The organism is Burkholderia puraquae, assembly GCF_002099195.1.
GTDB lineage: Bacteria > Pseudomonadota > Gammaproteobacteria > Burkholderiales > Burkholderiaceae > Burkholderia > Burkholderia puraquae.
The window spans coordinates 1-102525 of the sequence record NZ_NBYX01000022.1 but is presented as its reverse complement, the minus strand read 5'-3'; the positions used below and the strand labels follow the sequence as shown (position 1 = coordinate 102525).

At 66.8% G+C, this 102525-nt stretch carries 84 protein-coding genes, 1 rRNA gene, 1 pseudogene and 1 riboswitch; of the genes and pseudogenes, 39 read left to right on the top strand and 47 right to left on the bottom strand.

What is annotated here, in order from left to right; genetic code table 11:
- Positions 1–62: 62 nt before the first annotated feature.
- Together rrf and B7G54_RS31000 are read left to right on the top strand one after the other, a co-directional pair.
- Positions 63–175, top strand: a 5S ribosomal RNA gene (rrf, locus tag B7G54_RS31005).
- A gap of 656 nt (positions 176–831) precedes the next feature.
- Positions 832–2256, top strand: coding sequence for a DHA2 family efflux MFS transporter permease subunit (locus B7G54_RS31000; RefSeq protein WP_085042544.1), 1425 nt, complete (start codon positions 832–834; stop codon positions 2254–2256).
- A gap of 273 nt (positions 2257–2529) precedes the next feature.
- On the opposite strand, the gene B7G54_RS30995 is transcribed toward B7G54_RS31000, so the two are convergent.
- The 3 genes from B7G54_RS30995 to B7G54_RS30985 form a co-directional block, all read right to left on the bottom strand.
- On the bottom strand, positions 2530–3273 hold the full coding sequence (locus tag B7G54_RS30995) for a 2OG-Fe(II) oxygenase (RefSeq protein ID WP_165765639.1): 744 nt from the start codon (positions 3271–3273) through the stop codon (positions 2530–2532).
- A gap of 295 nt (positions 3274–3568) precedes the next feature.
- Positions 3569–5161: an inorganic phosphate transporter gene (locus tag B7G54_RS30990; protein ID WP_085042542.1), complete on the bottom strand. Its 1593-nt coding sequence runs from the start codon at positions 5159–5161 to the stop codon at positions 3569–3571.
- A 185-nt stretch (positions 5162–5346) separates the two neighbouring features.
- Entirely contained in the window at positions 5347–5934 is a 588-nt protein-coding gene (locus tag B7G54_RS30985) for a histidine phosphatase family protein (protein WP_085042541.1), read from the bottom strand.
- Between the two features lie 49 nt (positions 5935–5983).
- Positions 5984–6121: riboswitch (cobalamin riboswitch) on the top strand.
- 33 nt (positions 6122–6154) lie between these two features.
- Here B7G54_RS30985 and B7G54_RS30980 point away from each other — a divergent pair.
- Positions 6155–6364, top strand: a complete 210-nt coding sequence (locus B7G54_RS30980) for a CbtB domain-containing protein (protein WP_006488502.1) — start codon at positions 6155–6157, stop codon at positions 6362–6364.
- Positions 6365–6377: 13 nt separating this feature from the next.
- Positions 6378–7100 carry a CbtA family protein gene (locus B7G54_RS30975; RefSeq protein ID WP_085042539.1) on the top strand — a complete coding sequence of 241 codons (723 nt, stop codon included), beginning with the start codon at positions 6378–6380 and terminating at the stop codon, positions 7098–7100.
- A 22-nt stretch (positions 7101–7122) separates the two neighbouring features.
- Here the strand turns inward: B7G54_RS30975 and B7G54_RS30970 are convergent, their stop codons facing one another.
- Positions 7123–8031 (bottom strand): LysR family transcriptional regulator, encoded by a 909-nt coding sequence (locus B7G54_RS30970; RefSeq protein ID WP_085042537.1) that lies wholly within the window; start codon positions 8029–8031, stop codon positions 7123–7125.
- 127 nt (positions 8032–8158) lie between these two features.
- Between B7G54_RS30970 and metE the strand changes: the two genes are divergently transcribed.
- On the top strand, positions 8159–10453 hold the full coding sequence (metE, locus tag B7G54_RS30965; RefSeq protein WP_085042535.1) for a 5-methyltetrahydropteroyltriglutamate--homocysteine S-methyltransferase: 2295 nt from the start codon (positions 8159–8161) through the stop codon (positions 10451–10453).
- 101 nt (positions 10454–10554) lie between these two features.
- On the opposite strand, the gene B7G54_RS30960 is transcribed toward metE, so the two are convergent.
- The 3 genes from B7G54_RS30960 to speB all read right to left on the bottom strand — a co-directional run bounded on the left by B7G54_RS30960 (position 10555) and on the right by speB (position 14567).
- The gene (locus tag B7G54_RS30960; protein ID WP_085042533.1) at positions 10555–12057 is read right to left on the bottom strand and encodes a purine-cytosine permease family protein; all 1503 of its coding nucleotides are present in this window, start codon (positions 12055–12057) and stop codon (positions 10555–10557) included.
- Between the two features lie 172 nt (positions 12058–12229).
- The gene (locus B7G54_RS30955) at positions 12230–13555 is read right to left on the bottom strand and encodes an MFS transporter (protein WP_085042531.1); all 1326 of its coding nucleotides are present in this window, start codon (positions 13553–13555) and stop codon (positions 12230–12232) included.
- Between the two features lie 55 nt (positions 13556–13610).
- The gene (gene speB / locus B7G54_RS30950) at positions 13611–14567 is read right to left on the bottom strand and encodes an agmatinase (RefSeq protein ID WP_085042529.1); all 957 of its coding nucleotides are present in this window, start codon (positions 14565–14567) and stop codon (positions 13611–13613) included.
- Positions 14568–14706: 139 nt separating this feature from the next.
- On the opposite strand from speB, the gene B7G54_RS30945 reads away from it, so the two are divergent.
- A complete protein-coding gene (locus B7G54_RS30945) occupies positions 14707–15618 on the top strand; it encodes a LysR family transcriptional regulator (RefSeq protein ID WP_043181461.1) in 912 nt (303 codons plus the stop codon).
- A 126-nt stretch (positions 15619–15744) separates the two neighbouring features.
- On the opposite strand, the gene B7G54_RS30940 is transcribed toward B7G54_RS30945, so the two are convergent.
- On the bottom strand, positions 15745–16209 hold the full coding sequence (locus B7G54_RS30940) for an Lrp/AsnC family transcriptional regulator (protein ID WP_046549763.1): 465 nt from the start codon (positions 16207–16209) through the stop codon (positions 15745–15747).
- A gap of 134 nt (positions 16210–16343) precedes the next feature.
- On the opposite strand from B7G54_RS30940, the gene B7G54_RS30935 reads away from it, so the two are divergent.
- The 3 genes from B7G54_RS30935 to B7G54_RS30925 all read left to right on the top strand — a co-directional run bounded on the left by B7G54_RS30935 (position 16344) and on the right by B7G54_RS30925 (position 20575).
- The gene (locus B7G54_RS30935) at positions 16344–16970 is read left to right on the top strand and encodes a LysE family translocator (protein ID WP_085042528.1); all 627 of its coding nucleotides are present in this window, start codon (positions 16344–16346) and stop codon (positions 16968–16970) included.
- Positions 16971–17218: 248 nt separating this feature from the next.
- Positions 17219–18823: a S53 family peptidase gene (locus tag B7G54_RS30930; RefSeq protein ID WP_085042526.1), complete on the top strand. Its 1605-nt coding sequence runs from the start codon at positions 17219–17221 to the stop codon at positions 18821–18823.
- 75 nt (positions 18824–18898) lie between these two features.
- Positions 18899–20575 carry a S10 family peptidase gene (locus B7G54_RS30925; protein ID WP_085042525.1) on the top strand — a complete coding sequence of 559 codons (1677 nt, stop codon included), beginning with the start codon at positions 18899–18901 and terminating at the stop codon, positions 20573–20575.
- 75 nt (positions 20576–20650) lie between these two features.
- Here B7G54_RS30925 and nadE read toward each other — a convergent pair whose 3' ends face one another.
- The 3 genes from nadE to B7G54_RS30910 form a co-directional block, all read right to left on the bottom strand.
- Positions 20651–21499, bottom strand: coding sequence for an ammonia-dependent NAD(+) synthetase (gene nadE / locus B7G54_RS30920; protein WP_085042524.1), 849 nt, complete (start codon positions 21497–21499; stop codon positions 20651–20653).
- 241 nt (positions 21500–21740) lie between these two features.
- Positions 21741–22610 (bottom strand): DMT family transporter, encoded by an 870-nt coding sequence (locus B7G54_RS30915; protein ID WP_085042522.1) that lies wholly within the window; start codon positions 22608–22610, stop codon positions 21741–21743.
- A 187-nt stretch (positions 22611–22797) separates the two neighbouring features.
- Complete coding sequence (locus B7G54_RS30910) at positions 22798–22983, bottom strand: hypothetical protein (RefSeq protein ID WP_060083291.1); 186 nt, start codon at positions 22981–22983, stop codon at positions 22798–22800.
- 208 nt (positions 22984–23191) lie between these two features.
- On the opposite strand from B7G54_RS30910, the gene B7G54_RS30905 reads away from it, so the two are divergent.
- Positions 23192–23950 (top strand): DeoR/GlpR family DNA-binding transcription regulator, encoded by a 759-nt coding sequence (locus B7G54_RS30905; RefSeq protein WP_085042520.1) that lies wholly within the window; start codon positions 23192–23194, stop codon positions 23948–23950.
- 105 nt (positions 23951–24055) lie between these two features.
- On the top strand, positions 24056–25849 hold the full coding sequence (locus tag B7G54_RS30900) for a phospholipase D-like domain-containing protein (RefSeq protein ID WP_085042519.1): 1794 nt from the start codon (positions 24056–24058) through the stop codon (positions 25847–25849).
- Between the two features lie 75 nt (positions 25850–25924).
- Here the strand turns inward: B7G54_RS30900 and B7G54_RS30895 are convergent, their stop codons facing one another.
- The 3 genes from B7G54_RS30895 to B7G54_RS30885 all read right to left on the bottom strand — a co-directional run bounded on the left by B7G54_RS30895 (position 25925) and on the right by B7G54_RS30885 (position 29692).
- Positions 25925–26599, bottom strand: a complete 675-nt coding sequence (locus tag B7G54_RS30895) for a TetR/AcrR family transcriptional regulator (protein ID WP_085042517.1) — start codon at positions 26597–26599, stop codon at positions 25925–25927.
- A gap of 116 nt (positions 26600–26715) precedes the next feature.
- Positions 26716–27984: an NAD(P)/FAD-dependent oxidoreductase gene (locus B7G54_RS30890; protein ID WP_085042516.1), complete on the bottom strand. Its 1269-nt coding sequence runs from the start codon at positions 27982–27984 to the stop codon at positions 26716–26718.
- 142 nt (positions 27985–28126) lie between these two features.
- Entirely contained in the window at positions 28127–29692 is a 1566-nt protein-coding gene (locus tag B7G54_RS30885) for an amino acid permease (protein WP_085042515.1), read from the bottom strand.
- Between the two features lie 634 nt (positions 29693–30326).
- Here B7G54_RS30885 and amaB point away from each other — a divergent pair.
- Entirely contained in the window at positions 30327–31838 is a 1512-nt protein-coding gene (amaB, locus tag B7G54_RS30875) for an L-piperidine-6-carboxylate dehydrogenase (protein ID WP_085042512.1), read from the top strand.
- Positions 31839–31943: 105 nt separating this feature from the next.
- Here amaB and B7G54_RS30870 read toward each other — a convergent pair whose 3' ends face one another.
- Complete coding sequence (locus B7G54_RS30870; protein WP_085042511.1) at positions 31944–34391, bottom strand: DUF3772 domain-containing protein; 2448 nt, start codon at positions 34389–34391, stop codon at positions 31944–31946.
- 453 nt (positions 34392–34844) lie between these two features.
- Between B7G54_RS30870 and B7G54_RS30865 the strand changes: the two genes are divergently transcribed.
- The 4 genes from B7G54_RS30865 to B7G54_RS30850 all read left to right on the top strand — a co-directional run bounded on the left by B7G54_RS30865 (position 34845) and on the right by B7G54_RS30850 (position 40288).
- The gene (locus B7G54_RS30865) at positions 34845–36263 is read left to right on the top strand and encodes an MFS transporter (RefSeq protein WP_085042509.1); all 1419 of its coding nucleotides are present in this window, start codon (positions 34845–34847) and stop codon (positions 36261–36263) included.
- A gap of 377 nt (positions 36264–36640) precedes the next feature.
- Positions 36641–37951: a hypothetical protein gene (locus B7G54_RS30860; RefSeq protein WP_085042508.1), complete on the top strand. Its 1311-nt coding sequence runs from the start codon at positions 36641–36643 to the stop codon at positions 37949–37951.
- 161 nt (positions 37952–38112) lie between these two features.
- Positions 38113–39225, top strand: a complete 1113-nt coding sequence (locus tag B7G54_RS30855) for a porin (RefSeq protein WP_085042506.1) — start codon at positions 38113–38115, stop codon at positions 39223–39225.
- A 10-nt stretch (positions 39226–39235) separates the two neighbouring features.
- The gene (locus tag B7G54_RS30850) at positions 39236–40288 is read left to right on the top strand and encodes a nucleoside hydrolase (RefSeq protein ID WP_085042505.1); all 1053 of its coding nucleotides are present in this window, start codon (positions 39236–39238) and stop codon (positions 40286–40288) included.
- A gap of 41 nt (positions 40289–40329) precedes the next feature.
- Here B7G54_RS30850 and B7G54_RS30845 read toward each other — a convergent pair whose 3' ends face one another.
- Complete coding sequence (locus tag B7G54_RS30845; RefSeq protein ID WP_085042503.1) at positions 40330–41241, bottom strand: LysR family transcriptional regulator; 912 nt, start codon at positions 41239–41241, stop codon at positions 40330–40332.
- A gap of 94 nt (positions 41242–41335) precedes the next feature.
- On the opposite strand from B7G54_RS30845, the gene B7G54_RS30840 reads away from it, so the two are divergent.
- From B7G54_RS30840 to B7G54_RS30830, 3 genes are all read left to right on the top strand, one after another.
- Positions 41336–42685: an NCS2 family permease gene (locus B7G54_RS30840; RefSeq protein ID WP_085042501.1), complete on the top strand. Its 1350-nt coding sequence runs from the start codon at positions 41336–41338 to the stop codon at positions 42683–42685.
- A gap of 46 nt (positions 42686–42731) precedes the next feature.
- Positions 42732–43832 (top strand): adenosine deaminase, encoded by a 1101-nt coding sequence (gene add / locus B7G54_RS30835; protein WP_085042500.1) that lies wholly within the window; start codon positions 42732–42734, stop codon positions 43830–43832.
- Positions 43833–44009: 177 nt separating this feature from the next.
- Positions 44010–45920: a WG repeat-containing protein gene (locus B7G54_RS30830; protein WP_085042498.1), complete on the top strand. Its 1911-nt coding sequence runs from the start codon at positions 44010–44012 to the stop codon at positions 45918–45920.
- Between the two features lie 46 nt (positions 45921–45966).
- Here B7G54_RS30830 and B7G54_RS30825 read toward each other — a convergent pair whose 3' ends face one another.
- Both B7G54_RS30825 and pdxR read right to left on the bottom strand, forming a co-directional pair.
- A complete protein-coding gene (locus B7G54_RS30825; protein WP_085042497.1) occupies positions 45967–48195 on the bottom strand; it encodes a penicillin-binding protein 1A in 2229 nt (742 codons plus the stop codon).
- A gap of 194 nt (positions 48196–48389) precedes the next feature.
- Positions 48390–49898, bottom strand: a complete 1509-nt coding sequence (gene pdxR / locus B7G54_RS30820; protein ID WP_085042495.1) for a MocR-like pyridoxine biosynthesis transcription factor PdxR — start codon at positions 49896–49898, stop codon at positions 48390–48392.
- Between the two features lie 123 nt (positions 49899–50021).
- On the opposite strand from pdxR, the gene B7G54_RS30815 reads away from it, so the two are divergent.
- Positions 50022–50660: an FMN-binding negative transcriptional regulator gene (locus B7G54_RS30815; protein WP_085042494.1), complete on the top strand. Its 639-nt coding sequence runs from the start codon at positions 50022–50024 to the stop codon at positions 50658–50660.
- Between the two features lie 147 nt (positions 50661–50807).
- On the opposite strand, the gene B7G54_RS30810 is transcribed toward B7G54_RS30815, so the two are convergent.
- From B7G54_RS30810 to B7G54_RS30795, 4 genes are all read right to left on the bottom strand, one after another.
- Complete coding sequence (locus B7G54_RS30810; protein ID WP_133059234.1) at positions 50808–51122, bottom strand: hypothetical protein; 315 nt, start codon at positions 51120–51122, stop codon at positions 50808–50810.
- Positions 51119–51751: a type VI secretion system amidase effector protein Tae4 gene (locus B7G54_RS30805; protein ID WP_085042491.1), complete on the bottom strand. Its 633-nt coding sequence runs from the start codon at positions 51749–51751 to the stop codon at positions 51119–51121. Before B7G54_RS30805 ends, B7G54_RS30810 begins: the two co-directional genes overlap by 4 nt.
- Positions 51751–52167: a hypothetical protein gene (locus B7G54_RS30800; protein WP_482764053.1), complete on the bottom strand. Its 417-nt coding sequence runs from the start codon at positions 52165–52167 to the stop codon at positions 51751–51753. The genes B7G54_RS30805 and B7G54_RS30800 overlap by 1 nt, the downstream gene beginning before the upstream one ends.
- 333 nt (positions 52168–52500) lie before the next feature.
- Positions 52501–53073: a thioredoxin family protein gene (locus B7G54_RS30795; protein WP_085042490.1), complete on the bottom strand. Its 573-nt coding sequence runs from the start codon at positions 53071–53073 to the stop codon at positions 52501–52503.
- A gap of 225 nt (positions 53074–53298) precedes the next feature.
- Between B7G54_RS30795 and B7G54_RS30785 the strand changes: the two genes are divergently transcribed.
- The gene (locus B7G54_RS30785) at positions 53299–54039 is read left to right on the top strand and encodes a response regulator (protein WP_034190595.1); all 741 of its coding nucleotides are present in this window, start codon (positions 53299–53301) and stop codon (positions 54037–54039) included.
- The gene (locus tag B7G54_RS30780; protein ID WP_085042488.1) at positions 54036–55358 is read left to right on the top strand and encodes an ATP-binding protein; all 1323 of its coding nucleotides are present in this window, start codon (positions 54036–54038) and stop codon (positions 55356–55358) included. The genes B7G54_RS30785 and B7G54_RS30780 overlap by 4 nt, the downstream gene beginning before the upstream one ends.
- Positions 55359–55421: 63 nt before the next feature.
- Here the strand turns inward: B7G54_RS30780 and B7G54_RS30775 are convergent, their stop codons facing one another.
- The 4 genes from B7G54_RS30775 to B7G54_RS30760 form a co-directional block, all read right to left on the bottom strand.
- On the bottom strand, positions 55422–56033 hold the full coding sequence (locus B7G54_RS30775; RefSeq protein ID WP_085042486.1) for an alpha/beta fold hydrolase: 612 nt from the start codon (positions 56031–56033) through the stop codon (positions 55422–55424).
- Between the two features lie 62 nt (positions 56034–56095).
- Positions 56096–56830: a metallophosphoesterase family protein gene (locus tag B7G54_RS30770; RefSeq protein WP_085042484.1), complete on the bottom strand. Its 735-nt coding sequence runs from the start codon at positions 56828–56830 to the stop codon at positions 56096–56098.
- A gap of 113 nt (positions 56831–56943) precedes the next feature.
- Positions 56944–57477 carry a GNAT family N-acetyltransferase gene (locus B7G54_RS30765; RefSeq protein ID WP_085042482.1) on the bottom strand — a complete coding sequence of 178 codons (534 nt, stop codon included), beginning with the start codon at positions 57475–57477 and terminating at the stop codon, positions 56944–56946.
- Positions 57478–57489: 12 nt separating this feature from the next.
- A complete protein-coding gene (locus tag B7G54_RS30760; protein ID WP_085042480.1) occupies positions 57490–58122 on the bottom strand; it encodes a LysE family translocator in 633 nt (210 codons plus the stop codon).
- 304 nt (positions 58123–58426) lie between these two features.
- On the opposite strand from B7G54_RS30760, the gene B7G54_RS30755 reads away from it, so the two are divergent.
- Both B7G54_RS30755 and B7G54_RS30750 read left to right on the top strand, forming a co-directional pair.
- Positions 58427–59620 (top strand): porin, encoded by a 1194-nt coding sequence (locus B7G54_RS30755; RefSeq protein WP_085042478.1) that lies wholly within the window; start codon positions 58427–58429, stop codon positions 59618–59620.
- A 100-nt stretch (positions 59621–59720) separates the two neighbouring features.
- Positions 59721–60151, top strand: a pseudogene (locus B7G54_RS30750) (GFA family protein).
- 134 nt (positions 60152–60285) lie between these two features.
- Here the strand turns inward: B7G54_RS30750 and B7G54_RS39215 are convergent.
- The gene (locus B7G54_RS39215) at positions 60286–60546 is read right to left on the bottom strand and encodes a hypothetical protein (protein WP_165765638.1); all 261 of its coding nucleotides are present in this window, start codon (positions 60544–60546) and stop codon (positions 60286–60288) included.
- A 59-nt stretch (positions 60547–60605) separates the two neighbouring features.
- Between B7G54_RS39215 and B7G54_RS30745 the strand changes: the two genes are divergently transcribed.
- Positions 60606–62528: an SMP-30/gluconolactonase/LRE family protein gene (locus tag B7G54_RS30745; RefSeq protein WP_085042476.1), complete on the top strand. Its 1923-nt coding sequence runs from the start codon at positions 60606–60608 to the stop codon at positions 62526–62528.
- 43 nt (positions 62529–62571) lie between these two features.
- Here the strand turns inward: B7G54_RS30745 and B7G54_RS30740 are convergent, their stop codons facing one another.
- From B7G54_RS30740 to tetH, 4 genes are read right to left on the bottom strand one after another with little or no spacing between them, the layout of a single operon-like run.
- A complete protein-coding gene (locus B7G54_RS30740) occupies positions 62572–63513 on the bottom strand; it encodes a c-type cytochrome (RefSeq protein WP_085042474.1) in 942 nt (313 codons plus the stop codon).
- Positions 63510–64193 (bottom strand): c-type cytochrome, encoded by a 684-nt coding sequence (locus B7G54_RS30735; RefSeq protein WP_085042472.1) that lies wholly within the window; start codon positions 64191–64193, stop codon positions 63510–63512. Before B7G54_RS30735 ends, B7G54_RS30740 begins: the two co-directional genes overlap by 4 nt.
- 59 nt (positions 64194–64252) lie before the next feature.
- On the bottom strand, positions 64253–65311 hold the full coding sequence (locus B7G54_RS30730) for a molybdate ABC transporter substrate-binding protein (protein WP_085042470.1): 1059 nt from the start codon (positions 65309–65311) through the stop codon (positions 64253–64255).
- An 8-nt stretch (positions 65312–65319) separates the two neighbouring features.
- Positions 65320–66111: a thiosulfate dehydrogenase gene (tetH, locus tag B7G54_RS30725; RefSeq protein WP_085042468.1), complete on the bottom strand. Its 792-nt coding sequence runs from the start codon at positions 66109–66111 to the stop codon at positions 65320–65322.
- A gap of 396 nt (positions 66112–66507) precedes the next feature.
- Here tetH and B7G54_RS30715 point away from each other — a divergent pair, with 396 nt between their 5' ends.
- Complete coding sequence (locus tag B7G54_RS30715) at positions 66508–67383, top strand: LysR family transcriptional regulator (protein ID WP_085042464.1); 876 nt, start codon at positions 66508–66510, stop codon at positions 67381–67383.
- Positions 67384–67416: 33 nt separating this feature from the next.
- Here the strand turns inward: B7G54_RS30715 and B7G54_RS30710 are convergent, their stop codons facing one another.
- Complete coding sequence (locus B7G54_RS30710) at positions 67417–68619, bottom strand: multidrug effflux MFS transporter (RefSeq protein WP_085042462.1); 1203 nt, start codon at positions 68617–68619, stop codon at positions 67417–67419.
- Positions 68620–69099: 480 nt separating this feature from the next.
- Positions 69100–71271, bottom strand: a complete 2172-nt coding sequence (locus B7G54_RS30705) for a TonB-dependent siderophore receptor (protein WP_085042460.1) — start codon at positions 71269–71271, stop codon at positions 69100–69102.
- 416 nt (positions 71272–71687) lie between these two features.
- Here B7G54_RS30705 and B7G54_RS30700 point away from each other — a divergent pair, with 416 nt between their 5' ends.
- Positions 71688–72134, top strand: a complete 447-nt coding sequence (locus tag B7G54_RS30700) for a hypothetical protein (RefSeq protein WP_085042458.1) — start codon at positions 71688–71690, stop codon at positions 72132–72134.
- A 26-nt stretch (positions 72135–72160) separates the two neighbouring features.
- Here the strand turns inward: B7G54_RS30700 and B7G54_RS30695 are convergent, their stop codons facing one another.
- The 5 genes from B7G54_RS30695 to B7G54_RS30675 form a co-directional block, all read right to left on the bottom strand.
- Positions 72161–73252, bottom strand: coding sequence for a porin (locus tag B7G54_RS30695; RefSeq protein ID WP_085042456.1), 1092 nt, complete (start codon positions 73250–73252; stop codon positions 72161–72163).
- Between the two features lie 102 nt (positions 73253–73354).
- Positions 73355–74698, bottom strand: coding sequence for an MFS transporter (locus tag B7G54_RS30690; RefSeq protein ID WP_085042454.1), 1344 nt, complete (start codon positions 74696–74698; stop codon positions 73355–73357).
- 157 nt (positions 74699–74855) lie between these two features.
- Positions 74856–75917, bottom strand: a complete 1062-nt coding sequence (locus B7G54_RS30685; protein ID WP_085042452.1) for an aromatic ring-hydroxylating oxygenase subunit alpha — start codon at positions 75915–75917, stop codon at positions 74856–74858.
- Positions 75918–75965: 48 nt separating this feature from the next.
- The gene (locus B7G54_RS30680; RefSeq protein ID WP_085042450.1) at positions 75966–76931 is read right to left on the bottom strand and encodes a PDR/VanB family oxidoreductase; all 966 of its coding nucleotides are present in this window, start codon (positions 76929–76931) and stop codon (positions 75966–75968) included.
- Entirely contained in the window at positions 76928–78007 is a 1080-nt protein-coding gene (locus B7G54_RS30675) for an aromatic ring-hydroxylating dioxygenase subunit alpha (RefSeq protein WP_085042546.1), read from the bottom strand. Before B7G54_RS30675 ends, B7G54_RS30680 begins: the two co-directional genes overlap by 4 nt.
- 199 nt (positions 78008–78206) lie before the next feature.
- On the opposite strand from B7G54_RS30675, the gene B7G54_RS30670 reads away from it, so the two are divergent.
- A complete protein-coding gene (locus tag B7G54_RS30670; RefSeq protein WP_085042448.1) occupies positions 78207–78695 on the top strand; it encodes a MarR family winged helix-turn-helix transcriptional regulator in 489 nt (162 codons plus the stop codon).
- A gap of 65 nt (positions 78696–78760) precedes the next feature.
- On the opposite strand, the gene B7G54_RS30665 is transcribed toward B7G54_RS30670, so the two are convergent.
- On the bottom strand, positions 78761–79507 hold the full coding sequence (locus tag B7G54_RS30665) for a TetR/AcrR family transcriptional regulator (protein WP_085042446.1): 747 nt from the start codon (positions 79505–79507) through the stop codon (positions 78761–78763).
- Positions 79508–79677: 170 nt separating this feature from the next.
- On the opposite strand from B7G54_RS30665, the gene B7G54_RS30660 reads away from it, so the two are divergent.
- The 8 genes from B7G54_RS30660 (at position 79678) to B7G54_RS30625 (ending at position 89330) form a co-directional block, all read left to right on the top strand.
- Positions 79678–80859, top strand: a complete 1182-nt coding sequence (locus B7G54_RS30660) for an isovaleryl-CoA dehydrogenase (protein ID WP_085042445.1) — start codon at positions 79678–79680, stop codon at positions 80857–80859.
- A 31-nt stretch (positions 80860–80890) separates the two neighbouring features.
- On the top strand, positions 80891–82498 hold the full coding sequence (locus B7G54_RS30655; protein WP_085042443.1) for a carboxyl transferase domain-containing protein: 1608 nt from the start codon (positions 80891–80893) through the stop codon (positions 82496–82498).
- Positions 82499–82517: 19 nt separating this feature from the next.
- Positions 82518–83303, top strand: coding sequence for an enoyl-CoA hydratase/isomerase family protein (locus tag B7G54_RS30650; RefSeq protein ID WP_085042441.1), 786 nt, complete (start codon positions 82518–82520; stop codon positions 83301–83303).
- A gap of 45 nt (positions 83304–83348) precedes the next feature.
- Entirely contained in the window at positions 83349–85346 is a 1998-nt protein-coding gene (locus B7G54_RS30645; protein WP_085042440.1) for an acetyl-CoA carboxylase biotin carboxylase subunit, read from the top strand.
- A 516-nt stretch (positions 85347–85862) separates the two neighbouring features.
- A complete protein-coding gene (locus B7G54_RS30640; RefSeq protein ID WP_085042438.1) occupies positions 85863–86294 on the top strand; it encodes an STM2901 family protein in 432 nt (143 codons plus the stop codon).
- Positions 86294–86632, top strand: a complete 339-nt coding sequence (locus tag B7G54_RS30635; protein WP_069252467.1) for a DUF1493 family protein — start codon at positions 86294–86296, stop codon at positions 86630–86632. The genes B7G54_RS30640 and B7G54_RS30635 overlap by 1 nt, the downstream gene beginning before the upstream one ends.
- A 337-nt stretch (positions 86633–86969) precedes the next feature.
- Complete coding sequence (locus B7G54_RS30630; protein WP_069252466.1) at positions 86970–87173, top strand: hypothetical protein; 204 nt, start codon at positions 86970–86972, stop codon at positions 87171–87173.
- Positions 87174–87215: 42 nt separating this feature from the next.
- Positions 87216–89330, top strand: coding sequence for a phosphocholine-specific phospholipase C (locus B7G54_RS30625; protein WP_085042437.1), 2115 nt, complete (start codon positions 87216–87218; stop codon positions 89328–89330).
- 177 nt (positions 89331–89507) lie between these two features.
- Here the strand turns inward: B7G54_RS30625 and B7G54_RS30620 are convergent, their stop codons facing one another.
- Positions 89508–90206 (bottom strand): class I SAM-dependent methyltransferase, encoded by a 699-nt coding sequence (locus tag B7G54_RS30620; protein WP_085042435.1) that lies wholly within the window; start codon positions 90204–90206, stop codon positions 89508–89510.
- A 226-nt stretch (positions 90207–90432) separates the two neighbouring features.
- Positions 90433–91755 (bottom strand): glycosyltransferase family protein, encoded by a 1323-nt coding sequence (locus B7G54_RS30615; RefSeq protein ID WP_175130524.1) that lies wholly within the window; start codon positions 91753–91755, stop codon positions 90433–90435.
- A 444-nt stretch (positions 91756–92199) separates the two neighbouring features.
- Here B7G54_RS30615 and B7G54_RS30610 point away from each other — a divergent pair, with 444 nt between their 5' ends.
- The 3 genes from B7G54_RS30610 to B7G54_RS30600 all read left to right on the top strand — a co-directional run bounded on the left by B7G54_RS30610 (position 92200) and on the right by B7G54_RS30600 (position 95443).
- Positions 92200–93342: a DUF2827 domain-containing protein gene (locus tag B7G54_RS30610; RefSeq protein WP_085042431.1), complete on the top strand. Its 1143-nt coding sequence runs from the start codon at positions 92200–92202 to the stop codon at positions 93340–93342.
- A 786-nt stretch (positions 93343–94128) separates the two neighbouring features.
- The gene (locus tag B7G54_RS30605) at positions 94129–94932 is read left to right on the top strand and encodes an EAL domain-containing protein (RefSeq protein ID WP_085042429.1); all 804 of its coding nucleotides are present in this window, start codon (positions 94129–94131) and stop codon (positions 94930–94932) included.
- Between the two features lie 88 nt (positions 94933–95020).
- Positions 95021–95443 (top strand): hypothetical protein, encoded by a 423-nt coding sequence (locus B7G54_RS30600; RefSeq protein WP_085042427.1) that lies wholly within the window; start codon positions 95021–95023, stop codon positions 95441–95443.
- 97 nt (positions 95444–95540) lie between these two features.
- Here B7G54_RS30600 and B7G54_RS30595 read toward each other — a convergent pair whose 3' ends face one another.
- The 6 genes from B7G54_RS30595 to B7G54_RS30570 form a co-directional block, all read right to left on the bottom strand.
- Entirely contained in the window at positions 95541–97514 is a 1974-nt protein-coding gene (locus B7G54_RS30595; protein ID WP_085042425.1) for an FkbM family methyltransferase, read from the bottom strand.
- A gap of 24 nt (positions 97515–97538) precedes the next feature.
- Positions 97539–98675, bottom strand: coding sequence for a DUF2827 family protein (locus tag B7G54_RS30590; RefSeq protein ID WP_085042423.1), 1137 nt, complete (start codon positions 98673–98675; stop codon positions 97539–97541).
- Positions 98676–98708: 33 nt separating this feature from the next.
- Positions 98709–99176, bottom strand: a complete 468-nt coding sequence (locus tag B7G54_RS30585) for a DUF4019 domain-containing protein (RefSeq protein ID WP_085042422.1) — start codon at positions 99174–99176, stop codon at positions 98709–98711.
- A gap of 28 nt (positions 99177–99204) precedes the next feature.
- Positions 99205–100359, bottom strand: coding sequence for a DUF2827 domain-containing protein (locus B7G54_RS30580; protein ID WP_085042421.1), 1155 nt, complete (start codon positions 100357–100359; stop codon positions 99205–99207).
- A gap of 14 nt (positions 100360–100373) precedes the next feature.
- Positions 100374–101519: a DUF2827 domain-containing protein gene (locus B7G54_RS30575; RefSeq protein ID WP_085042420.1), complete on the bottom strand. Its 1146-nt coding sequence runs from the start codon at positions 101517–101519 to the stop codon at positions 100374–100376.
- A gap of 403 nt (positions 101520–101922) precedes the next feature.
- Positions 101923–102525, bottom strand: a 603-nt coding sequence (locus tag B7G54_RS30570; protein WP_085042419.1) for an OmpA family protein, incomplete at its 5' end; no start/stop codon positions are given.

Genomic DNA, 102525 nt, shown 5'->3' with positions numbered 1-102525 from the left:
CTCAAGATTACTGCTTCTTCCCAGATTGGTCGCGTTGCGAAGCAACGTGACAACCCTCTTTGCCTGATGACCATAGCGAGTCGGTCCCACCCCTTCCCATCCCGAACAGGACCGTGAAACGACTCTACGCCGATGATAGTGCGGATTCCCGTGTGAAAGTAGGTAATCGTCAGGCTACCTTAGCCAAGAACCCCCGCCCGAAAGGCGGGGGTTTTTGCATTTCAGCGATGGAAATGCACGGGTGGGCGACCTGGCGGGAACTGGGTTGCCGAATCCGTCGATTCAGGCACCTGCCGGTCTCGAGCGATCCGCAGCGCTGCGCCACTGAATTGCTTCCAGTGCGTGTCGCTGCGCTGCACATCAATCCGGCCGGAACCGGAGCCTCGAATGCTTCGATTCAGGCCTCGATTGTTGTCGAGCGATCTACCGCTCTGCGCAACTGAAATCTCCCGGCGCGCTCCCCAGTGCCCTACATCAATCGACCTCCGATTAATGCCAAGCCAACGTTGATCCATCCATGGATGGCGTCGTAATGGCGGCCGATGAGCGGCGTTTGTCGAAGAAGGCTGACATTTATACATCCTGGCGAAAGGTCTCCAGGATCATCCACCGATCCTTCGACACGTCGCGATCGACGTGAGCGTCTGCGCCCGCCTCCTACTCAGCCTCAAATCGTCACAGAAATCTATGCGCATAAAGTCCATTCGCGCGACATGCCCGACAGAGCGAGGTGCAAGCCCTTCGGGGTAATATCGCCATTCGTCCCGATTCCGGCGCTTCCAGGACCCGCTGGCGGTCGGTGTCCTCCGTATTCCGTCTCCCGCACCGTTCATGACTGACAGCCCTGCCCAAGGTAGTCGGACGACCGACTTCTTGCCATATCTCGTCGCCGCAACGTTCTTCATGGAGTACCTCGACACCACCGTGATCGCGACCGCGCTGCCGCAAATGGCGCGCTCGTTCGGCGTCGGGCCGAACGCGCTGAGCCTGGGGATGACGGCCTACATGCTGGCACTGGCGGTGTTCATCCCGATCAGCGGCTGGATCGCCGACCGCTATGGTTCGCGCACGGTGTTCGCCAGCGCGATCGTCGTCTTTACCGGCGCATCGGTGCTGTGCGGATTGTCCGAGGGTGTCGTGACGTTCACCGCTGCGCGCCTGCTGCAAGGTGTGGGCGGGGCGATGATGGTGCCGGTCGGGCGCATGATCGTCGTGCGCAGCACCGAGAAGGCGAAGCTCATGCGTGCGATCGCGACGATCACGTGGCCGGGCATCGTCGCACCCGTCGTCGGGCCGCCGATCGGCGGCTTCATCACGACCTATGCGTCATGGCGATGGATCTTCCTGCTGAACGTCCCGTTCGGCATTGCCGCACTGGTCTGCACCTGGCTGATCGTCCGGAACACGCGAGCCGACGAGCAACGGCCGCTCGACTGGGGCGGCTTCGTGCTCGCCGGGGGCGCGTTGACCTGTCTGTTGATCGGCACCGAAGCGGCCGGCCAGCAGGATGTCCACTTTACGCGTGCGGCCGTCCTGGTGGGCGCGAGCGTGTTGTTCGGCATTGCCGCGTGGTGGCATGCGCGACGTTGCGCACATCCGCTGCTCGACTTCACGACATTGAAAGTGCCGACGTTCTCGGTGACGGTGATCACCGGTTCGATCACGCGGATGGCCATCAATGCCGTGCCGTACCTGCTGCCGCTGCTGTTCCAGATCGGCTTCGGGCTGTCGCCGTTCCAGTCCGGCCTGCTGCTGCTTGCAAGCGCGCTCGGCAATCTCGGGATGAAGGCGGGGACGTCGTGGATTCTCGACCGCTTCGGCTTCCGGCGCGTCGCGCTCGTCGACGTGACGATGGTCGGCCTCTTCACGATCGCATGCGGCTGGCTGACTGCGTCGACGCCACTGGCGATCACGCTGTTCGTCGTATTCGTCTACGGACTGACGCGGTCGATGCAGTTCACCACGCTCGCGACGCTGGCCTACGCGGATATCCCGGCACAGCAGACAAGCGCGGCCAGCACGCTGTGGAGCGCAGCGCAGCAGATGACGATCGGGATGGGCATCGCGTTCGGTGCGCTGTCGCTGCGGCTCGCGGCCTTGGTGCGGGGCGATGCGGCCGGTATGCACTACGTGCTCGACGACTTCCGCTGGGCGTTCGTCGCGGCGGGCGTGCTCGCATTGCTGACGTTGCCGGGCTACGCGCGGCTCGCCTTCGATGCGGGCGACCGGCTACGGGCGAATGTAGCGCGCGGGTAGGCCGGTTTTCCCGCCGACTTTGTGTTGCGACAGGTGAGTGTCGGGGCTCCCGGTGGCTCACTTGAAACTTCGATCCGACGTGCCGTGACGGTCCGACGGGGAGAGAAAGCGGTGATCTCCCACGGCGGGAGAGTGAGCGGATCGCGCGGTGATACTCGTTCGCAAAGAACCCTGCTCGATCACGCGCGATTGGCACGTCGGATGCGCGGTATTTCTCGCGTGGATCCGCCGGCGTGAGATGGCCTGACAGCGTCGTGCTCGTTGCGATCGCCGTTACTGTGCGTCGTGGAAGATGATGCCGACCGTGTGGCGGTGGCCGTTCCGGATCCGGCTGACGCCGTGGCGCAGGTTGACGCGATAGACGCCGCGCGTTCCCTGCACGGGCCTGCCATGCACGGCGAAGATGACTGCATCGCCTTGCGTCAGCGGCACCACTTCCGCGCGCGACTGCATGCGTGGGCGCTGTTCCGTCAGCACGAACTCCCCGCCAGTGAAGTCGCGGCCGGGCGCCGACAGCAGAATTGCGGCCTGGAGCGGAAAGACGTGCTCGCCATACAGGTCCTGATGGAGGCAGTTGTAGTCGTCGGCGCCGTATTGCAGGATCAGCGGTGTCGGTCGTGTCTGTCCCGCTGCGTGGCAGCGATCGAGGAAGGCCGCGTGGTCTGCCGGATAGCGGACGTCGATCCCGAGTGCGTAGTTCCAGCGATTCGCGATTGGCGCGAGGTGCGGGTAGATCGTCGCACGCAGATCGGCGATGACCGCAGGGAGCGGGTACGCGAAATACTTGTATTCGCCGCGACCGAACCCGTGCCGCGCCATCACGACGCGCGAGCGATACAGCGCGTCGCGCGGATAGAGCGATGCGAGCGCCGCGCACTCGCTTGGCGAAATCAGGCCCGGCACACGCGCGCATCCGTAGCGATCGAGATCGGCATTGACGGTCGTCCAGTCGATCGCGTCGACGCGTTGCGCAATATCCAGCGATTCGACGGCAGGTTGCAGGTCGGCAATGTTCACGGGCGTACCTCGGTTCATCAGCAATGTGGCGCCATGCAGTCGCGCGGCATGCTTCGGCCACATTGTCCGCACGGTTGAGCCTACCGTAAGGTTTGATGAACCCAGTCTACGGATGTCCATGCGCCGGCGCGCTCCAGATCTTGCGCTTCAATTCGGGAAAGGAGGAAGGTGAGCGCTCGAGATGGCATGGACGCATCCGATGCCTCGACGAGTCGAAATGGAAAGGCGGAAAGGCGAGGGTCGAGTTTTCTGCAGCCGGCAGCCGGCTCCTGCCGGCCACCCATCGCATCACCGGTCACGCCACCAACCGGAACAGCCAATAGAGTCCGCCGGCAAGCACGATCGACGCCGGCAGCGTCAGCACCCACGCCAGCACGAGGCTGCGCACCGTGCTCCATTGCAGCCCGGAGCCGTTCGCTGCCATCGTGCCCGCGACGCCCGATGACAGCACGTGTGTCGTCGACACCGGCAATCCGTACACGTCGGCCGCGCCGATCGTGAGCATCGCGACGAGTTCGGCCGACGCGCCCTGTCCGTACGTCAGGTGCTGCTTGCCGATTTTCTCGCCGACGGTCACGACGATCCGCTTCCAGCCGACCATCGTGCCGAGGCCCAGTGCGATCGCGACCGCAACCTTCACCCACGTCGGAATGAACTTGGTCGCGTGGTCGAGCTGCTTGCGATAGTTGTCGATCGCGAGCTTGTCGTCGGCGGCGAACGCGGGCTGTCCGGACTTCTCGATCAGGCGAATTGCTTCCGACACCAGATACATCGTGTTGCGCACGTTGTCGACGTCACCTTGCGGCACGGCCGCCATCGAACCCGACGCGCCGACGGCGGTCGCAAGCAACGTGGACAACTGCTGAACGGCGGGGATCACGGCCGGCGTCAGTTCGCGATGCTGTACATACAGCTCGACGTCGGCGCGCGGGTTCGCCGACGGTGCGACGCCGTTCGTGTACTTCCCGAACGTCGCGGCTGCCTGGTTCGCGACCGCCACGAAGGTTTGCGTCTCGGCGGGCGTGACGGCCTTGTTCAGCGCATAGGCGGTCGGCACCGTGCCGATCAGGATCAGCATGATGAGCCCCATCCCTTTCTGGCCGTCGTTCGAGCCGTGCGCGAACGACACGCCCGTGCAGGTCAGGATCAGCAGGCAACGAATCCAGAACGGCGGCGGCTGGTCCTTCGGCGGCTCCTTGTACAGCTCCGGAATCCGCACGAGGGTTTTCAGCACGAGCAGCAGCAGCGCCGCGCACAGGAAGCCGACGAGCGGCGAGAGCAGTAGCGACTTGCCGACGCCGAGCGCCTGGCCCCAGTCGACGCCGCTCGTGCCGGACGGCCCGTGCATCAGCTGGTTCATCAGCCCGACGCCGATGATCGATCCGATCAGCGTATGCGAGCTCGACGACGGCAACCCGAAATACCAGGTCGCGAGGTTCCACACGATCGCGGCGATCAGCAGTGCGAACACCATCGCGAAGCCCGCGCCGCTGCCGACCTGCAGGATCAGTTCGACCGGCAGCAGTTGCAGGATGCCGAACGCGACGGCGCCGCTCGAGATCATCACGCCGAGGAAGTTCCACAGGCCGGACCAGATCACCGCGACGTTCGGCGTCAGCGAGTGCGTATAGATCACGGTGGCCACCGCGTTCGCGGTGTCGTGGAAACCATTGACGAATTCGAAGCCGAGCGCGATCAGCAGCGCGGCGCCGAGCATCAGGTACGGGAACAGCGATCCTTCGCGCATCGGCGACAGATCGTCGATCAGGTGCGTGGCGATGTAGATCGCACCGATCGCGAGCACCAGCAGGAACACGGCATAGCCGACCTGTCGGGCGTGCTCGACGGAGCCCGGATTGTTCGGGGCGGACGAAACAGGTTGATTCATGACGGTATCTCGTAAGGGAACCGCGACCGATCCTAGCTTCGGCTAGCAGTCAGTTTGATGACAGCAGGGAGGGCGAACGGAATGTCTTGCAGCGACGTAAGGTGAACATCGCCAGGCAATTGCGATACGACGCGACACGTCGGCTTGTGTCGTGGTCGATATCGCGAATGCGACACGGCAGGCGGCTACGTCGCAGTGTCGTGCCGATCGTCGTCGGCGATCAACGTCCATCCGTGCGGCGACGCAGCGAATGTCGTGCACGACAGCGGTGCAACGTCGATGCGGGTTGCCGACTTGATATCCATCCGCAGCGCATGCGCGACGGCCGCGCGAACGATCGGCGCATGCGTGATGGCGACGACGTCGCGGCCGTGTTGCAGCGCGTTCAACCATGTGCCGACGCGGCGCATCGCTGCTTCGAACGACTCGCCGCCGTGCGGCGAAGCCGATGGATCGCCGATCCACGCGCCCAATTCGTCAGGAAAGTCGTGCGCGAGGTCGTGCAGCCGCTTGCCGCGCCAGTGTCGGTAGTCGATGTCGCGCAGGGCGTCGTCGATTTTGGCTTGCAGCCCGAGCGCATCGGCGGTCTGCACTGCACGGCGGGCCGGGCTGCACAGCACGAGCGAGCCGGCGATGCCCGTCCACTGGTCGCGCAGCGCCCCGGCTTCGGCGAGCCCGAGCGCGTCGAGCGGATCGTCGTCGGGAAACGTGCCGGTGCGCATCGCCCGGGTCGAGGCATGTGCGATCAGGCGCAGCGAGGCATGCATGTTCATGTTGGTTTTCGGATGATCCGGGACGGATGCGCTCGTCCACCTGCCGCCGCTTCAATACGCGATCGTTCGCGCGTACAATTCGCCCGATACGAAACGCGGAAGCCGGTGCAATTCCGGCGCGGTCGCGCCACTGTAACCGGTGATCCATGATCCCGGAAGCCAGACCTGCCTTCGTACCCATCCAACATTTGTCGGGGCGCGATTCCCCTGAGGTGCATCCATGAGCGAAGCAGTGCTGAAGCCGGCGGTCGTGCCGGCACCCATCCCCGTCCGCGAACTGTTGCCGTGGGCCGTGTTCGTTGGCTTGATCCTGTTGCTCGCACTGTATTTCGTCGGTGCGGAACAAGGTGCGACGTCGCTCGTGCCGGGTATGTATGTCCACGAGTTCGTCCACGACGGCCGCCATCTGCTCGGCTTCCCCTGCCACTGACGCGGAGTTCACGATGGTCGGAAAGCTGCTCATGCGCGGGATGCTCGCAGGCATCGCCGCAGGCCTCCTCACGTTCGGTTTCGCGAAAATCGTCGGCGAACCGCAAGTCGATCAGGCAATCTCCTTCGAAGAAAAAACCGAAGCCGCCCAAGGCGAAGCACCGGAACCCGAACTGGTCAGCCGCCACACGCAAGCCGGCCTCGGCCTGCTGACGGGCGTCGTGACCTACGGCGCGGCATTCGGCGGGCTGTTCTCGCTGGTCTTTGCGTATGCGTATGGTCGAGGCAGCCGTCTCCCGGCACGGCCGCTGGCTGCGTGGCTTGCGCTGGCGTCGTTCGTCGCGCTCGTGATCGTGCCGAACATCAAGTACCCGGCCAATCCGCCGTCGGTGGGAGACCCCGACACGATCGGCTATCGCACGGGGTTGTTCTTCCTGATGATCGCGATCTCGGTCGCGACGATGGTGTTCTCGGTCAGCGTGCGCCGCCATCTGCTGGCGAAGCTCGGGCAGTGGAACGCGTCGATCGCCGCCGGGCTCGTGTTCGTCGCAATCATCGCGGCCGTGCAGATCGGGCTGCCGTCGGTCAGCGAGTTGCCGGCCGATTTCCCGGCGGCCTTGCTGTGGAAGTTCCGCGTGGCGGCCATCGGCATGCAGGTGATCATGTGGACGACGATCGGCCTGCTGTTCGGCGCATGGGTCGAGCGCAGCGAACGTATCGGCATGCGCGCCGCCTGACGCGCATCGCAACGGAGCGCGCCTAGCGCAGCATGCGCGGCGCGCTCCACGTCGATTCGCGCGCCAGCGCGACGAACGCGGCCAGATAGTCGATCGACGCATCCGCCTCGCGGATGCCGAGGAAGATCTGCTTCGCAATCCCCTTCTTGCCGAGTTTGACCGGCACGACCGGCATCCGGTCCGCGTATTCGTCGGCAAGCCATCTCGGCAGCGCAGCCACGCCGCGCCCGCTTGCCACCATCTGCAGCATGATGTCGGTCGTCTCGATCGACTTGTGCCGCCTCGGCACGATGCCGGCCGGCGTCAGGAACTGGTTGTAGATGTCGAGCCGGTCGGTTTCGACCGGGTAGGTGATCAGGATCTCGTCGGTGAGCTGCTCGGGCGTCACGTAGTCGGCATTCGCGAACCGGTGCGAGTCGGCGACCACCAGCACCTGCTCATAGTCGAACACAGGGTCGAAGCGGAGGCCCGGCTTGTTCAGCGGATCGGGCGTCACGAGCACGTCGATGTCGTAGCCGAACAGCGCACCGATGCCGCCGAACTGGAAGCGCTGCTTCACGTCCACGTCGACGTCGGGCCAGCGCGACAGGTACGGCGACACGACCTTCAGCAGCCACTGGTAGCACGGGTGGCACTCCATCCCGATACGCAGCGTGCCGCGCTCGCCCTTCGCGTACTGCTTCATCCGCTCCTCGGCGAGCTCGAACTGCGGCAGCAGCCGGTTCGCCAGCTTCAGCAGATATTGGCCGCCCTGCGTGAGCCGCAGGCCGCGACCCTCCCGGTCCCAGATCGGCGTGCCGAGCTGCTGCTCGATTTTCCGGACGGTATGGCTCAGTGCCGATTGCGTGAGGTGCAGCGCATTGGCGGCCGCGGTCAGCGAACCCTGGCGCTCGACCTCACGAATGACGACGAGATGGAATCGTTCCAGCATGGATAGCGCTCGCGCAACAAATACATGAATAACTTTAATGGATGAATGAAATAATGCCATTTTATTTCATGGTTTGAAATCCCTATCATGGCTGCCGGATCTTCAATTTTCTTCTGGACGGCAGCTCATGGTCACGACACACAACCTCGGTTTTCCGCGCATCGGCGCGAAGCGCGAACTCAAGTTCGGTCTCGAACGCTACTGGAAAGGTGAATCGTCGCGCGACGAGCTGAAGGCGCTCGGCGCCGAGCTGCGCCAGCGTCACTGGAACGACCAGCGCGACCTGGACCTGGCCCCGATCGGCGACTTCGCGTTCTACGACCAGGTGCTCGACATGAGCTTCACGCTCGGCAACCTGCCGAAGCGCGTGCAGGGGTTCCACGGCGACGTGCTCGACAACTATTTCCGCGTCGCGCGCGGCCGTTCGGCGCAGTCGGCGGAAGCGCATGCCACGTGCTGCGGCGGGGTCGCGGCCGGTGAAATGACCAAGTGGTTCGATACGAACTACCACTACATCGTGCCGGAATTCCACGCGGACACGAACTTCTCGCTCGACCCGTCGCGCCTGCTCCAGCAACTGGCGGAAGCGCAGGCGCAGGGCGTGGCCGCGAAGCCGGTGATCCTCGGCCCCGTCACGTACCTGTGGCTCGGCAAGGCGAAGGACGATTCCGACCGCCTCGCGCTGCTGCCGAAGCTGCTGCCCGTGTACGGCGCGCTGCTCGATACGCTGACCGCGCAGGGCGTCGAATGGGTGCAGATCGACGAACCGATTCTCGTCACCGAACTCGACGCCGACTGGCAACAAGCATTCAAGACCGCGTACGCAGCGCTCGAAACGCGCCGGATCAAGGTGCTGCTCGCGACATACTTCGGCCAGCTGCAGGGCAACCTGGCGCTCGCGAGCGCGCTGTCGGTCGACGGCCTGCACGTCGATGCAATCAACGCGCGCGACGAAGTCGACGCGCTGGTGCGTGAACTGCCGGCCGAGCGCGTGCTGTCGGTGGGCGCGGTCAACGGCCGCAACATCTGGAAGACGGACCTGAACGCGACGCTCGACTGGCTCGAGCCGCTCGCAACGCAACTGGGCGATCGCCTGTGGCTCGCGCCGTCGTGCTCGCTGCTGCACGTGCCGGTCGATCTCGCGAGCGAGGAGAAGCTCGATGCGGACATCCGCTCGTGGCTCGCGTTCGCGCTGCAGAAGCTCGACGAGCTGAAGGTGCTCGCGACCGCACTGAACGAAGGCCGCGACAAGGTGGCCGATGCGCTGGCCGCGAACGCCGCCGCGATTCATTCGCGTCGCAATTCGCCGCGCGTGAACAACCCGGCGGTGAAGGCCGCGATCGCACGGATCGACGCGCGGCTCGGCAACCGCGTGAGCCCCTATACGCAGCGCGCGCCGAAGCAGTCGGTACGCCTGAACCTGCCGGCATTCCCGACGACGACGATCGGCTCGTTCCCGCAGACCGGCGAGATCCGTCAGGCCCGCAGCCAGTTCAAGGCCGGCGCGCTGGATGAAGCCGGCTACCGCGCGGCGATGCAGGCCGAGATCGAACGCAGCGTCCGCGAACAGGAATCGCTCGAACTCGACGTGCTCGTACACGGCGAAGCCGAACGCAACGACATGGTCGAATATTTCGGCGAGCAACTCGACGGCTATGCGTTCAGCCAGTTCGGCTGGGTGCAGTCGTACGGTTCGCGCTGCGTGAAGCCGCCGATCCTGTTCGGCGACATCAGCCGCCCGAAGGCGATGACGGTTGAATGGATCGCGTATGCGCAGTCGCTGACGAACAAGCCGATGAAGGGCATGCTGACCGGCCCGGTCACGATCCTGAACTGGTCGTTCGTGCGTGACGACCAGCCGCGCTCGGTGTCGTGCTACCAGCTCGCGCTGGCGATCCGCGACGAAGTGCTCGATCTCGAGAGGGCCGGCGTGCGCGTGATCCAGATCGACGAGGCTGCGCTGCGCGAAGGGTTGCCGCTGCGCCGCGCGCAATGGGGCGAGTACCTGAAGTGGGCGGTCGAATCGTTCCGCATCACCGCGAACGGCGTGCAGGACGATACGCAGATTCACACGCACATGTGCTATTCGGAGTTCAACGACATCATCGCGTCGATCGCCGACATGGATGCGGATGTAATCACGATCGAGACGTCGCGCTCGGACATGGAACTGCTCGACGCGTTCGACAACTTCAAGTATCCGAACGAGATCGGGCCGGGCGTGTACGACATTCACTCGCCCAACATTCCGACCCAGGAACACATCGTCGGCCTGATGAAGAAGGCGGCGGAACGGATTCCGGCGGAGCGCCTGTGGGTGAACCCGGATTGCGGCCTGAAGACGCGCCAGTGGGCGGAAGTGATTCCGGCGCTGACGAACATGGTCGCCGCCGCGAAGACGCTGCGCAACCAGGTGCAGTAACGCGCGAACGTTGCGTGCCGGCCGCCGCGACAACCGATCGGGCGGCCGGCGGCGGGGTTCATTCCGTGACGGGCTGGCCCGGTGTCACGGGCAGCTCATGATCACGCACGCTCGTGCGTGACGGTATCCGCGAGCGTCTCGGGGGAAGGCGTCCCGGCAATGATGCGGCGTTCGCGCGCGAGGTCGAGCGACCGCGACAGCAGCCAGTACGCAGCGCCCGCGACGACCAGGCCGACGAGCCACGCGATATCCACGCCGCCGAGCATTCGCGCGAACGGCCCGACGAAAATCTCGCGGTTCGCCTCGGCGTCGAAGACATAGAAGAACGGCACCATCGCCGCGAAGCCGACGAGGTATGCGACGATGCCGCGCGGTTGCCACGCGCCGTAGAGCCCGTTCGGCATGAAGAAGTGCGCGATCGCATAGTGGCCGCGGCGCACGAAGAAATAGTCGACGAGATTCACTGCGGTCCACGGCACGAGGAAGTAAAGCATCAGCGTCAGGAACGTCTGCAGCAGCGCGATGCCGTTGCCCCGAATCGCGAATACGCAGGCGAGCACGAACGTGCTGATCGCGACGATCGATGCAACGCGCGCGCGGCGAGTCGGACGGATCGGCACGATCGAATCGGCGGCGGTCAGTACGGTCAGCATCGCGCTGTACGCGTTGAGCGCGATGATCGGCAGGAAGCCGACCAGCGACACGATCGCGATCAGCTTGCCGAGGCCCGGCATGAGCGACGTGCCGACTTCGTTCATCGCGACCAGCGCGTCGGCCGCGTGCAGCTTCTGCGCGAGCCACGCGCCGAGGCCGATCATCCAGGTGCCCGACAGCGATGCGCCGGCGAAGATCACCGCGATCAGCTTCGCGCGGCTCGTGTTTTTCGGCAGATAGCGCGAATAGTCCGACACATACGGCGCATACGAAATGTTGTAGCTCGCGGCGATCGCGAATTGCGTGGCGAATGCGATCCAGTTGAAGCCCGGAGCGGCGACCGGTGCCATGGTGGCGGGTGCCGGCGTCGCATGGCCGAACGCGAGTGCGAGCGTCACGAGCGTATAGAGCGGCAGTGTCGCGATCAGCGCCCACGTGAAAGTCCGATGCATCAGGTCATGGCCGTAGATGGCGAGCAGCGCGCCCGTTGTCACTGCCGCGACGGCGACGAAGCCGCCATCGATCCCGAATACGTTGTGCACGCCGTCGACCATCAGCGATACGTTGACGACGTTGAAGCCGACGAACACGAACAGCGTCGCAAGCAACGCAATGATCACGCCGCGATAGCCGAACTGCGCGCGCGACTGGATCATCTGCGGCAGGCCCATCTCGGGCCCCTGCGAGCCGTGAAACGCCATGAAGAGGGTGCCGAACATGATCCCGAGCGCACCCGCGAGTGTCGTCCAGCCTGCGGACAGACCCATGCCGGGCCCGACGAAACCGATCGAGATCGTGAAGAAATGGAAGTTGCCGAGGAACCAGAACGGGCCCTGGCTGGCGAGCTTCGCGTGGCGCTCGTGTTCGGGAATGTAGTCGATCGAATGGTGCTCGATCGCCAGGCCGGCCGATTCGGCGCGGCCGAGATCGAGGGTGTCGGGGCGGTTCATGACGGCTTGTCTCCTTGGTCGCGCGCGGTTCGTCAATGTGCCCGCATGCGCCGGCCTGCCGGGACGGTGCCGCGGCAGGCGATGAATAGGGTGGAACTGGGAGGCGGTGTGACGCACCGCCGGGGCGTGCAACGAAAAACGGGCAGGCGAGGTGCCTGCCCGTTGCGGGACGTTATGCGGTGCGCGCGCCGCGCGGCAGCGGCGCTTGCTTCCGGTTCGCCGCGTCCGCATCGTCGATGCTCACGCGGCGCGAAATCAGCCACACGCACAACGACGACACGATTGCGGCGCTCGTGTACTGGAGCGCGAGCGGCCACCATTGCGGCGCGGTGTTCTGCGCGATGAGGGTCGCGACGAGCGGCGTGAGGCCGCCGGCGAGCGCGCCGCACACCTGGTACGCGATCGAGATCGCCGTGTAGCGGATGCGTGCGACGAAGATGCCGCTGACGAAGCCCGCGACCACCGAGTAGTAGCCCGATTCCGCGAGCGTCGCGAGGCCGACGCCGACCGTGATCGACAGCGGCGTGCCCATGTGCACGAGCGGCAGCATGACGAACGGGACGATCGCGGCCCATGCGCCGGTGATCAGCAGCACGCGCGTGGTGCCGAAGCGCTGCGCGAGGAACGCGGCCGCGAGCTGCACGACGAACTGCAGCACGGCAACGATCGTCATGCAATGCAGCACCATCGACCGGTCGAGCGACAGGAACTGCGTCGCGTAGCTGATCATGAAGATGTTGCTGAAATACACGCCGGCGATGCCGTACACGTTCGCGCCGATCGCGAGCAGCAGCAGCGGCCAGTACTTGAGCGCTTCGCGCACCGGGTTCTGCGCGGTGTTGCCGCTCTTCCGGACTTCCTCGAACTCGGGTGATTCCGATACGCTCGCGCGGATCACGAAGCCGACCACCAGCAGCACGGAACTCGCGAGGAACGGCACGCGCCAGCCCCAGCTCATCATGTCTTCCTTCGACAGCGTGCTGATCGCGCCGAACGCGAGCATCGACAGGATCAGGCCGCTCGCGCTGCCCAGCTGCGCGAACGATGCGAAGAACGTGCGCTTGCCTTCCGGCGCATGCTCGCCGGCGAGCAGCACCGCGCCGCCCCATTCGCCGCCGACCGCGATGCCTTGCAGCACGCGCATCAGCACGAGCAGGACCGGTGCAATCGCACCGGCTTGCGCGTGGGTCGGCAGCAGGCCGATCGCGATCGTCGACACGGCCATCAGCATCAGCGTCGCGAGCAGCGAACGCTTGCGGCCGAAGCGGTCGCCGAGGTAGCCGAACATCACGCCGCCGAGCGGCCGCGCGAAGAAGCCGACCGCGAACGAGCCGAACGACGCGAGCAGGCTGATGAAGCGGTTTTCGCCGGGAAAGAACAGCGGCCCGAACACGATGGCGGCGGCGGTCGCGTAGCTATAGAAGTCGTACCACTCGATCGTGGTGCCGACGAACGAAGCGAGCGCCGCCCGCTTCGGTTGTTTGACGGAAGTCCCCATCCTTGTGTGTGCTCCTCTGGAATCCTCTGATTTGGAATAGGTGGCGGCGCGGGGATCAGTCGCGGTACGCGACGCCCGGCAGCACGCACAGCAGCTCGTATGCGAGGTTCGCGCCGAGCAGCGCCGTGGTGCCGAACGGGTCGTACGGCGGCGCGACTTCGACGAGATCGCAGCCGACGATGTTCAGCCCCTTCGCGCCGCGGATGATCTCGAGCGCCTGCGGCACCGTGAGGCCCGCGATTTCCGGCGTACCCGTGCCCGGCGCGTAGGCCGGGTCGATGCCGTCGATGTCGAAGCTGATGTAGACGGGGGTATCGCCGACGCGGGCGCGCACTTCTTCCATCAGCGGCGCGAGCGATTTGTTCCAGCATTCCTCGGCCTGGACGACGCGGAAGCCCTGCTCGCGGCACCAGTCGAAATCCTCGGCGGCGTAGCCGGTGCCGCGCAGGCCGATCTGCGTGACCTTGTCGCCGTGCAGCAGGCCTTCCTCGACCGCGCGGCGGAACGGCGTGCCGTGCGCGATCTTTTCGCCCATCATCGTGTCGTTCACGTCGGCGTGTGCATCGACGTGGATCAATGCAACCTTGCCGTGCTTGCGGTGGATCGCGCGCAGGATCGGCAGCGCGATCGTATGGTCGCCGCCGAGCGTGATCGGCTTGCAGTCGTGCTCGAGGATCGCGTCGTACGCGGCTTCGATGCGCGCGATGGAATCGTGCAGGTTGTACGGATTGATCGCGACGTCGCCGATGTCGGCGATCTGCAGCGAATCGAAAGGCGCTGCGCGCGTGGCCATGTTGTACGGGCGCAGCAGCACGGATTCGGTGCGGATCTGGCGCGGGCCGAAGCGCGCGCCGGTGCGGTTGGAGGTGCCGAGATCGAACGGCACGCCGACGAAACAGGCGTCGAGGCCTTCGGCGCTCGCCACGTGCGGCAGGCGCATCATCGTCGCGATGCCGCCGCAGCGCGGCATTTCATTGCCGCCGAGCGGCTGGAAATGGGTGTGGTTGTTCATGAGCTGTCTCTTCCGATGTGGGGTTGCCGTATCATGCGACGCGGCTTGTCGCACAGTTTTACGCGCTCCGCCGGGAAAGAAGAATGCGAAGATATCGACGTAAACATCGATTTTCATCGATGTATGGAAGGGGATGAATGTGCTCGGGAATCTGTCGACCCTCGATCTGCGGTTGATCCGCGTGTTTCTCGCGGTCACGGACGCGGGCGGCGTATCGGCCGCGCAGGCCGTGCTGAACGTCGGGCAGTCGACGATCAGCGCGCAGCTTTCGTCGCTCGAGACGCGGCTCGGCTACCGGCTCTGCGAGCGCGGCCGCAGCGGTTTCCGGCTCACGCCGAAGGGTGAACGATTCCATGCAATGAGCCGCAAGCTGCTCGCGGCACTCGACGAATTCGGGATGGCCGCGCGGCACATGGATCGCCAACTGGTCGGCACGCTGCACATCGGCCTGATCGGCCATACGCCGGTGAGCCAGAACGCGCGGATCGCCGAGGCGATCGCCGCGTTCCGCACACGTGACGAGGCCGTGCGTTTCTCGATCTCCGTGCGCGCGCCGGGCGATCTCGAGGAGAAGCTGCTGAGCGACGAGATCCAGATCGCGGTCGGCTACTTCTGGCACCGCGTGCCGTCGCTGCACTACACGCCGCTGTTCATCGAGCGCCAGGTTGCATACTGCGGGCGCGGCCATCCGCTGTTCGACGGCGCCGGCGCGCTGACGCCGGCCGACGTCGCGGGTTTCGAATGGGCGTGGCGCTCGTATCCGCTGCCCGAAGCGCAGATGTCGACGACACCCGACCGCGTGACCGCGACCGCCGACAACATGGAGGCCGTCGCGCTGCTGATCCTGTCCGGCCACCACCTCGGCTATCTGCCGCAGCATTTCGCGGCGCCGTATGTCGCGCAGGGGCTGCTCACGCCGCTCAATCCGGAGCAACTGCGCTACGACGTGACGTTCCACATGGTCGTCGCGCGCAACGGGCGCGGCAATCCGCTCGTCGAAGCGTTTCTCGAGGATCTCGAACGCGCGCACCAGCCGCCCGACATCGCGTAGGCCGCCGGCCTCGACAATATGATCGAGTGTTGCGGCGGCACGGCCCGACGCAGCGCACATCGATTGACGTCGAAGTGACGAATCAGGTGTCGGGTTCGGCTTGCGTGTGCCTTCCATTCGTCGGCATCACGGCACCGGCAACCCCGCGTCATGCTTGACCTCGCGCAGCGACAGCGCCGATTCGATCGACGTCACGCCGGGCAGCATCCGCAGCGATTCGCGCAGGAACGTGCCGTAGTCGTCGAGATCGCGCGCCACGACCTGCAGCAGATAGTCGGCAGTGCCCGCCACGTTGTGGCACGCCAGGATCCGCTCGATGCCGAGCACTTCCCGCTCGAACCGGTCGGCGGTCTTGCGGTCGTGCGTCGCGAACCGCACGAGCACGAACGCCACGACGCCGAAGCCGAGCGCCTGGCGCGACAGCTGCGCGCGGTAGCGCTCGATGTAGCCGTCGTTTTCGAGGCGCTTCAGGCGCCGTGCGCACGGGGTCTCGGAGAGGCCCACGGAGTCGGCGAGGCGGGCGATCGGCAGGCGGCCGTCGCGCTGCACCGCGGCAAGGATGGCGCGATCGGTTTTGTCGAGCTCGGTCATGTTGGCGGAATCCTGATGCTGGTTTGATGATTGTGGCGGATTCCCCTACGAATCGCCACTTCTGAACGAAAGATGGCCAATAATCCCTCGCGCTCTGGCGGCAACATATCGCCGTAAGAGGACAGGGGCAGACCATGATTTCCACGCATTTGCTGTTGATTTATCTCGCCGCGCTGGCGGCCATCTATGCGGTGCCGGGGCCGGACATGGCGCTGGTGCTGCAGACCAGCATCGGCCGCGGCGTGCGGCCGGGGATGGCGGCAGCGGCCGGCCTGTCGCTCGCGCGCACCGCGCACGTGACGCTGTCGGCCTGCGGTGTCGCGGCGCTGATCCGCAGCGCGCCGTGGCTGTACGAAGTGATCCGCTACGGCGGTGCGCTCTATCTCGCCTATGTCGCGATCCAGGTGTTCCGCTCGCCCGTGTTCGCGCTCGGCGACGGCGACGCGGCGGCGACGGCGGGCGAACTGCGCCAGTCGTTCGTGAAGGGCCTGCTCACCAACCTGCTGAACCCGAAGGCGCTGCTGTTCTGCTCGGTGCTGCTGCCGCAGTTCGTGCGTCCCGAGGCCGGGCCGGTCGTGTTGCAGATGTTCGAGCTGGGCGCGCTGCTGGTGGCGGCCGGCGTCTGCTTCGACCTCGCATGCGTATTCGGCGCGTCGCGGATCGCCGCGTGGATGCGCGCGCATCCGCTCTCGCAGACGGTGCAGCGCTGGACGTTTTCCGCGGCGCTGATCGGCTTTGCGTTGCGCCTGTCGATGGACTGAGTGCCGAGGCGGTGTCGCGCCGGTGCAGGTCGCGCGGCGCGTCGCCGCACCGGATGAAGGCCGCGCGCAACGCCGGCCCGCGCGTGCGCCCCGTCGCAGAAGGGCGTGCGCGCAAATCGTCTGACTGTTCTAAACTTCCTGTTACTTCGCGCTGCGCGAACCCGACCGACCGAACGGAACCGTCTCCCGCCGGCCCTGTCCGATTTCCTGGCTGTTCCGTGCAACGCGGTACCAAGGAGGGTCTGAACATGGCAAGGCATCTTCACGCCGACCGTGAACCCCGGATCGTCGCCGAGTCCAAGTGCCTCGGCCCGTGCGATCCGGCAGAACGCATCCACGTCACGATCATGTTGCGGCGGCAGGAAGAAGGGCAACTCGATACGCTGCTTCACCAGCTCGCCACCGGCGACGCGCAAGCGAAACCGGTGTCGCGCGAAACCTTCGCGCAACGCTTTTCCGCCAATCCCGACGACATTCGCAAGGCCGAGGACTTCGCGCGTCGCCACCAGCTGACGGTCGATCGCGTCGATCCGGTCGAAAGCGTCGTCGTGCTGTCCGGCACGATCCAGCAGTTCGAAGCCGCGTTCAGCGTCAAGCTCGAGCGCTTCGAGCATCAGTCGATCGGCCAGTATCGCGGCCGCTCGGGCCCGATCGCGCTGCCCGACGATCTCGGCGACGCTGTCACGGCCGTGCTCGGCCTCGACAGCCGTCCGCAGGCGCGGCCGCACTTCCGGCTGCGACCGCCGTTCAAGCCCGCGCGCGGCGGCGCGGCGGGCGTCACGTTCACCCCGATCCAGCTGGCGTCGCTGTACGGCTTCCCGGCCGGCGACGGCGCCGGGCAGTGCATCGCGATCATCGAGCTCGGCGGCGGCTACCGCGCGGCCGACATCCAGCAGTATTTCCGCGGGCTCGGCATCAAGACGCCGCCGACGCTCGTCGACGTGAACGTCGGCACCGGCCGCAACACGCCGACCGGCGACCCGAGCGGCCCGGACGGCGAAGTCGCGCTCGACATCGAGATCGCCGGCGCGATCGCACCGGCCGCAAAGATCGCCGTCTACTTCGCGCCGAACAGCGACGCAGGCTTCATCCAGGCCGTCAACGCGGCCGTCAGCGACACGACCAACAAGCCTTCGGTGATCTCGATCAGCTGGGGCGGCCCGGAGGCGATCTGGCAGGCGCAGTCCGCGCAGGCGTTCAACCGCGTGCTGCAGGCGGCCGCTGCGCAGGGCATCACGGTGTGCGCGGCGTCTGGCGACAGCGGCTCGGGCGACGGGCTGCAGGATGGCGCCGATCATGTCGACTTCCCCGCATCGAGCCCGTACGTGCTCGGCTGCGGCGGCACGCAGCTCGACGCGCTGCCGGGGCAGGGCATCCGCAGCGAGGTCACGTGGAACGATGACGCGGCTGGCGGCGGCGCGGGCGGGGGCGGCGTCAGCACGCTGTTCGACCTGCCGGCGTGGCAGCAGGGGTTGACCGTCGCGCGCGCCGACGGCAGCAGCACACCGCTCGCGAAGCGCGGCGTGCCGGACGTCGCCGGCGATGCGTCGCCGCAGACGGGCTACGAAGTGTCGATCGCGGGCACGGCCACGGTGATGGGCGGCACGAGCGCGGTTGCGCCGCTGTGGGCCGCGCTGATCGCGCGGATCAATGCGGCGGCGAGCGCGGCGGGCGGGGCGGCCGCCGGCTGGATCAACCCGGTGCTCTACAGGAATCCGGGTGCGCTGCGCGACATCACGAAGGGCTCGAACGGCACGTATGCGGCCGCGCAGGGCTGGGATGCGTGCACGGGCCTCGGCAGCCCGAACGGCGCGCAGCTCGCCGCGGTCCTGACGCGCAAGCCGTCGAGCTGACGGCCGCGGTACACGTCTTTCCGTATGGCGCGGGCTTCCTGTCCGCGCCTTTTTCTCACCTCCAGGAGCAGCACGATGGGCATCGATTCCGCATCTTCCGGCGGCGTGTATCCGCTGCATCACGGCGACCACAATTCGCATGGCGTGCCGCCGACCGTCAACCCGGTCGCGCTCAGCCACGGCCGCGACCTGCCGTTCTTCGATCCGGTTGCATATGGCAACGGCCCCGACGACTCGGTGACCGACACGACCGAGGCGGCCGCGATCACGCATCACACGATCCTGATCGACGGGAAGCGTATCGCGTACACGGCGACGGCCGGCCACCTCGTGACGGTCGACCCGAGCAGTTCGCAGCCGGCCGCGAAGATCTTCTACGTCGCGTTCACGGCCGACGGCGCGAAGGAGGAAACGCGGCCCGTGACGTTCTTCTATAACGGCGGGCCGGGCTCGTCGTCGGTGTTCGTGCTGTTGGGCTCGTTCGCGCCGAAGCGCATCAAGACGTCGATGCCGGGGTTCACGCCGCCTGCGCCGTACCAGATGGAAGACAACCCGGACAGCATGATCGACCACAGCGACCTGGTGTTCATCAACCCGGTCGGCACCGGCTATTCGGCAGCCGTCGCGCCGAACAAGAACCGCAATTTCTGGGGCGTCGACCAGGACGCGGATTCGCTGAAGCAGTTCATCAAGCGCTACCTGACGAAGAACAACCGCTGGAATTCGCCGAAATACCTGTTCGGCGAATCGTACGGCACCGCGCGCAGCTGCGTGCTCGCGTACAAGCTGCACGAGGACGGCGTCGACCTGAACGGCGTCACGCTGCAATCGTCGATCCTCGACTACCGGCAGGCCGGCAACCCGGTCGGCGCGCTGCCCACCGCGGCGGCCGATGCGTGGTATCACAAGAAGCTCGGCGTCACGCCGGCGCCGACCGATCTCGGCGCGTTCGTCGAGGAAGTCGCGCAGTTCGCGCGCACCGACTACCTGACCGCATTGCGCAACGTGCCGCATGCCGACCCGGCCGCCGTGAAGAAGCTGTCCGGCTATACGGGCATCGATACGGCGACGCTGCAGACGTGGGGGCTCGACATTGCGGGTTACAGCGCGCGCGGCAATTCGCTGTTCCTGACGACGCTGCTGCAGGCACAGGGGCTCGCGCTCGGTTCGTACGACGGCCGCGTGACCGGGATCTCGTCGGGCATCGCCGGCAAGATCGACCCGAACTCGGGCGGCAACGATCCGACGATGACGGCCGTGACGGGCGTCTATACGGCGATGTGGAACAGCTACCTGAACGAGCAGTTGAAGTTCACGTCGAATTCCGCGTTCACCGACCTGAACGACCAGGCGTTCCAGAACTGGGATTTCAGCCACATCGACCCGACCGGCGCGCAGCAGGGCATCGATGCGCAGGGGAACGTGATTCTCTACACGGCCGGCGATCTCGCCGCGGTGATGGCGCTGAACGTCGACCTGAAGGTGCTGTCGGCGAACGGCCTCTACGATTTCGTCACGCCGTTCTACCAGACCGTGATCGACCTGCAGCAGATGCCGCTCGAGGACCAGAAGGTGCGGCAGAACCTGTCCGCGCGTTTCTATCCGTCGGGGCACATGGTGTATCTCGACGGTGGTTCGCGCACCGCGCTCAAGCGCGATCTCGCGACGATGTACGACGCGACGGTCAGCGATACCGGCGCGCGGATGCGGATTCGCGCACTGCAGGCGTCGAAGACGGGCGGGCACGCGTAGCGTTGCCCGTCGTGCACGTGCCGCGCGTGACCGTCATGGTTCGCGCGGCGCCGTGTTGCGGTCGTAGCGGCCGGCTTACGCAGTCGGCCAGTCGAACGGCGTGTACGGCAGCGCGCGCTTGTGGCGCGAAGCGTCGTAGAAGCGCAGCACCGTTTCGTACACGTTGTCGGCGACGCGTTTGCCTTCGAGGAAATCGTCGATCTCGTCGTAGGTGACGCCGTACGCGTGTTCGTCGGGACGCAGCGGGCGCAGTTCCTCGAGGTCGGCCGTCGGCACCTTCATCACGATCAGTTCCTCGCCGCCGAGCGCACGGGCCACCGCGCGCACGCGCCGCTTGTTCAGCCCCGCGAGCGGCAGGATGTCCGCGCCGCCGTCACCGAATTTCGTGAAGAAACCCATCAGCGACTCGGCCGCGTGATCGGTGCCGATCACGATGCCGCGACGCGCACCGGCCACCGCGTACTGCGCGATCATGCGCTCGCGCGCCTTGACGTTGCCATGCACGAAGTCCTGCTGGGCCGGCGTCTCGAACGCATGGCCGGACGCGACCAGCGCGCCGAGCATCGCGTCGGCGGCCGGCTTCACGTTGACGGTCAGTTCCTCGTCCGCGCGCACGAACGCGAGCGCGCGCTGTGCATCGGCTTCGTCGTTTTGCACGCCGTTCGGCAAGCGCATGGCGATGAAGCGGGCGTCGTAGCCACCGGCGCGCAGCTTTTCGACCGACAGCTGTGCGAGCCGGCCGGCCGTCGACGAATCGACGCCGCCGCTGATGCCGAGCACGTAGGTCCGCAGGCCGGTCGAACGCAGGTATTGCGCGAGGAACTCGACGCGGCGGGCGATTTCGGCCTCGGCGTCGAAGTGCGGGGCAACGTTCAGTTCGGCAATGATCGCGCGTTGGCGGCTGGCGTAATCGGCGGATGTCATGAAAGGAGTTCCGGAACGAAATTCAAGGCGCCCATCATAAGCGCAATCGCGGCGCGGCGCCGCGCCGGGCGTGCGATCCGGCGATTTCGCGTTGCTTCGGCGAGACGGGCTGCATCGCCGTGGTGCACGGTGCGCCGGGCGGGGGCAGGATGCCGCGCGACGGGCGTTCTCGCGCCGGCATTCGATGCGCGAGGCGGCCGGCGTTTGCGCGGCCCCATGAGTGCGCAAGCGGGCGGGCGCGTCAGCGCCGCGCGAGCACGACGCCCACCAGCGCGAGCGCGAAGCCGGCGAGCTGGATCGCCGCGAGCGTCTCGCCGAACAGCCAGTAGCCCTGCAGCGCGGCCAGCGGCGGCGCGAGGAACAGCAGCGACGTCGCGCGCGCGGCGTTGCCGCGTCGTAGCATCCACATCAGCATCGTGACCGCGCCGCCGGACAGGAACACGACACCCCATACGAGCGACACCCACAGCGCTGGTGCGCCGATCCAGCGCGTCTCGTGCAGCAGCGCGACGAAGATGGCCGCGACGATTGCCGCACCGAAGTTCTGGATCGCAACTGCCGTGCGCAGGTCGCTCTGTGCGAGCTTGCCTTTCTGGTACAGCGAGCCGGCGGTGATCGACCCGACCGCGAGGACCGAGACGGCGACGACGAGCCACGCAGGCGCGGCGCCCGGCGGCGGCGCGACACCGCCCATGACCTTCGGCGCGAGCACGAGCGCGACGCCGGCGAGCCCGAGCGCCATCCCGAGCCAGCCGCGCGCGGGCAGGCGCTCGTTGAACAGCGGGACGGCGAGCACCGCGGTGGCGAGCGGCTGCAGCGCGCCGAGCAGCGCCATGACGCCCGCGTTCAGCCCTTGCGCGACGGCCCAGTAGCTTGCGCCGAGATAGACGCCCTGCAGCAGCGCGCCCGCGATCAGGTGGCGCGGCCATTCGCGCCGGGCCGGCCACGGCGCGCGCGCGACGAGCGCCACTGCGCCGAACAGCGCGGCCGTGCCCGCGAAACGCGCGAGCAGGAACAGGTTGGGATCGGCGTAGGGCTTGATTGCCCGCGCAACGATGAATCCGGTGGACCAGAGTGCGACGAAAGCGGCGGCGACGATCGAGGTCAGCATGCATGGCGGGCCGCGATGCGGCCGGACAGAATGGTGAAGTCGGCCAGTATCGGGGGAAGCGATGCGGGCGTCTTGTCGAATCCTGCACTCATGCTGCGTGTCGCGCATGCGGCCGTCGGGGCGGGCCGGGGAGAGGGGATGGGTGCCGCCCCTCATGCGGAGCGGGCGAGCGCGAAAGCCGCGGCGATCAGTCGATCGAGAACGTGTCGAGCGGCTGGTTGGCGCGTGCGTCGTTCGCGAAGCGCGCGGCGAGCTGTTCGTAGAGCCGGCGGGCCTCGTCGAGCGTCAGGTCGATCCAGTACGGATCGCCGGCCGCGTCGTTGAGTCGTTCGGGCGGAAACTGGATTTCGATCACACTGCCTTTGCGATACATGGCGCGAGCCCCTTTGTTTGGTCTGTCGTTCGGCGAAGCGCAAAGTGTAGCAACCGGCGCCGCGCCGATTCGCGCGCGTGAGGCAATACAGAATTTCGCTTTCGGAAGACACGGCCTGCCGGGTTTCCCGCCGCAGTCAATTGCCGGTCAAACGGCCGTAATACAATGGCCAGCTCACCCATTACCAGTCGCCTCGGGCGCACACGCGATGCTGGCGGAACAACGTCATCAATTCATCCTGTCGGAGCTCGGACGGTCGGGCGCATTGTCGGTCGCGGAACTCGTCCGCTCGCTCGACGTGTCGCGCGAAACCGTGCGGCGCGACCTGAACGCGCTGGCCGCGCGCGGCCTGCTCGTGATGACGCACGGCGGCGCGCTGGCCGCGGATCGCCGCGAGCCGAGCCTGTCCGAGCGCGAAGCCGCGAACGCGGAAGCGAAGCGCACGATCGGGCGGCGCGCGGCCGAATTCGTGCCCGACGATGCATCGGTGCTGATCGATTCGGGCAGCACGCCGCATGCGGTTGCGCTCGCGCTTGCCGGCCGGCACCGGCTGTCGATCTACACGAACGACTGGCGTACTGCGTTCGTGCTCGCGCGGCGCAACGGCAACCGCGTGACGCTGCTCGGCGGCGAGCTGTCCGACGACGAGGACGCCACCTTCGGGCTCGACACGATCCAGCAGCTCGCGCAGTACCACGTCGATTTCGCGTTCGTCGGCGCCGGCGGCATCACGCCCGACGGCGAATGCACCGACTACTCGCGGCTCGCAGCCGAGGTGCGCAGCCGGATGATCGCGGCGGCCGGCACCGCGATCATCGTCGCCGACCATTCGAAATTCGGCCGCGTGACGCCGGTGCGGATCAACGGCACGGCCGCGGCCCGCTATCTCGTGACCGAATGCGCGCCCGACAAGGCCGTGCGCCGCGCACTGACCGCACGCGGGATCGAACTGCTCGTGTGCGACTGACGCGCGTCCGACATACAAGGTTCATCGATTCGTCATCCCCCGGGAAGAACTGCCGTCAAGACTGACCCATTCACCTCGACCGGCCGCAAGGCCAGGGAGCAACGAATGACCGTCAGCGTGCGCAGCTATCTTTCCCCCACCCTGGTCCTGCTGGCCTTCGACTGGCCCGATGCGGCGTCGCGATCCGATTTCCTCGGCTTCGCGATCCGGCGCACGCCGGGCTTCTGGTCGGCCGGCGGCAAGACGCGCGCGCCGGACAGCTGGCTGCCGAACCGCCTGACGTTCGATGGCCCGGCCGCGCACACGCAGGGCGACGCGCCGACCGACCAGGCGCCGATCCAGAAATTCATGTGGTGGGACGCGCGCATCGATCCGCAGGACCGCGGCGCATCGTTCCGCTATGACGTGTATCCGGTCGTCGGCACGCCGGCGAACCTGCAGGTGCTCGACGCGCAAGCCGGCGTGTGCGACGTCGTGCTGCCCGCGCATATCGAGGATGGCATCGGCACGTGGTTCAACCGCGCGGTGGTCAGCTCGCAGGCGTTTGCGAAGCAGGTGGCGGCGCTGGGCCTCGCGCCGAATGCGGCGCCGAGCGACGCGCAGGCGCTGAAGCTGCGCATGTGGCTCGCGAACGACATGGAACAGGTGTTCGCGGAGATGCTCGACCCCGCATCGCGCGCGGCGTCGGCCGTCTATCACCTGACCGACACGCTGTGGGCGCTGCCCGCGTTCGAAGCGTTCGGGCGCAAGCATGGGGAAGCGTCGCTCGCGATCGTCTACGACGCGCACACGACGGCGCGCAAGGGCAAGCCGCCGCTGCCGTCGCCGAACCAGCCGGCCGTCGATGCGCTGCAGGGTCTCGCGACGCTCGCGCCGCGCGACAGGACGCACATCATGCACGACAAGTTCATCGTGACCGATGCGTCGTCGAATGCGGTGCCCGCACGCGTGCTGACCGGCTCCGCGAACTTCACGACCGAGGGGCTCACGGAGCAGGCGAACGTGCTGCACGCGTTCGACTCGCCCGCGCTTGCCGCGCTGTACAACGATCGCGCGCATGCGCTGGCCGGGAATCCGTCGGTCGCGGAGACGGCGCGGCTGTCGCCGGGCTGGTCGGAACCGATGACGATCGGCAGTGCGCAGGTGCGGCTCGCGTTTTCGCCGGAGCCGGCGGGGCAGCGCACCGAGATCGACACGATTGTCGCCGCGATCGCGGCCGCGAAGCATTCGGTGTCGTTCTGCCTGTTCATGCCGACCGACGCGGCGCTGCGCGATGCGTGCTTCGCGGCCGGCGACCGCGGGCTGATGATGTTCGGGCTGGTGAACAAGATCAATGTCGGCAGCGCGACGAAGGCCGATGCCGAGCAGCAGGCCGGCCAGACGCTCGATGCGGCCACGCTCGCGAACCTCGAGCTGTACCACCGCAGCCGCGACAACCATGACGTGATCGATGCCGCGTATTTCTCGCCGGCCACCGTGCCGCAGGGTTTCGAGCCCGAGCTGCGGCTCTTCCCGGGTGAACCGGCGCCGGCCTTTCCGCCCGTCGTGATCCATCACAAGTTCATCGTGATCGATGCAGAGGGCGCGAATCCGGTCGTCTATACGGGCTCGGCAAACATGAGCCGCAATTCCGAGCAGTACAACGACGAGAACCTGCTCGAGATCCGCGGCCAGCGGATCGCGGCGATCTATCTCGCGGAATTCCTGCGGCTTTACGAGCACTATCGCGCGCGGGCACTGGCGATCAATGCGAAGCAGCACGGCACGGATGCGGGCACGGGCGCGCATGCGCGGCTCGCGCTTGCGCCCGATTCGAGCTGGGCGAAGAAGTATTACGTGGCGGGCAGCCCGGAAGCGAAGGCGCGGATCGCACTGGCGTCGACGGCACCCACGGACTGACGCACGGGAGAGCGGCGGGCGCGGACGGCGCGCGCCCGGTGTACGGCCGGCAGGGAAACCGGCCGCCGCCGCCGCTTACGCAGCGACGTAGCGAAGCACGGCGTCGGCGATCGTGTCGCGATGCCGCGCGCGCAGGCGCGGCGCCGACGGATCGCGGCCGAACGCGGCGCCGAACGTGTAGCGGTTCGACACGCGGTGGAAGCAGAACGAGCTGATCAGCAGGTGCAGGTCGAACGCGTCGATATCCTGGCGGAACGCGCCGCTCGCCGCGCCGCGCTCGACCAGTTCCTCGAGCGTCTTGATGATGCTGACGTTGCGGTTCTTGAACGACTTGAGCTGTTCGAGATACTTCGCGCCGTGGATGTTCTCGATCGACACGAGGCGGACGAAGTCGCGATGCTTGTCGTGATAGTCGAACGTGAATTCGACGAGGCGGCGCATGCCTTCGCGCGGCTCCATGTCGCCGACGTGCAACTCCTGCTCGAGCGCGCGGATGTCGCCGTACACCTTCTCCAGCACGGCCTCGTACAAGCCTTCCTTGCTTTCGAAGTAGTAGTAGAGCATCCGCTTCGTCGTGTTCGTGCGCTCGGCGATGGCATCGACGCGCGCGCCGGCGAGGCCCATCGCGGAAAATTCCTGCGTGGCGACGTCGAGGATATTGCGCTTGGTTTGCTCGGGATCGTATTTGCGCCGCGCATCGGACGGAAGCGCGCGGGTGTCGGACGTGGCGGCCTTGCTTCCTGCTTTCATGTGACTTTATTGTGGCTTCGGCGGCTTGGAAAAGCCATTCTAGCATGTGGGAAATCCCCGCCCGGCCGACCTGGCGCTCTAATCGGCAGGGCGGTTTCGGCCGCCGTGGCCGCCGCTCAGCGGCGGCAGGACGCGAGCGCGTCGCGGGCCTGGTATGCCGTGTACGTGAGCTGCGCGGCGGCGAGGCCCGCCAGCCCGAACGTACGCGTGAGCCCGAACGCGTTGAAGCCTTCCGGCACCGGCCGGCCTTCGGCCAGTGCGGCCGCGAGCGCTTCGCCGGCGACCGTGGTGGGCGCCATCCCGTGGCCGCCGAACGCGATCGCGTGCCACACGCCGTCCGCGTCGCGGCCGATCTGCGGCATCTTGTGCCGCGCGTAGCTCATCAGCCCGCCCCACGCGTAGTCGACCTTCACACCTTCCAGTTGCGGATACACGCGCAGCAGGTCGCGCCGCAGCAGGCGGGCGATCGCGTCGGGGCCGCGGTCGAGCACGGAGATCCGGCCGCCCCACAGGATGCGCGTGTCCTTCAGCGGGCGGTAATAGTCGAACGCGAAACGCGTGTCGTAGATCGCGTACGGGGCGTCGATCGCGTCCGGCAGGCGCGCGCCGAGCGGTTCGGTTGCAATCACGTAGGTCGCGATCGGCAGCACCGCGCGCTCGATTCGCGGCGACACGCCGCGCGCGTAGCCGCCGCCGGCGAATACGACGTCCTTCGCGCGCACCGTGCCCTGTGCCGTGCGCACCACGTACCCGGCGCCTTCGCGCGCGATGCCGAGCGCGGCCGAGCGTTCGTACACGCGTGCGCCGCCTCGCGATGCGGCCGCCGCGACGCCGAGCACGTACTTGAGCGGATGGAAGTGGAAGGCGTTCGGCTCGAACAGGCCGCCGTAATAGCGCTGCGTCTTTAGCCGCTTGCGCAGTGCGTCGGTGGAAACGGGTTCCCAGTCGACGCCGAGTTCATCCTTCATCAGCGTGCGCACGCTGTCGAGCCGGGAAGGATCGTCGAACCAGTTCGCGAGCATCACGCCCTGGTCGACGATGTCGCAGTCGATGCCGTAGCGCGCGATCCGCGCGCGGATCAGGTCGACCGCATCGACGGTGAGCCGGTACAGCCGGCGCCCTTCGTCGCGGCCGAGCGTGCGCAGCAGGTCGGCGTTGTCGAGGCTGTAGCCGCCGAAGACGAAGCCGCCATTGCGGCCCGATGCGCCAAAGCCGACCCGTTCGCTGTCGAGCACGACGACGTCGTGCACGCCGCGCTCGACGAGGCCGAGCGCCGTGCACAGGCCGGCGAGGCCGCCGCCGACGATGCAGACCTGCGTGTCGATCGTGCCGGTCAGTTGCGGGTAGGGCTGGCGGGTAACGGTGGCTTCGTAGAAGTTCTGCATGCGATTTCGTTGCTCGTAACGGCGGAAAAACAGACGGCGCGCGTCGATCTTGCCTGAACGTGCGCGCCGCGTCGAATGGGGGGCCGGGCACCGGCTGCCGCGCCAGGGCGGCGGCCGGTGCGATACGGGCCGGTCCGGGCGGTCAGGCGCCCGGCGTCGGGTTGGCCGGACGGGCGACGTAGCCCGCGTAGCCGGTGTCGGCCTGCGGTGCGATTTCGGGCGTCGCGTTGCGGTCGATCCACGGCGAGATTTCCATGTCTTCGTAGCGCACGAGACGGCATTTGCGCACCAGCGCGTAGCCGAGCCAGATCGCGAGGAAGAACGGCACGCCGATGTAGGTCGCGGCGACGCCGACCCAGTCGATCTTGTCGGAGAGGAACGCCTGGTAATCCTGGCCGAGCGCGACGACCGCGCACAGCGCGAACGCGAACAGCGGGCCGAACGGGAACCACTTCGACCGGTATGGCAACTGGTCGAGCCGGTAGCCCTGCTTCAGGAATCCCTTGCGGAACCGGTAGTGGCTGACCGCGATGCCGAGCCACGTGATGAAGCCGGCCATGCCCGACGTGTTCAGCAGCCACAGGTACACGGTCTTGTCGCCGTACAGCGACGTGAGAAAACACAGCGCGCCGACGGCCGTCGTCGCATACAGCGCGTTGCGCGGCACGCCGCCGCGCGACAGCTTCGCGAAGATCTTCGGCGCACGGCCTTCGACCGCGAGGGTGTAGAGCATCCGCGTGGACGCATACATGCCCGAGTTGCCGGCCGACAGCACGGCCGTCAGGATCACCGCGTTCATCACGCCGGCCGCGAATGCGAGGCCCGCGTGGCGGAACACGAGCGTGAACGGGCTCACGCCGATGTCGGTCACGTCGCTCTTCAGCAGGCTCGGGTCGGTATAGGGAATCAGCACGCCGATCACGAAGATCGCCAGCACGTAGAACAGCAGGATGCGCCAGAAGATCTGGCTCACCGCGCGCGGGATCGTCGTGCGCGGGTTTTCCGATTCGCCGGCCGCGACGCCGATCATTTCGGTGCCCTGGAACGAGAAGCCCGCGATCATCGCGACGCCGAGCATCGTCGCCCAGCCGCCGGCGAACGGCGCATCGCCGATCGTGAAGTTGCCCCAGCCCGCGCTCGAGCCGCCCTGCATGATCCCGAAGATCATCAGCAGGCCGACGCCGACGAACGCGAGCACCGTCAGCACCTTGATCAGCGCGAACCAGTATTCGGCCTCGCCAAAGCCGCGCACCGACAGCGCGTTGAGCGCGAAGATCAACGTGAGGAACAGCGCGCTCCACCAGACCCCCGGCACGTGCGGGAACCAGTAGTTCATCACGAGCTGTGCGGCGACCAGTTCCACCGCCAGGGTCACGGCCCAGCTGTACCAGTAGTTCCAGCCGAGTGCGAAGCCGAAGCCTTCGTCGACGAACTTCGCGCCGTAGGTCGCGAACGAGCCCGACACGGGCATGAACGCGGCCATTTCGCCGAGGCTCGTCATCAGAAAATAGACCATCAGGCCGATCACCATGTACGCGAGCATCGCGCCGCCGGGGCCGGCCTGCGAGATCGACGCGCCGGATGCGACGAACAGGCCCGTGCCGATCGAGCCGCCGATCGCGATCATTCGCAGATGGCGTGCCTGCAGCGCACGATGGAGGGACGGCTTGGACGGACGGGGCGAATCGGGGCGGGCATCTGAATGCATGGCGGGCGCTGGGTGCTGTCTCCGGGATTGTTTTTCGGTGACGAAGCGCGACGCGTTGCTAGCCGCGGGCCGGGCAGCGGCGATGCGGTGCTGGAACGGGCCGGATGAACCGGGCCGCGATGCGGGTCGCCTTCGTCTGTCGTCCGGCAGCCGTCATGGCGGCCGGCGGCGCGCCGGGTGCGTTGCACCTCGACGTCGCCCCGATTGTGGGTGCCCGATGCACGACCGGCAAACGATATTTCAGAACTGGGTGATGCAGGTTTGTCATCAACTTGCGTCGAACCGCGATGCATCCGACGGCCCGGCTACGGGCTTTGGAAACGTCCCATATCGGCACCCAAACGCATCCGTTCGGCCCGTCGAGGTATTGCGTTTTCGGAATGAAGTCGTGAGTTAATATCAATAGCGGCCCGACTTGTGGCCACCGACAATGTGTTTCATGGATCGTGCCTTGCGAGGCGGGAGCGCGCCGTCCGGCCGGGCTTTCGGCGGCGGCGCAGCGCGATGCGCCGAACGGCGCACCGGGCCTGCCGCGCGGCGCATCCGCTTGCACAGGGCGCGCGAACGCGCTCCAATCGAATCACGCGGGCGGCGCTGCCGCCGCACCGATCAATCTGTCCCTGAAGAGGAAGTGATGCAATTCAACGACATTCTTGCCGCGCTCGATATCGATCTCGCCCAGTGGAAAGGCAATGCGCTGACCGCGCGTTCGCCGCTCGACGGCGCGACGCTTGCGACGCTGGCCGTCGACACGCCCGCCGACGCCGAGCGCAAGATCGACGCCGCGCACGACGCATTCCTCAAGTGGCGCACGGTGCCGGCGCCGGTGCGCGGCGAACTCGTGCGCGTGTTCGGCAACGTGCTGCGTGAGCACAAGGCCGAGCTCGGCCGCCTCGTCACCCTCGAGGCCGGCAAGATCACGTCGGAAGGCCTCGGCGAAGTGCAGGAAATGATCGACATCTGCGATTTCGCGGTCGGTCTGTCGCGCCAGCTTTACGGCCTCACGATCGCATCCGAGCGCCCGGGCCACCGGATGATGGAAACGTGGCACCCGATCGGCGTGTGCGGCGTGATCTCGGCGTTCAACTTCCCGGTCGCCGTGTGGGCGTGGAACGCGGCACTCGCATTCGTGTGCGGCGATTCGGTCGTATGGAAGCCGTCCGAGAAGACGCCGCTCACCGCGATCGCATGCCACGTGCTGCTGCAAAAGGCGATCCGCGAATTCGAGAAGACCCATCCGGGCGCCGCGCCGGCGGAGCTGAGCCAGCTGGTGCTCGGCATGCGCGATGTCGGCGAGGTGCTGACGGCATCGAAGAAAGTGCCGGTCGTCAGCGCGACGGGCAGCGTGCGGATGGGCCAGGAAGTTGCGAAGGTGCTGAGCCAGCGTCTCGCGCGCGGCATCCTCGAACTCGGCGGCAACAACGGGATGATCGTCGCGCCGAGCGCCGATCTCGACCTGGTCGTGCGTGCGGTCACGTTCGCGGCGGTCGGTACCGCCGGCCAGCGCTGCACGACGCTGCGCCGCCTGATCGTGCATCGCAGCCTGGTCGAACAGCTGCTGCCGCGCATCGAGAAGGCCTACGCGTCGGTGAAGGTCGGCAGCCCGCTCGAAGAAGGCACGCTGGTCGGCCCGCTGGTCGATCGCGCATCGTTCGATGCGATGCAGAAGGCGCTGGGCGATGCGCGCGAGCAGGGCGGCGAGGTGAAGGGCGGCGAGCGCGTCGATGTCGGTCACGCGGATGCGTACTACGTGCGTCCGGCCATCGTGCGGATGCCGAAGCAATCGGCGGTGGTCGAGCGCGAAACGTTCGCACCGATCCTGTACGTGATGGTCTACGACAACTTCGACGACGCGATCGAACTGCACAACGCGGTGCCGCAGGGCCTGTCGTCGGCGATCTTCACGAACGACATGCGCGAGGCCGAGCAGTTCATGTCGGCAGCGGGCAGCGACTGCGGGATCGTCAACGTGAACATCGGCACGAGCGGCGCGGAGATCGGCGGCGCGTTCGGCGGCGAGAAGGAAACGGGCGGCGGCCGCGAGTCGGGTTCGGATGCATGGAAGGCTTACATGCGCCGCGCGACGAACACGATCAACTACAGCCGTCAGCTGCCGCTGGCGCAGGGCGTGAAGTTCGACGTTTGATGCCGAGCGCCCGGACGGGCGCTGCGTACGAGTAGAAAGGGCCGGCTGCCGCGTTGCGGTGCCGGCCCTTCGTTCATCTGTGCGACGGCAAGCGCGCGAGCCGCGTCATGCGTCTCCCGCCGCCGGCATGTTTTGCACGACCAGCATCTGCGGGCTCGACAGCGTGATCCCCGCCGCGCGCAACCGCTTCAGGATCTCGAACAGCAGATCGCTCTTCGTCGAACTCGCGATCCGCGGGCTCGACACGTAACCCGTCACGCTCAGCGTGATGCCGTCCGGCGTGAGCTGGCTGAACGTGACGGACGGCGCCGGCTTCTCGAGAATCGCCTGGTGCTCGCGATACGCGTCGAGCAGCAGGTCGCGAACCTGCTCGGGATCGGTGTTCAGCGGGAACGTCAGCACCAGCGTCGCGACGCCCTGCGTACTGTTGCCCATCGTCACGTTGCGCAGGTTCTGCGAGATCAGTTGCGAATTCGGCACGATCACGGTCGAGCGGTCGCTCAGCTGGATTTCGGTCGCGCGCACGTTGATGCGGCGGATGTCGCCTTCGACGCCCGCGATGCTGATCATGTCGCCCACTTTCACCGGGCGCTCGGTCAGCAGGATCAGCCCCGACACGAAGTTCTTCACGATCTCCTGCAGGCCGAAACCGATACCCACCGACAACGCACTGACGATCCACGCGAGGTTGTTCCACCTGACGCCGAGCAGCCCGAGCGTCATCAGCACGAGCAGCACGTAGCCGACGTTGGTGAACAGCGTGATCAGCGACACGCGCATTCCCGTATCCATGCCGAGCGCGGGCATGAACTCGCCGTCGAGCCAGCGGCGCAGCGAGCGCAGCAGGTAGAAGCCGATCGCGAACCCGATCACGGCGTTCATGATCCGGTCGGGCATGATGTTCAGGCTCTGCAGCCGCTGGCTGCCGATCATCGCGACCGCGCTGTCGAGCAGGTCGCCCGGTGTCGTGCCGAAGCCGCCCGTCAGCAGCGCGATGGCCGCGATCAGCATCAGCAGGCTCGTACCGAAACCGGACAGGACCGTGCGGGCCTGGTCGAGGTGACGATCCTCGAGCGCGAACAGGTGCTTGATCTGCTGGCCCGTCGTCAGGCTCGACGAGAACAGGCTTTCGCTCGCGTCGCGCGTCAGCTGGATCAGGATGTAGGTGGCGCCCAGCACGATCTCGAACCACACGAGCTCGTAGGTAATGAAGCGCGCGACCGTGATGTAGCCGATCAGGAGTGCGATCAGGGTAGCGATGATGGCCAGCGTGACGGCGGCATGGATCAGCCCGGCGAGCGTCGAGCGCTGCTCGGGCGCTTCGCCGGCGGCCGCGAGCGCGCTGCGCGCGCGATTCGAGCGCAGCAGCGACGCACCGACCGTCACAGCGACGACGAGCGACACGATTCCGCGGCCGAACAGCGTGACCGACAGGCTGGTGTCGACGATCCGGTTGATCGACTCGAGCGTGCCGGACACCAGCAGCAGCGCGGCCAGGATGCCGGGGAACGGCCTCATCGCGAGCGCAACCGGATCGGCGAGCGCGGGCAGGCGCCACGACGGATGCTTCGTGCACAGCAGCGCGCGGCCGAGCCCGGCGATCAGCGCGCAGGTTGCGGCAAGCTTCGCGAACTGGTCCCATAGATCGGTCAGCGCCGGCGTGAGGTCGTAGTGGCGCGCGACGGCGAGGTACAGGATCTGCACGGCAATGGCGGTTGCCAGCAGCGTCGACAGCGCGGTCGACAACGCCAGCGCGCTGCGGCGCAAACGGGTGGCCGGCAGGCGGTTCACGCAGAACCACGCGAGCCCGCGCTCGATGAGCCGGCGGCCGCCCATCCATGCCGCGAACGCGGCAACCAGCAGCAGCACCGTGATCGCTTTTTGTCCGGGCACCCACGACGAGCGCAGCATGTCGAGCATCTCTTCGTCGAAGTCCCCGAGCCGCTGGGCGTCGTCCGGCGAAAGATGGAACAGCGGCAGCCAGAACTGCGCGCTGAAAATGCCGCCCGAACGGAACGCGAGCTGGTTCTTCAGCAGGCCGCGATGCAGCTTCGCGAACTGCTCGTTCAGGTTCGTGAGGCTGGTCTTCTGGTCGGCGGCCTGCTTCAGCGCTGCATCGATCTGTGTCTTGCGTGCGTTGAGCGTGGCCCGTTGCTTCGCGACGGCCGGCGCTTCCGGCGCGGCGCCGTCGGCGGGCGGGGGGCCGAGCACGTCGAGCTGCCCCTGGATCTGCGCGCGCTGCGGAACGAGATCGCCCTGCAGCTTCTCGACATCGGTGCTCAGCTCCTGCGTCGAGTCGCTGAGCCCGTCCAGTTCCTTGCTGTTGGACGCGGTCGAGGTCTGCTGCTTGATGCGGTCCAGTTCGGCCTGCATCTGCTTGAGCTGCGCGACGGCGTCGTTCAGCGAGATGGCCGGCACGGGCGCGCCGACGCCGCTCGCGTTCGGTGCCGAGGCGGCCGCCGGAAACGCCGACGCGGTCGCGATCGCCGCAAACTGCAGCAGCGCGATCAGGGCGATCCGGCGGGCGTAAGTGGATAGTCGTTGTATGAACATGGAATGCTTACGATTTGCCGACAATTCAGGTCGCCGAAAGGCGCCCGGAAGCCGGTGGTTGGCCCGGTAGCATGTTACCGGGGTGTGGAACGCGTGGTTGTACCGATTGCGTACCCCGTTTGTGGCGATTCCGGTGGTGCGTGCCCGCGCGAAACGGTGCACTAGGCCCGGACGGTGGGGCCGACGCCGCCGCGGTGTGGCGACAGATAGCGGTTCTGGCGCGTTTTCGGTACCCGACAGACGGTTACGCAAGTTACACATTATCTGGCGCGAAAATGGGGTGTCCGAATCGGTTCGGTGGCCGATGGCGGCCTGCACGTCATCGCGTTCGAGATATCGGGGCCGGGGTGCGCTCGCATCGGACGGACCTGCCGGTACAATGCAGCGATTCGCCCGACGGCGGCTCGCTGGTCGCCGGACAACAACACGACACGATCAGGAGACGCGCCCACGATGGCCTCAACGGACAGCCTTTCGCAGGCACCTGCCCAATCCCCACCCGTCGACCCCGGCTCCATCTCGGCCCGCCTCGACCGCCTGCCGCCCACCCGCACCGTCTGGAAGCTCGTCGTCCTGCTGAGCCTTGGCTTCTTCTTCGAGCTCTACGACCTGCTCTATAGCGGCTACGTCGCCCCCGGTCTCGTGAAAAGCGGGATCCTGTCGGCGACGACGCACGGCCTGTTCGGCACCACGGGCGTCGCGAGCTTCATCGCCGCGCTGTTCTCCGGCCTCTTCATCGGCACGATCGCATGCGGCTTCCTCGCCGACCGCTTCGGCCGCCGCGCGATCTTCACGTGGTCGCTGCTGTGGTACACGGCCGCCAACGTCGTGATGGCGTTCCAGGACACCGCGGCCGGGCTGAACTTCTGGCGCTTCGTCGTCGGTCTCGGCCTCGGCGTCGAGATGGTGACGATCGGCACGTACATCTCCGAACTCGTGCCGAAGCAGATCCGCGGCCGCGCGTTCGCGTGCGAGCAGGCAGTCGGGTTCGTCGCGGTGCCGGTGGTCGCGTTCCTCGCGTACCTGCTCGTGCCGCACGCACCATTCGGCCTCGATGGCTGGCGCTGGGTCGTGCTGATCGGCGCGCACGGCGCGCTGTTCGTGTGGTGGATTCGCCGCGAACTGCCGGAAAGCCCGCGCTGGCTCGCGCAGCAGGGCCGGGTCGAAGAAGCCGACCGCATCATGCGTGCGCTCGAGGCGAAGGTCGAAGCCGAATACGGCCGGCCGCTGCCGCCGCCCGCACCCGCCGAGCCGGTGCCGCCGCGCGGCAGCTTCCGCGACATGTGGGTGCCGCCGTATCGCAGCCGCACGATCATGATGACGATCTTCAACGTGTTCCAGACGGTCGGCTTCTACGGCTTCGCGAACTGGGTGCCGACGCTGCTGATCAAGCAGGGCATCACGATCACGTCGAGCCTGATGTATTCGAGCGTGATCGCGCTCGCCGCGCCGATCGGCCCGCTGATCGGCCTCGTGATCGCCGACCGGTTCGAGCGCAAGTCGGTGATCGTCGCGATGGCGGCGGCGATCGTCGTCTGCGGGCTGTCGTTCAGCCAGACGACGGTGGGTGCGTTCCTGATCGTGCTCGGCATCGGCCTCACGCTCGCGAGCAACATCATGTCGTACAGCTTCCACGCATACCAGGCCGAGCTGTTCCCGACGTCGATCCGCGCACGGGCCGTCGGCTTCGTCTATTCGTGGAGCCGCTTCTCGGCGATCTTCTCGTCGTTCGTGATCGCGGCCGTGCTGAAGGGCTTCGGCACCTTCGGCGTGTTCGCGTTCATCGCGGGCGCGATGGTGATCGTGATGGCCGCGATCGGGCTCATGGGGCCGCGCACGAAGGGCATCGCGCTCGAAACCATCTCGAAGTAATCGGTAGATGTGCACGCATGTCGCGCGGTTCGCGCGGCATGCGTGCCATGCGTTGCGCTTGTGGCGTATCTAAAATGATATGGCATACGAATCGATTCCGAAAAGCCGCCACGTCGTCGCGAAAATCGCGGCATCGCATATCGATCTCGAACGCCCAACAAACAACATTGCCACGCAATGACGGAGCAGGCGGCAACGAGTTGAAACAAAGCGTGACGAAGCGCAAATTCGCGATGAACCGCGATTTGCGTCGCTGCCGATTCTTGCGTGGACGCGTAAAATGAAGGGCCTGACGACTCATTAGCCGCCATCGGACCGTACGCGTTGCAGCAGCGAACGGCTCCGCCGCGAAGAGGCGTCGGCGCCGGGCGCACACGATGCGCCGGACGTGTCGATGGCTCGCGCGGAAGATGCGCCGCTCGCAACAGCAGCATGCGGCGGCCGGATCGGACGATGGCTTCGAACGTATGATGCCTTTCAGCTTGACGCGGCGATTTGCGAAGCCGCGTTGTCTTGCCCGTGCCGCGGCTGCGTGTATCTGGCTCGCTGCGGCACTGCCGATCTCCGTGCTTGTCGAGCGGCCGGCCTTTGCCGCGTCCGACGCATCGTCGCCTGCCGTTACGCCGTCCTCATCAGTCGAGTCGCCCGCATCGGCAGCTTCTCGCGCGCATCCCGCTTCGTCGGTGCATGCATCGTCCGGTGCGTCGGCGGCGCAGCCCGCGCCTGCCGCATCACACGCGCGTCCTGCGGAGCCTGCCAGCCCGGCATCGGGCGCAGCGGCGGCTTCTGCCGCTTCCGCTGCATCCGCCGCCACACCTGCATCGTCCGCTTCCGCCACGCCCGCCAGCGAGGCCGAGCCACCCGCGCCGACGCCGCCGCGCCGGCACCCGCCCCTGTCGGCGGAAGAGGCGAAAAATGCGACGGCGCGCGCGGTCGACATGCGCAAGCGCTTCACGCAGGAAGTCACGCGGCGCCTGAACGTGCCGGCAAGCGAGCAGCGCGCCTACGGCGAGCGGCTCCAGAAGGCGCTCGTCGATGCGGATCTCGGCGACCTCGCCGGCGAATACGTCGCGATGGTCGACCGCGCGCCGAACGTGCAGGCGCTGTTCATCTACTTCCGGGCGACGCCGGCCAACGCGTGGCTGATGATCGGCGCATCGCCGGTCGGTACCGGCCTGCCGGGCAAGTACGACCATTTCCTGACGCCGCTCGGTGTGTTCCATCACTCGCCGGACAACATGGATTTCCGCGCGGAAGGCACGACGAACGAGAACGGCATTCGCGGTTACGGCAGCCGCGACATGCGCATCTACGACTTCGGCTGGGAGGACGGGGAGCGCGGCTGGGGCAAGGGCGGCGTGTCGCCGATGCGCTTCCAGATGCATGCGACCGACCCCGATCGCCTCGAAGCGCTGCTCGGCATCCGGCACTCGAAAGGGTGCGTGCGGATTCCGGCGTCGCTGAACCTGTTCTTCGACCGCCACGGCCTGCTCGACGACGATTACCAGGCACGCGTCGAAGCGGGCAAGTCGCTGTGGGTGCTGCGTCGCGATCGCGACATCACGCCGATCGCGGGCCGCTACCTGGTCGTGATCGACAGCGCACGCAAGACCCGGCCGGCATGGTCGCCGTTGCCGGGGCGCAAGGCGTGGTCGAAGGTGCCGAAGGGCGGCGACACGGCAGACTGAGCGCCGGGCCGCCGGGCGCGGAAGGCACACGGATGAGAATAAATCCGTTTTATTGACACATAAGAAAAGCAAACTTTTATTATCCGATTCGGGTTCGTATAGTCGAGGCCAGTTTCGCGGAACCCTGCCGCGCCTGGACCACCACCGATCACACGACCCGCATGAAAACTCTCCACAAGCTCGCCCCGCTCGCGATGCTCGGCGCCTTCGCGACCCATGCCGGTGCGCAAAGCAGCATCACGTTGTACGGTCTCATCTCGGCCGGCGTCGGGTACGCGACCAACCAGGGCGGCAAGAACGCGTGGCAGGCGCTGTCCGGCACGAACCAGAACCCGCGCTGGGGGCTGAAGGGCAAGGAGGATCTCGGGCAGGGGCTGTCCGCGGTATTCCAGCTGGAGAACGGCTTCAACGTGATGACGGGCACGGCCGCGCAGAATGGCCGCGAGTTCGGTCGGATGGCCTACGTCGGCCTCGCCGACCGCACCTACGGCTCGCTGACGTTCGGCCGCCAGTACGACGCGATCCACGACTACATCGGGCCCGTGATCATCGCGAGCAACGGCGTGAACATCGGCGACAACGACAACGGCTACAACGACATCCGCGTGCAGAACTCGGTGAAGTACGTGAGCCCCGTCTACTACGGCCTGAAATTCACCGCGCTGTACGGCTTCAGCAACGCGACGGGTTTCGCGAACAACAGCGCATACAGCTTCGGGCTCGGCTACGAGCAGGGTCCGCTGCGCTGGAGCGCGGTCTACGCGCAGTACAACCATCCGTACAGCGCGACGAACCAGGACGGCGCGATCGCGAACGACTATGCGTCGCCGCTGCTGATCTTCAGCAAGAGCGCGATGTCGCCTGCGGCCTACGCTAGCCGGCAGCGGATCGCGGGCACGGGCGGCTTCTACACGATCGGCCGCGCGCAGTTCGCGGCGATGTTTACCGACGTGCGCTACGATTACCTCGACAATTCGCACCTGCACCTGCAGAACCTTGGCGTGAACGTCGTCTACACGATGACGCCGCAGCTCTTTCTCGGCGCCGCGTATGCGTTCACGAACGGCAAGTACGACGTGATCGACAAGCGGCCGAAATGGCACCAGGTGAACCTGCAGGCCGATTACTACCTGTCGAAACGCACCGACGTCGCGCTGACGGTGATCGCGCAGCAGGCGGCCGGCGATGCGGAGCATGCGCAGATCTTCGCGTACGCGCGCTCGACCGGCACGCGCCAGATGATGGCGACGCTCGGCGTCCGGCACGTTTTCTGAGCACCCGGCCATGACCCATCCGATCGCATCCCGCCGCACCTTCCTGAAACTGTCCGCCGCGCTGGCCGGCACCGCGCTGCTGCCCGAAACGGGCGCGTTCGCGGCCGGCGGCGAGGCCGCGCGCCGCACGGTGATCATCGATACCGATCCGGGGCAGGACGACGCCATCGCGATCCTGTTCGCGCTGGGCGCGCAGGACCGGCTCGACGTCCGCGCGCTGACCGCCGTCGCGGGCAACGTGCCGCTCGACCTGACCGAACGCAATGCGCGGATCATCCGTGACTGGGCCGGCCGCACGAAGACGCTGCCCGTTTATGCGGGCTGCCCGCGCCCGCTCGTGCGCGACCTCGTGACGGCCGCGAACGTGCATGGTAAGACCGGGCTCGAAGGTGTCGAACTGCACGAGCCGCGCGCACCGCTTGCTGCCGGCCATGCTGTGTCGTATCTCGTCGATACGCTGAGCCGCGCGGTGCCCGGCAGCGTGACGCTGTGCGCGCTCGGGCCGTTGACGAACATCGCGACCGCGCTGGTCGAAGCACCGCAGATTCGCGGCGCGTTGCGCGAAATCGTGCTGATGGGCGGCGCGTTCTTCGAGCGCGGCAACATCACGCCGGCCGCCGAGTTCAACATCTACGTCGATCCGCAGGCGGCCGAAGTCGTGTTCGGCAGCGGTGTGCCGATCGTCGTGCTGCCGCGCGACGTCGCGGTGAAGGCGCCGATCACGCCGGCACGCGTGGCGCCGTTCCGCGCGCTCGGCAATCGCTGCGGCGCGATCGTCGCGGACATCATGGACGCCGAGCTCGCATACAACAAGAAGCGGCGCGGCGTCGAAGACGCGCCGATGTACGACCCGACCGCGGTCGGCTACCTCGTCGATCCGACGCTGTTCGGTGGACGCAAGGTGAACGTGATGGTCGAGACGACCGGGCAGTGGACGCTCGGCGAGACGGTCATCGACTGGAACGGGCGCAGCGGCCGCGCGGCGAACGCGACGTGGATCAACGAGGTCGACGCGGACCGCTTCTACGCGACGCTCGTCGAGCGCATCGCGAAGCTGCCCTGAACGCGGGCCGCCACGCGGCGAACAGTGAACGGTGAACGCAATCAGATGTGCTTTGCAATCCACTCGCGGCACGCACGCACGTGCGGGCCGCGATCGTCGCCGGCGAGCGAGATCAGCGAGATCGCGCGCGTGACGCGCGGCTTGTCGACGCGCAGCGCGACGAGTTCGGGATCGTGCAGATGCATCGTGTAGAGGCTCGGCAGCACGGCGGTCGCGAGGCCGTTGCGCGCAAGCGCGTAGAGCGGCTCCGTGTATTCCATCCGGTACGTGACGTTCAGGCGCAGCTTTTCGGCGCCGCCGGTGCGGTGCAGCGATTCGCTGACGCTGCCGCGCACGAACACGGCGAGTTCGCGATCGACGAGCTTCGCCCACGTGACGCTCTTCGCGCGGGCGAGCGGATCGTCATGCCGCACGACGATCACGATCTCGTCCTCGAAGAGCTGCCGATAGCGCAGCGTGCCGTCGTCGCTGTCCGGTTCGCGCACGCCGATGCCGAGATCCGCGACGCTGTCGCGCACGGCTTCGACGAGCGCGCTGTTCGGCAGGTCGGTGAGCGTGAAGCGCAGCGTCGGATTCGCATCGCGCAGTGCGTTGAGCGCGGGCAGCAGGCGGCCGGCGACCGACGGGATGAACGCAATGCGCACGGTCTGGATGCGTTCGCCGATGAGCCGCGTCATGTCGTCGAAGGTACCGCGCGCCTGGTTGAGCAGGCGTTCGGCGAGCGGCAGCACGGCAACGCCCGCGGAGGTGAGCGTAAGCCGGTGCGCGGAGCGCGCGAACAGGCGGCCGCCGAGCAGGAACTCGATCTGGCGGATCGACGCGGTGAGCGCGGGCTGCGTGAGCGACAGCGCCTGCGCGGCCTGCGTGAAGCTGCGTGCGTGGGCGAGCACGACGAAGTGCTGGACCTGCCGCAGCGTGAGTGCGGGCAGCAGCGACGAGCGGTCGGACGACATCGGGCAATAACGGTCGGGATGCGGTACGCGGCAGTATAAGACCGCGCTGCGTGTATCGGCACAGGACAATATTCGGAATCACAGGAGAACCACCATGTCAGCGACTGACACGATGCCGGCGCGAGCGCCTGCCAACTGGCTCGAACGCCGCTTCGCGCTCGCCGCGCGCGGCACGAGCGTGCGCACCGAGACGATCGCGGGCGTCACGTCGTTTCTCGCGGCCGCGTACCTGCTCGTCGTGATCCCGTCGCTGCTTGCCACAGGCGGCATGGAGCGCGGCGCGGCGACGACCGCGACGATCATCGTGTTCGTGCTGTTCACCACGCTGATGGGGCTCTACGCGAACCTGCCGTTCCTCGTCGGCCCCGGCATCGGCGGCTCGGTGATCATCGGCGTGACGCTCGCGACGACGGAGCACGTCGGCTGGCAGACGGGCCTCGGCATCGCATGCGTATCGGGCGTGCTGTTCTTCCTGCTGACGATTCTCGGCGCACGCGGCGTCGTGGTGCGGCTGATTCCGGTGCAGATCAAGCTCGGGCTCGGCGCGTCGATCGGGCTGTTCGTCACGATGCTCGGGCTGCGCAATGCGGGGATGGTCGTGGCGAACGCGAAGACCAATGCGTTCGCGCTCGGCGATTTCTCGCGGCCGGGCGCGCTCGTCGCGCTGATCGGCCTTGGGGTCGCGATCGTGCTGCAGGCGCGCAAGGTGCCCGGCGCGATCCTGATCGCGATCCTCGTCGCGGCGGCGGCCGGTGTGCCGCTCGGCGTCACGCATCTGCCCGCGTCGTTCGTGTCGCTGCCGCACAGCATCGCGCCGATCGCGTTCAAGCTGGACATCGGCAGCGCGTTGAGCCTCGCGGCCGCGCCGTACCTGTTCGCGTTCTTCGCGGCGGAATTCTTCTCGACGCTCGGTACCGCGCTCGCGGTCGGCGCGAAGGCGAACCTGCTCGACGAACAGGGCAACCTGCCGAACATCAACCGGCCGTTCCTCGTCGATTCGCTCGCGGCGACGCTCGGGCCCGTGTTCGGCATTCCCGCGCTGACCGCGCTGATCGAATCGGCGGCGGGCGTCGAGGCCGGCGGCCGCAGCGGGCTGTCGTCGCTGGCCGCGGCCGTGCTGTTCGCCGCGATGCTGCTGTTCGTGCCGGTTGCGCTTGCGATCCCGAAGGAGGCGACCGCGCCTGCGCTGATCCTGATCGGGCTGTCGATGTTCGCGACGATCCGCCATACGCATTTCGACGACTTCACCGATGCGCTGCCCGTGATGTCGATGGTGCTGCTTACGCTGATGTCGAACAGCTTCGGCACCGGCATTGCGGGCGGGCTGCTGTGCTACGTGCTCGTCAAGCTGCTGGCCGGCCGCTGGCGCGACGTGTCGTGGGGGCTCGTCGTGCTCGCGCTTCCGCTCGGCTACTACTTCTGGACCGTCGTGAAGCCGCACTGAGAGACGGCTTTCGCGACGCATCGGTACTACCCAAACAGAGACTGCAATGAAGGCAACACCAGGTAACGTCCCGGCCGCGCGCACGGGCATCGAGATCACGCCGGCTCACCGGGCCTTCTTCCACGCGCTGCCGAAGGTCGAGCTGCATTGCCACCTGCTCGGCGCGGTGCGGCACGACACGTTCGTCGCGCTCGCGGAGCGCAGCGGTGCGCCGATCGAGCGCGCGGAGATCGACGCGTTCTATGCGCGCGGCGAGAAGCCGGTCGGCGTGCTGCACGTGCTGCGCGCACTCGACAAGTATCTGCTCACGCAGCCCGACGACCTGCGGCGGATCGCGTACGAGTATCTGGAGGATGCGGCCGCGCACAACGTCAGGCATGCAGAATTCTTCTGGAATCCTACGGGTACGGTGCGTGTGTCGGGCATCGCATATGCGGATGCGCAGGCGGCGATCGTGACGGCGATCCGCGACGCCGCACGCGACTTCGGGATCGGCGCGCGCCTGATCCCGAGCATCGACCGCGAGCAGGATCCGGACGAAGCCGTGGCGATTGTCGAATGGATGAAGGCGAACCGCGCAGACGAAGTAGCGGGGCTCGGGATCGACTATCGCGAGAACGACCGGCCGCCGGAACTGTTCTGGAAGGCTTACCGCCATGCGCGCGCGGCGGGCTTTCGCACGACCGCGCATGCGGGCGAGTTTGGGATGCCGTGGCGCAACGTCGAGACGGCCGTCGATCTGCTGCAGGTGGATCGCGTCGACCACGGCTATACGATCGTCGACAACCCCGAGCTGTGCGCGCGCTATGCGGAGCGCGGCATCGTGTTTACCGTCGTGCCGACGAATTCGTACTACCTGCGTACGCTGCCGCCGGCGCAATGGGCCGAACTGCATCCGATGCGCAAGATGCCGGAGCTCGGGTTGAAGATCCATCCGAACACCGACGATCCGACGCTGCACAAGGTGAACCCTTCGGAAGCGTGGGAGCTGATGTTCAGCCATTTCGGCTTTACCGTGGTCGAGTTGAGGCAGTTCATGCTGAACGGGATCGACGGCGCGTGGGTCGATGACGCGACGAAGGCGGCGTGGCGAGCGGCGTGGGTGCCGGAGTTCGATGCGCTGGCAGATACGCTCGCCGCAGGCTGAGCGCACCTGCGTTGTACGCGGGCCGGTGCTTCAACCGGCGCGCGTGTGGCCCGCATCGTCCGGGCAGACTCATCCGGCGCGGGGCCTTCGTACAGGCAACTGCCTTCGTCATCGCGCGCTCCTATAATGAGCGCCGACACGACAACAGCAACAATAAAGACGAGGGCGACCCTTCCGATGGGCAATCGAGCATGGCTGTATCTGCAGGCCGGTGACGGCGACGTCGCGCGAACGATCGAGTTCGCGGAATCCAATAACCACTTCCCGCTGCTGTGGCGCGTGCTGCTCGCCGACGGCGGCGCGGGCGACGCGATTACCGATCAGCGTGTGTTCGGCGACGCGGGCACGCCGAATCTCGTGAGCGATGCACGCGCCGCGCTTGCACGCATCAGCCGGCTCGCGGCGTTCGTCACCGCGTATCCGCTGCCGGGCGACGATCCGGCGCTTGCGCGCCAGTTCGATGCGGTCGTGCGCCATCTCGGCGAATCGATCGACGCGCTCGGCGATGCGCACGGCGCGCCGCGACTATCCGCGAACCTCGACGAACTGTCATGGTTCGACGACGGCGATCCGAACGACTACATTGACGAGGAACGCGATGCCTGCACGCGCCTGTGGTGGCGCGTCGCGAACTGCATGGACTTCCGCGACGTGCGCGGTGCGCGCGACGTACTCGAGATCGACACGCCCGCCGACTGGCGCGACTGGGCGTGGGGCTTTGGGTTCGGCGGCGTGTCGCATCATTATTTCCGGCGCCAGAATCCGCCACGCCGCGTGACGTTCGCCGAGATGTTCGACGCCGGCGAACTGCACGGCAACTGGCTCGATCACGACACGTTCAGCTTTCGCGGACGCAACGGCCTGTGGGGCGTGCGGCGCGAAACCGACGACGCGTGGCACGTGATCGTGCCGCCCGAGTGGACGAACCTGTGGGCCAGTGGCGCGCGTGACGACCGGTTGTTGTGGGCCGCACGCGACGGCAAGGTCGGCCTGCTGCTTGCCGATGGGGACGGTGAGGGCGACGGTGCCAGGATCGTGCGCGAACCGGCGTTCGATGCGGTGTGGGATTTCAGCGGCGACGTCGCCTGCGTGCGCGTCGGCGACCGGTTCGGGCTCGTGCGCACGGACGGTGCGTGGGCGCTCGAGCCGTCGCTCGACGATTTCGGCGAGTTCACCGGCGGCGTCGCGTCGGCGAGCCTGAATGGCCGCTGGGGCTTCGTCGATGCGCGTGGCGCGTGGGCGATTCCGCCGCGCTTCGACGACGCGCACGAATTCGTGAACGGCGCCGTCGCGGCGGTAGCCGAAGGCGAGCAGTGGGGGCTGATCGGGCGCGACGGGCAATGGCACGCACGGCCCGAGTGGACGGCGCTCGAATGGTCGTCCGAATGCGGCGCCTTCCTCGCGCAGCGCAACGGTCACGTCGGCCTCGTCGATGCGAAAGGCCGGGTGATTGTCGAACCGCATTACGCGGAAGTCGCTCCGCTGACCGACGGTGAGCGGGCGGAGATGCTCGACGCGCTCGGCGCGATCCGCCATATCGTGCGGCGCGACGACGGGCGTTGCGCGATCGTCGACGGGCAGGGCCGCGTGCTGACGCCGTTCGACTTCGTCAACATGGGGGCGCTGACGTGGTTGCCCGACGACGAAGCCGTGCCGGGCGAGTTGTTCACGCGTTACGCGATCGGCGTCCTGCCGGGCGAGCCGGTGCAACTCGCGATCTGCGATCTCGAGACAGGCGGGACAGTCGTGCAGGGGCGCTACGACGACGTGGCCGGCCTGTTCTGGGGGGGCGATCACGGCTGGCTGGCCTGCGTGCAGGACGAGGGCGGCAACGACGTGCGGGCGACGGTGCTGCGCGCGGACGGCACCGTGCTGCATCCGGCGCGTTACACGCGGATCGGCGACGATGCGCTGTTCGACGACGATCGCGCCACCGCCGCCGGACACGCGATGCCGATGCCGTGGTTCGTCCGCCGTGTCGCGGTCGCGCAGAACTGGAGCATGGACGAACCGGTCGCCGCATTGCGCGACGACGGCGTGCCCGTATGGTTGTACGCGGACGGGCACGCGACCACGACGCTTCGGTAGGCGGGACCGCTGTCGTGCATGCCGGCGTGGCCCGCCGGCACCCCGATCAGCGGAAGAACCTCAGCCAGTCGAACAGGCCCGGATGCTGCGCGCGCCGCTTCGGCGCCGGCGCGCTGCGCGGCCGGAAGTCGGGCGAGAACTGCACGTGCGAATCGATCGCCCGCGCGCGCAGCGCCGCATCGTAGAACGAGCCGACGATCGGCAGCGCGCTGTGCGCGCCCGCGCCCCAGTAGTCGCTGCGCAGCGTCACGCTGCCGTCGTCGAAGCCGACCCATGCGCCGGCCACGAGCTGCGGATGCATCAGGACGAACCAGCCGTCCGTGTTGTCCTGCGTCGTGCCGGTCTTGCCGGCAACGTCGATCCGAATTCCGTAGCGCGAGCGAATGTCGGCACCGGTGCCGTAATCGACGACGCCGCGCATCACGTCGACCAGCGTCTGCGCGGCGGCCGCCGGCAGCGCGCGTTCGGGCGGCGCGCTGCCGAAGGCGGCGAGCACCTTGCCGTCGCGATCCTCGATGCGCGTGATCATCTGCGGCGCGACGTACACGCCGCGGTTCGCGATCGTGCCGTACGCGGACACCATCTCCTTCAGCGTGACGGGGCTCGTGCCGAGCGCGAGCGACGGCACCGCGTCGAGCGGGCTGTCGCGCACGCCCATCGCGCGCGCGAGCTGAACGACCTTCGCGGCGCCTTCCCGCTGCATCACCTGCGCGGTGATGCGGTTGCGTGACAGTGCGAGCGCGTCGCGCAGCGTCATCGGTTCGCCCGTCGGCGGCTCCTCGTCGGTCGGGCGCCAGACCGCGCGGCCGTCGATCGGGATCGCAACGGGGCGGTCGATGAACGTATCGCCCGGCCGCATGCCGTCCGCGAACGCGGCGCCATAGACGAACGGCTTGAACGTCGAGCCCGGCTGGCGCCGCGCCTGCGAGACGTGATCGAACGGCTCGCTGCCGAAATCCGGACTGCCGACCCACGCGCGGATCGCGCCGTTGCGCGGATCGATCGCGACGAAGCCGGCCTGCACCTGCGTCTTGCGCTCGCACAGCGCGCGCATGAACGCGCGGTTTGCGCCGAGCTGCTTCAGCGCCGGGACATCGGCAACGCCCGCGTCGCGAACCTGGCGATATTCGGGCGTCTGGCGGATGAAGCCGCGGAACAGATCGTTGCGCAGCCCGCAGCCGGACGGCCCGCGCCATGCGCTGTCGGCGATCGCCTGCAACTGTTCGGTTTGCCGCGTCAGCGCCTGCGTCGCGATGTCCTGCAACTGTGCGTCGAGCGTCGTGCGCACGACGAGGCCGTCCGCGTAGAGATCGTAGTTGTTGCGATCGGCCCACGCGATCAGCCATTTGCGCAGCTGCACCGCGAAGTGCGGGGCGAGGCCCGGCTGCCCCGTCTGCGGCTCGAAGTCGACGCGCAGCGGCTGGCGCTGCAGTTTCGCGAGCTGTTGCGGCGTGAGCATGCCCATCTGCGCCATTCGGCCGAGCACGATGTTGCGCCGCTGGACCGCGCGCTCCGGATTCAGCACCGGGTTGTAGTAGCTGTTGCCCTTCAGCATCCCGACGAGCGTGGCGCTTTCCGCGATGTCGAGCTGGTCCGCCGACTTGCCGAAGTAGGTGCGCGCGGCCATCTCGACGCCGTACGCGTTGTACAGGAACGGCACCGTGTTCAGGTAGGTCTCGAGGATCTCGTCCTTGCTGTACACCGACTCGATCTTGAACGCGGTGATCAGCTCCTTCACCTTGCGCGTGAGCGTCGGCGCGCGGCCGACTTCGTCCGGATACAGGTTGCGCGCGAGCTGCTGCGTGATCGTCGAGCCGCCCTGGCGATCGCCCGAGAACGTGTGCAGCCCGGCCGCGAGCGTGCGGCGCAAGTCGATGCCGTGATGCGTGTAGAAGCGGTGGTCCTCTGTCGCGATCAGCGCGTCGACCATGTGCGGCGAGATCTGCTTGAGCGGCACCCATTCGCGGTTGACCGGCCGGAACTCGGCGATCAGCTGGCCGTCGGCGGACAGCACGCGCGCGGGGCGGTCGATGCGCGCCTTGCGGATGTCGCCGATGCTCGGCGTGAACGGGACGAACGCGAGCAGTACCAGCAGCCCCAGCACCGGTATCGCGGCGAGCGTCAGCGCGACGCCGCGGCGCGTCGGATGACGCAGGCGATGCAGCACGCCGGCGCCCAGCGCGCGGATGCGCGCGCCGCAGGCGGCGGCGAACGGTGCGATGCGGGCGCGGCAGCGAAGCCACGCGTCACGGAGAAGCGGCACGAGACGATTCAAGGCGGCAGGAGCGCGGATGGAAGACGCGCGATCCTAGCAAACGGCGCACGTGCGACGACGGTCAAAACGGCCGTTTGCTTGCAGGATTTACAGACGATTACGTTTGTTGCTCGCCGACAATCTTTTACGGTGCGCGCAGCCGCGATTCCGCAGACGAATCGCGGCCGGGCTGTCGTCTCGCAGGTGCTGCCCGTTCAGCGCGGCGCGACGTCGGCGGCGGCCGTGGCGACGACATCCGCGAGCCGCTGCGCGGCCGCTTCCATCTGCGCGCGACCAAACCCGCCGAAGCCCAGCACGAGCCCCGGGCGGGCCGTGCCCGGCGCGAACATCGGCGACACCGCGCGCACCGCGACGCCGGCCTGCGCGGCGCGCGCGACCACGTCGAGATCGTCGATGCCTTCCGCGAGCCACAGCACGACGTGCATCCCCTGGTCGCCCGGCTGTACCCACGCGCGTTCGCGCGGCAGCTGCGCACCGAGCGTGTCGATCAGCAGCGCGCGCTGCTCCGCATACACGCCGCGCACGCGGCGGATGTGGCGGTCGAGATGGCCTTCCGCGATGAACGCGGCCAGCACGTGCTGGTCGGCGGTCGGTGCATGGCGGTCCATCAGCACGCGTGCGCCGCAGAACGCCGGCACGAGATCGTCGGGCGCGATCACGTAGCCGAGCCGCAGCGACGGAAACAGGATCTTGCTGAACGTGCCGAGGTAGATCACGCGATCGGGGGCGAGCCCCTGCAGCGACGGGAACGGATAGCCTTCGTAGCGCAACTCGCTGTCGTAATCGTCCTCGACCACCCAGGCGCGCCGCGCGCGTGCCCATGCGAGCAGGGCATTGCGCCGCGCCATGCTGAGCGGCATGCCGAGCGGATACTGGTGCGACGGCGTGACGAACGCGACACGTGCATGCGGCGCGACGCGGATGCCCGCGTCGACGTCGATGCCTTCGGCGTCGACCGGCACCCGCACCATCGCGTCGTGCCGCCCCGTGCTGTCGAGCAGCGCGGTGATGCCGCGATAGGCCGGATTCTCGACCCACGCCTGATCGTTCGCGCCGAGCAGCACCTGGCTCGCGAGATGCAGCCCCTGCTGCGTGCCGCTTGTGATCACGACCTGGCCGGCATCGCAGCGCACCGAGCGCGAGCGGCGCACGTAGTCGGCGATCGCTTCCCGCAGCGGCAGCGCGCCTTGCGGATCGGCATAGCCGGACGGCGCGCCGGCGCCGCGTGCGCGCAGGCGGTTGCCGAGCCGGCGCCAGATGTCGTCGGGCGCGGTGAGGCCGATCGGCACCGAGATCGCGAACGGCATGGCCGGCAGCGGGCTGAATTCCCGGGCGATCCGCGCAAAGGTGGCGGCTGGCTCGGGCAGGCCGGCGTGCGCCGCTCGCCGGCGTGGCGCAGGCGGCACGGGTTCGGCGCTGGGCGGCGGCTCCGCGAGCGCGTTCGCGACCCGTGTGCCCGCGCCGCCGCGCGATTCGAGGAAGCCTTCGGCGACGAGCTGCGCATATGCATCGACGACGGTGCCGCGTGCCACCTGCAGCGACGTGGCGAGCAGCCGTGTGGACGGCAGCGTGTCGCCGGGCCGGATGTCGCCGCGCCGCACGGCTTCGCGCAGCGCCTGCGCGAGCTGGCGGCTCAGGTCGCCGGCTGCGCGATCGAGCACGCCGAGCGACGGGATTTCGACGTTCCGCGCCGTTCTTGCCATGATTCTGGTCTTCTGAAATTGTTCCAAACCGGCTCTACAGAATAAACCAGTTTGGAGCCACAATCGACGCATGACGGACCAGCGCCTGATCCATTCCAACCCCCGCACGACCGTGGAGCCGACATGTACGTCCCCGCCGATTTCAACGAACCCAACCCCGACGCACTGCGCGAGCTGATCGTGCAGCATCCGTTCGGCAGCCTGATCACGCACGGCAACAGCGGGCTCGACGCGAACCACATCCCGTTCGAGCTGCTGCCCAGCGACGGCGGGCTCGGCGAACTGCATGCGCACGTCGCGCGTGCGAATCCGGTCTGGCAGGACGTCGCGAACGGCGACGAGGTGCTCGTGATCTTCCGCGCGGGCGACGCGTACATCTCGCCGACCTGGTATCCGAGCAAGCATGTGGCGCACCGGCAGGTGCCGACCTGGAACTACGTGGTCGTGCATGCGCACGGCCGCATCACGGTGCGCGACGACGCGAAGTTCGTGCGCGGCGTGGTCGCCCGGCTGACGCGCACGCACGAGGCGTCGCAGCCGGTGCCGTGGAAGATGGGCGACGCGCCGGCGGATTATCTCGACACGATGCTGGAGGCGATCGTCGGGTTGCAGATCGAGATCACGCGGCTCGTCGGCAAGCGCAAGCTCGGGCAGAACAAGGCGGAGGCCGATATCCGGGGCGCCGGCGAAGCGCTGGTCGCGGATGGGAAGCTCGCGATCGGGGAAGCGATGCTCGCGGAGGCGGACCGCAAGAATGAATAATCGTGCGGTCGCGAGGTGAGGGGCTCCTTGCCTGGACCACAATACCGCGCAAATGTAGACGGGTTTTCCTCGACGCGTCCGAACCTTGTAGGGCAGACACATGCCGGTGAAGGAAGCCAGCACGTGTCGTACAGGTCAGGCGATTCATTACATGACGTAATCGACAATGTATAGGGCGGTGGTCACGAAGAGAATCGCGGCACTCCACAGTGCCCATGTTCGAGTGCGCCAACGCTTCCAGGCGACCGCGTTGAGTGTGCCGAAAGCGATCGCGGGACCAAAAAAATACGAAATCAATACGGGTGCAATCCACCACGGCGTCGGGCATTTGTCCAGTTCATGGCAGCCCGTGGCGATATGGTCAGGTTTGACCAAGTGAACGCGGCTGAGCGCGTAGACAAATACCCATGCGACCAGCAGCCCGAACAAAAAGCCGCAGAGCGATATCGCAAGTCGTTTCACTTGATTTCCCAAAATAGGATTTGCTTCGAGCCGGCAAGATCAGAATACGATGCGTCGCCGAGTATGGTCGCCCCTTGACGAACAGACCTGGCGCCTAAATAACGCCCCCATGTCGCGAACCCGCCCCAAAATCCGCTGACCGTCAAGCGCGATCCGTTCCACAGATCAATGTGGCCGCCACTCGCGTTCTCGGTTGATTCGCCGCTGCGTGTCCAGTACCGGGAGAACTGGATGATACCGGTGCAGCCTTTGACCTTCGCCTCCCAATCCTCCCCGGTAATGTTTTCTGCTTTGGGAATACCTGCGAACGGCTGTAGTTGCAACCATGCGCCCAGCTCATCAGCGCGTGTCGCCGTGGGTTTCCCGTCAAGCAGGATACGGCCGATCGTCTTTGCGCCCGACATCGGTCTGACGTTCTTTGCATTGAACGATTTCATTCCGACACCGACGCGGTGCAGAGTAACGCTGACGCGAATGGCGCATTGATTGGTATATGCTGGGTTGTCATACGGATTGCCGGACGGGTAGCTGTCCCAAAGCTCTTTGAAAGTGACGCCTGCCAATGGCACCTCTTTCTCTGAACCTTTGGTGTTGGTAGTGCGCACTTTCGTGGGACCGGTATGTGGCATCAATTACTCCCCGTTTGCTTCGAGAGCGCGTCATCGCCCCAGTAGACGGTGTAATCGCTCGCCTCGTCTCCGGTATGGATACGGGGTAGTTTGCCGCTTGCGTCAAGACGCCCAAAATGCATACGGCCGTCATCGGTCTCGATATAGTAGGGCAACCCTTCCGTTACCTCCTTGGTCGCCCTCACCCGCTCGTCGAAAGTGCCTTTCCTGACCGATACGATCTCACCCGTTAGCGTGCGGCTCGAAACGACTTCCCCGAGACCCTTTATCCCATCGTTGCACCACGCTTCGCCGGCAAGCAATGCAACGATGTGTGGCGGAGTTGCGCAGTTGCACATGACTACATCATTATCCAGCGCGACCTCTCCTCGGAACTTGATTCGGTATGGGCCCCCGGCCTTCGCGATGGTGCCCACGCATTGGCACGCGGTGCAGAATGCGTTACCCCCGATTAGGGCTGCTTGATGCCCGTGTACACGGAACGGCGGAGCGTCGTATGCGTTAACTGTCCCGCCGCTTGAAAGACTATCGCCAACGACTGCAATTCTTCTTTTCATTGACCGGCCCTCTCGGAAAGCCGTCATCGTAGCCACGTGGCGCGATAGTGCATCTCGAAATTGATAGGGGTTCCTAAAACGGCAAGGTTGAACCCGCAACTATCGTGGGGGAAACCATACGCCACGGGTTACGAATCCGGGGGGGCGCGTGATCGCTATTTTTGATCGATTTTCCCACGGCTCCCCTTACACCTATTGCGGCCGTTTTCCGCCTTCCCCCGCCTGCGCCAGCGCGCCCCGAATCGCGGCCTCGGTCTCGTCATACCCGCCTTCGCCATACCGCGTATAGACGACCTTGCCGTTCGCATCGATCAGGTACAGCGCGGGCCAATACTGGTTCCCGTACGCGCGCCACGTGTCGTAGCGGTTGTCCTGCGCGACCGGGTACCGGATGCCGAAGCGCTTGATCGCATCGGCGACGTTGCCCGCGTCGCGTTCGAACGGATATTCCGGCGTATGCACGCCGACCACGACGAGCCCCTGGTCGCGATACTTCCGGTCCCACGCCTTCACGTACGGAATCGTATGAATGCAGTTGATGCACGAGTACGTCCAGAAATCGACGAGCACGACCTTGCCGTGCAACTGGCCGAGCGTCAGCGGCGCGCTGTTGTGCCAGCGGTCGATGCCGGTGAAATCGGGCGCCGCCGTGCCGGCTTGAGAAGTCGGCATGCCCGCGTCGTCGCGGGTGCCCGCGAAGGCGGCGAGCCCGGCCGTGGCGGCAAGGGCGAAGACGAGGGCGGCGATCTTGAGTCGGGGCAGCATGGCGTTCTCCTGAACGGGAGGCCGCCGCTCGAAGGCGGCGGCCGGACGGGTTTCGACAGGCCCCATTAGGCGGCGCCGACGTATCTGCGATGTGTCCGGCAGGCCGCGCGTGTGCAATGTTGTGTGTCGTCGCGGCGGCGCGATACATTGGGATACAAACGCCTGCCCGCCGTGCGGTATAAAAGCGGACATCGCCTGCCCGAACTACGACACCGACAACGACTCATGGACAAGATCGACCACGTGCTGATCGTCGACGACGATCGCGCGATCCGCGAACTGATCGCGGATTACCTGGAGAAGAACGGCATGCGCGTGTCGCTGGCCGCGAACGGCCGCGAGATGCGCAACGTGCTGGACGACGGCGCGCCCGACCTGATCGTGCTCGACCTGATGATGCCCGGCGAGGACGGCCTCACGCTGTGCCGCGACCTGCGCGCCGGCAAGTTCCGGACGGTGCCCGTTCTGATGCTGACCGCGCGCGGCGAGGAAACCGACCGCATCATCGGCCTCGAGATGGGTGCCGACGACTACCTGGCCAAGCCGTTTGCGGTGCGCGAACTGCTCGCGCGGATCCGCTCGGTGCTGCGCCGCGCGCGCATGCTGCCGCCCGGCATGCAGGTGACGGAAACGGCCGAGATGCTCGCATTCGGCGAATGGCGGCTCGACACGACCGGGCGCCACCTGCTCGATGCCGAAGGCACGCTGGTCGCGTTGAGCGGCGCCGAATACCGGTTGCTGCGCGTGTTTCTCGACAACCCGCAGCGCGTGCTGACGCGCGACCAGTTGCTCAATCTCACGCAGGGGCGCCAGTCCGACCCGTTCGACCGGTCGATCGACCTGCTCGTGAGCCGGCTGCGCCAGCGCCTGCGCGACGGCGCGCGCGAACCGCGCTACATCAAGACGCTGCGCAACGAGGGCTATGTGTTCTCGTCGGCCGTGACCGCCGTCGACGGTACGCCATGAGCGCGCGCATGCCGTGGCACTGGCCGCGCTCGCTGTTCGCGCGGCTCGCGCTGATCCTGTGCGTGGGCCTTGCGCTCGCGCAGACGCTGTCGTTCTGGCTCACCGTGACCGAGCGCGACCAGGCGACCACCAACCTGATGATGGGCTACATCGAGCGCGAGGTTGCGAGCTCGGTCGCGCTGCTCGACCACCTGCCGCCGGCCGAGCGGGCCGCGTGGCTGCCGCGCCTCGCGCGGCGCAGCTATGCGTTCATCCTCGGGCCCGGCGAGACCGGCACGCCGCCGGAAGCGCGGCTGTCGGCGCGCGTCGAGCGGTCGATTTCCGACGGCATCGGCGGCGACTACCCGCTGACCGCGAACGCGATCCCCGGCGACCGCGAACATCTGCAGGTGCATCTGCGCCTGACCGACGGGTCGCCGCTGACGATCGACATCCATCCGATGTCGACGGTGCCGCTGTCGGGCTGGCTGCCGGTCGTGCTCGTGCTGCAGCTCGCGGTGCTGGCCGCGTGCTGCTGGCTCGCGGTGCGGCTCGCGACCCGGCCGCTCAAGCAGCTCGCGCAGGCCGCCGATGCGCTCGGCCCCGACCTGAAGGGCGAGCGGCTGAACGAGAGCGGGCCGTCGGAAGTCGCGCGCGCCGCCCGGGCATTCAACGCGATGCAGGATCGCATCGCGCAGTACATGGCCGAGCGCATGCAGATCCTCGCATCGATCTCGCACGACCTGCAGACGCCGATCACGCGGATGCGGTTGCGCGCCGACATGATGGACGACGACGCGCAGGGCGCGAAGCTGCGCCAGGACCTGCTCGAGATGGAGCATCTGGTGAAGGAGGGCGTCGCGTATGCGCGGACGCTGCACGGCACCGAGGAAGCCGCGCGCCGCATCGATCTCGATGCGCTGCTCGACAGCATCGTGTGCGACTACACGGATGCGGGGCAGGACGTCGCGCTGCACAGCCGCGCACCGCTCGCGCTCGTCACGCGGCCGAAGGCGCTGCGCCGCATCGTCGGCAACCTCGTCGACAACGCGCTGAAGTTCTCGGGCGCGGCCGAGATCGACGTGCAGGCCGCGCCGGACGGCGGCGCGGTGATCGCGGTGCTTGATCGCGGGCCCGGCATTCCCGACGATCAGCTCGACGCGGTGTTCGAGCCGTTCCGGCGCGTGGAGACGTCGCGCAACCGCGAGACGGGCGGAACGGGGCTGGGCCTGGCGATCGCGAAGCAGCTCGCGCTCGCGATGGGCGGCACGCTCACGCTGAACAATCGGACGGACGGCGGCGGGCTGGAAGCGCGGCTCACGTTGAGGCGTGCGGGGTGACGGGATGCGGCGCGTGAGCGTCGCGGTTTCAGATGGTGCCGAAGCTGACGCTGAAACGCGACGTCACACGCGCTGCAGATGCGCATCGACGAGCGGCGCGAGCGTCTGCGCATGCACGGCCGCGAGATCGTGCCGGCCGCCCGGCACGACATGCAGCTGCGCGTCGGGCAGCCGTTCGAGCAGGCGCTGGCCGGCCGCGACGGGGCTGATCGGATCGTCGTCGCCCCACAGCAGCAGGGTGGGCTGCGCGATGCGGCCGATATCTTGCGACAGGTCGGCACGGAACGTCAGGAACCAGTCGGGAAGCTGCGGGTTGGCTTCCGCGAAACCGGTGCGCCAGTCGTGCGCGCCGAGCCCTGCCATGTCGAGTCCGCCGGACGTGACCGTCAGCACGAGGTGCGTGATCAGTTCGGGCTTGTCGAGCGCCGCGCGCATCGCGATCACGCCGCCCATCGATTGCGCGATCACGGCGGTCGGCCGGTCGATCGTTTCCAGAACATGACGCACGAGGCTGTCGAAATCGTCGACGGCCGGGTCGCGTGGCGTGTCGCCGAAACCCGGATAGCTGACGATCCGGCGCGAGGCCGGATGCGTCAGGAGGCCGGCGAGCGGTTGCCAGAAGGCGGTGCTGCCCGATGCGCCGGGCAGGAAGAGCAGTTGCGACGGAACGGGCATGGCGATGCGGTTTTCCGGTGAGTGACGTGAAGCGGAAGGGTGAGCCGGGCGAGCCGGGCGTGTCAGCACCGGCCGGTGCGCAGCGCGACGGTCCAGTCGTCCCGCCCGCGCGCTGCCGCGGTGGCGGCCGCCGTGTGCCAGTCGTATTCGACCGCATGGAATTCGACGTTCCAGCCGGCCGCCGTGCGCGACACCATCGCGTAGCGCGCATGCGGCGAGCCCGTCTCGATGCGGTGCGGATGCGGCAGGTCGTCCGCATACGCCTGCAGCCCGACGCTGCCCGGGTTGACGATCAGCCGGCCGTCGTCGAGCTTCGCCGTGCGCGGGATGTGCGTGTGGCCGCACAGGATCAGCGATGCCGGTTCGTCGCCCGCACGCCGCGCGATTTCATCGGGCGTGGCCGCACGGCAGCCGTCGGGCGTGACCGTTTCGAGGAAATAGACGAGGTCGCTGCCGGGCGTGCCGTGGACCATCAGCACGTCGTCGCCGAGCGTCATGCGTTCGGGCAGCGCGGCGATCCAGTCGAGATGATCGGCGCGCAGCGTGTCGTGCGCCCAGCGATCCGACAGCCGCATCGATTCACGATCGCCGGTGAGCAGTTGCCGTTCGTGATTGCCCTTGATGGTCGGCAGGTCGAGCGCGATCAGGCGGTCGGCCGTTTCGGGCGGATGGAGTGCGCCCGACAGGATGTCGCCGAGATTGACGATCACGTCGGCACCGCGGCGGCGGACGTCGTCGAGCACCGCGTCGAGCGCGGCGAGGTTGCCGTGGATGTCGGACAGCGCGGCGATTTTCATGGCGGATCGTGGGGGGGAAGGGAACGGCGATTGTCGCCAATTCGGCGCAGGCCGTCCAATGGCCTGCGCATGCGACGCCGTGAGCGGCTTGACGTGAAGCCGCGGGTAACGCGTCAGTCGGTCGCGAGGCGTGCGTACATCGCGAAATCGCCGGGCGTGCCGCGCACCATCTTGTACGCGCGCAACAGCCCTTCGTAGCGGTAGCCGCACTTCTGCAGCACGCGTGCGGAGCCCGCATTGCTGGTCAGCACGACGGCCTGCATGCGCATGAAGCCCTCGGCGAATGCCCACGCGGTCACGGCCTCGCACAGTGCGCTCGCGATCCCGCGCCCCCAGTGCGACGGTGCGAGATCGTAGGCGATTTCCGCCGAGCGGTTCACGGTCGATACGGTATGCAGGCCGATCGTCCCGGCGAGCACGCCCGATGCATCGTCGATCACGGCGAGACGCCGGATCGAATCGGGGGCCGTCGATTCGATGGCGTCGAACAGCGGCAGCAGATCGTCGGGCGAGCGCAGGTTCCAGCTCGTGTGGCGGTAGACGTCGGGGTTCGTCAGGTACGCGTACCACGCGTCGAGGTCGGCGCGTTCGATCTGGCGGAGCGACAGGCCGGGAACGCCGGAGCGCGGCGGCGCAGCGATTTTCATCGGAATCCGCGCCTATGCCGCATGACGCCGGTACAGCGCCAGCGACCCGGCGAGCGCGAGCAGCATCGCACCGCAGGTGCGTTCGAGCCACAGCGCCCCCGCGCGCTTCAGCAGCCGCACCGCGCGTGCGCCGAGCAGCGCGTAGCCGAACATCACGAACCCGTCGAGCAGCGCGAACGTGATCGCGAGCGCGACGTATTGCGGCGCGAGCGGCGCGGACAGATCCAGGAACTGCGGCAAAAAGGCGGAGAAGAACAGATAGCCCTTCGGGTTCGTCACCGCCGTGAGGAAACTCTTCGCGAAGATCGATGCGTTGCGCCCGGATGCCGCGCCGTCGTGCGCGGCGGCGACGTCGAGCGAACCCGTCGACATCAGCAGCCGGATGCCGACATACGCGAGGTACGCGGCGCCGAGCCACTTCACCACCGAGAACCAGAACGCCGACGCCATCAGCAGCGCGCCGAGGCCGAGCGCAACCGCGACGATCAGCACGAAGTCGGACAGCATCGCGCCCGCGAAGCCGTAGGCCGCGCGGCGCACGCCGTAGCGCGAGCCGTTGGTCAGCGCGAGCAGCACGGTCGGGCCGGGTGTCGCGATGCCGACGAATGCGACGGCGGCAAAGATCAGCAGGGTCGTTTCATGCATGAAGGCACTCCCGATGAACGGCGGCGTTCGATTATCGGCCGCGCCCGCCCAGGCTGTACAGGTGCGGCGCGCTGCGCACGCGGCCGCCCGTTCGACTATCTCGATTTTGGCAAGAAACTGTTTTCATTATTCCGCTATCGACGGGAACCGGTTCCATCTACCATGGCGGCCGCAGCGGGCATGCCCGCCGCGTCGTCGCGCGCGGACGCCGCCGGCCTCGCACCGCCGGCGGATCTCGCCGCCCGCGCGCTACTCGCAACTGACAGCCAGAACAACGGGTTCACCGCCCGGAGACACGACAATCATGAACAAGCAACTGATCGCAGCCCCGCTGCTGCTCTCGCTCGCGGGCATCGCCGCCGCGCAAAGCTCCGTCACGCTGTACGGCATCGTCGATGCGGGCGTGACCTATCGCAGCAACGAACGGGCCGGCTCGGCGGGCGCGTACACCGGCCATTCGAGCGTCGGGCTCACGACCGGCAACCTGTCCGGCAGCCGCTGGGGCATCAAGGGTTCCGAGGATCTCGGCGGCGGGATGCGCGCACTGTTCGTCCTCGAGAACGGCTTCGACATCGCGAACGGCACGTCGGGCCAGGGTGGCCGGCAGTTCGGCCGCCAGGCGTTCGTCGGCCTCGGCAGCGACCGCTACGGCACCGTCACGCTCGGCCGCCAGTACACGTCGCTCGACGACTTCGTGAGCCCGGTCGGCCCATCGTCGTATATCGGCGGCTTCGGTGCACACCCGGGCGATATCGACGACCTCGACCAGACCGCGCGCGTCGACAGCTCGATCAAGTACACGAGCGCCAACTACTCGGGCTTCACGTTCGGCGCGCTGTACGGCTTCGGCGGCCAGCCGGGCAGCATGAAGCAGCGCAACACATGGAGCGTCGGCGCGGCGTACGCAGCGGGCCCGCTGCGCGTCGGCGTCGGCTACGAGCGGTCGGACAACAGCAAGACGGGCGCGACCGACCCGACGACGGGCAAGTGGCAGAGTACCGACGACGGCCTGTTCAACTCGTCGATCAACGAAGGCTATGCGAGCGCGCAATCGCAGCAGATCATCGCGACCGGTGCGACCTACGACTTCGGCCCGGCCGTCGTCGGCGTGAACTACAGCAACGTGCAGTACCGCAGCGGCGGCCAGTCGCTGTTCACGGGCCACGCGACGTTCAACGTCGCGGGCGTGTACACGCGCTGGAACGTGCGCCCGCAGACGCAACTGTTCGCGGGCTACAGCTACACGCGCGGCAGCGATGTCGATGGCGTGGACGACCGCGCGCAGTATCACAACGTCACGCTCGGTGCCGTCTACGACCTGTCGAAGCGCACCAGCGTGTACTTGCTCGGCGCGTACCAGCATGCATCGGGCATGACGCTCGACGCGCTCGGCCGGCCGGTGGCCGCGACCGCGTCGGTGTCCGACAAGGCGAACGGCCACTCGTCCGACTCGCGCTCGCAGGCCATCGTCAGCCTCGGCCTGCGCCAGAAGTTCTGACGCGTAGCGATCGTTGCGGCCGCAACGTTGCCCGCAGCCGATGCTGGCAACGTTGCACGCGTGCTCCCATGCTGTCGCCTCGTTTCCTCGAGGAGACCACATGACCCGAACGCATTCCGCGAGTTGCCTGTGCGGAACCGTCGCCGTGACGCTGCACGGCGAGCCGGCGGCGCGCGCGAACGGCCATTGCGCGACCGGCTGCGATTGCTACGGCACGCCGATGCGGCCGGCGACCGCGTGGCCGCCGGAGCAGGTTGCCGTCGAAGGCGGCCATGCGACGTTCCCGCATCCGGCGAAGCCGATGTCGCGCACGTGCTGCGCGTCGTGCGGCGAGTTCGTGTTCGGCACCCACCGGCCCGGCATGCGCGTCGTGCCGAACAGCTGGCCGCGCGTGCGCACGGCGGGCAGTTGCCCGGCGGCCTGCAACCGGCGATGCACGTGTTCTACCGGCACCGCGTGATCGACATCGTCGACGCGCTGCCGAAATTCCTCGACGGCTGGGCCGGCCCGGCGCTCGACGACGCGCGCTGAACGACCGCAGCCGCGCGCCGGCACGGCCGGTGTGCGGTTCTCTTCGCCGTCTCCGTTGTTCCCCTTCCTCCCTCCGCATGCCCGTTGCGCTGAATCGCGACAAGACGATTGCGCCGGATAATATTTTTTCTCTTTCATTTTAATTTCGATTTGTAATCATCGAGCCCATTTCCGGGGAATGAAAAAGGCAATGCGGGCATTTCAGAAAAAATGACGCATTCGCATTGGTCGAGCCGGAAGAAAATGCCGGGGAAAAAGCACCGAAACCGTGCGGCCGGCAAGCCGTTGCGGCGCGGTGAGCGGGTTTGACCATCGTTGACGGAAAAGCGCCGGACGGCAAAAAGCGCGGAGTGAATAATTCGGGATGGCGGCGAATGCGCTTTATCCGGAATCACCAATATTTCATGCGCCGCGATTTACAGTGTCGACAATTGAACGTTCGGGAGCATTATTCATGTCAATGAAACAAATTCGGGCGGCGTTGCTGGGAATGTGCATGGCGATGCTGGCGCCGGCGAGTCATGCGCAGGTGCAATACTCGACCGACTGGCTCGCGAACACGTACGGCACGCTGGCCCAGCACGTCGGCAACGCCGCGCGCTCGATGTGGGTCGCGCCCGAAGGCGTGATCTACACGGCGTCGCGCTGGGACGAGAACGCGGGCGGCGTCGCGCTCTACCAGAACGGCCAGACGATGGGCACGATCGGCATCCACGACGAATTCCAGGGCGGCGCGATCACCGGCAACGCGACGTCGCTGTTCGTCGCGCTCGGCTATAACCGCACCTTCGGCAGCGGCTCGGTGGGCCGCTACAACCGCAGCACGAACCAGCGCGACCTGCGCATCCCCGTCAGCACATGGACGGGCCTCCCGAACCCGGACGTGATCACCGGCCTCGCGACGGCCGGCAACCTGCTGTACGCGAGCGATTTCTACGGCAACCGCGTGCGCGTCTACACGACCGACGGCGTCTGGCAGCGCGACATCGGCGTGACCGGCCCCGGCGCGCTGGCGCTCGATGCGTCGGGCAACCTGTGGGTGGCGCGCATGAGCGCGGGCGTGGTCGTGCAGTACAGCGCGACCGGCACGCTGATGAACACGATCCAGATGGCGGCCGGCGCGCGGCCGTCGGCGCTGTATTTCGACGCGTCGACGGGGCAGTTGCTGGTGGGCGACCAGGGCCGCGACATGAACATCAAGATCTACAGCCTCGCCGGGTTGCCGCAGCAGATCGGCACGTTCGGCGTGCAGGGCGGCTATCTCGACACGACATCGGGCATCAAGGGGCAGGTCGGCGACAAGCGGTTCACGCGCGTGGTCGGCATCGGCAAGGATTCCGGCGGCAACCTGTACGTGCTCAACAACGCATGGGGCGGCGGCTGGGATCTCGGGCGCAACGGCAGCACCGACCTTCATTCATACAGCCCGACGGGCGTGCTGCAATGGAAGCTGCAGGCGCTGAACTTCGAGGCGATCGCCGCACCCGACCCGGCGACCGACGGCGCGTTCTTCTACAGCGGCAACAACGTGTATACGGGCTCGGCGGGCGGCACGTTCGTCGCGAACACGGTCGATCCGTTCACCTATCCGAAGGACCCGCGCCTCGACATGAACGACTACCAGCGCGGCCAGCACTTCGGCCAGCTCGTGACGGTCGGCGGCAACCGGATTCTCGTCGCGTCGGGCCAGAACCCCGGCAACTTCAATTTCTACTACTTCACGCCGGCGACCGGCTATATCGCGAATCCGGCCGGCTCGCTGCCCGGCAAGCCGTTCAACACGACGCTGCAGGTCACGACCGGTTTCGACATCGACGGCAACGGCGACGTGTGGGCCGGGCTGAACGGCTCCAACGTGATTACCCGCTACCCGATGACGGGCTTCGACGCGACCGGCAAGCCGTCATGGGGCAAGCCGGTGACGACGCCCGTGCCGAGCACCGTGGCGCCGACTACGCGCATCGTCTACCAGGCGGACAGCGACACGATGATCCTTGCGCAGGGCCTCGCGAACAACTGGGACTGGACCGCGATGAACGGGCACATCGAGGTCTATCACGGCTGGAAGAACGGGAACACGACCGCGCCGAACCCGGTGATCAACCTGACGAGCGCGAACCCGAAATCGATCGCGGCGGCCGGCCACTACCTGTTCGTCGGCTACGTGCACACCGTGCCGAACGTCGACGTGTTCGATCTCAACACGGGCGCGCTCGTGACAACGCTGACCAACTCGAACACGTCGGCGATGGACGTCGGCAACGACGTCGACTCGATGTACGGGCTCCGCGCGTACCTGCGCTCGACCGGCGAATACGTGATCACGAAGGACAACTACAACGGCACCAGCATGATCGTGTATCGCTGGCATCCGTGAACGCGCGGCCCGTGCGGGCCGGCCGGCCTGCCCGGCGCCCGCATCACGGCGCGCCGAGCATGTGCCCGTTCACGCTCAGCCCGTACATCGAATCGGGCGAATCGTGGAACTTCGCGCGCGTATTCTTCACCGAGCCCGTGAAGCGCGGGTCTTGCGGACGTTCGTGGCTGTCCATGAAGGTCGCGACGTCCCACGCCTCCTGATCGGTCAGCGTGCCGCCGAGCCCGAGCGGCATGTTGGCCTTGATGAAGCCGGCCGCATTGCGGATGTCGCCCATCCCCGCGCCCCAGTTGAACGAACGCGCGCCCCACAGCGCCGGGAAGACGGCCTTGCCGCCGCTCGACTGGCCCTGGCCGTCCGCCCCGTGGCACAGCGCGCAGTGCTGCGTGTAGACGGCGGCGCCGCGCGCATAGTCGGCCTTCTGCGCGGGCGGCGGCAGTTTCAGGAAACCCTGCCCCGGCAGCTTCGTGCCGACCGGCGCGCCCTTCGCGAGCCAGTACGAATAGGTCTCGAGCGCGACGAGGATCGGGTCGCCGGCCGGCGGCGCCTTGCCGTTCATGCTGTAACGGAAGCAGCCCTGCAGGCGCTCCGCGAACGTGTTCACGTGGCCGTTCTTGCTGCGGTACGCCGGATATAGCAGGTACGCGGCCCACATCGGGCTCGAATCGGGCCGGCGGCCCGCGTCGAGGTGGCAGCTCGCGCAGGTCAGCTTGTTGCCGACGTACTTGCCCGCGAACTCGGGCGTGTGCAGGAAGATCTGCTCGCCGAGCTTCACGGTCTTGCCGAACTCGTCGGCGGGTATCGCGGATTCGGCGGGCGGCGTGAACAGTCTGGCGGCCGGTGCCACTGCGGCTGGTGCGGATGCGGGGGCGGAAGCGGCGGCCGGTGCATCCTGCGGCGCGGCCGCGAATGCGAGCATGGGCATCCAGGCCGCGCCGAGCAGGGCCGCGCGGGTGCGGCGGATCAGCGTCGTGCGGTCGATCATCGCTTGTCTCCCTGCGCGGCACCTCCACGCGCGTAGTAGGCGGCCACGGCGTCGATGTCGGCGTCGGACAGCTTGCCGGCGATCGCCGGCATCAGTGCCATCGGCCCGGGTGGGCGCGTGCCGTGTTTCCAGCCGTTCAACTGGCCGGCGATGTAGGCGGCCGGCTGGCCCGCGAGCGGCGGAAACGCGGTGCCCACGCCGAGGCCGCCGGGGCCGTGGCATTGAGCGCACGCGGGCAGGCCCTGCGACCAGCGCCCGCGCGTCGCGAGCCACGCGCCGGTGTTCGCCGAATCGATCGACGTGTCGTCGGCGGCGACGATGCCGGCCGGCGCGGGCAGGCTCGCGAAGTACGCGGATACCGCATCGCGTTCGTGCGGCGTCAGCAGTTTCGAGAGCGGCTGCATGACCGGGTTCTGGCGGCTGCCGTCCGCGAACGCGGCAAGCTGCGCGGACAGGTACGCGGCGTGGGTGCCCGCGAGGCGCGGGAAGCCGGCCGCATTGCCTTCGCCCTGGCTGCCGTGGCAGCCGATGCAGGCGGCGACGCCCGTCGCCGTGCCCTGTGTCGCGATCGTCTTGCCGAGCGTCGCGTCGTCCGCGCGCGCGTGGCCGGCCAGCAGCGTCGCCGCAGCGAGCAGCAGCGGCGCGAGCCGGCGTCGCGGTGTGTCCACCGTATCGTTCACGTGTCCCCTCCTTGTTGTCGGTCGCGTGCGCGCGCCGGACTGCTGGCGCGGCCGCGCGGTCAGCTCGCGCCGGGTTGCTTCTGCTCCGGCGCGAGGTGCTGCGCCGGTGTCGCCGCATCGTATCGGCCGAAGCCGTAGCGCTGGAAAATCCGGAACGCTTCCGGCGACTGGATGAACCCGAGCCACTTGCGCGCGGCCTCCGGATGCGGCGCATCCTTCACCATCGCCCCCGCATAGATTGCCGTCGTATTCTGCTCGGCCGGAATGTCGATGTGCATCAGCGGATGCCCGACCTGTTCCTGGAACGCCGATTCTGATTGCCACAGCACGCCCGCGTCCGCGCGACCCTGCATCAGGAACAGCGCGGTTTCCCGGTGGTGGATGTGCGTGAGCTCGGTCGTGCCGGCGCGCACCTTGTCGTCGTAGACGGTACGCGCGAGCGCATCGCCGCCGGCCTTCACGAGCGACGCCCGGATCTGCCGAGCGACGCCTTCGAATGCTGGATTGGGCATCGCAAGCTGCACGTCGGGCCGCGCGAGGTCGTTCAGCGATGCGATGCGCTTCGGATTGCCGGCGCGCACCATGATCGTCAACTGGTTCGTCACGTAGGGCACGGCCGGGCCGGCGAGCGTGCCGTCCGCGATCAGCCCGTTGATCTTGCCGAGCCCGGCGAAGTACGCATCGGGCTTGACCGTCCACGTCATGTTGCCGACGGTGATCGTGCCGCCCGCCTGGATCTGCTTCACGAGCAGGCCGGGCGGGATCGTTTCCCAGTAGATGCGGCCGCGGTACTCGGGATGGTCTTCCTCGAACTTCGCGACGAGCGGCGCCATCGCGAAGAAATAGTTGCCGCCGACGAACAGCACGAGCTTCGGTGCGGTGAGGTCGCCGTGGAAATCGGCGAGCACGTCGACCTGCGGCACCGTGAATTCGAGGCCGCGGTGCGTCGCGTCGTTGTTGCGGCCGTTCTGCCAGGGCGGGAAGACGGTCGTCGCGGTGTCGGCGGGCGCGGCGAGCGGGAGTGCCGATGCGCAGCAGAGCCACGCGGCCAGCACGGCGCGCAGCGTGCGCCGCCGGCGGCGCGACGGTGGTGGCGGTTGCATGGGGATCGATGTCATCGCGGGGCTCATTTTGCGTACGTGAAGCCGGCCTGCTGCAGTTCGGGCAGCGTACCGACCGCGCCCGGCGTGACGATCGCCGACGGGATCACGTGGTTGGTCAGGTCGGCCGCGAGCGCATCGAGCGGCAGTTTGCCGGGATTCATGTTCGCGCCGTCGAGCCGTTCCGCGAGTTCCCAGATCGCGTTGTGGCACGACAGGAACACGACACCGCGCTGCTGCAGCGCGGCGAGGCTGTTGTCGTGCGACGAGAACGCGCCGTCGGGCAACGCGTGGTCCTGGGCGCCCTTCGATTGCGCGGGCTTCGCGTCGAGCAGCGTGTTGGCCGGGAACGCGGCGCCGGCGAATTTCGCGAGGCCGTATTTGTCCCACGCGGCCTGGTCGAACAGTGCGAGATGCGCGCTGCCGTGCGTGGCCGATACGACGAGGAAATCCGGATGGCGGTACGACCAGATCTGCGCGTTCAGCGAATTGCGCATCAGGTTCAGCCACGGGCCGCCGAGCTCGGTGTTGTCCCACACCTGCTTCGGGCCGCCGCGGTAGCCGGTCACTTCGGCGAGCGCTGCGTGATCCCACTGGTCGGGGCGTTCGAGGATCATCGGCACCGTCTTGAAGTCGCGCCGCCTCGGTGCGGCCGCGAGGCGGCGCGTGAGGTCGGCGAGGTGCGTGGCGCCGCCGGGCAGCAGCGCGCCGGTTTCGGGCGTCGCGGCGTGAGCGTGGCGCGCGGCGGCGAGCAGCGCGGTGCCGGCCGCGAGGCCGAGTGTCTTGAGCGCGCCTCGGCGCGCATGCCGGTCGGACATGGCTTATCTTCCGGAATCGTTGTTGTGGGGGCGTGTCGCGTTGCCGTACGGCGATGCGGCGTCGCGAATGCGTAGCCCAGTCTAGCGGCGCGTGATCGAGACGGAAAATCGCGATATCGGATGGGAGATATTCGAGGGTCCGATGATTGGACGACAGGCCGGGAGGGCGAGGGGCGGTGCGATCGGAGCGGCGACCATCGGTTCGAATGTGGCAACCGGCCTTTTTCGGAGCACCGGGCCGTTGAGGGCCTTCCAGCAGACTGCTCCGGTTTCGATCGGCGAATTGATCATCCTGTTGATAGGGATGACTGATTATGTGCGACGGGGAGCGGAGGATCGACTTGTATAATTGCCCTTCAAAATGCACACATGCTCTACCGAGAGAGAACGCTATCCATGAACTGGGACGATGCCCGTGTTTTTCTGGCAGTTCACCGCGCGGGAACGCTGCGCGAGGCCGCAGTCATGCTCGATGTCGATCAGGCCACCGTGGGGCGACGGCTGACGGCGCTGGAGAAAGCGCTGGGCGCGAAGCTGTTTCTCAAGACATCGTCCGGCTATGTCGTGACGCAGATCGGCGAGTATTCGCTGCAGGCGGCGCAAGCGATGGAGCGGGCGGCGTGCGACTTCGAGCGTCGCGTCCATGGCTCGGACGACCGCCTCGAAGGTGAGGTTCGGGTGACGACAACCGATTCGCTGGCGATGGATTTCGTCATTCCCGCGATCCGGTCGCTGCGACGGACCTGCCCCGCGATACACGTGATCCTGACGACGTCCGTGCAGGTGCTCAACCTGACCCGGCGTGACGCAGATCTCGCGATCCGAACCGTGATGCCGGAGAACCCCGATCTCGTGCGCCGGAAGCTGGCCGAGTGGGAGGTCGGGCTATTCGCGAGTCGCGAGTATCTGGATGCACATGGCGCGCCCGTGATCGGGTCGGCTTTCGACGGGCATGACCTGGTGGTCTACCAGCCCGCCGTCACGTCCAATCAGGGCGACACGCTGTGCGGCGAGCCGATGGAGCGCGGGCGCATCGTTGCGCAAGTGAGTTCGAGCCTGATGCTGGCGACCGCGATCCGGTCGGGCATCGGTATCGGCGAACTTCCCGTGTATCGGGCGCAAGAGGACGATGCGCTCGTGCGAATCTGGCCCGACCGAACGCGATCCGCGCCGTATCAGGTTTGGCTCGTGTCGCATACGGACTTGAACCGGACGGCGCGCGTTCGGGCCGTCACCGCCGAGATCGCTGCGTCGTTCGACCGCTATCGATAGCGGCCGGGAGCTCGCCGGTGCGGGGCCGGGTGCTCATCGTGGCTGGGCCTTGCGCATCGAAAGCGTGCGTCGTGCAGCATACCAGCGAGGCACGATCGCGACCGCCGCGACGATTGCGAAGAAAGGTATGGCCGTCGCCAGCACGTGGCTGCCGGTGCCGAGCAGGCCGCCGGACACGGTGGCCGCGAGCGACGCACTGCCGATCTGGAAGAAGCCGACGAGCCCGGACGCCGTGGCCGCGCGCCCGTGTTCGCTCGCGATGGCGCCCGACACGGCGAGCGACAGCGACGATCCGTTCGACAGGCTGACGAGCAACATCGGCATCACGATCGAGAGGATGCCCTTGACGTGCCACGATTCGCACAGGGCGAACGCGATGCCGCCGGCCGCGAAGCAGCCGATGCCGGCCACGACGATCGCGTCGTAGGACATCCGGTCGAGCATGCGGCGCGAGATCATGTTGGCGGAAACGATGCCGGCGGTCAGCGGCAGATAGAGCCAGCCGCTTTGCCGTTCCGACAGGCCGAGGCCGGAGAAGATGAACGGCGACTGCGTCAGGTAGACGAACCACGCGCAATAGATCGCGCAGACGACGAGCGTGTATCGGATGAATGCCCGGTCGCCGAGCACGTCGGCGAAGCCGGCCAGCGGCACGGCGCGATGTTGCCCTGGCGTGACGGGCGGCCGCGTTTCCTTCAGAAGAAGCTGGACGAGCGCGAGCGCGACGACGCCAAACGCGGCGACGAAAATGAAATCGCTCCGCCACCCGAACCACGCAGCCAGGTATCCGCCGATCGCGGGGGCGATCGCCGGAGACAGCGACACGAGCGGATAGACGATGCTGTAGACCTTCGCGGATGCGTTCTTGTCGCAGGTGTCGGCGATGATCGCGCGGCCGATGACGAGGCCGGACGCTGCGCCGAGCGCTTCGAGGACGCGCCATGCGAGAAAGCTCGCGAAGCCGCTGGCGCTCGCGCAGCCGATCGAGCCGAGGATGTACAGGACGATGCCGACCGTCAGCACGGGTTTGCGCCCCCATCGATCGGAGAGCGGGCCGTAGAACAGTTGCGCACAGGCGAGCGCGATCAGGTAGGCCGATACCGTCTGCGGCATCTGCCATGCGCCGATCGAAAACTCGTGGGCCATCGACGGCATCGCGGGCAGGTAGACGTCGGACGCGATCAGGCCAAAGGCGCTCAACAGGGAGACGACGAGGATGAGTGAGAAGTGGGACATGTTCGCTGGGTGGTGGTGGCGGAGCGCGTGAGCGGAGGGAGAGGGCGACGCGCCTTGGGCAGCCTTGAGAAAAGGCCGGGGCGATCATACGGCGTGCGATGCGGTTCGGGAGCCGGCGGAATTGCATCGCTCGAATGCATTTTCGCGGGCGGCGAAGCGGGTGCCGGGAAGGCGTGCGGAGGAGGGCGCCAGGTGTCGTGCGGGACGCTGGTCAAGAGAAATCGGGCGCGGGTGTTGGCGGCGAGCAACGAGGCGCGTCGCTGTCGCCCTTGTTTCGCCGGATGATCGAGCGATGTTTCGTCGCCGCGTTGTTGTCCGGCACAACGCGCGCGGATTGGCCGCGACCGATCACGAAGCGGCCGGGGTGTTGCGCTGGGGAGAGGGCGAGCCGCTGCACTTGACGAGCGGCCGCCAATGCCGATCTTGCGCGTGGGCCGCCATTTGCCGGCCGGCCCACGCACGCATCGGGTCATCAGACCATCAGAACGATACCGTCGTCGTCAGCGTGACGAGCCGCGGCTCGCCGACCGCGACGATCAGGTTGTTGTTGCTCGACGGGTAGTAGGTCTTGTCGAGCAGGTTCTTCACGTTGAGCTGGAAGCGCGTCGGAAACTTGCCGATCGTCGTTTCGTAGGCGGCGAACGCGTCGACGGTCACGTAGCCGGGCAGTGTGAAGCTGTTCGCGGTGTCGCCGGAGCGCGCGCCGACGAGACGTGCGCCGCCGCCGAAGCGCCAGCGGCCGGGCAGGTTCGCGATCGCCGTGTCGTACACCGCGAACAGGCTGCCCGTGTGGCGTGCGACGTTGACGAGCGGCGTGTTGCTGTCGCGGTCGGTCGCGTTCGTATACGCATAGCTGCCGATCACGCTCAGGTGGCGCGTGATCTGCCCCGCGACGTCGAGCTCGATCCCGCGCGAGCGTGCGGTGCCGATCGTCGACGTGAGATCGCCGACCGTGACTGCGACATTGCGCTTGTCGATCTGGTAGACCGCGAGCGTGCCGGTGATCGCGGGCTTCAGGCTGAACTTCAGCCCGGCCTCGAGCACGCGGCCGTATTCCGGTGCGAGCGGCGCGGCGACGTTCGTGGCGACGTTCGGCTTGAACGAGCGGCTCACGTTCGCGTAGGCGGTCAGCGCCGGCGTGAGCGCATACGCGAGCCCGAACTGCGGCAGCCACACGGTGCCGCGCGAGCGGTCGGCGAACACGAACGGCCGCCCCATTCCCGATTCCTGCTGCCAGTTTTCCCAGCGCAGCCCGCCCACCGCGGTGAGGCGCTCGGTGAGCTTCACCGAGTCCTGCACGACCATCGAATACGCATGCACCACCGAGCGCGAATCGCTTTGCTTCGGGTTCGGCGTGCCGCCCGGCGCGAGCAGGTCGTACACGGGGTCGTAAAGATTGAAGCCCTTCGTCGCCTTGCCGCGGATCGTATCGCCGCGGAAGCTGCGCTGCCGCTCGTATTCGCTGCCGATGTAGATCGCGTGGTTCATCCCGGCGAGCGTCACGTTGCCGAGCAGGCCGAGCGTCGCAATCTGGTCGGAATCGTTGCGCCCGAGGTTTGCATCGGACGAGCGCGTCAGTGCGCCGGTCGTGCTGTTGAACGCGGTGGCGCGGGTGATGGTCTGATCGTAGCGATCGCGGCCCCAGCCGTAGGTCGCGCGCACGCGCCACGCATCGGAGAAGCGGTGCTCGACGCGCGCGCGCAGCGTTTCCTGGATGCCGTTGCTCTGCGACCACGCTTCCTCGTAGCGGCGATAGCGCAGCGCATCGTCGAGCTGGCCGTTCACGAGCACGGTGCCGCGATCGAACGGCGTCGTGTAGTCGACGTACTGGTAGCTGACGTCGATCGACGTGTTCGCGTCGTGCCACGACAACGCGGGCGCGATCAGCGCGTCGCGCTGGCGGCCGAAGCTGCGCCAGTAGCGGCTCGTGTCGTACTGGCCGGTCAGCCGGAACGCGAGCGTGCCGCCCGCGACCTGGCCCGGCTTGCCGAGCGGGCCCGTGAGATCGAACGTCGCGCTGCTGCCGCCGTGGCTCGTACGCGATGCGGAAATCGAGCCGCCGAACGTATCTTCCGGCTTGCGCGTGACGAGGTTGATCACGCCGCCCGGATCCTGCATCCCGTAGAGCAGCGATGCCGGGCCCTTCAGCACTTCGACGCGGTCGATCGTCGCGAGATAGCTGTGCAGCACCGGTGTGCGTACGCCGTCGACGAGTACGGAGCCGTCGTTGTTCGACCCGAAGCCGCGCTTGATGAACGCGTCGCGTGTGCCGCCGAGTGTGTTCGTCTGCGTGACGCCGCTGATGTTGCCGAGCACGTCGTCGAGCGAGCGCGCCTGCTGATCCTGCATCACGCTGCTGCTGACCACCGCGACCGATTGCGGAATCTCCTTGATCGAACGGTTGTCGCCGCCCGCGATGCTCGTGGTGCGCGGCTGATAGCCGACCGTCGGATCGACGGCTGCCGATGCGGTGACGCTGATGGCCGGGAGTTCGCGCGCGGCCGGTGTCGCGGGGGTGGAGGTGGAAGCGGCGGCGGGCTCGGCGGCGGATGCATGCGTGCCGCTGGCGACGCAAAGAGTGATCAGGGCAGGCAGGCTCGTGTGCCACGGACGCAGGGTCCGGGCGCGGTGGGGCGTTCGACGGGATGGCATGAATCGATGCTGGACGGAGTGCTAAGGATCGTGTCGCGGGGCGCAGCGTTTCGCCGCGGCCAAGGTGCGGATAATATACGTAATGAGAATCGTTTGCAATTGTAATGAGGCGATCGACGGCATACGGGCCTTGGTTGCCGGGCCGTCGGCCGTCTGCTACCGTAGCGACCAAAATCAGACGCAGTGAAATTCAATGAGAGAGCCGGGGGCCGCACCATGTCATCTTCCTGTCACGTCGCGTGCCGCGCGACGCTGCGCACCGCACACGACCATGCGGATGGTGAAGTGATCGCAGCCGTGTTCCGCCATTCGAACGATTAAAGCAACGGAAGCGCATTCATCGGGCGTCGTGCCGGGCAGCCGGCGCAGCGCCGCGTTCAATCACTTCAACCACCACGCTTGACCGGAGACCACCTATGAAAAAGATTTCCGCGCCGTTCAAGACGGCCGCGCTGGCTGCATGCATGATGCTGGCGGGCGTTCACCCGTACGCCTGCGCCGCGCCGGACACCGAGCCCGCCATCGACGCGCACTACGGCGCCTTGATCGAGGCCTATACGCAGGACATGGCTGCCGCGAAGACGAAGTACGACGGCAAGCGCCTCGTGTTCGTCGGCGCCGTGATCCGGATGGGCGGCGATCCGGGCGGCACCTATTTCGGTGCGCTGACGGCGGACGGCGAGCAGTTCGACACGCATTTCGACGTGGCCGACCAGGATGCGCTGAAGCCGAAATTCCCCGGCGGCGAGATCAAGCCGTTCGTCACGTCGGCGGCGTTCCGCTTCAGTTGCGTGAACGAAGGCTATATCGATGCGCCGGTGCTGCCGGGGTTGAAGCTCTCGCACTGCCGGCTTGCCAATTGAGGATGCGCTGGCGCGGTGTCCGGCGTTCAGAACTTCTGCTGGATGCCGGCCATCACGCCGAGCTGGTTCATCCCGGTACCGACCGTCCCGCCGGCGGCGACCGCGTTCGCAGCCAGCGTGCTGTTGAACATGTAGCCCACCGACGTATAGACGGTCGTCCGCTTGGACAGGAAATAGTTCGCGCGGCCGACGAGCAGCGTGGCGTTCGTGCCTTCGCTGCTTTCGCGACGCTGCAGGTAGCGCACGCCCTGCAGGTCGAGCGCGAGGTACGGCGTTGCATAGTACGTGCCGCCCGCGAACACGATATCGGCCTGCAGGTGCTCGGCCGCCGCGAGGTTGCGGCGGATCCATCCGGCGCCCAGTTTCGCGGGGCCGATTTTCACGTAGCCGGCGACGATGTCGCGCGTGTCGGTGTACGCCGGATTGTTCAGCGGGGCGAGCGCGCCGCCGCCGCCGCGCATCACGTCGTGCGACGCGGCGAGCCCGAAATTGCTCGCGTCATACGCGAGCATCGCCGTGTATTGGCGGCAGGCGACGATGTCGCCTGGTACCTGTCCGGCACAGCCCGTCGCCGACGGCCCTGCCGGCCCGGCCGCGTCGCGGCCGAAGCTGTAGGTGGCGCCGAGCGTCACGCCGTGGAACGTGCCCTTGTAGCCGATCGCATTGTCGCTGCGCGCGTTCGGCAGATAGGAATCGAAATCCGCCATGGAGTGAATCGACGGGCCGATCACGTCGGCATTGGTCAGCACGATCATCGACATGTTCATCTGGCGGCCGAGGGTCAGCGCGCCGAACGGACTGTTCACGCCCACGTTCGCCTGCCGCCCGAACAGGCGCCCGCCGTAGTTCAGTGCGCCGGTGCCGGGCTGGAAGCCGTTTTCGAGCACGAAGAAGGCCTGGTAGCCGCCGCCGAGATCCTCCGTGCCTTTCAGCCCCCACCGTGACGGCACCTCGCCGGTCAGCGTCGGCATGCCCGTGAACGATCCGCCGTGCGCGGCGTTGTTGTAGTAGGACACGCCGGTATCGATGATCCCGTACAGCGTGACGCTGCTTTGCGCGCAGGCCGGTCCGGCCAGCGCGATCGCCGTCGCGAGTGCGACGCCCAGTTTCGTTTTCATGGCTGTCTCCAAACAGTATGTAGATATGCTTATCGATTTTTTTAATGACCCGGACGTATCCGGGATGCCGACGGGTATCGGCAGGACTGCGGGTGTCGCGCGTTACGACATCGCCGGGTCGCGTTGCCGGCGCGGTGCCGCGGCATGTGTGCCCGCCACGGCGACGGCGATTGCCGCGCCGGCCATCGGCACGAGGAACGCGAAATAGAGATGCGACACGGACCAGCCGTCGTCCAGCAGCGCACCGACCGTCATCGGCGACAGGATCGCGCCGAGGCGGCCGATGCCGACCGCGAGGCCGATGCCGGTCGTGCGGATTTCGGCGGGGTACGGCGTCGGCGACAGCGCGTACATGCCGGCCACGCACGCATTGATCACGGCGCCGAGGAACACCGCGACGGTCATCCCGATGCCGAGCGAGCCGGTGTTCGCGCCGAACACGACCATCAGCGCGCCGCCCAGCAGCAGTGTCGCGCCCAAAAGGTTGCGCAGGCCGAACCGCGTCGACAGCAGGCTGAAGAGCGAGGCGCCCGCAATGCCGCCGAGGTTGAGCAGCACGCCGCCGGTCACGCCCTGCGATGCCGATAGCCCGGCCTGGACCAGCAGCTTCGGCGTCCAGCTCACGACGAAGTAGAAACTGCCCATCACGAGGAAGAACGCGATCCACAGCGCAATCGTGCGGCGCGCGAGCGGTGCGCGCAGCACGGCTGTCCAGTTCGACGCGGGGCTCGCCGTGTCGATGGACGAGGCCGCGGCCGGCAGCGTGTCGATCGGCGCGCGCTTCATTCTTGCGAGGATGCGGTTGATGTTCTGCAGCGCGTTGTCCGGACGCCTCGCCAGCAGGAAGTCGAGCGATTCCGGCAGCAATGCGAGCACCATCGGGATCGACAGCAAGGTCAGGATGCCGCCGAACGCGAACACGCTGCGCCATCCCCACATCGACAGCAGGTAGCCGGCGATGACGCCGCCGGCGGTGGCGCCGATCGCGTAGCCGGCCGACTGCATGCCGATCGCGGCGCTGCGCCATTTGTTCGATGCGTACTCGCCGCTGATGACGGTCAGGCTCGCCAGCATGCCGCCGATGCCGAGCCCCGTATACGCACGCGCGACGGCGAGTTGCAGCGTGCTGTGCGTGGCCGCGCAGGCGAGCATCCCGGTCGAGATCACGGCGAGGCAGAGCAGGATGATGCGGCGGCGGCCGACGCGGTCGGCCAGCGGCGCGATCAGTACCGAGCCGATGCCCATGCCGGCCAGCCCGGCGCTGAGCAGCAGGCCGATTTCCTTGCCGTTCAGTTTCCACTCGGCCGCCAGATGCGGCGCGGCAAACGCGATGGCCAGCACGTCGAAGCCATCGAGCATGTTCAGCACGACACAGGCCGTGACCGCCATCGTCTGGAACGCGCTCATCGGTGATTCGTCGATCGTATTGCGGATATTTGCGCTCACGTCAAAGATCCTTCATAAGAATAGTATGACTAATTGAATGGGATGAAATCGACGCATTGCCGTAGCGAATGGGACGAAAGCGATTACGCGGGCTGGCGGGCAGCCCGGGCTTCGCCGGCCGCGACCGTCGGGCGTCGTTCGTGCGCCGCCGCGATGGCTACGCGGGTTCGGGTTGCAGCAGCAGCCGCTCGATCACGCGCCGCGCGCGATTGGGGCCCGCATCGACATGAATGTCGATCTGGCGGCCGTCCGGAAACCGCAGCTGATTCCTGTATTGCGCTTCGATCACGGTCTTGTCCTCGTCGAACGTCGCAGCGGATTGCTCGATGACCGTTTGCGCGACGCGTTCGATGTCGTGCTGCGGATTGGTCGCGACGGTCCAGAAGTAGTGCGTCGTCGTTTCCGTCTCGGGCGTGATGCCGTGGAAGCCGCGCATGTGAAAGCCGCCGCGCGCCGGATCGTGCAGGTCGCCGGTGCCGGCATCCATCGCGCCGGTCCAGATCCGGATGTGCGACACGTGGAATTCGATTTCCTGCCAGCGATCGACGCGGCCCGCGAACGGCCATGCGGCGGTGTAGGTCGGCGGCGGCTCCGAATCCGGCATCCGGCGGACCAGCGTCACCGTGTTGCCGTCAGTGCTGACGCGGGTTTCCGCGCCCATGTGCAGCGACGCGTTGCCGCCGATCGTTTTCAGGTGGACATAGCCGAGGTGGCTCAGGTCCATCAGGTTGTCGTGAATCAGCTGATACGGCGCGTCGTAATGGTAGTGGCCGCCGCCGAACCGGTAATGCGGATCCGCGTGGAACGGATAGCGCGGCGGCGCGCAGGCCGGTTGAGCGTGCGCGTCGGCACCGATCCAGATCCACACGATCGCGTCCTGCTCCTGCACCGGATACGACGCCACGCATGCCTTGGCCGGAATCCGGTCCTGGCCGGGAATCTCCACGCAGGCGCCGCCGCGGTCGAACAGCAGGCCGTGATAGCCGCAGCGCAGGCCGCGCGCTTCGAGCGAGCCGCACGACAGCGGCAGCGACTTGTGGCAGCAGCGATCCTCCAGCGCACCGACTTCCCCGGACGGCAGGCGGAACAGCACGACCGGGCGGCCGAGCAGCGTGCGCGCGACGGGTTGGTCCGTCAGTTCGGATGACAGCGCGGCGACCCACCATCGGTCGACCGGAAACTTAGTAGTGTTGATTGGTGGTCCGGCATGATGCGCCATTGATCGTCTCCAGTATGGTGGTTTTCCGCCGCGCGCCGCGCGGTCCGTCTACAGATCGAGTACCAGCAGGTCGGTTCGCGATCGCGAACAGCACGGCATGAACTGGTCGCCGGCCGCTTGTTCCGCTTCCGTCAGATACGAATCGCGATGATCAGGCTCGCCTTCCAGCACGCGCGTCATGCAGGTGCCGCATACGCCTTGCTCGCACGACGTCAGCACGTCGACGCCGTTGGCCGCCAGCGCCGCGACCACCGTGCATTCGGCGGGCACGTCGATCACCTTGCCGCTGCTCGCGATCCGGACCTGGAACGCACGATCCGCGCCGGACGACGCAACCGCGCCGCCGAAGAACTCGTAATGCAGCCGCTCGTCCGCCCAGTCGCGCTCGCGCGCGGCGCTCAGCACCGCATCCATGAAGCCGCGCGGGCCGCAGACGTACAAGTGCGTGCCTGCGGGTGCCGCGGCGAGCACCGAGGCCAGGTCGAAGCGTTGCGCGGGGTCGCCGTCGTCGACATGGAAGCGGGTGCGGTCATGGAACCCGGCTGCGTTGATCCGCTCGACGAACGCCATGCGATCGGTCGAGCGCGCGCAGTAGTGCATGTCGAACGGCATGCCGGACGAGAACAGCCGCTCCGCCATGCTGAGGATCGGCGTGACGCCGATCCCGCCCGCGAGCAACAGGTGGTGCGGCGCGTCGGGGGCGAGCGGGAATTGATTGCGCGGGAGGCCGATCCGCACGGTATCGCCTTGCCGGACTTCGTCGTGGATGGCGCGCGACCCGCCGCGACCGTCGGCATCGCGCAGCACCGCGATCTGATAGCGGTCGCCGTGCTCCGGGTGATTGCACAGCGAATACTGGCGCACGAGCCCGCCCGGCAAATGCACGTCGATATGCGCGCCGGCGTCGAAGCGCGGCAACGGCGAACCGTCATCGCTGACGAATTCGAAGCCGCAGATGTCGCGTGCTTCCTGCCACTTGCGGGCCACCCGTACCGTCAGCGTCGCGGTGCTCACGACACCTCCTTGATCTGCGCGACCGGAATCACGGGCCGCTGCGGGCTCGACGCGTTCTCGTCGGCGAGCAGCCGCTCGATCACCTTGCGCGACAGCACGCCGCCAGCATCGATGTTGAGCTTGAGCAGCTTGCGATCGGGCCACTTCTCCAGGTTGAGCTGCTGGCGCTCGAGCATCTCGAGATCCTCGGCGAAGATCTTGCCCTGGCCTTCGCGGATCTCGGCGGTCAGCGCGTGATCGTCGGGGCGGAAGTTGCGCGCCATCCCCCAGAAGTACCAGATCGAGGTGTCCGTCTCGGGCGTGATGAAATCGACCACGATCGACGACGCCTTCAGCTCGGCCGGCGCGTCGTAGCCGCCGTGGCCTGCATGCGCGACGCCCACTTCGATCATCACGTGGCTCGGCGGCGTGAAGCGGCAGATCTGCCAGCGATCGACCGGCACGTCGTCGGCCAGCCCGTTGCCGCGCAGCGCCATCTGCCAGAACGGCGGCGGCATCACGTTCTCCATGAAGCGGCTCGTGACGACTTCGTCGCCGTGGCTGGTCGTCTTCGGCGGCGCTTCGTCGATTTCCTTCTGGCCGATGCTCGTCGCATGCACGTACGTTTCGTGCGTGAGGTCCATCAGGTTGTCGATCATCAGTCGGTAGTCGCAACGGATGTGATACAGGCCGCCGCCGTGGGCCCAGGCCGGATCCTCGGCCCATGCCAGCGCGGGCAGCTTGGCGGGATCGGCTGCCGACGCATCGCCCGGCCAGACCCAGATGAATCCGTATCGCTCGACCACCGGGAAGCTGCGAATCGGCGGGAAGCCGCCGACGCGCTGGCCCGGCATGCCGGCCGCCTTGCCGTTGCAGCCCATTTCCAGCCCGTGATAGCCGCACACGAGTACGCCGTCGCGCACGAATCCGAGCGACAGCGGCGCGCCGCGGTGCGGGCAGAAGTCCTCGAGCGCGGCGACCTGGCCATCCACCGCGCGGTAAAACACCATCGACTCGTTGCAGATCTTGCGGCCCAGCGGCTTGCCGTCGATTTCATCGGGCGTGCACGCCACGTACCAAGCATTCTTGAGAAACACGTTCTTCGTCTCCATCAGGTCGATGCCGCCGGTACGCGGCATCTTTTCATTCCGTGTACTGAATGAGATTCAGTGTACGCATCGAGAATGACCGAGGCAAGGCGAGCGGTATACTGGTTTTCCCGGGAAATGGCGCGAGGCAGCGCCATGCCGTCGGCGCGCGCAATCGGCTCGCGCCGCTTATGTCATCGACTCATTCATGAAGAAAACGAATCCCGCCGACGCGCCGGCTTTCCCGCTCGATCTGTACGACGAACCCGGGCACCTGATCCGGCGCGCGCACCAGATCGCGGTTGCGATGTTCTACGAGAAGCTGGGCCGGGACGTGACGCCGGTGCAGTACGCGGTCCTGCGGATGATTTACGAGTGCCCGGGGCTCGACCAGGTGACGCTCGCGCAGCGGGTGGCGCTCGACACGTCGACGACCGCGGATCTCGCGGTCCGGCTCGAAGCGAAAGGACTGATCGTGCGCGAAGTGCTGCCGCGACGTCAGCGCCGCTTGTTGTTGACGCCGGCGGGCGTCGAGCTGCTCACGCATCTGATTCCGTCGGTGAAGGAGCTGCGTGCGGGCCTGTTCGACGGGATGGGCGAGGACGATTCGCAGGAACTGATGCGCCTGTTGCGCAAGTTCGTCCATTTGAACAACGATCAGAGCCGCGCGCCGCTGCGCGTCGGCGAAGCGTCGTAGCGGCCCCGAACCCCGTGACGCCGGGGAAGCGGCGATGAGGTGGCGGGCATGCCGCCCGCCGTGCGTCACCCGCGCGTGCTTTCCCCTTCCAGCCGCCGCATGGCTTCCGCCACTTCATTCCTGAAGCGCACGAGCGCCGCCTGTTCCGGCGCCGGCGGCTGCACGGCGGCCCACAGCATGTCGACGAGCTGCGTGGCCGTCGTTTCCGTATCGAGCTTGCGATGCCCGAGGATCGCATCCCACAGCACGTGCTCGATCGGCCCGAACACCATCGAGCGCAGCAGGCTCAGCGGCAGGTCGGTGCGCACCTGCCCGGCCGCCTGGCCGCGCGCGAGCACGTCCATCAGCGGTGCGGTGTAGCGGCGCTGCAGCGCGGTGAGCTCGTCGCTCAGCGCATGCTGCTTCGCACGGCCTTCCGACAGCACCAGTGCGCACAGGCCCGTGCCGTTCACCAGCATCAGCCGCAGGTGGGTGCGCACGATGAACGCGAACTGCTGCTGCACCGACGCGTCCTGCGGCATCCCGTGCTCGAACGCGGCGATGTTTTCGTCGTACCAATCCGCGATCACGCGCGCGCACAGCTCGCGCTTGCCGCGGAAGTAGCTGAACACCGTTGCCTCCGACACGCCCACGCGCTGCGCGATCTCGGCGGCCGTCGCATGCTCGTAACCTTTTTCGGCGAACACTTCCCGGCCGGCGCGCAGAATGTCCTGCACGCGCTGCTGGGATTTGCGCCCGGCGGGCGCGCGCGACGTGTCGGCGCGGTCGGCTTTGACGGTGGCGGTCATGGTGTCGGCGGTAGCGGCTGTCATCTCCGCATGATATCTGAGTGTCACTCAAAAAACTATTGACGACGAACCCGGCGAGGCGCGAAACTGTGCAAAATTTACGCTGTATTGGTCAATGAATATGTGCATTCATTCGATCTGAGCGAAACTCAGAAATCGGTGGGTGCCACACACTTTCTGGAGACGGAGGAGACATGATCAACCTGCCCGGTGTGCAATTCATGCTCGGTGAAGACATCGAGATGCTGCGCGACGCCGTCGCGACGTTCGCGGCGAAGGAAATCACGCCGCGTGCGGCGGAGGTCGATCGCACCGACCAGTTTCCGATGGATCTGTGGAAGAAGTTCGGCGATCTCGGCGTGCTCGGCATGACGGTCGCCGAGGAATACGGCGGCGCGAACATGGGCTACACCGCGCACATGGTCGCGATGGAAGAGATCTCGCGCGCGTCGGCATCGATCGGCCTGTCGTACGGCGCGCACTCGAACCTGTGCGTGAACCAGATCCACCGCAACGGCACCGACGCGCAGAAGCAGAAGTACCTGCCGAAGCTCGTGTCGGGCGAGCACATCGGCGCGCTCGCAATGAGCGAGCCGAACGCCGGCTCCGACGTCGTCAGCATGAAGCTGCGCGCCGACAAGCGCGGCGATCGCTACGTGCTGAACGGCACGAAGATGTGGATCACCAACGGCCCGGATTGCGACACGCTCGTCGTCTATGCGAAGACCGACATCGAAGCCAACGCGCGCGGCATTACCGCGTTCATCGTCGAGAAGGGCATGAAGGGCTTCTCGGTCGCGCAGAAGCTCGACAAGCTCGGCATGCGCGGCTCGCACACGGGCGAGCTGGTGTTCCAGGACGTCGAAGTGCCGGAGGAAAACATCCTCGGGCAGCTCAACGGCGGCGTGAAGGTGCTGATGAGCGGCCTCGACTACGAGCGCGCAGTGCTGTCGGGCGGCCCGACGGGCATCATGGCCGCGTGCCTCGACGCGGTGGTGCCGTATATCCACGATCGCAAGCAGTTCGGCCAGTCGATCGGCGAATTCCAGCTGATCCAGGGCAAGGTCGCCGACATGTACACCACGTTCCAGGCGTGCCGCGCGTACCTGTACGCGGTGGGCCGCCACCTCGACTCGGCCGGCAGCGACCACATTCGCCAGGTGCGCAAGGATTGCGCGGGCGTGATCCTCTACACGGCCGAGAAGGCGACGTGGATGGCCGGCGAGGCGATCCAGATCCTCGGCGGCAACGGCTACATCAACGAATACCCGGTCGGCCGCCTGTGGCGCGATGCGAAGCTGTACGAGATCGGCGCCGGCACGAGCGAGATCCGCCGGATGCTGATCGGCCGCGAGCTGTTCGCGGAAACGATGTAACGCCCCACGTCACGCGAACGGAGCCCCGTCGATGCCGATCATCGAATCGAAACTGAACCCGCGTTCGGAAGACTTCCGCACGAATGCCGCCGCGCTCGAGGCGGTCGTCGCCGACCTGCGCGCGAAGATCGAAAAGCTTGCGCAGGGCGGCGGCCAGGCCGCGCGCGACAAGCACCTGTCGCGCGGCAAGCTGCTGCCGCGCGACCGCATCGCGCAACTGCTCGATCCGGGCGCGCCGTTCCTCGAGTTCTCGCAGCTCGCGGCGAACGGCATGTACAACGACGACGCGCCCGGTGCGGGCGTCATCACCGGGATCGGCCGGATCGCCGGCCGCGAATGCGTGATCGTGTGCAACGACGCGACGGTCAAGGGCGGCACCTACTACCCGGTCACCGTGAAGAAGCACGTGCGCGCGCAGGAAATCGCCGCGGAAAACCGGCTGCCGTGCGTGTACCTCGTCGATTCGGGCGGCGCGAACCTGCCGAACCAGGACGACGTGTTTCCCGATCGCGACCACTTCGGCCGTATCTTCTTCAACCAGGCGACGATGTCGGCCGCGGGGATCGCACAGATCGCCGTCGTGATGGGCTCGTGCACGGCCGGCGGCGCGTACGTGCCGGCGATGAGCGACGAGTCGATCATCGTGAAGGAGCAGGGCACGATTTTCCTCGGCGGGCCGCCGCTCGTGAAGGCCGCGACCGGCGAGGAAGTGAGCGCCGAGGATCTCGGCGGCGGCGACGTGCATACCCGCCTGTCGGGCGTGGCCGACCATCTCGCGCAGAACGACGCGCATGCGCTGTCGATCGCGCGCAACATCGTCGATCATCTCGCGCCGAAGATTGCGACGCCGGTCGCGCTGCGCGAGCCGAAGCCGCCGCGCTACGACGCGAAGAGCGTGTACGGCGTGATTCCGGTCGATACGCGCAAGCCGTTCGACGTGCGCGAGGTGATCGCGCGCATCGTCGACGATTCCGAGTTCGACGAATTCAAGGCGCGCTACGGCACGACGCTCGTCACGGGCTTCGCGCACATCTGGGGCCACCCGGTCGGGATCGTCGCGAACAACGGCATCCTGTTCTCCGAATCGGCCGTGAAGGGTGCGCATTTCATCGAGCTGTGCTGCCAGCGCAAGATCCCGCTCGTGTTCCTGCAGAACATCACGGGCTTCATGGTCGGGCGCAAGTACGAGAACGAAGGCATCGCGCGGCACGGCGCGAAGATGGTGACGGCCGTGTCGAACGCGAAGGTGCCGAAGTTCACGGTGATCATCGGCGGCTCGTTCGGCGCCGGCAACTACGGGATGTGCGGCCGCGCATTCGCGCCGCGCTTCCTGTGGATGTGGCCGAACGCGCGGATCTCGGTGATGGGCGGCGAGCAGGCCGCATCGGTGCTCGCGACGGTGCGCCGCGACGGCATCGAGGCGAAGGGCGGTTCGTGGTCGACCGACGAGGAAGAAGCGTTCAAGCAGCCGATCCGCGAGCAGTACGAGCGCCAGGGCCATCCGTACTACGCGAGCGCGCGGCTGTGGGACGACGGCGTGATCGATCCCGCGCAGACGCGCGACGTGCTGGGCCTCGGCCTCGCCGCATCGATGAACGCGCCGATCGACGAGACGCGCTTCGGCGTGTTCCGCATGTAACGGCCGGGAGGGCTGAACGATGCGATACGAAACGATCAAGGTAAGCGAAGCCGGTCGCGTGGCAACCGTCACGCTCGCGCGTCCCGACGTGCGCAATGCGTTCAACGAGACGACGATCGCCGAGCTGACCACCGCGTTCGAATGGCTCGACGCGCATGCAGGCGTGCGCGCGATCGTGCTCGCCGCGGAAGGCACGGCGTTCTGCGCGGGCGCGGACCTGAACTGGATGAAGAAGATGGCCGGTTACTCGGACGACGAGAACCGTGCCGATGCGCGCAAGCTCGCGCGGATGCTCGAGGCGATCCATCGCTGCGGCAAGCCGGTGATCGCGCGCGTACATGGCGATGCATATGCGGGCGGCGTGGGCCTGGTGGCGGCGGCCGATATCGCGATCGCCGCCGACGGCGTGAAGTTCTGCCTGTCGGAAGCGCGGCTCGGCTTGATTCCCGCGACGATCGCCCCGTACGTGGTGCGTGCGATGGGCGAGCGCGCGGCGCGCCGCTACTTCACGACGGCCGAGGTGTTCGACAGCGCGCGTGCGGCGTCGCTCGGCTTCATTCACGACGCGGTGCCGGCCGATGCGCTCGACGACACGGTCGCGAAGCTGGCCGCGACGCTCGTCGCGAACGGCCCCGACGCGGTGAAGGCGTGCAAGCGGCTCGTTGCCGATGTGGCCGGCCGCCCGCTCGACGCGGCGCTGATCGAGCAGACCGCCGACTGGATCGCGCGAACCCGCGCCGGCGCGGAAGCGCGCGAAGGGATTGCGGCCTTCCTCGAAAAGCGCACGCCGTCGTGGCGTGAATGATCGCGCAGCGCGCGTGACCTACTCTTTCCGGACGACACCGAAGCCATGTTCGACAAGATTCTGATCGCCAACCGCGGCGAAATCGCGTGCCGCGTCGCCGCGACGTGCAAACGTCTCGGAATCGCGAGCGTCGCCGTCTATTCCGACGCGGACGCGAACGCGAAACACGTGGCCGCGTGCGACGAGGCCGTGCACATCGGCGGCTCGGCCGCGGCCGACAGCTACCTGCGCATCGAGCGCATCATCGAAGCGGCGCGCGCCACCGGCGCGCAGGCGATCCACCCCGGCTACGGCTTTCTGTCGGAGAACGAAGATTTCGCGCATGCGTGCGAAGCGGCCGGCATCGTCTTCATCGGGCCGCCGGTCGACGCGATCGCGGCGATGGGTTCGAAGGCCGCCGCGAAGGCGCTGATGCACGCCGCCGCCGTGCCGCTCGTGCCCGGCTATCACGGCGACGACCAGGTAGCGGCCAACCTGCATCGCGAAGCCGACGAGATCGGCTATCCGGTGCTGCTGAAGGCCAGCGCGGGCGGCGGCGGCAAGGGGATGCGCGTGGTCGAGCGCTCCGGCGATTTCCCGGCGGCGCTCGCGTCGTGCCAGCGCGAAGCCGCGAGCAGCTTCGGCAACGATCGCGTGCTGATCGAGAAATACCTGACGCGCCCGCGCCACGTCGAGGTGCAGGTGTTCGGCGACACGCACGGCAACGCCGTGTACCTGTTCGACCGCGATTGCTCGGTGCAGCGCCGTCACCAGAAGGTGCTTGAAGAAGCGCCGGCGCCGGGCCTGCCCGACGACCTGCGCCGTGCGATGGGCGAAGCGGCTGTCGCGGCCGCGCGCGCGGTCGGCTATGTCGGCGCGGGCACCGTCGAATTCATCATGACGGGCGACGCGTTTTACTTCATGGAAATGAACACGCGCCTGCAGGTCGAGCATCCGGTCACCGAGATGGTCACGGGCCTCGATCTGGTCGAATGGCAACTGCGCGTGGCATCCGGCGAACCGCTGCCGCTGAAGCAGGACGAACTGCGCGTGCAGGGCCATGCGCTCGAGGCGCGCCTCTACGCGGAGAACCCGGCGCGCGGCTTCCTGCCGTCGACGGGCACGCTGAAGCATCTGCGGCTGCCGGAAGGCGTCGAGTTTGCGATCGGTGCGCCGGTGCGCGTCGACAGCGGCGTGCGCGAAGGCGATGCGATCACGCCGTTCTACGATCCGATGATCGCGAAGCTGATCGTCCATGGCGCAGACCGTGCGGAAGCGCTGGGCCTGATGCTGCGAGCGTTGCGTGCATGCGAGGTGGTCGGCCTGCACACGAACGCCGCGTTCCTGCAGCGGATCGTCGCGTGCGAACCGTTCGCGACGGCCGATCTCGACACGGGGCTGATCGAGCGCAACCACGATGCGCTGTTCGCGCCGCAACAGCCGCCGCGCGCGACGCTTGCGCTCGCGTGTGCGGCGCTGCTCGCGCGCGAACGCGGCGCGGCCGCGCAGGGTTCGTCGCCGTGGCGCGCGCTGCCGGACTGGCGACTGAACGGCGGCTATCGCCGCACGCTCGAATGGCATGCGGCCGAGCGCGAAGCGGACGTGACGGTCACGTACGAGGACGACGGCGCCGGTGCGCGTATCGCGACCGGCGATGAAGCCGCGCAACCGTTCGCGTGGACGCGCGGCGCCACGCCGCTCGATTTCGACGTGACGCTCGGCGGCGTGCGCAGCAGCGGCCGCGTGTATGCGGACGGCGACACGTTCCATGTGTTCACGCAGGGCGCATCGGAGACGTTCGAATGGCGCAACCTGCTCGCGCATGCGGGCGATGCGGAGCAGGGCGGCGGACGCTTGACCGCGCCGATGCCGGGCAAGGTGATCGCGGTGCTGGTCGAGCCGGGCCAGAAGGTCGAAGCCGGCACGCCGCTGATCGTGATGGAAGCGATGAAGATGGAGCACACGATCGGCGCGCCGAGCGCGGGCGTCGTCGCGGAAGTGCTGTACGGCGTCGGCGATCAGGTTTCGGATGGCGCGCAGTTGCTGATGATGGCGGAAGGCTGAGCGTTGCATACGCGTGAGGGCCGTTGCCGGCTCTCACGCACGGGCTATCGTGCCCCGTATTATCCGAGCGTCTCCGACACCATCCGGCTGTGAACACCTGATGTGCCTGCATCAGGACGACATCGCATTCCTGTGTTGTGATCGTCGCTCTCGTCGCGCGTAGACAAAAAACGAATAATTTGCGTGTCAGGATTTTTGAATAATCCCGGGATTCTCGCCGGTGACCGGCCGCTCGACATGCGCTGTCGCGCTGCCTTGCACCGGTCTGCCCGTTGCAACAGTTGATCAAAGATCGAAAGCGGCCCCGTCCGGACTTCTTCGCCAAAACGAACTGACTGCTTCCTCTTGTGGAGAAAGGCCGCGCGATCGCGACTGCCTTCCGGGGTGTCCGGAAAATCAGGCTCGATTGGAGAAACAGCTGCGCGTTCCTGCCCATGCGCGACATGGTTGCGTTAGCGTAATCGCCGGGATGTGCGGCCCGGTGTCCTGCGCAATGTAGCCGAGAGAAAGACCGAGATGGCGAACAAATATAAATACGGAATTCACATCAACCTTACTCCGCCAGAACTTTTCTGCCTGATTGTTATCGACGTGGCTTGTGACGAATTGGGTATCGATGATGCTGTTGGAATCGCAATGATTTTGTTGGGTCAAAGGTTCGTGCCGACCAGAGGGAAATTCGGCGGAGCGGTCAAGGGAACCTCGATCGCATCCAGGGTATCGAGAAAGGTGTTGCCCTACGAACTCAAGTACAAAATTCTGCCGACGGTAACGTCATTCAAGAGTCTCCTGCTGCTCAAGATCAAATTTACCCGGGAGCTCGGCGCCTTTGTCGGGCGGGCCGTACCGGTGGTTGGTTGGATCATTACCGCTATCGATATATCAGTCATCATGTATCGCTCGACAGTCACGTACAATGGCCTGGTCAAGCAGGAGGATCGCTTTTAATGGACGGTCGTCTGATAGAGATGGTGCGGGATGAGGCCGATTCGCCACTATGGGGCGAGCTCGAGATTACCGAGGACACGGATCTTTGCATCGACCTTGAAATTTCAGACAGGGCCATGTTGAGATTGATGCGAAGATTTTCGGAAACGTTTGGTGTCGATATTTCCGATTTCGACGTTGATTATTATTACCCTTCCCGGAAACTGGGATTGGGCCGATTCTTGATGACAGTATTCAGGTCGCCATTTAGCACCGACGCCCGGGACAAAATACTGGAGCGTCCGCTCACCATCAAAATGATGGAGGCGGCGATTGAAACCGGGCGGTGGACGATGTAGCCGCTCGAAAAAGGGCCAGGCATCGTCCGGTTCGTTGCTGGCCATCCATGACGATGCAGCGGTCCGCCGTCCGTTGAAATGGCGCGCTTTTCCCGGTGTGTGCCGCTCCCCGCGCTACATCGGCTCCTTCGAATCTCCCGTCCTGCCGACGATGACCGCTCTTGCCTTTCTGTCGACGGCGCCCCCGCCATTTCCGCACCAACGCGGGCATCTGCATGCACGTCGGCCCCTGTCGCGCGACACTGTCGTGTCACACGTCGAACTTAGCATCTCGCCGTCGATATGACCGGCGTGCACCCGCGCCTGTGTCACGTCATTACCCCCACGGAGAACCGTTATGCGAAAGTCGGCCCTGCGGCCTTTCGCGGTCGTTGGTCTGATCGCGCTGACAGCACTCCTCGGCGCCTGCAACGACGACCTGACTTCACCCGCCGCGCCCGTCGCGCAGCAGAAGGCCGCGTGCGGCGGTGCCGCCGTCGCCACCGCGCAGATGCACTGCCCGCCCGGTTTCACCGCGCCTGCCTCCTCGCCCGCTTCCTGATCCCGGCCGTTTCCACCAGAAATCCAATCAAGAGCAACCAGCATGGCCACCCATTCGCGACGCGACTTTCTGAAGTTCTCCGCCGGCCTCGCCGGCGCGACCGCCGCCACCGCACTGCTGCCGGAATCGATCCGCAAGGCGCTGGCGATCGAGCCGAATTCCGTGACGGGCACGATCCAGGATGTGCAGCACATCGTCGTGTTCATGCAGGAAAACCGCTCGTTCGACCACTACCTCGGCCACCTGAGCGGTGTGCGCGGCTACAACGACCGCTTCCCGGTCACGCTGCCGAACGGCAAGCCGGTGTGGTTCCAGCCGCGGCAGGAGGACACGTCGAGCGTGATCGCGCCGTTCCGCTACGACACGACCAACCCGGGCGTCAACGCGCAATGTATCGGCGGCCTGCCGCATACGTGGGCGACGACGCACGGCGCGATCGACAACGGCCGCGCGGACCAGTGGGCCGTGCAGAAGTCGAACATGACGATGGGCTATCACGTTCGCGACGACATCCCGTTCCATTACGCGCTCGCGGATGCGTTCACCGTGTGCGACAACTACTTCTGCTCGATTCCGGGCAACACGCACCCGAACCGCATGTACCTGATGACGGGTATGGTCGACCCGCTCGGCACGGGCGGCGGCCCGCTGCTCGACAACACCGACTACATCGACAACCAGTTCGACAAGATCAAGCTGCCGCCCTTCAGCTGGACGACCTACCCGGAGCGCCTCGAGAAAGCGGGCATCTCGTGGCAGATCTACCAGCAGGGCACCGGGTTCGACAACTTCACCGGCAACTACGGCACGAACATGCTCGCGTGCTTCAACAACTTCGTGAATGCGCCGGCTGGTTCGTCGCTGCAGACGCGCGGGATGAGCACGCGCCCGATCACGCAGCTGAAGGCCGACGTGCAGGCGAACGCGCTGCCGCAGGTATCGTGGCTGCTGCCGCCCGCCGCGTATTCGGAGCACCCGAAGTTCACGCCGCTGTACGGCGCGTACTACCTGTCGACGATTCTCGATGCGCTGACATCGAATCCCGACGTGTGGAGCAAGACCGTCCTGCTCATCATGTACGACGAGAACGACGGCTTCTTCGATCACGTCGTGCCGCCGTCGGCGCCGACGCTGCCGGGCTCCGGCATGAGCACCGTGGATGTCTCGCTCGAACGGCACAACGTCGTGACCTCGACGCAGACGGGCACGTACACGGCCGACAACCTGCCGTATGGCCTCGGCCCGCGCGTGCCGATGTTCGTGGTCTCGCCGTGGTCGAAGGGCGGCTTCGTCTGCTCGCAGGTCTTCGATCACACGTCGGTGCTGCAATTCATCGAGAAGCGCTTCGGCGTGATGGAAACGAACATCTCGCCGTGGCGCCGCGCGATCTGCGGCGACCTGACGTCGGCGCTCGATTTCTCGAAATCGGATGCCACGCTGCCGACCCTGCCGAGCACGCAGGCGTATGTCGCGCAGGCGGACCTGCAGTGCTCGCGCGCGTCGTCGCAGACCGCGCCGGCCAGCACCGCGCAGCAGGTCGTGACGGCACAGGAGCCCGGCACACGGCCGGCGCGCGCGCTGCCGTACGAATTGCACGTGACGGGCCAGCTCCAGGCGCAGGGCTATGCGCTGACGTTCGCGAACACCGGCACGCAGGGCGCGCACTTCTGGGTCTATACGGGCGACGCAACCGCGATGCCGCGCCGCTACACGGTCGAAGCGGGCAAGCAGCTGACCGATACGTGGGCGCTCGATGCGAACGGCAACTACCTGGTGAGCGTGTGGGGGCCGAACGGCTATTTCCGGCGCTTTGGCGGATCGGCTGCTGCGGATGCCGCTGCGAAGCCTGAAATCACGCCGTGCTACGACACCGCCAACGGCGACGTGTATGTGACGATCGCCAACGCGGGCACCGGTGCGCTCACGGTCACGGCGACCGATGTCGCGTACGGCGGGGCAGCGCGCACGCTGACGGTTCCGGCGGGGCAGCGCGTCGAAGCGCACTGGGATCTGTCGTGCAGCAGCCACTGGTACGACCTGCAGTTCGCAGTGGCGGGGAACGCGGGCTGGACGCGCCGCATCGCGGGGCACGTCGAAACCGGCAAGGCCAGTATCACCGACCCGGCCGCCGTGGCGCCGACGATTGCGGCGATCTGACGGTAATCCGTGTGAGCCGGCCACGCGCCGGCATGCGATGAGGGGCCTCGCGGGGCCGCGCCCGGCTTCTGGTTCCGCGAGCGTTTCGTCAATCGTGAAAAAGGCGCCGCGTGGCGCCTTTTTCATTCACCGGGCAAGCAGGATGCGTGGATTTCGGATCCGGTCGCGCCCGTGACATCAGATCGGGCGAAATACTGCATATTGGTCGCCATCGATTTTTTCCATGTACCGGGAGTCATGGAGCGTCAGGTTGACTGGCTGGAGCAATTGTTCGTTTGCGGACTCCAGTTCGCTGCTGGCGCGCGTATTGAACAGATTCGAAGCGTTTGCCGAGTTCACGAGAGAGTCGAGACGCATCGCGTTCCAGTCGAGGTGCCCTCTGAGCAGGTAAAAGTGCATGATCCCGCATTGCTGGTGCGCCCAGAAGTCATGCCACATGAATGAATCGGGCCGCCATACGGAATTGTGGCTCTCGAAGTACGAGGCTCCGCTCATCGGCATGCACTCGGGGGTCGAGATGATGATGTATCGCGATCGATAGTTGAGAAACTCCAATAGATCGCGGCCATGGGAGTGACGCATGTGTTCGATGACATCTCCCAGAATGACCGTGTCGTACGAGTCGCCGGATCGTTCATAAAGCGTGTCGCCGACACCGGGAATGATGTCGTCGTACCCGTTCTCGATCAGGAAGGGATGTGCCTCCTCATCGCACTCCAGCGCCGTGAACTGGCAATCCGGCACGACCTTCCTGAGCAGGCGCCCGTACTTCCCGCCTCCGGCCCCGATATCCAGAATTCTGTTCGGATTGATCGACTTGACCAGATGCTGCGTGAGTTGGTCAAAGGTTGGCCACGAATACCCGATCTGTTCCAATTTGACCTCCCATCAAGGCTGGTTTGAGAAATTGATCGTCGTTGCGTAACGAATCCCTGCATTCGTGCGTCGTCGCCCGCTCCTGGAGGACGCCCGCGCAAACGCCGCGATCAACGGCTCGAGGACCCATCACAACGCATTGCTCGCCTTGCTTCCCGGCATCCCGCGAACCGTACGGCCGGGCAGCACAATCGTCCAGCAGTGTCAGCCACGCCCGACGAGGGCATCAGCGCAGCACCCCGTCGTCGTGCGACATCATCAGCGCGCGCATCGCGGACCACATCCCGTAGTAATGCACGATGTAGCTGTCCGCGCGACGAAACAGCCAGGGCGTGTTGAAGCTGACGAGATCGGCCACGCCTTCGCCATGCAATTGGTCGTCGTGTTCCATCGCGCGAATGAAATGCAGCTGGTCGCCGTCGCTGGCATAGACGCTCGACCGGTCGTGCAGCGCGGCGATCGTCGCCATCATGTCGCGCAGCATCGCGTCGTTGCGCTCAGTGCGCCGGAACGCCATCACGCCCGAGTTGAACGCCCACTGGCCGATGTCGTGCGCGAGCAGCCAGTCGCGGCCTTCGAGCAGCGGCGCCAGCGCTTTCTGCTGGTCGGCGATCAGCACGTCGGCATCGAGCCACACGACCCATTCGTGATGCTGCAGGTACGCATGCAGCAGCCACGGCTTGAACCAGTTGCCGGTCGCGTTCATGCCGATCTCGGCGGGAATGTCGCGATGCACGTAGAGCGTGTAGCCGTGTGCGTCGCAGTAGCGCCGGAAATTCCGTTCGGCAACGCGCGCATAGCTGCCGATGTTCGGCGTGTAGAGCGTCATCAACGCAATCGGGCGGCCCGGATTGTAGGTGCTGCGCTCGGCGGCTTCGTCCGGCGTGCCGGGAGCGTCGTGATCGAACGAGAACATCGGCCGGCCGGCGGCACGGCATCGATTCACGTACGCCACGAGCGTGTCGCGGAAACGGGGCGTCGTGCCTTTCCGTTCGGGATCGTGCGGCGTGTCGTCGATGCTGATCGCGAACGTCGGTTCGCGGCTCCACATCGGATCGAGGTCGGGGCTGGACGGCATGACCGGATACAGCCCGTCGATCGGCGTCATGTAGTGATGCGTATCGAGCTCCGCGAACAGCGCGGCCTCCGACGTCAGCCGAGGCTCGCTGCCGAGCTTGCAGCGCTGTACGAGCCGCATCACGATCGCCCGCACGGCCGCCGTATTGCGCCAGATCTGCACGTCGACCTGCGGCAGCGGGCGCGCGAACGCGTCGACGTGCAGCATGTCGCGGCCGCTCATCAGGCGATCGAGCGCGACGGGCTCGATGATTGCCGCGTCTTCGCTGAGCAGCAGCACGAGTTCGTCGGGCAGTGCGCCGCGCAGCACATGGAGCAGCGATTCGTAGCGATACAGCGCCCGCAACGGCAGCGCGTGCGGCATCGCGGAGGCGTCGACGATTTCGTGGCGATACCCGTGCGCCTGCGCGTACTGCCGGTGGTTGTCGAGGCTGGCGGGCGCGTCGTGACTGAAATGGCTGAGGACGATCACCGCGCGCTCCGAAGGCCGCGCAGCGGGTGACGGCAGGGGGGCGGCGCAGCGAGTTTCGGCGCGGCAGTGCGGCCGGGCACGATTTCCCGCAGGTGCCGCCCCTGTTCGTGATGGATTGCCCGGAAGACTTGCGCGGCGTCGCGTTCCATTCTGTCAGCCATTTTTTCAGCAGCGTTGCTGCGAGGTCGTTTTCTGCCCGCCCTGGATGCCGATACCGCCCGGCACCCCCCGGCAGCCCGGTAGCGCGGCTGGTCGCCGGAGTATCGCACAACCATCTCGCGAATTTGCATGCGCCGGCCGCGCGCTGACCATCCCTGACAGTATGCGGCCGGCGCTTCGCTAGAATGCCGGGTGGCCGCCGGCGTGCGCCGCTTGACGCGGGCGGCGCTTCGCGCGCTACACTGCGTCCATTCCATCCCCATCCAACCTTCCATCCCGCCGACGATGACGTCCCCTGTCCTGAACGGCCTGCGCATCGGTATCACGATCGGCCTGCGTGCCCCCGACGAAAGCCTGTGGATCAACGGCATCAAGCAGAACGCGCTGTTTCTCGCGAAGCTGCTGATGGCTTCGCCGCACGGCTACCGCGTGACGCTGGTCAACACCACCGATGTGCCGCTCACCGATGCGCTGCCGTGGGATCGCAGCGTGTACGACACGCGCGCGTTCGCGGACATGAAGGATTCGCTCGACGTGGTAATCGAGCTCGGCGGGCAGATCGACGACGAGCAGACGGCCTACCTGAAGTCGCGCGGCGCGAAGCTCGTCAGCTACTGCTGCGGCGTCGAGTACATCAACGCGATGGAATCGATGCTGTTCGGCCGCCGGCTGTGGGATTCGCTGTTCATCAACCGCGGCTACGACGAGGTGTGGGCGATTCCGCAGATCGCGCCGTCGTCGCTGCCGTTCCTGCAGTCGCTGCGCCGCTGCCCGGGGCGGGTCGTGCCGTTCGTGTGGGATCCGATGTTCCTGAGCGCGCGCGCGCAGACGTTGCCCGAGCGCGGCGAATACCGGCCGCGCAGCGAGCCCGGCAAGCGGCTGACGGTGATGGAGCCGAACCACAACGTCGTGAAGTTCTGCGTATATCCGATGCTGATCATCGACGAAGCGTATCGCCGCGATCCCGACGCGATCTGCTTCACGCACGTGACGAACGCGGACCGCCTCGCGCACGACAGCCCCGAGTTCGTGATGCTGATGAACTACCTGGACATCGTGCGAGCGGGCAAGGCGAGCTTCGTCGGGCGCTTCGATACGCCGCTGTTCCTGGCCGACCTGACCGATATCGTCGTGTCGCACCAATGGTCGAACCCGCTCAACTATTTCTATTTCGACGTGTGCTGGCAGGGCTATCCGCTCGTGCACAACGCGAGCCTTGCGCCCGATCTCGGCTACTACTATCCGGACAACGACGTGCAGCAGGGCGCCGATGCGCTGTTGCGCGCGCTGCATACGCACGATGACGACTGGGAAGCGTACACGCGGCGCCAGCGCGAGATCCTCGGCCGCTATACGTCGGCGAATCCGGCGCTCGTCGCCGAATACGACGCGCTGCTCGCGAACCTGGTCGGCGCATCGGCCGCTTAAGGCCCGATTTTCGCGCGGCGCACACCGTTGCGCCGCAGCCCGCCATCGGGATTGTCCCGCCCTAATGTCTGACGAAATAATGCCGTTAAAAAAAGAAACCGCCGAACCCGATCGGTTCGACGGTTTTTGAAGGCACGAATTTGACGGCTCCGAGGGAAGTCCGTCAGAAATTATTTTATAGGTTAACAAGTCTTTAAGATTGTTAAATATGGTTCAATCGATAATCATCATATGATTTAAATTGATATTATCGATTCAAGGCATTTTGATTCCGTTTATAAATTTAATAATCAGTCTGAAACGGGGAAATTGAGCGCTGCGATGATCGAATGACGGGCGGCGGCCGATTTTCGGCGAAGATCAAACCGTGTCGGCGGCCGCTGCGGCGGGCTTGGCAGCGGGCGAGGGCGATGCTTCACGGGCTGGTATTTATCTGATTAATTGAAATTTCCTGATTTGCGAGGCACGCAAATTTCGGGAGAAATTGATTCGGGTAAGGTTGTCTGGACAAAAAAATAAACGGCATTCGGATCGCGGTATCGCAATTTGCGTTAGTGTGGCCTGCCGCACAGTCGGTATCGTGCATGCATGGTGTATTTCCAGTAACTGAATATCGTTGAAAAATATCGAATTTGACGGCGCGCCGAAGCGAAAAGTACGCTCCCGGAAAAGATCGACATAACAGGATGGGCCGGGTAGGCGGCGGAGCGCGTCATGGTCGGCTTGCTCCGCATGTTTCTTGAGGTCGAGCCGCGATCGGCGGCTCGCCATTTGCCGGAGCGCCGGATGAATGCGGTCGAAGCTCGCCTGGAGGCGAATCGGGAAGCGAATCGTGACGAAATCGATCTCGTGTTCGGCGCCCCCGACGATCATCCCGACCTCGCGTCGGTACGCAGTTTCGTGGAAAGCCGGCTCGGGTTCGCGCACGAGCCCGTGTGCCGGGCCGACCTGTCGGGCGGTGTGCTGTACCAGGAATGCCTGGCGCGATTGCGCTGGGGCGAGCGCGATGCGCTGCCGCCGATCGCGTTCCTGCCGCGCCTCGAGGCGCTCGGGCTGATGCGGTGGTTCGACCGGCTCGTGGTCGGCAGGATGATCGACGCGCTGCGTGCCGATCGGGCTGCCGTCTACGGTTGCAATGTGGCGGCGACGAGCGCGGTTGTCGACGACGCGTGGCTCGCCATCTTCAGGCGGCTCGAGCGCGAGCCGTCGGTCGCGGCGCGGCTGGTGGTCGAGATCACGGAGACGGGGCCGCTGAATCCCGTCGCGGGGCGTTCGTTCGTGAACCGCTTCCGGCAGACCGGGTGCCGCATCGCGATCGACGATTTCGGTGTGGGCTTCAGCGCATTGAACAACCTGGTGGTCGGCAATCCTGACATCGTGAAGCTCGACCGGTCGATCCTGTCGATGATCAAGCGGAACGCGATCGGTCGCTACCAGTTCCGCAGGCTGATCGCGTTCGCGCATGAAGGTGCGCGGCACGTCGTCGTCGAAGGCGTGGAGAGCGAGGTCGACCGGCAGATCATTGTGGATGCCGGCGTCGCCTGGGCGCAGGGCATCCGTTTTTCATGGCGGTCGCCGGCCGCCGCGTGATGGTGCGGGAACAGGCGAGGTGGCGTGCATGATGCACGCCGGTGTCGGGCGTGGCCGGCGCGTGGCCGGGACGAAACGCAAAAGGGGCATGGGCATGGCGGGGACGAAGGCCGGAGGCGGAACGGGCACGCAGGCGGGCGGTGCGCGCGAGCTCGTCGCGATCGCCGAGCTGGCCGACATGCTGTGGCAGTTGGGTGCCGAGTCGACCGATGTGCCGGTCGACGTCGCGCCGTATCTCGACGGCCTGGGGGCGATTGCGCGTCACATTCAGCGGATGAAGCCGCTCGACGCCGGCAGTCGTGAGCTGGCTGCGCGGCACTATTACGCGGGTGTCATCGCGGGCGCGTGCGGCGACGATTCGGCGATCGCACGCGGCGTATCCGACAGCCTCGTCAAACAATCCGGCGGCGCCAGCCGGCCGGCGGCGCGTTGCTTCGCCGTGCTCGCGCGGACGGGGCGGCGGCATGGCCGTGTGTTCGCCGCGCAGAGCGGCGATCGGGTGCTGGTCTAGCGCCTGTTCGCGCCGGTAACGGGCCCTGGCACAGCGCGCGGCTCGCGGCTCGCGTCGACATCATCCGCGTGCAGCGGCTTCGGCCGCGGCCAAGCGATCAATCCTTCCCGAATCCGCCGAGCACGAACGCCATCGCGCGGTCGACGGCGTCGTCCCATTGCCCGATGCGCGCGGCGCGCTCTATCCGGATCCCCGGATAGAGCGCGGTGCGCGAGCCGGTTTCCCAGCGCGCGTCGGCTTTCGGGCTGAGCAGCAGCACGGCCGGCACGCCGAGCGCGCCGGCGAGATGGATGTGCGCGGTGCAGGTGGTCACCACGGCATCCAGTGCGAGCATCAGCGCCGCCAGGTCGCTGAAATCGCCGATCGTGTGATGCGGGAACGTCACCGGCAGGTCCGATTGCTCGGATTGCGCGGACAGGTCGCGGTTGATGCAGTACGCGGCGTGGCCGTGCATCCGCGTCAGCGGTGCGAAGTCGCGCAGGCTGGCCGCGCGATGGAAGCGCGCGTCGCTTTCGTCGCGCCCGCGCCAGTTGAGCCCGATGCGGCGCGTGCCGGCGGCATGGCCGTCGCGCGATACGCGCTCGCGCCACGCGGCCGCGTGCGCGGGCGGGCACGACAGGTACGCGGCCGCCGATCCTTTGGGCGCCGGCGCGTAGCCGAACTGCGCGGCGAGCACCAGGAACGAACACCAGTAGTCGTGTGCGATCTGCGACGTGTCGACCCACGCGCCATGTGCGCCGATGAACTCCATGTGTGGGAACGTGTGACGCAGCAGGCCCGTCAGCGCATCCGGAACGACGACGGTCACGCTCGTGCAGCCGAGCGTGTCGAGCGCGTGCAGGTAGCGCGCGTACTGCAGCTGGTCGCCGGCGCCGCCGTAGCTGAGCACCAGCAGCCGCTTGCCCTGCAGCGGCTGGCCCTGGTAGAGCCGCTCGGTCGGCAGCCCGAACTGCGCGGCCGTCAGGATGTTTTCGCTCGCGATGGTGGCGCGGGCGGCTTCGTCGCGCCGGCCGGCGCGCAGCAGCAGCGTCGAACGCACCAGCTCGATGCGGCCGCGCGTCGCGTCGGGTAGCGCGGCCGGATCGCCGAAGTGTTCGAGTGCCGCGAGCCCGGCGTCGGGCGCACCGGCGAAGCCGTAGCACGATGCGAGTTGCAGCGCGATTGCAGCGTCGTCGAGCCCGCGGCCGCGCGCGCGTTGCCAGCGGTCGATCGCGTGCCCCCACTCGCAGCGCGACTCGTGGTCGAGCGCGCGGTTCCAGTTCGTTTCGGGCGCGTCGGTGTTGGCGGCAGGCGCTGCCGGGTGGTGCGTATCGTTGTCGGCCGTCGCTTCGATGGCGATCGGCTCGACCGAGATGACCAGCCGCTGCCGGTCCCAGCGCGCGTTCGGCACGCAAAGCAGGTTCAGTTTGTCGACCCGGTAGAACGTATAGTCGAGGCCGGCAAAGGTCGCGATGATCGGCGCCTCGCCGACTTTCCAGTATTCGACCCAGCACCAGGGCAGATGTGTCTCGATCAGCCGGCGCGCGCCGCGCAGCGCGTCGATCTCCATCCCTTCGACGTCGAGCTTCAGGAAATCCAGCCGCGGCAGGCCGAGCGAATCGAGCGTGACGACCGGCGTCGGCGTGCCGCCTTCTGCGTGCGCGTCGACGAGCGAGACCAGGCCGAAATCGGCGTCCTGCCCGTAGTCGACGTCGGGCACCTTCATCGTGCCGTTGACGCCCGCGAGCCCCATGTTCAGCAGATGGACGTTGTCGAGCTGGTTGAGCGCGACGGTGCCGCCGAGCGCATGGAACAGCGTGCGCTGCGGCTCGAACGCGTATACGCGGCCGCCGCGCGCACGCAGCCGGTGGGCGATCGGCACGCATACGAGCCCCGCATTCGCACCGCCGTCCACAGCGATCGCATCGTCCGGCAACTGGTCGATCACCTGCAGGATTGCGTCGAGTTCGGCCTGGATATGCGGCCGCCCGGTCTTGATCAATGCCTCGGCCTGAAACGCGCAGTGCCGGTTGATGACGAACGGGCCGTGAATCGAATCGATCACGACGAAATTACGGACGGTCTGAGTCATGGGCAGGAGCGTCGACGAATGAGGTCAGCCGAGCGCGCGGCCGGCGAACAGCTGCTGGATCTGCGCGGAATACGCGTGCACGTTGTGGTCGGCGAGCGTGTCGACCTGGTGCAGGCAGCGGCGGGCCGCGGCTGCGTAATCGTCGAGCCGCCCGTCGTGCGTCTGCGCGGCGGTCGCGATCGCGCGCGCCGCGTCGAAGATCTCGAAGTCCGGGTAGTAGTAGCCGACGTCGCGCAGGAACGGCGAGTTGTGCACGAGCGGGTAGTTGCCGTACAGCGCGTCGTACAGCAGGTAGTTGAGGCCGTTTTCCCAGTGGTGGGACACGACGATGTCGGTGTGATGCGCGGCCCACGCGACGAACGGCGCACGCACGTCGGCGGTCGCCTTGCCGTCGCGCACCATCTCGAGCCCGAGCGCGAGATGCTTGAAGGCGATGTTTTCCTTCTTGTCGAACGTGTTGGTCATGTACACGTGCTCGACGAGCTCCGGGTGTTCGACGTAGCACGCGTTCGCGGCGAGCATCGGTACGATCGAGCTCTTCACGACGTTCAGGTTCGGCTCGAAGAACGCGATGCGCTTCGCGGTGCCGTGGTTGCGATAGCCGAAGCGCGCCCTCAGTTCAGGATCGGCGTCGAGGCTGCGCTCGATGAAATACGGCGACCAGATGTGCGGCAGCTCGATCACCGGTGCGCGATAGACGGCCTGGAAATACGCGGCGCACGTGTGCATGTGCTGCGGATTGGTCCAGATCTCGTCGAACTGCACGCGGTTCGGGTTCGGCCGCCACGGGTTCTTCTCGAAGTTGATCGTCTCGACGGCGATCACGTAGTCGTTGCCGAACCGGTACGACACGCACTTGCCGCCGCGCCGGCGCACGGCATCCGTGTGGGTCGGATCGATGAACGCGTTCATCTCGATCAGCAGGTCGGTCTGGTGGACGACGGCCGACAGCGGCCGCAGCGCGTCGCCGAACGCGTCCATCATCAGCGCCTGCGGATAGTCGGTGATGCCGTCGTCGTGTGCAAGCCAGACTTCGCCGATCAGCGGCGACTGCTTCAGCAGCATGTACAGGTACACGCAGTGCTGGTTCGCGCCGTTGTACCAGATCGACTGCGTCGCGTCGCGCTGCACGTTCATCGTTATCGCGACATTGAGTTTCATGGCGGCTCCGGGAGGGGGCAGGCGACGCGCGGCTTAGGGCGCGTAGTTTTGCGACTGGCGCGGCACATAGCCGGTCAGGTGCCACTGGCCGTCGTCGTCGAGGCGAAAGCTCAGCTTTTCGAACACGGTCGAGCCGCTTGCGAGCGTCGTCGTGTAGTCGACGTTCGCGTAGAGGCCGTCGGGCATCGTCGACGTGTTCGTATAGCGGATCCGCGTGATCTGCGCCCAGCCGCGCTGGCGCACCGCGCCGACGGACTGGCGGGCACGCTGCATGTCCGCCGCGAACGGGTCCTGCTTGATGCGGGCCTTCACGAACGGGGCGGCGTTGGTCCACACCGCGCCGTACTGGCCGGCGTCGAGCTGCCTGAGCACCGCCGCCGAGTCGCTGAGCAGCGTGTCGGCCGAATCGCCGGCCGATTGCGCGTGCGCACCGATCGCGATCGAAGCGACGGCGCAGCCGATCAGCCATTTGGCGCGGGTGAGGGGCGAGTGTGCATTCATGTCGTCGGGTTCCGGAGCAGGCGGCGCGTCACGTGTCGCGATAGAGGGTGGTGATCGCGTCCGTATAAGCGGCGACGTTCTCGGGGTTGTAGATACTGACGGAGCTGAGCACGTGCTTCGACTGCTCGCGGTACGCTTCCAGGTTCGCGTCGTGCTCGGCGAACGCCTTCAGCAGTGCGCGGCCGCCGGCCTGGCAGTCGAAGTCCGGATAGAAATAACCGGCCTTGCCGAGGAACGGCGAATTGTGGATCAGCGGGTAATCGCCGTACAGCAGCTCGTAGTACAGGTAGTTCTGCGCGTTTTCCCACGTGTGCGACACCACCGCGTCGCCGTAAGCGGCCATGAACTCGTACACCGCGTAGCGGCTCTCGAACGTCGTGATCCCGTGGTTCACGATGTCGAGGCTCTTCGCGAAATGGACGAACGTCGCGTGTTCCTTCAGGTGCAGCGTGTTGCACACCCGCACGAACTCGAGGAAATCGGGCTGTGCCCGATACGCTTCCTCGGCCACCAGCATCGGGATGACGCTCGTCTTCACCATGCAGATGTTCGGCTCGAACATCGTCACGCGCCAGCGCGGCTTGCCGGGCTGATAGCCGAACGACAAGCCGGCGCCGAGCGTCGCGCGCGCCTTGTCGAACAGCATCGGATGCCAGATGTGCGGGACGATCGTGACGGGCGCGCGCAGGCCCGTCTGGTAATAGTGCAGGCACGAGCGCTCGAATTCGGGAATCGTCCACACGGCGTCGTACGGCGCGCCCGAGAACAGGAAACCCGACGGCTTGTCGAACATCGCGCGTTCGATGTCGATCACGTAGTCGTTGCCGACCCGCATCGTGACGACCTTGCCGCCGCGCTCGCGGAACGCGCGCAGGTAGTCCGCGCCGAACTGCGCGCTCATTTCGATCAGCACGTCGCAGCGCTGCAGCGCTTCGTCCATCGACAGCAGCGGCACGTCCCATTCGCCGAGCATCATTTGCGGATCGGCGACCTGTTCGCCGCCGTTCACCATCACGGCTTGAGCGACGAGCGGCGACTGGCGCAGCAGCAGGATCAGCAGCAGGCAGTTCTGGAAGATGCCGTTTTCCCACAGCGACTGGCCGGCGCCGCGCACGAACAGCGACACGCCGACGACGAGACGCTTGCCCTCGCCGGGCGCTTGACGGGCATTGGAGTCCGACATGCGTATTCTCCGGTTCAGGCGACCAGACGCGAGACGAACGCGTCGAGGTTCGCGGGGTTGTCGATCGAGACCGACTGCAGCAGCCGGCCGGCCTTCGCGCGATAGTCGTCGAGGCGTTCGTCGTGATGCAGCCACGCGTCGAGCAGCGCACGGCCGCCTGCCGCAGAATCGAAGTCCGGGTAGTAATAGCCGGCGTCGCCGATCAGCGTCGAGTTGTGGATCAGCGGATAGCCGCCATGCAGCACGTCGTAATACAGGTAGTTCTGCCCGTTCTCCCAGTGGTGCGACACGACCGCATCCGCATGGCGCGCCATGAAGCCCGGCAGGTCGAGGCGCGGCTCGAAGGTCGCCTTGTGCTGGCGCACGAGATCGAGGCTGTTCGCGAAGTGCACGAAGGTCGGATGCTCCTTCATGTGCAACGCGTTCACGACGAACATGTGTTGAACCGCGTCCGGACGCGCACGATAGAACTCGTCGCACGCGAGCATCGGGTAGTGGCAGGACTTGGCGACCGAGATGTTCGGTTCGAGCATCGCCAGGTGCCACGGGCGGCGGCCGGGCCGATAGCCGAACGTCGCGCCTTCCGCGGCGAGCGTGGCGATGCGGCGCTCGAGGAAGTACGGCGACCAGATGTGCGGCATCAGGTGGACCGGCGCACGCAGGATGGTCTGCAGCATCGGCGCCGCGGTCTTGTTGTATTGCGGCAGCAGCCACACTTCGTCGAAAGGCGCGCCGTTGAAGACGTGCCCCGAAGGTTTGCCGAAGATCGGGGTTTCGCACAGGCCGGCATATACGTGCCCGCAGAAGAACGCGGCGATTTTCTTGCCGAGCGCCTTCATGTGCCTGAGCCATTCGACCGGCAGCTGCGCGCCCATTTCGATCACGACGTCGAGTTCGTGCGTGACGTCGGCGGGTTTCACGAGCGGGATGTCGAGGCCGTCGAGTTCGAGGCCGGCCGGCAGTGCGTTGGCGTCGCCGCCGTTCAGGAAGTAGACGGGGCCGACGCGATCCGAGCGCTTGAGCATCATCGCGAGGAACGCGATGTTCTGGTGTATGCCGTTTTCCCAGATCGCCTGGCCGTCGCGCGCAAACAGCGAGATGCCGACCGCCGGCCGTTGCTTGCGGGTGCCGCCCGAGGCGGCTTCATTGATGTCCGTCACCGGTTGGTTTCCTCTGCGGCGTCGTGCGTCCGGGCATCGCGTCGAGCGTCTGGCCTGGAAGCGGCGCGCCGTGGATTGTCATGGTTGCATTTGCGCCGGTGCGCCGCGGCGGGCGAATCGGGCGACCTGGTTCGCGAGGGCGGCAGCCGGGTTCCGGCATGTCATCGGGCACGCCTGGCACGGTGCGCGATTCGGGCGGGTTGCCCCGGCGACTGTCTGCGGCGATTGTGGCACGGAAACCGCCGGTTTTGGCGAGACGTGACGAACTTTGACATAGCCGCCGGCCAACGCGAGCGGGGCGCCGGCGAAGCGGCGCCCGGGCTGTCCGGCGGAGGTCGGGTGCGGGTCCGGCGCGGCGCTGGCGGCCTGCCGGAGCGGGGCGCCGCGCGCGGCGGCGCCCTGATCAGTGCTGCAGGCGGATTTCGACGCGGCGGTTGCTGGCGCGGCCTTCGGGCGTCGCATTGGACGCGACCGGATCGGCCTTGCCGCGGCCGGTGACCGTCAGCGAGTCGGTCTTCAGGCCGTGCGCCTTCAGGTAAGCCGCGACGGATTCGGCGCGGCGCTTCGACAGCGCGAGGTTGTAGTCGTCGCTGCCCACCGAATCCGTAAAGCCGGTGACGCTCACCTGCGAGTACGTGTGGTCTGCGCGCTCGCTCAGCAACCGGTCGAGCGATTCGCGCGCGGTCGGGGCGAGCGTCGCGTGGTCGGTCGCGAACAGCGCATCGCCCGACAGGTTCACCTGCTCGACGACGGCAGCCGCCGGCGCGGCGGCCGACGCCGCTTCGGCCGGCGCGGCGCCGCACTGGAACACGAGCGTCGCGGGATCGGATTTGTCGCGCAGCGCGCGGGCCGAATCGACGGCGCGCACCGGCTCTTCGCCGCAGATCTTGCGGGCGGCCTTCATGCAGGTCTGCGGGCCCGACAGCAGGCCGTGGCAGTCCACCTGGAAGGTGCGCACGCCGTCGCGCGGCTGCAGTTCGGAGGCGCTGAAGGTCGGGCCGGATGC

Excerpts from the sequence above, each read along its gene's own strand:
- B7G54_RS30930 (WP_085042526.1), top strand. The coding sequence starts at position 17,219 with ATGGCAAGGCATCTTCACGCCGACCGTGAACCCCGGATCGTCGCCGAG.
- B7G54_RS30595 (WP_085042425.1), bottom strand. The coding sequence starts at position 97,514 with ATGACTCAGACCGTCCGTAATTTCGTCGTGATCGATTCGATTCACGGC.
- B7G54_RS30865 (WP_085042509.1), top strand. The coding sequence starts at position 34,845 with ATGGCCTCAACGGACAGCCTTTCGCAGGCACCTGCCCAATCCCCACCC.
- B7G54_RS30795 (WP_085042490.1), bottom strand. The coding sequence starts at position 53,073 with ATGCTGCCCCGACTCAAGATCGCCGCCCTCGTCTTCGCCCTTGCCGCC.
- B7G54_RS30715 (WP_085042464.1), top strand. The coding sequence starts at position 66,508 with ATGAACTGGGACGATGCCCGTGTTTTTCTGGCAGTTCACCGCGCGGGA.
- B7G54_RS30585 (WP_085042422.1), bottom strand. The coding sequence starts at position 99,176 with ATGAATGCACACTCGCCCCTCACCCGCGCCAAATGGCTGATCGGCTGC.
- B7G54_RS30780 (WP_085042488.1), top strand. The coding sequence starts at position 54,036 with ATGAGCGCGCGCATGCCGTGGCACTGGCCGCGCTCGCTGTTCGCGCGG.
- B7G54_RS30610 (WP_085042431.1), top strand. The coding sequence starts at position 92,200 with ATGACGTCCCCTGTCCTGAACGGCCTGCGCATCGGTATCACGATCGGC.
- nadE (WP_085042524.1), bottom strand. The coding sequence starts at position 21,499 with ATGACATCCGCCGATTACGCCAGCCGCCAACGCGCGATCATTGCCGAA.
- B7G54_RS30870 (WP_085042511.1), bottom strand. The coding sequence starts at position 34,391 with ATGTTCATACAACGACTATCCACTTACGCCCGCCGGATCGCCCTGATC.
- B7G54_RS30785 (WP_034190595.1), top strand. The coding sequence starts at position 53,299 with ATGGACAAGATCGACCACGTGCTGATCGTCGACGACGATCGCGCGATC.
- B7G54_RS30710 (WP_085042462.1), bottom strand. The coding sequence starts at position 68,619 with ATGTCCCACTTCTCACTCATCCTCGTCGTCTCCCTGTTGAGCGCCTTT.
- B7G54_RS30850 (WP_085042505.1), top strand. The coding sequence starts at position 39,236 with ATGACCCATCCGATCGCATCCCGCCGCACCTTCCTGAAACTGTCCGCC.
- B7G54_RS30905 (WP_085042520.1), top strand. The coding sequence starts at position 23,192 with ATGCTGGCGGAACAACGTCATCAATTCATCCTGTCGGAGCTCGGACGG.
- B7G54_RS30845 (WP_085042503.1), bottom strand. The coding sequence starts at position 41,241 with ATGTCGTCCGACCGCTCGTCGCTGCTGCCCGCACTCACGCTGCGGCAG.
- B7G54_RS30955 (WP_085042531.1), bottom strand. The coding sequence starts at position 13,555 with ATGGGGACTTCCGTCAAACAACCGAAGCGGGCGGCGCTCGCTTCGTTC.
- metE (WP_085042535.1), top strand. The coding sequence starts at position 8,159 with ATGGTCACGACACACAACCTCGGTTTTCCGCGCATCGGCGCGAAGCGC.
- B7G54_RS30745 (WP_085042476.1), top strand. The coding sequence starts at position 60,606 with ATGTCAATGAAACAAATTCGGGCGGCGTTGCTGGGAATGTGCATGGCG.
- B7G54_RS30700 (WP_085042458.1), top strand. The coding sequence starts at position 71,688 with ATGAAAAAGATTTCCGCGCCGTTCAAGACGGCCGCGCTGGCTGCATGC.
- B7G54_RS30890 (WP_085042516.1), bottom strand. The coding sequence starts at position 27,984 with ATGCAGAACTTCTACGAAGCCACCGTTACCCGCCAGCCCTACCCGCAA.
- B7G54_RS30695 (WP_085042456.1), bottom strand. The coding sequence starts at position 73,252 with ATGAAAACGAAACTGGGCGTCGCACTCGCGACGGCGATCGCGCTGGCC.
- B7G54_RS30765 (WP_085042482.1), bottom strand. The coding sequence starts at position 57,477 with ATGAAAATCGCTGCGCCGCCGCGCTCCGGCGTTCCCGGCCTGTCGCTC.
- B7G54_RS30775 (WP_085042486.1), bottom strand. The coding sequence starts at position 56,033 with ATGCCCGTTCCGTCGCAACTGCTCTTCCTGCCCGGCGCATCGGGCAGC.
- B7G54_RS30915 (WP_085042522.1), bottom strand. The coding sequence starts at position 22,610 with ATGCTGACCTCGATCGTCGCCGCCGCTTTCGTCGCACTCTGGTCCACC.
- B7G54_RS31000 (WP_085042544.1), top strand. The coding sequence starts at position 832 with ATGACTGACAGCCCTGCCCAAGGTAGTCGGACGACCGACTTCTTGCCA.
- B7G54_RS30760 (WP_085042480.1), bottom strand. The coding sequence starts at position 58,122 with ATGCATGAAACGACCCTGCTGATCTTTGCCGCCGTCGCATTCGTCGGC.
- B7G54_RS30980 (WP_006488502.1), top strand. The coding sequence starts at position 6,155 with ATGAGCGAAGCAGTGCTGAAGCCGGCGGTCGTGCCGGCACCCATCCCC.
- B7G54_RS30740 (WP_085042474.1), bottom strand. The coding sequence starts at position 63,513 with ATGATCGACCGCACGACGCTGATCCGCCGCACCCGCGCGGCCCTGCTC.
- B7G54_RS30770 (WP_085042484.1), bottom strand. The coding sequence starts at position 56,830 with ATGAAAATCGCCGCGCTGTCCGACATCCACGGCAACCTCGCCGCGCTC.
- B7G54_RS30895 (WP_085042517.1), bottom strand. The coding sequence starts at position 26,599 with ATGAAAGCAGGAAGCAAGGCCGCCACGTCCGACACCCGCGCGCTTCCG.
- add (WP_085042500.1), top strand. The coding sequence starts at position 42,732 with ATGAAGGCAACACCAGGTAACGTCCCGGCCGCGCGCACGGGCATCGAG.
- B7G54_RS30985 (WP_085042541.1), bottom strand. The coding sequence starts at position 5,934 with ATGAACATGCATGCCTCGCTGCGCCTGATCGCACATGCCTCGACCCGG.
- B7G54_RS30625 (WP_085042437.1), top strand. The coding sequence starts at position 87,216 with ATGGCCACCCATTCGCGACGCGACTTTCTGAAGTTCTCCGCCGGCCTC.
- B7G54_RS30860 (WP_085042508.1), top strand. The coding sequence starts at position 36,641 with ATGCGCCGGACGTGTCGATGGCTCGCGCGGAAGATGCGCCGCTCGCAA.
- B7G54_RS30935 (WP_085042528.1), top strand. The coding sequence starts at position 16,344 with ATGATTTCCACGCATTTGCTGTTGATTTATCTCGCCGCGCTGGCGGCC.
- B7G54_RS30840 (WP_085042501.1), top strand. The coding sequence starts at position 41,336 with ATGTCAGCGACTGACACGATGCCGGCGCGAGCGCCTGCCAACTGGCTC.
- B7G54_RS30900 (WP_085042519.1), top strand. The coding sequence starts at position 24,056 with ATGACCGTCAGCGTGCGCAGCTATCTTTCCCCCACCCTGGTCCTGCTG.
- B7G54_RS30855 (WP_085042506.1), top strand. The coding sequence starts at position 38,113 with ATGAAAACTCTCCACAAGCTCGCCCCGCTCGCGATGCTCGGCGCCTTC.
- B7G54_RS30830 (WP_085042498.1), top strand. The coding sequence starts at position 44,010 with ATGGGCAATCGAGCATGGCTGTATCTGCAGGCCGGTGACGGCGACGTC.
- B7G54_RS30660 (WP_085042445.1), top strand. The coding sequence starts at position 79,678 with ATGATCAACCTGCCCGGTGTGCAATTCATGCTCGGTGAAGACATCGAG.
- B7G54_RS30805 (WP_085042491.1), bottom strand. The coding sequence starts at position 51,751 with ATGCCACATACCGGTCCCACGAAAGTGCGCACTACCAACACCAAAGGT.
- pdxR (WP_085042495.1), bottom strand. The coding sequence starts at position 49,898 with ATGGCAAGAACGGCGCGGAACGTCGAAATCCCGTCGCTCGGCGTGCTC.
- B7G54_RS30650 (WP_085042441.1), top strand. The coding sequence starts at position 82,518 with ATGCGATACGAAACGATCAAGGTAAGCGAAGCCGGTCGCGTGGCAACC.
- B7G54_RS30885 (WP_085042515.1), bottom strand. The coding sequence starts at position 29,692 with ATGCATTCAGATGCCCGCCCCGATTCGCCCCGTCCGTCCAAGCCGTCC.
- B7G54_RS30590 (WP_085042423.1), bottom strand. The coding sequence starts at position 98,675 with ATGAAACTCAATGTCGCGATAACGATGAACGTGCAGCGCGACGCGACG.
- B7G54_RS30815 (WP_085042494.1), top strand. The coding sequence starts at position 50,022 with ATGTACGTCCCCGCCGATTTCAACGAACCCAACCCCGACGCACTGCGC.
- B7G54_RS30600 (WP_085042427.1), top strand. The coding sequence starts at position 95,021 with ATGGGCATGGCGGGGACGAAGGCCGGAGGCGGAACGGGCACGCAGGCG.
- B7G54_RS30665 (WP_085042446.1), bottom strand. The coding sequence starts at position 79,507 with ATGACAGCCGCTACCGCCGACACCATGACCGCCACCGTCAAAGCCGAC.
- B7G54_RS30685 (WP_085042452.1), bottom strand. The coding sequence starts at position 75,917 with ATGGCGCATCATGCCGGACCACCAATCAACACTACTAAGTTTCCGGTC.
- B7G54_RS30605 (WP_085042429.1), top strand. The coding sequence starts at position 94,129 with ATGAATGCGGTCGAAGCTCGCCTGGAGGCGAATCGGGAAGCGAATCGT.
- amaB (WP_085042512.1), top strand. The coding sequence starts at position 30,327 with ATGCAATTCAACGACATTCTTGCCGCGCTCGATATCGATCTCGCCCAG.
- B7G54_RS30925 (WP_085042525.1), top strand. The coding sequence starts at position 18,899 with ATGGGCATCGATTCCGCATCTTCCGGCGGCGTGTATCCGCTGCATCAC.
- B7G54_RS30670 (WP_085042448.1), top strand. The coding sequence starts at position 78,207 with ATGAAGAAAACGAATCCCGCCGACGCGCCGGCTTTCCCGCTCGATCTG.
- B7G54_RS30960 (WP_085042533.1), bottom strand. The coding sequence starts at position 12,057 with ATGAACCGCCCCGACACCCTCGATCTCGGCCGCGCCGAATCGGCCGGC.
- B7G54_RS30645 (WP_085042440.1), top strand. The coding sequence starts at position 83,349 with ATGTTCGACAAGATTCTGATCGCCAACCGCGGCGAAATCGCGTGCCGC.
- B7G54_RS30970 (WP_085042537.1), bottom strand. The coding sequence starts at position 8,031 with ATGCTGGAACGATTCCATCTCGTCGTCATTCGTGAGGTCGAGCGCCAG.
- B7G54_RS30635 (WP_069252467.1), top strand. The coding sequence starts at position 86,294 with ATGGACGGTCGTCTGATAGAGATGGTGCGGGATGAGGCCGATTCGCCA.
- B7G54_RS30730 (WP_085042470.1), bottom strand. The coding sequence starts at position 65,311 with ATGACATCGATCCCCATGCAACCGCCACCACCGTCGCGCCGCCGGCGG.
- B7G54_RS30940 (WP_046549763.1), bottom strand. The coding sequence starts at position 16,209 with ATGACCGAGCTCGACAAAACCGATCGCGCCATCCTTGCCGCGGTGCAG.
- B7G54_RS30640 (WP_085042438.1), top strand. The coding sequence starts at position 85,863 with ATGGCGAACAAATATAAATACGGAATTCACATCAACCTTACTCCGCCA.
- B7G54_RS30975 (WP_085042539.1), top strand. The coding sequence starts at position 6,378 with ATGGTCGGAAAGCTGCTCATGCGCGGGATGCTCGCAGGCATCGCCGCA.
- B7G54_RS30655 (WP_085042443.1), top strand. The coding sequence starts at position 80,891 with ATGCCGATCATCGAATCGAAACTGAACCCGCGTTCGGAAGACTTCCGC.
- speB (WP_085042529.1), bottom strand. The coding sequence starts at position 14,567 with ATGAACAACCACACCCATTTCCAGCCGCTCGGCGGCAATGAAATGCCG.
- B7G54_RS30910 (WP_060083291.1), bottom strand. The coding sequence starts at position 22,983 with ATGTATCGCAAAGGCAGTGTGATCGAAATCCAGTTTCCGCCCGAACGA.
- tetH (WP_085042468.1), bottom strand. The coding sequence starts at position 66,111 with ATGTCCGACCGGCATGCGCGCCGAGGCGCGCTCAAGACACTCGGCCTC.
- B7G54_RS30990 (WP_085042542.1), bottom strand. The coding sequence starts at position 5,161 with ATGAATCAACCTGTTTCGTCCGCCCCGAACAATCCGGGCTCCGTCGAG.
- B7G54_RS30705 (WP_085042460.1), bottom strand. The coding sequence starts at position 71,271 with ATGCCATCCCGTCGAACGCCCCACCGCGCCCGGACCCTGCGTCCGTGG.
- B7G54_RS30755 (WP_085042478.1), top strand. The coding sequence starts at position 58,427 with ATGAACAAGCAACTGATCGCAGCCCCGCTGCTGCTCTCGCTCGCGGGC.
- B7G54_RS30580 (WP_085042421.1), bottom strand. The coding sequence starts at position 100,359 with ATGTCGGACTCCAATGCCCGTCAAGCGCCCGGCGAGGGCAAGCGTCTC.
- B7G54_RS30630 (WP_069252466.1), top strand. The coding sequence starts at position 86,970 with ATGCGAAAGTCGGCCCTGCGGCCTTTCGCGGTCGTTGGTCTGATCGCG.